110 protein-coding genes (1 of these 110 running past the window's edge) are annotated in these 115343 nt (G+C 34.9%); 66 read left to right on the top strand and 44 right to left on the bottom strand.

Going from position 1 to position 115343, the window contains the following annotated elements; translation table 11 throughout:
- On the top strand, positions 1 to 3377 hold the final stretch of the coding sequence (locus tag Q5N74_RS01320) for a CARDB domain-containing protein (protein WP_304386864.1). 5914 nt of this gene lie to the left of the window's left edge; only the last 3377 of its 9291 coding nucleotides appear in the window; the start codon falls outside the window, past its left edge; it ends in the stop codon at positions 3375 to 3377.
- Between the two features lie 61 nt (positions 3378 to 3438).
- Positions 3439 to 3627: a PID-CTERM protein-sorting domain-containing protein gene (locus Q5N74_RS01315; protein WP_304386863.1), complete on the top strand. Its 189-nt coding sequence runs from the start codon at positions 3439 to 3441 to the stop codon at positions 3625 to 3627.
- A gap of 86 nt (positions 3628 to 3713) precedes the next feature.
- Here the strand turns inward: Q5N74_RS01315 and murF are convergent, their stop codons facing one another.
- Positions 3714 to 4991: a UDP-N-acetylmuramoyl-tripeptide--D-alanyl-D-alanine ligase gene (gene murF / locus Q5N74_RS01310; RefSeq protein WP_304386861.1), complete on the bottom strand. Its 1278-nt coding sequence runs from the start codon at positions 4989 to 4991 to the stop codon at positions 3714 to 3716.
- Between the two features lie 87 nt (positions 4992 to 5078).
- On the bottom strand, positions 5079 to 6770 hold the full coding sequence (gldJ, locus tag Q5N74_RS01305) for a gliding motility lipoprotein GldJ (protein ID WP_304386860.1): 1692 nt from the start codon (positions 6768 to 6770) through the stop codon (positions 5079 to 5081).
- Positions 6771 to 7032: 262 nt separating this feature from the next.
- Here gldJ and porU point away from each other — a divergent pair, with 262 nt between their 5' ends.
- From porU to Q5N74_RS01270, 7 genes are all read left to right on the top strand, one after another.
- Positions 7033 to 10917 carry a type IX secretion system sortase PorU gene (gene porU, locus Q5N74_RS01300; protein ID WP_304386859.1) on the top strand — a complete coding sequence of 1295 codons (3885 nt, stop codon included), beginning with the start codon at positions 7033 to 7035 and terminating at the stop codon, positions 10915 to 10917.
- A gap of 34 nt (positions 10918 to 10951) precedes the next feature.
- Positions 10952 to 12154 (top strand): type IX secretion system outer membrane channel protein PorV, encoded by a 1203-nt coding sequence (porV, locus tag Q5N74_RS01295; RefSeq protein WP_304386858.1) that lies wholly within the window; start codon positions 10952 to 10954, stop codon positions 12152 to 12154.
- Between the two features lie 152 nt (positions 12155 to 12306).
- Entirely contained in the window at positions 12307 to 12789 is a 483-nt protein-coding gene (gene cdd / locus Q5N74_RS01290) for a cytidine deaminase (protein ID WP_304386857.1), read from the top strand.
- Positions 12790 to 13001: 212 nt separating this feature from the next.
- On the top strand, positions 13002 to 14000 hold the full coding sequence (gene pdhA / locus Q5N74_RS01285; protein ID WP_304386856.1) for a pyruvate dehydrogenase (acetyl-transferring) E1 component subunit alpha: 999 nt from the start codon (positions 13002 to 13004) through the stop codon (positions 13998 to 14000).
- 3 nt (positions 14001 to 14003) lie between these two features.
- Positions 14004 to 15620: a pyruvate dehydrogenase complex dihydrolipoamide acetyltransferase gene (locus Q5N74_RS01280; RefSeq protein WP_304386855.1), complete on the top strand. Its 1617-nt coding sequence runs from the start codon at positions 14004 to 14006 to the stop codon at positions 15618 to 15620.
- A gap of 93 nt (positions 15621 to 15713) precedes the next feature.
- A complete protein-coding gene (locus Q5N74_RS01275; protein WP_304386854.1) occupies positions 15714 to 16742 on the top strand; it encodes a M28 family peptidase in 1029 nt (342 codons plus the stop codon).
- Positions 16735 to 17418 (top strand): SDR family oxidoreductase, encoded by a 684-nt coding sequence (locus Q5N74_RS01270; protein ID WP_304386852.1) that lies wholly within the window; start codon positions 16735 to 16737, stop codon positions 17416 to 17418. The genes Q5N74_RS01275 and Q5N74_RS01270 overlap by 8 nt, the downstream gene beginning before the upstream one ends.
- Before the next feature lie 10 nt (positions 17419 to 17428).
- Here Q5N74_RS01270 and Q5N74_RS01265 read toward each other — a convergent pair whose 3' ends face one another.
- Positions 17429 to 18004, bottom strand: a complete 576-nt coding sequence (locus Q5N74_RS01265; protein WP_304386850.1) for a hypothetical protein — start codon at positions 18002 to 18004, stop codon at positions 17429 to 17431.
- A gap of 141 nt (positions 18005 to 18145) precedes the next feature.
- Here Q5N74_RS01265 and Q5N74_RS01260 point away from each other — a divergent pair, with 141 nt between their 5' ends.
- The 4 genes from Q5N74_RS01260 (at position 18146) to Q5N74_RS01245 (ending at position 22197) form a co-directional block, all read left to right on the top strand.
- Positions 18146 to 18781 (top strand): HAD family phosphatase, encoded by a 636-nt coding sequence (locus Q5N74_RS01260; protein WP_304386849.1) that lies wholly within the window; start codon positions 18146 to 18148, stop codon positions 18779 to 18781.
- A gap of 81 nt (positions 18782 to 18862) precedes the next feature.
- Entirely contained in the window at positions 18863 to 19477 is a 615-nt protein-coding gene (locus Q5N74_RS01255) for a SprT-like domain-containing protein (RefSeq protein ID WP_304386848.1), read from the top strand.
- Positions 19478 to 19533: 56 nt separating this feature from the next.
- Complete coding sequence (locus Q5N74_RS01250) at positions 19534 to 20616, top strand: mannose-1-phosphate guanylyltransferase (protein WP_304386847.1); 1083 nt, start codon at positions 19534 to 19536, stop codon at positions 20614 to 20616.
- 84 nt (positions 20617 to 20700) lie between these two features.
- Positions 20701 to 22197, top strand: coding sequence for a DUF389 domain-containing protein (locus tag Q5N74_RS01245; protein ID WP_304386846.1), 1497 nt, complete (start codon positions 20701 to 20703; stop codon positions 22195 to 22197).
- A gap of 5 nt (positions 22198 to 22202) precedes the next feature.
- Here the strand turns inward: Q5N74_RS01245 and Q5N74_RS01240 are convergent, their stop codons facing one another.
- Positions 22203 to 22970 (bottom strand): ABC transporter ATP-binding protein, encoded by a 768-nt coding sequence (locus Q5N74_RS01240; protein ID WP_304386845.1) that lies wholly within the window; start codon positions 22968 to 22970, stop codon positions 22203 to 22205.
- Positions 22970 to 23707, bottom strand: a complete 738-nt coding sequence (locus Q5N74_RS01235; protein WP_304386844.1) for an ABC transporter permease — start codon at positions 23705 to 23707, stop codon at positions 22970 to 22972. The genes Q5N74_RS01240 and Q5N74_RS01235 overlap by 1 nt, the downstream gene beginning before the upstream one ends.
- Positions 23708 to 23814: 107 nt before the next feature.
- Between Q5N74_RS01235 and pafA the strand changes: the two genes are divergently transcribed.
- Together pafA and Q5N74_RS01225 are read left to right on the top strand one after the other, a co-directional pair.
- Positions 23815 to 25476: an alkaline phosphatase PafA gene (gene pafA / locus Q5N74_RS01230; protein WP_304387165.1), complete on the top strand. Its 1662-nt coding sequence runs from the start codon at positions 23815 to 23817 to the stop codon at positions 25474 to 25476.
- A 4-nt stretch (positions 25477 to 25480) separates the two neighbouring features.
- Positions 25481 to 26290, top strand: coding sequence for a DNA/RNA non-specific endonuclease (locus tag Q5N74_RS01225; RefSeq protein ID WP_304386843.1), 810 nt, complete (start codon positions 25481 to 25483; stop codon positions 26288 to 26290).
- 16 nt (positions 26291 to 26306) lie between these two features.
- Here Q5N74_RS01225 and Q5N74_RS01220 read toward each other — a convergent pair whose 3' ends face one another.
- The 5 genes from Q5N74_RS01220 to gcvP form a co-directional block, all read right to left on the bottom strand.
- The gene (locus tag Q5N74_RS01220; protein ID WP_304386842.1) at positions 26307 to 26531 is read right to left on the bottom strand and encodes a hypothetical protein; all 225 of its coding nucleotides are present in this window, start codon (positions 26529 to 26531) and stop codon (positions 26307 to 26309) included.
- A gap of 95 nt (positions 26532 to 26626) precedes the next feature.
- A complete protein-coding gene (locus Q5N74_RS01215) occupies positions 26627 to 27475 on the bottom strand; it encodes a glycosyltransferase family 2 protein (protein WP_304386841.1) in 849 nt (282 codons plus the stop codon).
- 75 nt (positions 27476 to 27550) lie between these two features.
- Entirely contained in the window at positions 27551 to 28078 is a 528-nt protein-coding gene (locus tag Q5N74_RS01210) for a methyltransferase (protein ID WP_304386840.1), read from the bottom strand.
- A gap of 66 nt (positions 28079 to 28144) precedes the next feature.
- Positions 28145 to 29203 carry a 3-oxoacyl-ACP synthase III family protein gene (locus tag Q5N74_RS01205; protein WP_304386839.1) on the bottom strand — a complete coding sequence of 353 codons (1059 nt, stop codon included), beginning with the start codon at positions 29201 to 29203 and terminating at the stop codon, positions 28145 to 28147.
- Positions 29204 to 29305: 102 nt separating this feature from the next.
- Positions 29306 to 32155 carry an aminomethyl-transferring glycine dehydrogenase gene (gene gcvP, locus Q5N74_RS01200; RefSeq protein ID WP_304386838.1) on the bottom strand — a complete coding sequence of 950 codons (2850 nt, stop codon included), beginning with the start codon at positions 32153 to 32155 and terminating at the stop codon, positions 29306 to 29308.
- A 138-nt stretch (positions 32156 to 32293) separates the two neighbouring features.
- Between gcvP and Q5N74_RS01195 the strand changes: the two genes are divergently transcribed.
- Positions 32294 to 33121 carry a hypothetical protein gene (locus Q5N74_RS01195; RefSeq protein WP_369686010.1) on the top strand — a complete coding sequence of 276 codons (828 nt, stop codon included), beginning with the start codon at positions 32294 to 32296 and terminating at the stop codon, positions 33119 to 33121.
- On the opposite strand, the gene Q5N74_RS01190 is transcribed toward Q5N74_RS01195, so the two are convergent.
- The 7 genes from Q5N74_RS01190 to Q5N74_RS01160 form a co-directional block, all read right to left on the bottom strand.
- Positions 33114 to 33380 (bottom strand): hypothetical protein, encoded by a 267-nt coding sequence (locus tag Q5N74_RS01190; protein ID WP_304386836.1) that lies wholly within the window; start codon positions 33378 to 33380, stop codon positions 33114 to 33116. The genes Q5N74_RS01195 and Q5N74_RS01190 overlap by 8 nt on opposite strands.
- Positions 33381 to 33382: 2 nt before the next feature.
- Entirely contained in the window at positions 33383 to 33937 is a 555-nt protein-coding gene (locus Q5N74_RS01185) for a sigma-70 family RNA polymerase sigma factor (RefSeq protein WP_304386835.1), read from the bottom strand.
- A 76-nt stretch (positions 33938 to 34013) separates the two neighbouring features.
- A complete protein-coding gene (locus tag Q5N74_RS01180; RefSeq protein WP_304386834.1) occupies positions 34014 to 34718 on the bottom strand; it encodes a YqjF family protein in 705 nt (234 codons plus the stop codon).
- Between the two features lie 52 nt (positions 34719 to 34770).
- A complete protein-coding gene (locus tag Q5N74_RS01175; RefSeq protein WP_304386833.1) occupies positions 34771 to 35274 on the bottom strand; it encodes a GbsR/MarR family transcriptional regulator in 504 nt (167 codons plus the stop codon).
- A 125-nt stretch (positions 35275 to 35399) separates the two neighbouring features.
- On the bottom strand, positions 35400 to 37436 hold the full coding sequence (locus Q5N74_RS01170; protein ID WP_304386832.1) for a M3 family metallopeptidase: 2037 nt from the start codon (positions 37434 to 37436) through the stop codon (positions 35400 to 35402).
- A 140-nt stretch (positions 37437 to 37576) separates the two neighbouring features.
- Complete coding sequence (gene purE / locus Q5N74_RS01165; protein WP_304386831.1) at positions 37577 to 38059, bottom strand: 5-(carboxyamino)imidazole ribonucleotide mutase; 483 nt, start codon at positions 38057 to 38059, stop codon at positions 37577 to 37579.
- Positions 38060 to 38152: 93 nt separating this feature from the next.
- Positions 38153 to 39307 carry a 5-(carboxyamino)imidazole ribonucleotide synthase gene (locus Q5N74_RS01160; protein WP_304386829.1) on the bottom strand — a complete coding sequence of 385 codons (1155 nt, stop codon included), beginning with the start codon at positions 39305 to 39307 and terminating at the stop codon, positions 38153 to 38155.
- Positions 39308 to 39533: 226 nt separating this feature from the next.
- Here Q5N74_RS01160 and Q5N74_RS01155 point away from each other — a divergent pair, with 226 nt between their 5' ends.
- The 3 genes from Q5N74_RS01155 to Q5N74_RS01145 all read left to right on the top strand — a co-directional run bounded on the left by Q5N74_RS01155 (position 39534) and on the right by Q5N74_RS01145 (position 42477).
- Positions 39534 to 40643 carry an adenylate kinase gene (locus Q5N74_RS01155; RefSeq protein ID WP_304386828.1) on the top strand — a complete coding sequence of 370 codons (1110 nt, stop codon included), beginning with the start codon at positions 39534 to 39536 and terminating at the stop codon, positions 40641 to 40643.
- Between the two features lie 94 nt (positions 40644 to 40737).
- Positions 40738 to 41733: a GTPase ObgE gene (gene obgE / locus Q5N74_RS01150; protein ID WP_304386826.1), complete on the top strand. Its 996-nt coding sequence runs from the start codon at positions 40738 to 40740 to the stop codon at positions 41731 to 41733.
- Between the two features lie 222 nt (positions 41734 to 41955).
- Positions 41956 to 42477, top strand: a complete 522-nt coding sequence (locus Q5N74_RS01145; protein ID WP_304386825.1) for a DUF4136 domain-containing protein — start codon at positions 41956 to 41958, stop codon at positions 42475 to 42477.
- A 31-nt stretch (positions 42478 to 42508) separates the two neighbouring features.
- On the opposite strand, the gene Q5N74_RS01140 is transcribed toward Q5N74_RS01145, so the two are convergent.
- The 4 genes from Q5N74_RS01140 to Q5N74_RS01125 form a co-directional block, all read right to left on the bottom strand.
- Positions 42509 to 43930, bottom strand: a complete 1422-nt coding sequence (locus tag Q5N74_RS01140) for a M64 family metallopeptidase (protein WP_304386824.1) — start codon at positions 43928 to 43930, stop codon at positions 42509 to 42511.
- Positions 43931 to 43932: 2 nt separating this feature from the next.
- Positions 43933 to 44436, bottom strand: coding sequence for a hypothetical protein (locus tag Q5N74_RS01135; RefSeq protein ID WP_304386823.1), 504 nt, complete (start codon positions 44434 to 44436; stop codon positions 43933 to 43935).
- Between the two features lie 76 nt (positions 44437 to 44512).
- Positions 44513 to 44890, bottom strand: coding sequence for a DoxX family membrane protein (locus Q5N74_RS01130; RefSeq protein ID WP_304386822.1), 378 nt, complete (start codon positions 44888 to 44890; stop codon positions 44513 to 44515).
- 67 nt (positions 44891 to 44957) lie between these two features.
- Positions 44958 to 51020 (bottom strand): alpha-2-macroglobulin, encoded by a 6063-nt coding sequence (locus tag Q5N74_RS01125; protein WP_304386821.1) that lies wholly within the window; start codon positions 51018 to 51020, stop codon positions 44958 to 44960.
- Positions 51021 to 51156: 136 nt separating this feature from the next.
- Here Q5N74_RS01125 and Q5N74_RS01120 point away from each other — a divergent pair, with 136 nt between their 5' ends.
- A complete protein-coding gene (locus tag Q5N74_RS01120) occupies positions 51157 to 52110 on the top strand; it encodes a lipopolysaccharide assembly protein LapB (RefSeq protein WP_304386820.1) in 954 nt (317 codons plus the stop codon).
- Positions 52111 to 52284: 174 nt separating this feature from the next.
- A complete protein-coding gene (gene murC, locus Q5N74_RS01115; protein WP_304386819.1) occupies positions 52285 to 53640 on the top strand; it encodes a UDP-N-acetylmuramate--L-alanine ligase in 1356 nt (451 codons plus the stop codon).
- A gap of 111 nt (positions 53641 to 53751) precedes the next feature.
- Here murC and Q5N74_RS01110 read toward each other — a convergent pair whose 3' ends face one another.
- The 4 genes from Q5N74_RS01110 to Q5N74_RS01095 all read right to left on the bottom strand — a co-directional run bounded on the left by Q5N74_RS01110 (position 53752) and on the right by Q5N74_RS01095 (position 57571).
- The gene (locus Q5N74_RS01110; protein ID WP_304386818.1) at positions 53752 to 54480 is read right to left on the bottom strand and encodes a hypothetical protein; all 729 of its coding nucleotides are present in this window, start codon (positions 54478 to 54480) and stop codon (positions 53752 to 53754) included.
- Between the two features lie 713 nt (positions 54481 to 55193).
- Positions 55194 to 56081: a dienelactone hydrolase family protein gene (locus Q5N74_RS01105; RefSeq protein ID WP_304386817.1), complete on the bottom strand. Its 888-nt coding sequence runs from the start codon at positions 56079 to 56081 to the stop codon at positions 55194 to 55196.
- Positions 56082 to 56094: 13 nt separating this feature from the next.
- Entirely contained in the window at positions 56095 to 56961 is an 867-nt protein-coding gene (locus Q5N74_RS01100) for an alpha/beta hydrolase (protein ID WP_304386816.1), read from the bottom strand.
- 16 nt (positions 56962 to 56977) lie between these two features.
- Positions 56978 to 57571 (bottom strand): FMN-binding negative transcriptional regulator, encoded by a 594-nt coding sequence (locus Q5N74_RS01095; protein WP_304386815.1) that lies wholly within the window; start codon positions 57569 to 57571, stop codon positions 56978 to 56980.
- 64 nt (positions 57572 to 57635) lie between these two features.
- On the opposite strand from Q5N74_RS01095, the gene radC reads away from it, so the two are divergent.
- The 4 genes from radC to Q5N74_RS01075 all read left to right on the top strand — a co-directional run bounded on the left by radC (position 57636) and on the right by Q5N74_RS01075 (position 61315).
- On the top strand, positions 57636 to 58334 hold the full coding sequence (gene radC, locus Q5N74_RS01090; RefSeq protein ID WP_304386814.1) for a DNA repair protein RadC: 699 nt from the start codon (positions 57636 to 57638) through the stop codon (positions 58332 to 58334).
- Positions 58335 to 58415: 81 nt separating this feature from the next.
- Positions 58416 to 59717 carry a polysaccharide deacetylase family protein gene (locus Q5N74_RS01085; RefSeq protein WP_304386813.1) on the top strand — a complete coding sequence of 434 codons (1302 nt, stop codon included), beginning with the start codon at positions 58416 to 58418 and terminating at the stop codon, positions 59715 to 59717.
- Entirely contained in the window at positions 59710 to 60396 is a 687-nt protein-coding gene (locus Q5N74_RS01080) for a YjjG family noncanonical pyrimidine nucleotidase (RefSeq protein ID WP_304386812.1), read from the top strand. The genes Q5N74_RS01085 and Q5N74_RS01080 overlap by 8 nt, the downstream gene beginning before the upstream one ends.
- 43 nt (positions 60397 to 60439) lie before the next feature.
- Positions 60440 to 61315 (top strand): hypothetical protein, encoded by an 876-nt coding sequence (locus Q5N74_RS01075; RefSeq protein WP_304386811.1) that lies wholly within the window; start codon positions 60440 to 60442, stop codon positions 61313 to 61315.
- 20 nt (positions 61316 to 61335) lie between these two features.
- On the opposite strand, the gene Q5N74_RS01070 is transcribed toward Q5N74_RS01075, so the two are convergent.
- The gene (locus Q5N74_RS01070; protein ID WP_304386810.1) at positions 61336 to 62613 is read right to left on the bottom strand and encodes a replication-associated recombination protein A; all 1278 of its coding nucleotides are present in this window, start codon (positions 62611 to 62613) and stop codon (positions 61336 to 61338) included.
- 213 nt (positions 62614 to 62826) lie between these two features.
- Here Q5N74_RS01070 and Q5N74_RS01065 point away from each other — a divergent pair, with 213 nt between their 5' ends.
- Entirely contained in the window at positions 62827 to 63552 is a 726-nt protein-coding gene (locus tag Q5N74_RS01065; protein WP_304386809.1) for a rhomboid family intramembrane serine protease, read from the top strand.
- A 26-nt stretch (positions 63553 to 63578) separates the two neighbouring features.
- On the opposite strand, the gene rlmB is transcribed toward Q5N74_RS01065, so the two are convergent.
- The 9 genes from rlmB to Q5N74_RS01020 form a co-directional block, all read right to left on the bottom strand.
- Positions 63579 to 64316, bottom strand: a complete 738-nt coding sequence (gene rlmB, locus Q5N74_RS01060) for a 23S rRNA (guanosine(2251)-2'-O)-methyltransferase RlmB (protein ID WP_304386808.1) — start codon at positions 64314 to 64316, stop codon at positions 63579 to 63581.
- Between the two features lie 67 nt (positions 64317 to 64383).
- Positions 64384 to 65133 carry a hypothetical protein gene (locus tag Q5N74_RS01055; protein WP_304386807.1) on the bottom strand — a complete coding sequence of 250 codons (750 nt, stop codon included), beginning with the start codon at positions 65131 to 65133 and terminating at the stop codon, positions 64384 to 64386.
- Positions 65134 to 65233: 100 nt separating this feature from the next.
- Positions 65234 to 67144 carry a S8 family serine peptidase gene (locus Q5N74_RS01050; RefSeq protein WP_304386806.1) on the bottom strand — a complete coding sequence of 637 codons (1911 nt, stop codon included), beginning with the start codon at positions 67142 to 67144 and terminating at the stop codon, positions 65234 to 65236.
- Positions 67145 to 67261: 117 nt separating this feature from the next.
- The gene (locus Q5N74_RS01045; RefSeq protein ID WP_304386805.1) at positions 67262 to 68704 is read right to left on the bottom strand and encodes a RagB/SusD family nutrient uptake outer membrane protein; all 1443 of its coding nucleotides are present in this window, start codon (positions 68702 to 68704) and stop codon (positions 67262 to 67264) included.
- Between the two features lie 19 nt (positions 68705 to 68723).
- A complete protein-coding gene (locus Q5N74_RS01040; RefSeq protein ID WP_304386804.1) occupies positions 68724 to 71846 on the bottom strand; it encodes a TonB-dependent receptor in 3123 nt (1040 codons plus the stop codon).
- 368 nt (positions 71847 to 72214) lie between these two features.
- Positions 72215 to 73057: a DUF1735 domain-containing protein gene (locus Q5N74_RS01035; RefSeq protein WP_304386803.1), complete on the bottom strand. Its 843-nt coding sequence runs from the start codon at positions 73055 to 73057 to the stop codon at positions 72215 to 72217.
- A 15-nt stretch (positions 73058 to 73072) separates the two neighbouring features.
- Positions 73073 to 74575 (bottom strand): SusD/RagB family nutrient-binding outer membrane lipoprotein, encoded by a 1503-nt coding sequence (locus Q5N74_RS01030; protein ID WP_304386802.1) that lies wholly within the window; start codon positions 74573 to 74575, stop codon positions 73073 to 73075.
- 13 nt (positions 74576 to 74588) lie between these two features.
- Positions 74589 to 77672, bottom strand: a complete 3084-nt coding sequence (locus Q5N74_RS01025) for a SusC/RagA family TonB-linked outer membrane protein (RefSeq protein ID WP_304386801.1) — start codon at positions 77670 to 77672, stop codon at positions 74589 to 74591.
- Between the two features lie 117 nt (positions 77673 to 77789).
- Positions 77790 to 79484, bottom strand: coding sequence for a POTRA domain-containing protein (locus Q5N74_RS01020; RefSeq protein ID WP_304386800.1), 1695 nt, complete (start codon positions 79482 to 79484; stop codon positions 77790 to 77792).
- 179 nt (positions 79485 to 79663) lie between these two features.
- Between Q5N74_RS01020 and rpsL the strand changes: the two genes are divergently transcribed.
- The 38 genes from rpsL to ctlX all read left to right on the top strand — a co-directional run bounded on the left by rpsL (position 79664) and on the right by ctlX (position 104154).
- Positions 79664 to 80077: a 30S ribosomal protein S12 gene (rpsL, locus tag Q5N74_RS01015; protein ID WP_106659416.1), complete on the top strand. Its 414-nt coding sequence runs from the start codon at positions 79664 to 79666 to the stop codon at positions 80075 to 80077.
- Positions 80078 to 80098: 21 nt separating this feature from the next.
- Positions 80099 to 80575, top strand: coding sequence for a 30S ribosomal protein S7 (gene rpsG / locus Q5N74_RS01010; protein WP_304386799.1), 477 nt, complete (start codon positions 80099 to 80101; stop codon positions 80573 to 80575).
- Between the two features lie 6 nt (positions 80576 to 80581).
- Complete coding sequence (fusA, locus tag Q5N74_RS01005) at positions 80582 to 82708, top strand: elongation factor G (protein WP_304386798.1); 2127 nt, start codon at positions 80582 to 80584, stop codon at positions 82706 to 82708.
- Between the two features lie 11 nt (positions 82709 to 82719).
- Complete coding sequence (gene rpsJ, locus Q5N74_RS01000; RefSeq protein WP_111309258.1) at positions 82720 to 83025, top strand: 30S ribosomal protein S10; 306 nt, start codon at positions 82720 to 82722, stop codon at positions 83023 to 83025.
- A 122-nt stretch (positions 83026 to 83147) separates the two neighbouring features.
- The gene (rplC, locus tag Q5N74_RS00995; protein WP_304386797.1) at positions 83148 to 83765 is read left to right on the top strand and encodes a 50S ribosomal protein L3; all 618 of its coding nucleotides are present in this window, start codon (positions 83148 to 83150) and stop codon (positions 83763 to 83765) included.
- On the top strand, positions 83765 to 84394 hold the full coding sequence (gene rplD / locus Q5N74_RS00990) for a 50S ribosomal protein L4 (RefSeq protein WP_304386796.1): 630 nt from the start codon (positions 83765 to 83767) through the stop codon (positions 84392 to 84394). Before rplC ends, rplD begins: the two co-directional genes overlap by 1 nt.
- 5 nt (positions 84395 to 84399) lie before the next feature.
- A complete protein-coding gene (gene rplW, locus Q5N74_RS00985; RefSeq protein WP_304386795.1) occupies positions 84400 to 84690 on the top strand; it encodes a 50S ribosomal protein L23 in 291 nt (96 codons plus the stop codon).
- Between the two features lie 10 nt (positions 84691 to 84700).
- Positions 84701 to 85525, top strand: a complete 825-nt coding sequence (gene rplB / locus Q5N74_RS00980) for a 50S ribosomal protein L2 (RefSeq protein ID WP_304386794.1) — start codon at positions 84701 to 84703, stop codon at positions 85523 to 85525.
- A 3-nt stretch (positions 85526 to 85528) separates the two neighbouring features.
- Positions 85529 to 85807 (top strand): 30S ribosomal protein S19, encoded by a 279-nt coding sequence (gene rpsS / locus Q5N74_RS00975; RefSeq protein ID WP_028283873.1) that lies wholly within the window; start codon positions 85529 to 85531, stop codon positions 85805 to 85807.
- 6 nt (positions 85808 to 85813) lie between these two features.
- A complete protein-coding gene (gene rplV, locus Q5N74_RS00970; RefSeq protein WP_304386793.1) occupies positions 85814 to 86221 on the top strand; it encodes a 50S ribosomal protein L22 in 408 nt (135 codons plus the stop codon).
- A gap of 7 nt (positions 86222 to 86228) precedes the next feature.
- On the top strand, positions 86229 to 86957 hold the full coding sequence (rpsC, locus tag Q5N74_RS00965; RefSeq protein WP_132218418.1) for a 30S ribosomal protein S3: 729 nt from the start codon (positions 86229 to 86231) through the stop codon (positions 86955 to 86957).
- Between the two features lie 21 nt (positions 86958 to 86978).
- On the top strand, positions 86979 to 87398 hold the full coding sequence (rplP, locus tag Q5N74_RS00960) for a 50S ribosomal protein L16 (RefSeq protein WP_304386792.1): 420 nt from the start codon (positions 86979 to 86981) through the stop codon (positions 87396 to 87398).
- A 13-nt stretch (positions 87399 to 87411) separates the two neighbouring features.
- A complete protein-coding gene (gene rpmC / locus Q5N74_RS00955) occupies positions 87412 to 87603 on the top strand; it encodes a 50S ribosomal protein L29 (protein WP_304386791.1) in 192 nt (63 codons plus the stop codon).
- 12 nt (positions 87604 to 87615) lie between these two features.
- Positions 87616 to 87873 (top strand): 30S ribosomal protein S17, encoded by a 258-nt coding sequence (gene rpsQ / locus Q5N74_RS00950; protein ID WP_117172447.1) that lies wholly within the window; start codon positions 87616 to 87618, stop codon positions 87871 to 87873.
- 2 nt (positions 87874 to 87875) lie between these two features.
- A complete protein-coding gene (gene rplN / locus Q5N74_RS00945) occupies positions 87876 to 88244 on the top strand; it encodes a 50S ribosomal protein L14 (protein ID WP_304386790.1) in 369 nt (122 codons plus the stop codon).
- A gap of 14 nt (positions 88245 to 88258) precedes the next feature.
- A complete protein-coding gene (gene rplX, locus Q5N74_RS00940; protein ID WP_304386789.1) occupies positions 88259 to 88570 on the top strand; it encodes a 50S ribosomal protein L24 in 312 nt (103 codons plus the stop codon).
- Between the two features lie 2 nt (positions 88571 to 88572).
- Positions 88573 to 89124, top strand: a complete 552-nt coding sequence (gene rplE, locus Q5N74_RS00935; RefSeq protein WP_304386788.1) for a 50S ribosomal protein L5 — start codon at positions 88573 to 88575, stop codon at positions 89122 to 89124.
- A 3-nt stretch (positions 89125 to 89127) separates the two neighbouring features.
- Positions 89128 to 89397, top strand: a complete 270-nt coding sequence (rpsN, locus tag Q5N74_RS00930) for a 30S ribosomal protein S14 (protein ID WP_304386787.1) — start codon at positions 89128 to 89130, stop codon at positions 89395 to 89397.
- 67 nt (positions 89398 to 89464) lie between these two features.
- The gene (gene rpsH, locus Q5N74_RS00925) at positions 89465 to 89863 is read left to right on the top strand and encodes a 30S ribosomal protein S8 (RefSeq protein ID WP_304386786.1); all 399 of its coding nucleotides are present in this window, start codon (positions 89465 to 89467) and stop codon (positions 89861 to 89863) included.
- Between the two features lie 11 nt (positions 89864 to 89874).
- On the top strand, positions 89875 to 90417 hold the full coding sequence (rplF, locus tag Q5N74_RS00920; RefSeq protein WP_304386785.1) for a 50S ribosomal protein L6: 543 nt from the start codon (positions 89875 to 89877) through the stop codon (positions 90415 to 90417).
- A 10-nt stretch (positions 90418 to 90427) separates the two neighbouring features.
- Positions 90428 to 90784: a 50S ribosomal protein L18 gene (gene rplR, locus Q5N74_RS00915; protein WP_304386784.1), complete on the top strand. Its 357-nt coding sequence runs from the start codon at positions 90428 to 90430 to the stop codon at positions 90782 to 90784.
- Positions 90785 to 90790: 6 nt separating this feature from the next.
- Positions 90791 to 91315: a 30S ribosomal protein S5 gene (gene rpsE / locus Q5N74_RS00910; RefSeq protein ID WP_304386783.1), complete on the top strand. Its 525-nt coding sequence runs from the start codon at positions 90791 to 90793 to the stop codon at positions 91313 to 91315.
- Positions 91316 to 91326: 11 nt separating this feature from the next.
- On the top strand, positions 91327 to 91509 hold the full coding sequence (gene rpmD, locus Q5N74_RS00905; protein ID WP_117172439.1) for a 50S ribosomal protein L30: 183 nt from the start codon (positions 91327 to 91329) through the stop codon (positions 91507 to 91509).
- A gap of 14 nt (positions 91510 to 91523) precedes the next feature.
- Positions 91524 to 91976 carry a 50S ribosomal protein L15 gene (gene rplO / locus Q5N74_RS00900; RefSeq protein WP_304386780.1) on the top strand — a complete coding sequence of 151 codons (453 nt, stop codon included), beginning with the start codon at positions 91524 to 91526 and terminating at the stop codon, positions 91974 to 91976.
- A gap of 14 nt (positions 91977 to 91990) precedes the next feature.
- Positions 91991 to 93340, top strand: a complete 1350-nt coding sequence (gene secY / locus Q5N74_RS00895) for a preprotein translocase subunit SecY (RefSeq protein WP_304386779.1) — start codon at positions 91991 to 91993, stop codon at positions 93338 to 93340.
- A 9-nt stretch (positions 93341 to 93349) separates the two neighbouring features.
- Positions 93350 to 93565 (top strand): translation initiation factor IF-1, encoded by a 216-nt coding sequence (gene infA, locus Q5N74_RS00890; RefSeq protein ID WP_028289261.1) that lies wholly within the window; start codon positions 93350 to 93352, stop codon positions 93563 to 93565.
- A gap of 78 nt (positions 93566 to 93643) precedes the next feature.
- Complete coding sequence (gene ykgO, locus Q5N74_RS00885) at positions 93644 to 93760, top strand: type B 50S ribosomal protein L36 (protein WP_074961360.1); 117 nt, start codon at positions 93644 to 93646, stop codon at positions 93758 to 93760.
- Between the two features lie 2 nt (positions 93761 to 93762).
- Positions 93763 to 94137 (top strand): 30S ribosomal protein S13, encoded by a 375-nt coding sequence (rpsM, locus tag Q5N74_RS00880; RefSeq protein ID WP_304386778.1) that lies wholly within the window; start codon positions 93763 to 93765, stop codon positions 94135 to 94137.
- 100 nt (positions 94138 to 94237) lie between these two features.
- Complete coding sequence (gene rpsK, locus Q5N74_RS00875; RefSeq protein WP_304386777.1) at positions 94238 to 94630, top strand: 30S ribosomal protein S11; 393 nt, start codon at positions 94238 to 94240, stop codon at positions 94628 to 94630.
- A gap of 183 nt (positions 94631 to 94813) precedes the next feature.
- The gene (gene rpsD, locus Q5N74_RS00870) at positions 94814 to 95419 is read left to right on the top strand and encodes a 30S ribosomal protein S4 (protein WP_304386776.1); all 606 of its coding nucleotides are present in this window, start codon (positions 94814 to 94816) and stop codon (positions 95417 to 95419) included.
- Between the two features lie 94 nt (positions 95420 to 95513).
- Positions 95514 to 96506, top strand: coding sequence for a DNA-directed RNA polymerase subunit alpha (locus Q5N74_RS00865; protein WP_304386775.1), 993 nt, complete (start codon positions 95514 to 95516; stop codon positions 96504 to 96506).
- Between the two features lie 135 nt (positions 96507 to 96641).
- Positions 96642 to 97115, top strand: a complete 474-nt coding sequence (gene rplQ, locus Q5N74_RS00860) for a 50S ribosomal protein L17 (RefSeq protein WP_304386774.1) — start codon at positions 96642 to 96644, stop codon at positions 97113 to 97115.
- A 108-nt stretch (positions 97116 to 97223) separates the two neighbouring features.
- Positions 97224 to 97877 (top strand): hypothetical protein, encoded by a 654-nt coding sequence (locus Q5N74_RS00855; RefSeq protein ID WP_304386773.1) that lies wholly within the window; start codon positions 97224 to 97226, stop codon positions 97875 to 97877.
- A 74-nt stretch (positions 97878 to 97951) separates the two neighbouring features.
- A complete protein-coding gene (gene carA, locus Q5N74_RS00850; RefSeq protein ID WP_304386772.1) occupies positions 97952 to 99058 on the top strand; it encodes a glutamine-hydrolyzing carbamoyl-phosphate synthase small subunit in 1107 nt (368 codons plus the stop codon).
- 332 nt (positions 99059 to 99390) lie between these two features.
- Positions 99391 to 100683, top strand: a complete 1293-nt coding sequence (gene eno / locus Q5N74_RS00845) for a phosphopyruvate hydratase (RefSeq protein ID WP_304386771.1) — start codon at positions 99391 to 99393, stop codon at positions 100681 to 100683.
- 174 nt (positions 100684 to 100857) lie between these two features.
- Positions 100858 to 102144, top strand: coding sequence for a citrate synthase (locus Q5N74_RS00840; protein ID WP_304386770.1), 1287 nt, complete (start codon positions 100858 to 100860; stop codon positions 102142 to 102144).
- A gap of 68 nt (positions 102145 to 102212) precedes the next feature.
- Complete coding sequence (locus Q5N74_RS00835; protein WP_304387164.1) at positions 102213 to 103127, top strand: dimethylarginine dimethylaminohydrolase family protein; 915 nt, start codon at positions 102213 to 102215, stop codon at positions 103125 to 103127.
- Between the two features lie 91 nt (positions 103128 to 103218).
- Positions 103219 to 104154: a citrulline utilization hydrolase CtlX gene (ctlX, locus tag Q5N74_RS00830; protein ID WP_304386769.1), complete on the top strand. Its 936-nt coding sequence runs from the start codon at positions 103219 to 103221 to the stop codon at positions 104152 to 104154.
- A gap of 113 nt (positions 104155 to 104267) precedes the next feature.
- Here the strand turns inward: ctlX and Q5N74_RS00825 are convergent, their stop codons facing one another.
- Positions 104268 to 106322: a tetratricopeptide repeat-containing sensor histidine kinase gene (locus Q5N74_RS00825; protein WP_304386768.1), complete on the bottom strand. Its 2055-nt coding sequence runs from the start codon at positions 106320 to 106322 to the stop codon at positions 104268 to 104270.
- 454 nt (positions 106323 to 106776) lie between these two features.
- Here Q5N74_RS00825 and argS point away from each other — a divergent pair, with 454 nt between their 5' ends.
- Positions 106777 to 108552 (top strand): arginine--tRNA ligase, encoded by a 1776-nt coding sequence (gene argS, locus Q5N74_RS00820; RefSeq protein ID WP_304386767.1) that lies wholly within the window; start codon positions 106777 to 106779, stop codon positions 108550 to 108552.
- A 21-nt stretch (positions 108553 to 108573) separates the two neighbouring features.
- Here argS and Q5N74_RS00815 read toward each other — a convergent pair whose 3' ends face one another.
- The 6 genes from Q5N74_RS00815 to rsfS all read right to left on the bottom strand — a co-directional run bounded on the left by Q5N74_RS00815 (position 108574) and on the right by rsfS (position 113351).
- Positions 108574 to 108840 carry an acyl-CoA-binding protein gene (locus Q5N74_RS00815; protein WP_304387163.1) on the bottom strand — a complete coding sequence of 89 codons (267 nt, stop codon included), beginning with the start codon at positions 108838 to 108840 and terminating at the stop codon, positions 108574 to 108576.
- Positions 108833 to 109489, bottom strand: a complete 657-nt coding sequence (locus Q5N74_RS00810; RefSeq protein ID WP_304386766.1) for a phosphatidylserine decarboxylase family protein — start codon at positions 109487 to 109489, stop codon at positions 108833 to 108835. Before Q5N74_RS00810 ends, Q5N74_RS00815 begins: the two co-directional genes overlap by 8 nt.
- Positions 109479 to 110300, bottom strand: coding sequence for a phosphatidate cytidylyltransferase (locus tag Q5N74_RS00805; RefSeq protein ID WP_304386765.1), 822 nt, complete (start codon positions 110298 to 110300; stop codon positions 109479 to 109481). The genes Q5N74_RS00810 and Q5N74_RS00805 overlap by 11 nt, the downstream gene beginning before the upstream one ends.
- Position 110301: 1 nt before the next feature.
- Positions 110302 to 110910 (bottom strand): LUD domain-containing protein, encoded by a 609-nt coding sequence (locus Q5N74_RS00800; RefSeq protein WP_304386764.1) that lies wholly within the window; start codon positions 110908 to 110910, stop codon positions 110302 to 110304.
- A gap of 125 nt (positions 110911 to 111035) precedes the next feature.
- A complete protein-coding gene (gene ftsH / locus Q5N74_RS00795) occupies positions 111036 to 112970 on the bottom strand; it encodes an ATP-dependent zinc metalloprotease FtsH (RefSeq protein ID WP_304386763.1) in 1935 nt (644 codons plus the stop codon).
- Between the two features lie 9 nt (positions 112971 to 112979).
- Positions 112980 to 113351 (bottom strand): ribosome silencing factor, encoded by a 372-nt coding sequence (rsfS, locus tag Q5N74_RS00790; protein ID WP_304386762.1) that lies wholly within the window; start codon positions 113349 to 113351, stop codon positions 112980 to 112982.
- 94 nt (positions 113352 to 113445) lie between these two features.
- Between rsfS and Q5N74_RS00785 the strand changes: the two genes are divergently transcribed.
- Positions 113446 to 114177 (top strand): biotin--[acetyl-CoA-carboxylase] ligase, encoded by a 732-nt coding sequence (locus Q5N74_RS00785; RefSeq protein ID WP_304386761.1) that lies wholly within the window; start codon positions 113446 to 113448, stop codon positions 114175 to 114177.
- On the opposite strand, the gene Q5N74_RS00780 is transcribed toward Q5N74_RS00785, so the two are convergent.
- Together Q5N74_RS00780 and pyrE are read right to left on the bottom strand one after the other, a co-directional pair.
- On the bottom strand, positions 114174 to 114569 hold the full coding sequence (locus Q5N74_RS00780) for an SRPBCC family protein (RefSeq protein WP_304386760.1): 396 nt from the start codon (positions 114567 to 114569) through the stop codon (positions 114174 to 114176). The genes Q5N74_RS00785 and Q5N74_RS00780 overlap by 4 nt on opposite strands.
- An 85-nt stretch (positions 114570 to 114654) precedes the next feature.
- On the bottom strand, positions 114655 to 115299 hold the full coding sequence (pyrE, locus tag Q5N74_RS00775; RefSeq protein WP_304386759.1) for an orotate phosphoribosyltransferase: 645 nt from the start codon (positions 115297 to 115299) through the stop codon (positions 114655 to 114657).
- Positions 115300 to 115343 lie beyond the last annotated feature (44 nt).

Here is a 115343-nt window from a genome sequence, read left to right as displayed (position 1 = left end):
CAAATACTGGTGAAGAAATGGATTTCGATATTTATGTAGACGAAGTATTCTTGGAAAGAATCGAAAACGTACCTGGTTTGTTAAGCAATACAAATAGTACAGTATCAGTTTCAACACCTTGGTTATCTACAACGGCTGGAGCTCATATTGTGCGAATTATTATCGATTCTAAAGGTGAGATTATAGAAACCAATGAATTGAATAATGAAGCAACAAGGGCTATAATAGTTGGTGAAGCTGCGAACTTATTCTTCAAAGAATTTGGAGTAGATAATGAATCGCCACTTATATCTCAGGTTTTACAAATTAATGGTGTTATTGAAAATAATGGAGATATAAATGTGGATGCTGAAGTAGAGTTCTATTATGTAGACAATAATGGACAGGAGCAATATTTAGGTAAGCAGGATATATCTGTAGTTGCTGGAGGTGAAGTTCCAGTAAGTTATAACTGGGATGTAAGTGATACTGAAACTACCATTATAGGTAGAATTGTTAACCCCAGTGTAATAGAGTTTGATGAAAACGATAATGAAGCTAGTGCAGATATTAGTAGTGGATTAAGCGTAAGCTTTGTTACAACTGAAGCTTGTGAATTAACAGAAGAGCTTGGTAGTGCTACAGCTAATGCAACAGGTAGTTCTGGAAACTATTCCTATGAGTGGAATACAGGTGAAACAACCCAAACAATAAATAAACCTGCTGGCACCTATATAGTAACAGTAACAGATATTGGAACAGATGAAATGATTGAAATTTCAGTCACTATAACACAGGGAGAAGATTGTATCGATTATTGTCCAGATGATGACGATAAAATTTATCCTGGGCTTTGTGGTTGTGGCACACCCGATACAGATACAGATGGAGATGGAATTGCAGATTGTGACGATGCAGAAGTAAATTCTCCATGTCCAGATGATGTAGATGAAAATGGTGTATCTATTAACGACTGTAGTCCTAATGCCACGGATGACGATGATGACGGTTTTAGCGAAAATGAAGGCGATTGTGACGATACCAATCCTAATATTAGTCCTAATGCTACGGAAGTGCCATATGACGGCATCGATAACGATTGTAATCCTAGCACATTGGATGATGATTTAGATGAAGATGGATTTGTTTTAGCAAACGATTGTAACGACAATGACGATTCTGTAGACGCTACTACGACCTATTATGTTGATAGTGACGGTGATGGTTACGGAACAACAGCCGAGGCTATTTGTTCAGCAACAGTGCCAAATGGTTATGCTGAGGTTTCTGGTGATTGTGATGATACGAATGCTCAGATAAATCCAGGAGCAACAGAAGTATCTTATGACGGTGTTGATAACGATTGTAACCCAGAAACTCGTGATGATGATTTGGATGCAGATGGTTTCGATTTAGCAAACGATTGTAACGATGCAGATGGTACCGTAAATACAGTTACTATTTATTATGTCGATACAGACGGTGATGGTTACGGAAGAACAGCCGAGGCTATTTGTTCAGCAACAGTGCCAAATGGTTATGCAGAGGTTGCTGGTGATTGTGATGACACGAATGCAGGTGTTAATCCAGGTGCGACAGAAGTTGTTGATGGTATAGATAACAACTGTGATGGTATTATAGATGAGGGTGTTATTGGAAATCCTGTCTGGACAGGTTATTTAGGAACCGATTGGTCCGTTGAAGGTAATTGGGAGGGCGGTTTTTCTCCTGGTTTATCAATCAATTCAGATGTTAAAATTTCTGGAGGATTGTCCAATTACCCAATATTGGAAACAGGTCAAAATTTAAGTGTTTCTGAAGGAGGAAGTTTAACCATTGAGAGTGGTGCGTCCCTAATAGTAAGCCCGTCCGTAGTCATTACAAATAATGGGGTTATTACAGTAGTTGGTAGTTTGACTATGCAGTCAGATACTTCGGGGTCTGCGTACATAGGTGAAAGTACGGGTGTTTTTGTTGGAGATGTAACTGTCGAACGTTATATTCCTGCAAGAAGAGCATTTCGTCAATTAAGTTCGCCAGTAACAACAAGTGATTTCATTTCCAATAATTGGCAACAAGGTACTCATATTACAGGGTCTATTGCGGGAGCTAATGGTTTTGATGCTACAGGTACTGGTAATCCGTCCATGTATATGTTTGACAATAATTCTTACAGTTATGTGTCCATGCCCAATACAGATGGCACAAACTTAGTTACAGGTCAAGGCTATCATATTTTAGTAAGAGGCGATAGAACAATCGATTTAACAAACAATTCACCGGAGCCTTCTGAAACAGTTTTAAGAGCAACCGGTGTTCTGGTTGGAGAAAATGCAGGTACGAGTACTATTGAAGTCGATGTTCCTGTTCAGCGCTTTGTGTTTTTCGGGAATCCATTTCAGGCTCCTGTAGATATGAGTGAGATTTTATTCCAGAATACAATTAATATTGCTCCTGTTTTTTATTGGGTTTGGGATCCAAATATAGGTAATAGAGGTGCTTATGCCACAGTGTATGCTGCACTAGGTACTGCAACTGCTGGTAATGCAAATCAATTTTTACAGCCAGGTCAGGCGGGTTGGGTGTATACAGGCGGTGCTGGTTTAGCATCATTAGACTTTACACAGGCTAGTAAAAACACATCTATGTTAGAGACGGATGTGTTTAAAACTGTTGCTAAAAAAGCGAGTACAGGACAGTTGCGTTTAAAGTTATTTGAAACCAGTGCATTGGCAGCAAGCCAATCGGAAGCAGATGGTGTCCTGGTTCTTTTTGATAATGCTGGAAATAACGGCATTGATGAAAATGACGCGCCTAAATTAACGAACCTAGATGAGAATTTCGCAACATCAAATGACGGTGTGTTATTAGGTGTTGAAAGTAGAGCAACTCCTGAGATTTTAGAGCAAATTCCATTGGAAATTAATACGTATCGTTATAGTGATTATACCATTGTGGCGGAAGGTATAGAGTTGCAAGGTGCAATACCTTACTTGCTGGATACGTATACGAATGTATCTACCGTAGTGCCTCAAAATGGGGTTGTGAATTACTCCTATACTATAGATGAGAGTGTTCCTGAATCAATAGCAGGTGATCGATTTGTGATTGGTTTTTCTTCTCAGACTTTAACTAGTCTAAAATGGAGTGTTCAGGATATTGTACTATATCCAAACCCAACTGCTGAAGGCAGGTTCTTCTTAGATATTCCTAAAAACATGAATGACCTAGAAGTGACTATTTACAATACTTTGGGAGCGAAGTTGTTTTATGAAACAGGGTTTAAAGCGAGTCAACACATCGCTATTAAAACAAATTTCACTAGGGAACAAGGTGTATATTTCGTAAATTTAACTTCAAACGGAGTAACAACTATTAAAAGAATAATTATTAATTAACCATTAAAAACTAAATATTATGGAAATTAAAAGTAGCTTTTCGTTGAAAAAAACGAGTATCATGCTGGTCATATTTATGATGACATGTACTTCAGGTTTGTTTGCTTTAAGTTCTCCTGACGTTCCTCCCGACCCACCGTTAGAAGATGGTGATTCTATTCCTTTAGATGGAGGGCTTGCTGTTCTTTTAGTTGGGGCTTCAGCATTTGGAATTAAAAAGTTACGAGACCAAAAGAACGGTTCAGTATAAATAATTAAGAATTGATATTTAATTAACTTAGAAAAAGGCTTTCCGTGTGGAAAGCCTTTTTATTAAATGTGTGTTTGTTTTTTCTGCTACAGCAGGTCTAAAATACGCTCCATAGCCATACCACGAGAACCTTTTATTAGAAGTGTGTTTTTGGTTATTTTAGAAGAATCAAATGCGTTTTTAAAATCATTAAAATTCTTGTATGACTTGGTGTTGTTTGGGTTTATTTTAGTTTTGAAAAAATGTTCTCCAATCAAAATAGTCTGAAAGTTTAAAGTTTCAACTAAGTTAACAATGTTTTGATGTTCTGTTTCGGCATCATTTCCTAATTCAAACATATCACCTAAAAAAGCAATTTTGTTAGTGTCGTTTAGTTTTTCAAAATTCATTATAGCCACCTGCATGCTGGTTGGGTTGGCATTATAGGCATCTAAAATAATTTTATTAGACCCTTTTATAATGACTTGCGACCGGTTATTTGTAGGCATATAGTTTTCTATACCCGCTTTTATAGCTAGGTCATCTACCTTAAAGTAATTGGCAATGGCTATAGCTGCCGCAATATTATTAAAGTTGTATTCGCCAATTAAATGGCTTTGTATGTCTAAATGATTGTAAGCAACAGAAACATTGGGTTGTGCCTCTACAAAATTTATTTGAACATCAAAGTTTGTATCGTTTCCGAATATGAATGTATGCGATTGTTTTGTTTTGTCTAACTGAATGATATCTTGTGCGTTAACAAATATGATTTTCTTGTTTTCATCTAAAAAATTATACAATTCACTTTTGGCCTTAATAACGCCTTCAACGCTTCCAAAACCTTCTAAATGTGCTTTGCCAAAGTTTGTTATATAACCGTAATCTGGTTTTGCAATGTGGCACAAAAATTCGATTTCTTTTAGGTGATTTGCGCCCATCTCAACAATACCAATTTCGGTGCATTTGGACATGGAAAGGAGTGTTAATGGCACACCTATATGATTGTTTAAATTACCTACTGTGGCTGTGGTTTTAAATTTTTGAGACAGTGTCGCGTTAATAAGCTCTTTGGTTGTTGTTTTTCCATTACTACCTGTAAGTGCTATAATAGGAATATTTAAAAAAGTGCGATGAAATGCTGCTAATGCTTGCAGGGTCTCAAGGACGTTTTCTACTAAAATGGTGTTGGAAGTTGTGTTAAACTCGGCTTCGTCAATAATGCTATACTTGGCACCACTTTGTATGGCTTGTTGCGCATAAGTGTTACCATTAAAGTTGTCTCCTTTAAGAGCGAAGAACAAGTCGTTAGGTTGAATTTTTCTAGTGTCTGTACATGCGTTTGCGCATTCTAAGAAAAGCGTATGTAGTTGTTCTATTTGCAAAAGATAGTGGTATTAGGTTTTAAAAATAAATGTATTAAAAAAGTCCTAACATTTGCTAGGACTTTTTTAATTATTTAGAAGTTGTAATTAACTTTTCTTTTTTTGGTTTGATTTAGATTTAGAACCAACACGCGACATGGCGCATCTAAATCCAATATAATCGGTAGCCATATCTTGCGGGAAGTAGCGTCTTTGTGCTGGGTCTAACCAGTACTCTCTATCTTTCCAAGAACCACCTTTGTAAACGCGAACTTCATCATTTATCATTGAAGTTCTGTTGTTTGATTTGTCATATTCTCTAACTAGTTTTCCTTCTGAATCTCTGGAAACAACGTTGTTAGGAGAGTTATACATTTTTCGAGTTTCACTTTTTTTACCGTTAGAATCCTCTTCTTCACTGAAATCATCAAAACGTCTAGATGATTGTCTATCACCATCTCTAAAGTTTATTTGGTCACTCTTGTCAAAGTTGGCACGTAAATACGTTTCATTTTCATCAACAGGAACTTGTAATATTTCACCTGGTAAATTTCTAGCAATTACTTTTCCGTTTGATAGCGTGTCATAAACAATGTTATCTACAGTTACTATTTGTATCGTACCATCTTCACTAATAGCGTTTTTGGTGTAAACGTTACCACGGTAGTAGTTGAAATCATTAAATTCATCATCAACAATAGGTCTGTAAACATCGGCTACCCATTCGGCAACGTTACCTGCCATATCGTATAAGCCAAAATCATTTGGTTCGTAAGATTTAACAGCATTGGTAATATCAGCACCATCATCAGACCATCCTGCGATTCCGCCGTAATCACCTTTACCTTGTTTAAAGTTGGCTAGTTGGTCACCTCTGTATTTACGAGAACCATTACGTGTGTATTGTCCGTCCCATGGGTATTTTTTACGACCACGGTATAAGTTATAGCTTCTAATTTCGCTTAATCCTAAAGCAGCATATTCCCATTCTGTTTCAGTTGGGAGTCTGTACTTAGGTGTAATAAGTCCTGTTTCTCTAGTAGCGTAAATATTAGTTTCGTTACCATCGGCATCCGTTCTTGCAAATCTTTTATTACCACGTTCTGGGTTAATAACTTCTTCGTTTCCACCATATGTAGAGGTGGGTGTGTTTACGTATGTGTCTATGCTAAACGTTGATTCTGCGTTAACGTCTACTATTTTAGCGTCACGTTTTAAGTAGCCTGCTTGTTCTAAGTTATATTCGTTTACACGATCTGATCTCCAGTTAGCAAATTCAACTGCTTGAATCCAGCTTACACCTACAACAGGGTATTCACCATATCCTGGGTGACGCAAATAATTTTCCGTCATAACTTCATTAAAGCCTAATCGGTTTCTCCAAACAAGAGTATCAGGTAATGCTCCATGGTAAATGGCTCTGAAGTTTTCGTCGGTTGGTGGGTAAACACGTTTAGTCCAATCTAAATACTCCATGTACATAGCATTGGTAACCTCTGTTTCATCCATATAAAAAGACTGTACGTGTTGTTGATTGGGCGTATTATTCCAATCGTGCATCACGTCATCTTGAACACGACCTTTTGTGAACGTTCCACCTTCAACAAAGACAAGTCCTGGAGACGTTTCTTGTTCTTTAAAGTCTGTATTGTACTGAAAACCACCTTCTCTGGAATTAATATCCCATCCAGTAGCCCTTGAGCTGTTTTTTGAACTCGAAGATTTTTTACAACTAGTTGTAACTATAGTTAACGCTAAAACTAATAAAACCTTGAATGCTACTACTTTTTTCATATTCATACGTTTAAGTAAGCTAATAATATTTTGGTGCTGCAATATAAGAATTAAACCGAATACTACAAGCTATTTTGTGGGATTTGTTCAAAAAAATGTGTATTTCACCCTGTTTTTTAATCATTACATCGATGTTTTTAGAGCTTTTTAACCTTCTTTTGATTTATATTAACGCAAGATTAAGTCATTTATTATTGTATTTTTGCTTCAGTTTTTAATTTTGTTATTTTTTTAATAATATCACGACTTTAATAACGTTAGTTTAGCAATGAAAGAGAAATTTTTACTTTTACTATTTATATGTTGTTCGGTTGTGTTTGCGCAACAGCAAAAATTCACCATTAATTGGGAGTCTTCTCAAAAGATTTCAGGGGGAACTTATACTTTAGAAATTCCGTCATTTAATAAGGAGAACTTTAGTTTTGGTTTTGATGAAGGCTTACAGTTTGTTTCGCAGTGGTCTGTTTCTAATCCAGTAAACGAATCTTCAATTGCGGTTGCTAATGTATCTTATGCTACTATTTCTAAAAACGATTTAAAGGACTTAGATGTTTCAACAATTCCAACAGAATTACGTTTCAGTTTAAAAAATGCGGTGGCAAGAGATAAACAATTTGCAGTATTTCAATTAACACCTATTATTAAGGAAGCAAATGGTAGTTTTAAAAAAGTAACTTCATTTCAAATTAATTATTCAGCTGGAGGTAGTTCGAGCAGAATTTCTTCATTAAATAAAGTAAATAATACGAATGCCATTTCAAATTCGGTTTTAAATACTGGTGAATGGCATCGGTTTTATGTAGATACCACTGGGGTTTTTAAATTATCGAAAAGTTTTTTACAACGACTTGGTGTTAAAGTGAATGATATTGACCCTAGGACAATTAAGTTATATGGTAATGGTGGACGTATGATTCCTAATTCTAACGCAGTGGCATATCCATTCGATATTGAGGAAAATGCCATAAAGTTTGTAGGTGAGGCAGATGGTGTGTTTAATAATGAAGATTATCTTTTGTTTTATGCACAAGGCCCAAAAGAATATAACCAGGAAAGTAATACTAATATAAACTGTTTTGCAGACAAGACCTATTATTACATTAGTACAGGTACGGGTTTAGGGAAACGTGTTCAGCCATTTGTGCAACCTAGTGGTACTGTCGATTTAGAGATTAATACGTATGAAGATTATAAATTTCATGAAGTAGATCAGTACAATATAGCATTTTTAGGAAGGCGTTGGTTTGGTAATCGCTTTGATGTGGCTGTCGATAAAACATTTAATTTCGATTTTCCTGATTTAGTAACAACATCACCGGTTCGGTTAAAGGTGTATGTAGCAGCGGCTTCATCTACACAAACGTCTATGAAATTAACGGTGAATGGAACTGCCGTTTCTACATTGTCTATTGCAGGTGCGTCCACTCCTAGTTTAGCAAATGAGTCTGTTTATAATAACAATATCAATGTAAGTGGTTCTAAAATTGCGGTGGGGCTTAATTATGATAAACAAGGGAACCCAAGTGCTTTAGGGTATTTAGATTATATTTCTTTAGAGGCGACGCGGGCATTAAAATTTAATAATAAGCAGTTTCAATTTAAAAAGAATGTCGTGTCATCGTCTTCCGGAATCGCTCAATACACCCTAGAAAATGCGACGCAAGTTTTAGAAGTTTGGGATGTGACTGATATTTATAATGTATCGAATGTATTAAATACAGATGCTGCTGCTACTTTAAGTTTTAAGGCAAACATGGGGGTTTTAAGAAATTATGTAGCTGTAACGTCTCAAGATTATTTTGAGCCTAAGTTCGATTCTAAAACGACTTTAAGCAATCAGAATATAAAAGGTACCGTGTTTTTAAATAGCGAGGGACAGTTTGAAGATGTGGATTATATTATTGTAGCACCAGAAAACATGCTTACTCAAGCGGAGCGTTTGGCACAAATAAATAGAACCCAGTATAATTTAAATGTAAAAGTTTTTAGTTTAACGAGTATTTATAATGAGTTCAGCACAGGTAATCAAGATATTGGAGCTATTAGGAATTTAGTGAAGTATGTTTATGATAATGCGAGTGCGCCTGAAAAGAAAATAAAGTACTTGTGTATGTTTGGCGATGGATCCTTCGACTATAAAAACCGAGTGCCCAATAATACGAACATTGTGCCCTCGTGGCATTCCTATAGTAGCTTTAACTTGACAAGCTCATTTGTATCTGATGATTTTTATGGTATGATGGATGCTAATGAAGGCACCATGGCAACAAGTGATAAATTAGATATTGCAGTGGGGCGTGTTTTGGCTGATACACCGCAACGTGCTAAAGAGTTGGTTGATAAGGTGGAACTGTATTATAATAAAGACTCTTTTGGTAGCTGGCGAAATAATTTTGTAGTTGTTTCAGACGATGTTGATAAAGATTGGGAAGGTATTTTGCAAGAAACGACTGATAATGTTGGGAATCTGGTAATGAATAATAAGCCATTTATGAATGTGGTTAAAATTCATACGGATGCATTTCAACAAGAAACTTCCGCAGGAGGAAATAGATATCCACAAGTAACGAATGAATTTGTAAATGCCATTGATAACGGAGCACTTGTTGTTAATTATTTTGGACATGGTGGTGAAGATGGGTTGGCGCAAGAGCGTATTTTATTAAAACCAGACATTGAAGGCTTTCGTAATTTTAATAAATTCAACTGCTTTGTAACTGTAACCTGTGAATATACCAAGTTTGATAACCCTTACAGGCAAACAGCAGGTGAGTTCACTTATTGGAATAAACAAGCGGGTGCTATTGGTTTAATAACAACTACCAGACAGATATTTGTGAATTTTGCCATTTCGTTCAATAATTTATTGGGTCAATATCTGTTTTCTTATAGTGATGATGATACGTATGAGGATTATGAATATCCGTCTATGGCTGAAGCTCTAAGATTAACAAAAAATAATCCATCCATATCTGGTCAAAGTCAAAACAGACTCATCTTTTTTATTGGAGATCCAGCCATGAAATTGGTGTTTCCAAAACCGAGTGTTAAGCTTACAAAAATTAACGATGTACCTGTTGGGCAATCTACAGATACTTTAAAGGCGTTAAGTTATGTGAAATTGGCTGGTGAAGTAACCGATTTATCAGGGAACCCGCTTACCAGTTATAACGGGACACTTTCAGTAACTATTTATGATAAAGATATTGATAGACAAACATTAGCAAACGATGGTACTACGCTGAATGGTAAATTAGTGAAGCTTGATTTTCAAACCCTTGGCGAAATTATATTTAGAGGGCAAGCATCGGTTAAAGGAGGTCAATTTGAGTTCGATTTTGTGGTGCCGAAAGACATTAGTATTCCTGTTGGTTTTGGTAAAGTGAGTTTTTACTCAAAAAATGAGGCTCTACTAGAAGATCAAACAGGAGCGAGTGTCAATACCGTAAAAATTGGTGGATTAAATAACAATGCGGAAGTCGATAATATAGGGCCGGTTATTGCGCTTTATATGAATGATGAAAACTTTGTATCTGGAGGTATTACAAATGAATCACCTACCTTATTAGCAAAGTTAAATGATGCAAACGGTATAAATACAGCTAGTGGTATTGGGCATGATATTGTCGCTATAATAGATGGTGATGAAACAAACCCGATTGTTTTAAATGATTATTATCAAACAGAAGTGGATGACTATCAAAAAGGTGTGGTGAGTTTTCCGTTTCGAGATTTAGCACCTGGACTCCATACATTAACGCTTAAGGCTTGGGATGTGTATAATAACTCTTCTGTGTCTGAAATTCAATTTATTGTGTTTGATAAAGATGAAGTACTTCAAATTAATAATGTGCTTAATTATCCAAATCCGTTCGTAAATTACACCGAATTTTGGTTTAATCACAATAGTTCGGCACCTTTAAACGTTTCTATACAGATATTCACCGTCTCAGGTAAGTTGGTTAGAACCTTAAATGGGCAAACTTCTGGCGGAGCCATAACCAATAGTTCATTGTCAAGAGATATTGTGTGGGATGGTAGAGACGATTTTGGAGATAGAATAGGTAAGGGTGTTTATATTTATAAGTTAACTGTTCAGTCAGATCTTCTCAATAAAAAAGTTGAAAAAATAGAGAAACTTGTTATCCTCTAATAAAAATTTATATTTGTCAAATAAAAATTAATTCATGAAGAACCAACTATTGCTATTAATAGCCTTTGTTTTTGTTGTTAAAGCAAGTGCGCAAGAAACCATTATTTTTCCAAATCAAGATAGAAGAGTTATTACAACGGGTATTCCGTTTTTGTTAATTGCACCAGATGCCAGAGCAGCGGCTTTGGGAGATATGGGGGTTGCAACTGGTGTAGATGCCTTTTCTCAACAATGGAATTCATCAAAATATGCATTTTCAGAAGCCAAGTCGGGAGTAGGAGTAAGTTACACACCTTATTTAAGTAAATTGGTTAATGATATATTTTTAGGAAATGTCACGTATTTTAATCGTTTAGACGAACGAAGTGCTTTTGCAGCTAGTTTAAGATATTTCTCTTTAGGTGATATTGAGTTTGTTGATAATGAGTTTGATGAGCCTAGAATTCAAAGACCAAGTGAATTATCTATCGATGCATCGTACGCATTACGATTAAGTGATCAATTTGCTATGTCTGTTGCCATGCGTTATTTGCGCTCAGATTTAAGAATACAAGGTGTAGATGGTGATGCTTCTGCAGCTAATACTTTTGGAGTCGATATTTCAGGATACTATCAAAGTGAAGAAGAGGCGTATTCAGATTTTAATGGACGCTGGAGAATGGGGTTTGCGATTCAAAATATAGGACCTAAATTTAAATATGATGCCGGAGGAATCGAAAACTTTCAGCCTACAAATTTACGTTTAGGAACTGGTTTCGATTTTATATTCGATCAATACAACAAAATAGCGGTAACTGCTGAGGTTACAAAATTATTAGTGCCAACACCTCCTGTTTATGGGTATGTTGATACGGATGGTGATGAGGAGCAAGGTAGTGATGAGCCTACTATTATTGTTGCAGGTAAAGATCCTAATGTTGATTTTATATCAGGTATGTTTCAGTCGTTTGGCGATGCGCCCGATGGTTTTAGTGAAGAGTTAAAAGAATTTACATGGTCGTTAGGTGCTGAATATGTGTATCAAGATTCCTTTGCTTTTAGAATGGGGTATTTTAATGAAAGTGAAGATAAAGGCGCTAGAAAATTTTTAGCTTTAGGTGCTGGTTTTAAGGCAAATGTGGTTAATATCGATTTATCATATTTATTTTCAGCATCCAAAGTGCAAAGCCCTTTAGAAAATACACTACGTTTTTCTTTAACCTTCAATATTGGAGCAGGGGAATACCGCGAGTATTAAAAAATTGTATCAAAATTGAGGTGAGTTTTGACTATGAAAGTATCTTAAATTCTCATCAATCATAAAATCAAAGTAGACAAAAAAACTATTGCAAACCGCAATAGTTTTTTTGTCTTAAATAGTTTCTTAACTTTATTAAAAAAGAAAATTATATGAAGGAAGTGAAAATCGAATCTACATTATATGTTTATGAAGCTATGGAAGAACTTCCTAAAGAAGCCGTTAGTTTAATGCATAAAGCTTTTGAAGCTAGAGATAAAGCCTATGCGCCTTATTCTAATTTTAATGTAGGTGCCGCCATACTTTTAGATAACGGTGAAGTTATTACAGGAAATAACCAAGAAAATGCCTCGTACCCGTCTGGTTTGTGTGCAGAGCGTACGGCCATTTATTATGCAGGGTCGCAATACCCAGAAGCTAAAGTTGTAAGAATGGCCATTTCTGCGTCTTCAAAAAACAAACCAACTTTAAGTCCTATTCCTCCATGTGGTGCATGCAGGCAAGCCATTGCTGAATATGAGGTGAAACAGGCATCTCCAATCGAGATTTATTTTATGGGAAAATCTGGTAAAATTGCCAAATCGGAATCTTTAGCTAACTTATTGCCGCTTGTTTTCGATAAATCGGTACTCTAGTTTTTTGCGATTTTGATAGATTTTTGAAAATTTCAATCGTTTGAAATTTTCAAAACATTAATAATCTTTGTTAAAAATTATTAAATAAGCAATTTTGAACTTAATGTGCTGATTTTTTATATATTTTTAAGACTTTAAGCGTAATGCATTTTTGCAATAAGTCACAATGTATTACTTTTGTATTTCGTGTAATTAAAATTTAATAGGAGTCGATGCAAAAAATCACAAAAGAGGTTTACCTCAAATGGTACGAAGACATGTTATTCTGGAGGAAGTTTGAAGACAAACTTGCAGCCGTTTACATTCAACAAAAAGTAAGAGGATTTCTTCATTTATATAACGGTCAAGAAGCTGTGTTAGCAGGTGCTTTGCACGCTATGGATTTGACTAAAGATAAAATGATTACTGCTTATAGAAACCACGTGCAACCAATAGGTATGGGTGTAGATCCAAAACGTGTTATGGCAGAATTATATGGTAAGGTTACTGGTACTTCTAAAGGTATGGGTGGTTCAATGCATATTTTTTCTAAAGAATTTCGTTTTTATGGTGGTCATGGTATCGTAGGAGGTCAAATTCCTTTAGGTGCAGGTATTGCCTTTGGTGATAAATTTCACGGCGTTGATGGTGTAACCATTTGTTGTTTTGGTGATGGTGCTGCAAGACAAGGGTCTCTTCATGAAACTTTTAATTTAGCGATGCTTTGGAATCTTCCTGTAGTATTTGTTTGTGAAAACAACGGATATGCCATGGGAACCTCTGTAGAGCGTACTGCAAACCATACTGAAATTTGGAAACTAGGTTTAGGCTATGATATGCCATGTGGACCTGTGGATGGTATGAACCCTATTAAAGTGGCGGAAGCATTTGATGAAGCAATTCAGCGTGCACGTCGTGGTGACGGACCAACATTCTTAGAATTGAAAACGTACCGTTATAGAGGGCATTCCATGAGTGATGCACAACACTATAGAACGAAAGCAGAAGTTGAAGAATACAAAAAAATCGATCCTATTACACAAGTGAAAGATGTTATTCTTGAAAAGAATTATGCAAGCGAAGATGATATTAAAGTTATTGATAAGCGTGTGAAGGATTTAGTTGCAGAATGTGAAAAATTTGCAGACGAATCTCCATACCCAGAAACACAACAACTTTACGATATGGTTTACGAACAAGAAGATTATCCATTTATTAAACACAAAATATAAGTTATGGCTATAGTAGTAAATATGCCGCGTTTAAGCGATACGATGGAAGAAGGAACTGTTGCAACTTGGTTAAAAAAAGTTGGAGACAAAATAATTGAAGGTGATATTTTAGCTGAAATAGAAACTGATAAAGCCACTATGGAATTTGAGTCTTTTAACGAAGGGACTTTACTTCATATTGGTGTGCAAGAAGGAGAAACAACGAAGGTTGATGAACTTTTAGCAATTATTGGTGATGAAGGAGAAGATATTTCTGGTTTACTAGGTGGTGGTTCTGCTAAAGAAGAAGCTGCTCCAGAAAGTAAAGAAGCGCCAGCTGAAACTGCTGCATCTCCAGCAAAAGAAGAGGCTCCTGCATCAGCAGAATTACCAGAAGGTGTTATTGTTGTAACCATGCCACGATTAAGTGATACCATGGAAGAAGGTACTGTGGCAACATGGCTTAAAAAGGTTGGTGATAAGGTTGCTGAAGGTGATATTTTAGCAGAAATTGAAACTGATAAAGCGACTATGGAATTTGAATCATTCCAATCAGGTACTTTATTATTTATAGGATTACAAGAAGGTGAATCGGCTAAAGTCGATGCATTATTAGCCATTATTGGCCCTGCAGGAACAGATGTTTCTGGAGTTGCTTCAAGTTTTTCAACAGCAGCACCAGCTAAACAAGAAGTTCCAAAACAAGATGCTCCTAAAGCTGAAGCAAAAGCAGATGCTCCTAAGGCGGAAGTGAAAGCATCAAAACCAGTTGCGACTACAACTGCTAATGGTCGTTTATTCATATCGCCATTAGCGAAAAAAATAGCAGAAGAGAAAGGTATTAACGTATCTCAAGTACAAGGTTCTGGTGAAAATGGACGTATTGTAAAAACAGATATCGAGAACTATGTGCCTGCAACATCTGGTGCTTCAGTTGGTAAATTTGTTCCAGCTGGACAAGAAGATTTTGAAGACATTCCAAACTCGCAAATGCGTAAAGCGATTGCAAAGGCGTTGACAAACTCTAAGTTTTCTGCACCTCACTATTATTTAAGTGTAGAATTCGATATGGAAAATGCGATTGCATTCCGTACACAATTTAACACAGTTCCAGATACTAAAATATCTTATAACGATATTGTTGTTAAGGCTTGTGCTTTAGCATTAAAACAACATCCGCAAGTAAACTCACAATGGTTTGCAGATAAAATGCGTTTAAATAACCATGTACATATTGGTGTAGCAGTAGCTGTGCCAGATGGTTTGGTTGTACCGGTAGTAAAATTCGCAAACGAACAAAGTTTACAACAAATAGGTGGAGCTGTTAGAGAACTTGCAGGTAAAGCTAAAAATAAAAAGTTGACACCTCAAGAAATGGACGGTAGTACGTTTACAGTTTCTAACTTAGGTATGTTTGGTATTGATACGTTTACATCTATTATTAACCAACCAAATTCGGCGATTCTTTCTGTTGGAAATATTGTTGAGAAACCAGTGGTTAAAAATGGGCAGATTGTAGTTGGGAATACCATGAAATTATCTTTAGCCTGCGACCACAGAACGGTTGATGGTGCTACAGGGGCACAATTCCTTCAAACATTGAAAGGATATATTGAAAACCCAGTAACCATGTTGGTATAACAAATTCCTGCCAAGGCAGAAATATTATAATTTTAAAAAACCTGTTTCATATTTGAAGCAGGTTTTTTTTATCTTTAAACTCAAATAAAATTTATGAAAAAATCAGTCTTCCTTTTAGTACTTATTATTGTGATGGGTTGTAAATCTTCAACAGTAATTATAAACAATACAGATTCTAGTCAAAATGTGATTCCAAAACCTTCAAAAGGGGATGTTATTATGACTTCTTCTTCAAAAGCATCCAGTAATAAATTGGCAACAAGTGAAGAGTTAAAGGAGATAGTAAGCTTTTTAGCTTCCGATGATTTAAAAGGTAGAGACACAGGTTCAGAAGGTATAGAAAAAGCGGCTGTTTATATCGAGACTATTTTTCGTAAAAACAATATAAAGCCCTATTACAAAACTTATAGAGATAGTTTTAATTTGAAAGGGATGCATGCGTATAATATAGTTGGTTTTATTGAAGGGAATGATGAGACTCTTAAAAATGAAATTGTTATTATTGGTGCACATTACGACCATATTGGTTCTGCCAAAAAAGTGGGTGATGATACCATTGCAAATGGTGCTAACGATAACGCTGCTGGAACCAGTGGTGTTTTAGAAATCGCTGAATATTTTGCAGAAACAAGAACGAATAAACGTAGTATCCTAATTGCATTGTTTTCAGCAGAAGAAAAAGGACTTAAAGGCTCGGAGCATTTAGCTAAAAAGTTGAAGGCCGAAAATATAGATTTATACACCATGTTGAATTTTGAGATGATTGGTGTGCCGTTTGTGGGTCGTCCATATGATGCCTTTCTTACTGGGTATGATTTATCCAATATGTCTGCTAAAATAAATGAATACACCAATTCAAATCTTACCGGGTTTTCAGAAGTTTCAAAAAAGTATGATTTATTTACCCATTCTGATAATTATGCCTTTTATAAAGAGTTTAAATTGCCTTGTCAGACTTTTTCAAGCTGCGATTTATCCAATTACGATTATTACCACCATGTAGATGATGAGGCGGATAAACTAGATTATAACCATATGGCAAGCCTAATAAATAAAGTGATTCCGGCAATAGAAACCATTTGCAATACACCAACCAAAGAAATTACAATGAACCATGAGTAAAAATATAATTATAACAGGAACTAGTCGGGGAATTGGTTTTGAATTGGTGCAACTTTTTGCAAATGCAGGCCATCAAGTATTAGCGCTTTCGCGGAATGAAAAGCCAATTCAGGATTTAAAATTGAAGAATGTTACGGCATTTTCATTGGATTTAAATGATGCTGAAGCTTACAAAAAAGTAGAGAATTTTATTGATAGTGATTGGGAGTATGTAGATGTTTTAATCAACAATGCGGGAGTCTTGTTAAATAAGCCATTTTCTGAGATTTCTATGAATGATTTTGAAAACGTTTATAAAACCAACGTTTTTGGTGTTGCCGAATTAACCCGAATCGTTTTACCATTTATGAAGAAAGAAAGCCATGTGGTAACCATTAGTTCTATGGGTGGTGTACAAGGTAGTATGAAGTTTCCAGGCTTGGCAGCGTACAGTTCTAGTAAAGCAGCTGTAATAACCTTAACGGAGCTGTTAGCTGAAGAATATAAAGAATCTGGCATTTCGTTTAATGTATTAGCCTTAGGAGCTGTTCAAACCGAGATGTTGGAAGAAGCATTTCCTGGTTATATAGCAGGAACTTCAGCATTAGAAATGGCGCAATATATTTTGGACTTTTCCCTTAACGGAAATAAATATTACAATGGCAAAATGTTACAGGTATCTAATTCTACGCCTTAAGTTAGTAGTGTTATTTGTTTATAGGAAAAGATAAACCTAAAGCAGCTGCACCACTAAATTGGTCAACGGTCGGGTGAAAATAATAGGTAAAAGCGATTTCAACACCATTATCGGCACCTAAAGCAAGCCCCATAGTAAACGGGATATGGACGATTATCCCTTTTTTTTCTTTAAAATTGGAAGGTGTATGAGTGACAAAATTACCAATAGACGTACCTATACCCAATTCTAAATAAGGAGCTACATAAGGAATAGGGGCTGCAATTCGTGCTTTTCCTCCAAGAAGAAAGGCTTTTGATGTTACGGCGTATTCAGATAAATAAGGGTCTGTGTTGGTGCTGCTTGGAGATGTTGATATAAATCCAGCGTAAGGTCGAACACCAAACCATCTACTTAAAGCCATTACATATTCAGCTTGTACATAAAAACCAGATCCTATGATATTGTAGTCCTCATAAGAGCCACTCATGCCTAAGCCTATTGAAGCTTGAATAAATTCCCCTTTTTTAGGTTGCCCCATGGCTGTGTTTGAGAAAGATATAATGAGCAAAGTAGCTATAAAAATACCACGTAAAGTGTCAGACATATCGGTTGTTTTTTAAAACGCAATAATATCATTTTTTCAGCAATAATTATATGGCTATTTTATTATTTGTAAATAAATTCTTTGGCTGGGTTGCTTGCGTGAATACTTTTAATATTTTTATCTACTAATAGAATTTAGATTATGAGTAAATACAAATGTGTTATTTTCGATTGTGACGGTGTTTTGGTAGATAGCGAGCCCATAAGCATTCAAATATTGGTAGATATGGCTAATGGTTATGGAGCTAATATTGATTTGGCTTATGGCATGAAACACTTTAAAGGGAGTTTTTTTGATGCGTGTAAAACCAAAATAGCACAATTATCTAATAAATCTATACCAGATTCTTTTCAAGAAGATTATAGACAACAGAGCTTTGAGGCATTTAAAAAAAACATGCAAGCTGTTAAAGGCGTGAAACATGTTTTAGATAATTTGAATGTGCCCTTTTGTGTCGCTTCTAGTGGTCCTGAAGATAAAATTAAACTTAATTTGGGGTTAGCGGGTTTGTTGCCTTATTTTGAAACTAAAATATTTAGTTGTTACGCTATTAGCAAATGGAAGCCAGACCCTGCTGTGTTTTTATGGGCAGCAGAAACTATGGGCTTTAAACCAAGTGAATGTTTGGTTATTGAAGATAGTTTGTCTGGCGTAAAAGCAGCTAAAAATGGAGGTTTTGATGTGTTTGGTTTTACGGCTCACGATTATAATGAGGAATTAAAAACAGAAGCAACCAAGACATTCGATAGTATGGACGCCTTATTGGGTATGATTTGATTTTTATAAGTTTTAACAAATTTTAGTTTATCAATAAAATCAATTCGTTCTACTTTAAAGAATTCCTGTATTTTTGCATCGATGCAAAATAAACTTCAAGATTATATTTCACCTAATGCAGTACCGCAAGTTTTAAAACTTTTGGAACATGAACATTTGGTGGTTAAAGTTAAAAACGAACGTAAAACCCGTCATGGCGATTATATGCGTTTGCCTCACGGTAAGCATCAAATTACAATCAATTCAAATTTAAATGAGTATCGTTTTTTAATTACCCTTATTCATGAAATCGCACATTTTGAGGCTTATAAAAGGTTTGGGCGTTTTATAAAACCACATGGTGTTGAATGGAAAAAAACCTTTCAGCATTTAATGTTACCGTTTTTAAACCCAGATATTTTTCCAATAGAGTTATTGCCTTTGCTGGCGAAACATTTTAAAAACCCCAAGGCATCTAGTGATAGCGATGTTGTTTTAGCGTTAGCATTGAAGCAATTTGACGAGCCTAATAATAAAACCTTTATTTTTGAAGTGCCTTTAGGGGAAACCTTTAAATTATATAACGGTAAAATTTTCATTAAAGGGAGGAAACGTACCAAACGGTATGAATGTGTAGAGGTTAAAACGGGGCGGTTGTACCTTTTTAATCCGAATGCAGAAGTAGATGTAATTCCGGTAAAAGCAGGAATATTATAAGCAGCTTAAATAGTTAAAATTAATAAATCCTTCTTTTTTGAAGGTCTTTAAAACATATGATTAACAAAAATAATTACGCCATATTAATGGCAGGTGGTGTAGGTTCAAGGTTTTGGCCAGTAAGTACAGAAGCATTTCCAAAACAGTTTCACGATATGTTGGGAACGGGTGATACCCTTTTACAGAAAACATTTCAAAGGTTATCACATTTAATTCCGAAGGAAAATATATTTATTTTAACCAACGAACGCTATAATGATTTGGTTTTTGAACAACTTCCTGGAGTGACGCAGCGCCAAGTGCTGTTAGAACCTGCTATGCGTAATACAGCTCCATGTATTTTGTATGCATCGTTGAAAATTCAGAAGGAAAACCCAGATGCGGTGGTAATCGTAGCGCCAAGTGACCATTGGATTGAAGACGAAACAACATTCACAAAAAATGTAAAACAAGCTTTTGACTTTTGTTCAGAAAATAATGCTTTAATGACGCTGGGTATTCAGCCCACTTTTCCAAATACAGGTTATGGGTATATTGAGTTTGATAAAGTTTCCGCAGAAGAAATAAAGCAAGTCAATCAATTTAGAGAAAAACCAGATTACGAAACCGCAAAACAATTCATCTCACAAGGGAATTTCTTGTGGAATGCGGGTATTTTTATGTGGAGTGTGAAAAGTGTTGTGAATGCTTTTAAAAATAATCAACCGAGTTTATACACCCTTTTTGAAAGTGGTATAAGCGCTTACAATACTAATTTGGAAGCCGATTTTATAAAAGAGAATTATCCGAAGGCTGAAAATGTATCGGTAGATTATGCTATTATGGAAACCTCTAATAATGTATATGTAATTGCAGCAGAGTTTGATTGGAACGATTTAGGAACTTGGGGTAGTTTGTATGATAAATTAGATAAAGATGCTTCTAGTAACGCGGTAGTACACGCGAGAACCTTAACGGAAGACGCTTCTGGTAACATGATTAGAACCCAAGGCGATAAAATTGTAGTGGTTGATGGTTTGCAAGATTATATTATAGTTGATAAGGAAGATGTGTTACTTATCTATCCTAAAACAAAGGAGCAGGATATTAAAAAAGTGCTTCAAAAGGTGAAGGATAAATTCGGAAAACATTACGGATAATCGATTATAGTTAATTGTAATAGTATTCTGTAATTCATAGTAAATTTATCTATATTCGTGTATTAGTGGCTAATTGTAATAATAATGGAGGAAAACAAGTTTAATTTTTCTGGTGAAGAAAACAAGTCTAATAAGGACAAGGCGGTTGATGAGAGCAAAGCAGCTGTAAAGCAAGGTGCTATTGGTTTATTAGAGAGTATTAAGCGTTTTTTTAAAGACTTATTAGATTTTCGTGAAGATACAGATAGGGATGCCACGATACAGGCTATAAAAGGCGATATTCCGTTTAAAGGTGCTACAGCTTGGATTTTAGTTTGTTCCATTTTTGTGGCGTCTATTGGTTTAAATGCTAATTCTACGGCCGTTGTAATTGGTGCCATGTTAATTTCTCCTTTAATGGGACCCATTTTAGGTATTGGTTTGTCGGTTTCTATTAATGATATTGATACTCTAAAAAAATCATTAGTCAATTTTGGCGTGATGATTTTGTTAAGTGTATTAACCGCTTTTTTGTTTTTTTGGTTGTTTCCATTAAGTGAGGAGTCTTCTGAATTATTAGCCAGAACACAACCTGATATTAGAGATGTATTAATTGCCTTTTTTGGTGGACTAGCCTTAATTATTGCTAGAACAAAAAAAGGAACTATTGCCTCTGTAATTTTTGGTGTTGCTATTGCTACAGCCTTAATGCCACCATTATGTACGGTTGGGTACGGTCTTTCTGTAGCCTTAGAAGAGGATTTTACTAAAGGGATGGGTTTTGCCCTTGGTGCGATGTATTTGTTTATTATTAACACCATTTTTATCGCTTTAGCAACCTTTATTGTAGTGAAGCTTTTGAACTTTCCAATGCTTAAATACGTTAATTCTGCAAAAAGAAGACGGACGGGTAGAATCGCTACTTTTTTAGCTATTATTGTAATGATTCCGGCTTTTTGGACTTTCGTAAAAGTGTTAAGTGAGAGCCGATTTGAAAGAGATGCAAGAAGCTTTATCAATAAAGAGTTAAGTGCCTTGCCTCATTCCGATTATATAATTAAAAATTCTTCTTATAAATATTCTGACGATGATAAGGTGATGTCTTCTGTAGAGTTGAATACATTTGGACTGGACGAGATTCCGGAAAGTACCATAGCGCTTCTTCAAGATAGAATGAAAAATTACGATGCCTTGAGCAATTCTAATTTAATTTTTAACCAGAATAGAAGTAAGAATTTAGATAATTTGAAATACATGGAACAGATTCGATATCGAGATTCTGTAGACATGCTATCGCAATCACAAAAAATTGTGTTTCTGGAGGCTAAATTGAAAAGTTTAGAGAAATTGGAAGCCCAGCAAATTCCGTTTGATGAGTTAACAAAAGAGGTTAAAATTAATTACGAAGACGTGTCTAGATTGGAATACGCGACGGTGATTACCTCTAACTTTTCTAAAATTGATACGCTTTCTGTTTTTACTGTTAAGTGGAAAGATGGTTCTGTTAAGGAAGCGGATATTTTAAAGCAACAAGATAAATTAGGGCGTTGGTTAAAACAACGTTTCGATTTAGATAGTTTAATTATAAAGCGCGATAAATAATAAGCTTACTGGCGTTCTTCAATATACATTTGGCGTACTTTTTTCATTAATTCAGATGAATAAACAAAATCGGTAACAACTTCATTGTCCGTTTTAAAAATGTTTTTATTGGAGCCTTCCCAGGCCTTTAAACCATTTTTAAGAAAGACTATTTTTTCGCCAATTTGCATAACCGAATTCATATCGTGCGAGTTTATTACGGTGGTAATATTGTACTCTTCGGTTATTTCTTTAATTAGATTATCAATAACAATAGATGTTTTTGGGTCTAAACCAGAATTAGGTTCATCACAAAATAGATATTTGGGGTTATTTACAATGGCGCGGGCAATGGCAACACGTTTCTGCATGCCTCCAGAAGCTTCACTTGGCTTCTTTTTATGGGCATCCGATAAGTTGACACGGTTTAAAACAAAGTCCACACGATCTTGCATTTCACTTTTGCTTTGGTTTGTAAACATGCGAAGCGGGAACATAACGTTTTCAGCTATGGTCATGGAATCGAATAAAGCACTTCCTTGAAAAACCATACCGATATCACCGCGTAAATCGCGTTTTTCATCTTCAGTTAAATTAGAGAATACTTTTCCGTCGTAGGCAATAGAGCCTTCCTCATAAGTGAATAATCCTAATAAACATTTTAAAAACACCGTTTTACCAGAACCACTTTGCCCAATAATTAGGTTCGTTTTTCCTTTTTCAAACGTCGTGCTAATGCCTTTTAATACTTCAACACCATTAAACGACTTATGTAAATCTTTAACTTCAATCATTAACTTAAAAGCATTTGAGTTAGGAAATAATTTAAAAGGATGATAACAACACTAGTCCACACAAACGATGTGGTACTTGCTTTTCCTACTTCCAAAGCGCCACCTTTCATGTAATACCCATGAAAAGCAGGGATTGTTGCCAATACAAAAGCAAAAACAAAGGTTTTTATAAAGGCATAGGTTATGTGAAAAGGAATGAAATCTGTTTGAATTCCATAAACATAGTCTTCCAACGAACTAAAACCACCATAAACACAGGCAGCCATACCACCAAGAATACCTAAAAACATACCGATAGCAATTGCAAAAGGATAAAGCATTAAAGCCACAGCTTTAGGAAATACCAGATAATTTAAAGAGTTTATTCCCATAACTTCTAAAGCATCAATTTGCTCGGTAACGCGCATGGTACCAATACTTGATGTTATAAAGGAACCTACTTTTCCTGCCATAATTACAGACGTAAACGTAGGGGCAAATTCTAAAATTACCGATTGCCTTGTTGCAAAGCCAACTAAATATTTTGGTATTAATGGACTGCTAATGTTTAGCGCTGTTTGTATGGTAATAACGCCTCCAACAAAAAACGATATAAAAGCGATGATACCTAGAGATCTAAGAACCAAATCGTCAATATCCTTAAATATTAGCGTTTTCATCACAGACCACTTGGTTGGTTTGCGAAACATTTCAGCAATCATTAAAAAATAAGCACCAATATTATGTAGATAGGTCATAATCAAATTTAATAGTGCTAAAGTAAAAAAAAGTTAGAGGTATTTAACTTTAATTTTAAATTAAGATATTTTTAAAAACTGTATTTTTGAAACAAATACAAATTATTATGTTTAAAAATACCGCTTGCGCCTTGTTCGCAATTCTTTTAATTTTTTCGTGTAAAGCACAAACCGAAACTATTTCTACTTTAAAGCCCGATTTTAATACAGACAAACCTAAGCTTGTAGTAGGTATTGTGGTCGATCAAATGCGTTACGATTATTTAACACGTTTTTACAATAAGTATGGTGAAGGTGGTTTTAAGCGTTTAATGAATGAAGGTTTTAATTGTAAAAACAATCATTATAATTATGTACCTACTTATACAGGGCCTGGTCATGCATCGGTTTACACAGGTACAACGCCAAAGTATCACGGTATTATAGCAAATGACTGGTATGATAAGGAAATAAAAAGCAAGGTGTATTGTGCAGAAGATAAAAGTGTTCAATCTGTAGGGGCTGAAACTGAAGATGGCCAAATGTCTCCAAGTAGGATGAAAGCGACTACGTTTTCAGATGAAAACCGTTTGTTTACACAAATGCGTGGTAAAACCATTGGTATTTCGGTAAAGGATAGAGGTGCTATTTTGCCTGCAGGTCATACGGCGAATGCTGCTTATTGGTTTTACGGAAAGGATAAAGGTTATTTTATTACGAGTTCTTTTTATATGAATAGTTTGCCTAATTGGGTGAATGAATTTAATAAGTCGAATACAGTGGCTTCTTATTTAAAACCATGGAACACTTTATATGATATTTCAACGTATGAAGAAAGTGGAAGCGATTTAAATAATTTTGAAGGCACTTTTAAAGGAATGAAAACAGCAACATTTCCGTATGATTTGGCAGCCTTAAAAGATGATAATGGTGGATTCGATATTTTAAAAGGAACTGCGTATGGGAATAGTATTGTGGCAGATTTTGCTATTGCTGCTATAAAAGGAGAACAATTGGGTCAAGACAACCATACAGATGTACTTGCTGTAAGTTTTTCGAGCACCGATTATGTGGGGCACAAATTTGGAGTGAATTCAAAAGAAATTGAAGATACTTATATTCGTTTTGATAAAGATTTAGAGCGCTTGTTTAAAACCTTAGATGCTTCTGTAGGTAAAGGGGCATATACCGTGTTTTTAACCGCAGATCACGCTGCCGTAGATGTGCCTTCGTATTTAAAAAGTGTTAAAATACCAGCAGGTTACGTAGATACTAAAACGCAAAAGGAGAATCTAGATAAGTTTATGGAATCTAAATTTAAAGCGTCTGGCTTAATTGAAAACATAAGTAACAATCAAATATTTTTAGATAGAAATAAGATTAATGAATTGGGATTCGATTTGGGAGATGTTCAAGAAGCTATTGTAAATGAAATGATTAAATATGAGTTTATAGATAAAGCGTATACGGCTTCTGCTATGAATTCAACATCGTTTATATCAGGAATTGAAGCTTTGTTACAAAAAGGATTCAATCAAAAACGTTCTGGCGATGTTCTTTTTGTTTATGACGCTGCTTTTATTTCATATAGTAAAACGGGATCTACACATGGTTCTGGATTTGATTACGATACACACGTACCTCTTTTGTTCTTCGGAAAAGGAATTAAACACGGTGAAACTTTCCAAAAAACCGAAATCACAGATATTGCACCAACCATGTCGGCTCTTTTAGGAATAAGTTTTCCAAACGGCGCTATTGGTCAGCCTTTAGAATTTGTATTAGATTAATAATTTGAGCAAAAAAACAAAATATTCGCTAGTTGCTTTAATACTGGTATTCGCTGTTTATGGTTATGAGCATTTTTTAAAGACTGCTGAAATAACCGAAATTATTGATGAAGGTAAAGATGTGAAATCGAGTACCAACGAGTATTTCTTACCTACCAGTACGACGGGGCAAATAGTGCATCATGAAGGGTATTCACTGTCTTATAGCGAACCGCACGAACAAGCAGAATGGGTTGCTTACGAGTTAAAGAAGTCGCATTTAACGAATTCTAACTTTAAGCGCCCTTATTTCGAGATCGATCAAGCGGTTAAAACAGGAGCAGCGAGTTGGAGAAACTATAAAAATTCGGGGTATGATCGTGGTCATTTGTGTCCTGCTGGCGATAAAAGTTATAGTAAGCAGGCTTATGATGAAACCTTTTTAACAAGTAATATAAGTCCGCAAAACCATGCCTTTAATTCGGGTATTTGGAATACCTTAGAACAAAAAGTGAGGTATTGGGCTGGTAAATACGATGGTGTTTTTGTGGTTACAGGTGGTGTTTTAAAGGGGAATATGAAAACGATAGGTTCCGAACAAGTAGCAGTGCCAAATCAGTTTTATAAAGTATTGATTGATACTAATTCCGGTGCAGTTAAAATGATCGCATTTTTAATGCCTCATGAAAATTCAAACAAGCTGCTTTATAAATTTGTTGTTTCTGTTGATGCTGTTGAAGCCTTAACAGGTATTGATTTCTTTCCAGAGTTAGAAGATACTTTAGAAAATAAACTAGAAGCTTCGAGCAGTTATAAAGGTTGGAGTTTTAATTAGTGAAATAAAGAGCGTTTTAATGCTGTGCTTCATACCTTGAATTTTGTTTAAGAATGACCGAGGTTCTATCCAAAATAATACAACAACCTTCATGGTACCCAGAATTAGTTTTTCCTGTATTTGGAGGTGCGCATTGTTGTTTGCCTATGTTACTAACTTCTGTCATAGACGGTTTTGGTGATGCTTTCGTTAAAAAGTAGATTCCAATGCAAAAAAGAACGGCTAATACGAAGACTTTCATTTAATTAGTTATAATTTTTTTAAGTAATATTTTGTTAAAGTAAGTGTTTTTGAAAATAGAAATGTTAAAAATGAGTTTTTTCTCTTTAGTCAAAATCATCTTAGTTTGTTCAACATACCTTTCCAGCGTAAATTTCTAATAAATTGACCTTCTTCGTCAGAAACTAAAAAGGCAATTTTATTCTTTTTTGCTCTGAAGTAGCCAGCGATATAATCTTTGAATAGGCTGGTACTTCCTTTTTTATAAGCCAACTTTAAAGCAGAAATTAGGGTGATAATAAATCCATAGCGCATTTTATACATAGCTTCGCCTTGTAGATATTTAGAGGCTTTGTTGTAATCTATGCCTGTAGGTTTTAGGTGTTTAACGTGTAATGAAGCGTCTGTTTTTAATTCCCAACCGTAAAATTTTGCAAGTAATTCATCAACGGTGTCCCAACCCATAGATGGTTTTAGTTTCCCGATTTGTAAAAAACAGTCTTTTTTATAGGCTTTCAAAGCACCACGAATATGGTCTTTACGTGTTAAGTTTTCTAAAACCCAATCATTATTTTTTTCAATGTAACAGAAACCTGCAGCCATTCCTAGGGTTTTGTTTTTATTAAAATGAAGGGTTAATTGTTCTAAATAATTTGAGGGGAAAATTAAATCGGCATCGAACTTACAAATCACATCGTAATATTCATCTAAAGTTTCATAACCTTTATAAAACGCATTGATGATTTTTGAACCTGGTAAATGTTCGTTCGATGATTTTGAATTCACCAAACGAATCCATGTATGTTTAATGGAGTAACTCTCTACAATTTCTTGCGTGTCATCCGTAGAATTGTCGTTAACAACTACAACACATTTTGGTTTATGAGTTTGCTTGACTAAGGAATCTAAAGTTAAGCCAATAGAGCTTGCTTCGTTATGCGCAGGAATGATGATGTAGAAGTTCATGCCGTAAATTTCAATATTTAAATGCCAAATACAAACTTTAAAGGCACTCTTTTTGAATTTGAAATTTATAAATTGTTATTTACTTATTCTTTCAGCATATACAATGTAATATCTTGGGGTGAACCAGCGGAGAATAGGCCTGATGCCCAGTTTTTTGGTTGGGTTTGTCCATTGTTGGCGGTCCATGATTTTCCAACCTGCTTTTTCTAATAACCAATCGAATTGCCAGTCTTCAAATTCGTGATAATGTCTATCTAACATGTCGGTTTTACTTCTATATGCTGAAGAAAACCATAATTTTAAAGGCACGCTAGCGACTAATTTATCGGTTTTAATTGATTGTAATACGGTAAAAGGGGACAATAAATGTTCGAAAATTTCGAAGGCTGTAACCACGGTTGCTTCCGATTGTTGAATGGTTGATGTATCCAAATCTAAGTCTTCACCCGTTGTGTTTTCAACCTTATAGCCATGTTTTAACATAATTTCAGAAAACGGATTAACAACACCCAAGTCTAAAATAGTTTCAGAATTTTTAATGTGTTTTTCTAAAAATTGAATGGTATGTTTAAAACGTTTATTAGGAAAAGTCTTTTCGTACATGAACTGGTTGTCTTTTTTAATTTCCGCGTAGACGGAAACCTTCAATAATTTAGAAAGTTTTAAAAATTAGTATCTATAAGTAATCGCGTTAATATGCATGCCAGCACCCACACTGGCAAATACAATAACATCTCCTTTTGTAAGTTTATGGTTTTCTAGTTTGTTATTTCTAACTAAATCTAGAAGTGTTGGTACGGTTGCTACCGAACTGTTCCCTAGTTTTTGAATACTCATTGGCATGATGCCTTCTGGAATATCTGTTCTATAAAGACGGTATAAGCGTTTTAAAATAGCTTCATCCATTTTCTCGTTGGCTTGATGAATGAAAATCTTTTTAACATCTTTTATATCTACACCACTAGCATCGATACATGTTTTTATAGCTTGAGGTACGTGGTTAAGCGCAAATTCGTAAATTTTACGACCTTCCATTTTTATATATCGGGTGTCTTTACTTAATTCTTGATTATTGGAACTTCCAAAGTATAAATAATAGGCCTCATCGTAGGTGTAACTAGCTGTTTCATGTGCCAATATGCCTCCGGATTCTTCGGTTGCCTCAATAATAGTTGCTCCAGCTCCATCTGAAAAAATCATGGCATCTCGGTCATGTTTGTCAACCACGCGAGAAAGTGTTTCAGTACCAATAACTAAACAACGTTTTGCTATGCCCGATTTTATAAAAGCATGTGCTTGAATAACACCTTCAATCCATCCAGGGCATCCAAATAGAATGTCGTATGCGATGCACTTAGGGTTTTTTATACGTAAACTATGTTTTATTCTAGTCGCTAATGATGGGAGCATGTCGCTTTGTATCGCGTTATGTTTCACATCACCAAAATTGTGAGCTACAATAATATAATCGATGGTTTCAGGGTCTATGTTAGCGTTTGTAATCGCTTTTTCAGCCGCAAAAAAACCTAGATCGGAAGAGTTTAAATGGGGTTTTGCATAACGTCTTTCCGCAATACCTGTAATGGCTTGAAATTTTTCAATAATAACCTCGTTAGGGTGGTTAATTACTGAGCCATCGTTGTTTAAAAAAGTATGTTCGTGGAAAGCGTCGTTTTTTTCAATGGTATCTGGAATATAGCTACCAGTTCCGGTAATTTTAATGTTCATAAAAAGAAAAATTTGCCTTTTTTAGTTAACTCATACAAGGTACAAGGTTTTAAGAAAAGGCAAATTCATTTTTAAATTAATTTACGATGTTCAACGCTTTGTTTAAGCCTCGATATAGGCTTCAATAGGCGTGCAAGAACATATTAAATTTCGGTCTCCATAAGCATCGTCAACACGTCTTATGCTTGGCCAAAATTTATTATCTCTAACATAGTCTAACGGAAAGGCTGCTTCCTCGCGTGAGTAAGGGAAATACCATTCGTTAGATGTTATCATTTCTAAAGTATGTGGTGCGTTCTTTAAAACATTATTGTCATCGTCTTTTGTTGCTTGGTCAATTTCTTTTTTAATAGAAATCATAGCATCACAAAAACGATCAATTTCTGCTTTACTTTCACTTTCTGTTGGTTCGATCATTAAAGTTCCAGCAACAGGGAAAGATACTGTTGGGGCGTGAAAACCGTAGTCCATCAAACGTTTTGCAATATCTGTAACTTCAATACCATTGGCTTTAAAAGGGCGGCAATCTACAATCATTTCGTGTGCTGCACGTCCGCGTTCACCAGAATATAAAGTCTCAAAACTTCCTTGTAAACGTTGTTTTATATAGTTGGCATTTAAAATGGCAATCTTGGTAGACTCTGTTAAACCTTCGGCTCCAAGCATTTTAATGTAGCCATAAGAAATTAAGCAAGCCAGAGCAGAACCGTAAGGAGCAGCAGAAATAGCGGTGATAGCCTTTTCGCCACCCACTTTTTTAACAGGGTTTCCTGGTAAAAATGGCACCAATTGTTTGGCAACACATATAGGGCCAACACCTGGTCCGCCACCTCCATGAGGAATAGCAAATGTTTTGTGTAAATTTAAATGGCAAACATCAGCTCCAATATTTCCAGGATTTGTTAATCCTACTTGGGCATTCATGTTCGCGCCATCCATATAAACTTGACCACCATTATCGTGAATAATTTTGGTAATTTCTTTAATAGCCGATTCGTATACACCATGCGTTGATGGGTATGTAACCATCAAGCACGATAAATTGTCTTTATGTAAAATGGCTTTTTGACGTAAATCTTCAACATCAATATTACCGTCAGCGGTTGATTTTGTTACAATCACTTTCATACCCGCCATGACTGCTGTTGCAGGATTGGTTCCGTGAGCAGATGAAGGGATTAAGCAAATGTTTCTGTGTGCTTGGTTAAGCGATTCGTGATATGCTTTAATTACCATTAAGCCTGCGTATTCACCTTGTGCACCAGAGTTTGGTTGAAGGGAAGTGGCAGCAAAACCAGTAATTTCAGTTAATTGATCTTCTAATTCTTTTAAGATAGTCAAGTAACCTAATGCTTGTCTTTTTGGAACAAATGGGTGAATGTTTGCCCATTTAAAAATACTTAAAGGTAGCATTTCCGAAGCAGCATTTAGCTTCATGGTACACGAACCTAACGAAATCATGGAGTGGTTTAAAGCTAAATCTTTACGTTCTAAAGATTTGATGTAACGCATCAATTCGGTTTCCGAATGGTAGGTGTTAAATACATCAAGCGTTAAAAATTCAGAGGTTCTTTTTAATGTGTCAGAAATATTATTTCCTTCAGACACAGAGGTAATTACAATCGTTTCTTTTTCAGCAGCTTCAGCAAAAAGTAGAATTAAATAATTAAGATCTCTAACAGATGTTGTTTCATTTATAGAAACTGTAACCGTTTTTTTGTTCGGATAGTATAAGTTAACTTTTTTCTCTTTCGCTAACTTTTTAATAAGTTTAGAATCGGTTTTTATTTGAAGGGTATCAAAAAACACGGTATTTACTTGCTTGTAGCCTAATGTTTTTAAAGCCTTAGCAAGTGTTGATGCCGTGTTATGGACCTTGTTTGCTATAAACTTTAATCCTTTAGGACCATGATATACCGCATACATACTCGCCATGACAGCTAATAGTACTTGGGCTGTACAAATGTTTGAAGTTGCTTTATCACGTTTAATATGTTGCTCACGTGTTTGCAACGCCATACGTAAGGCACGGTTGCCATTGGTGTCTTTAGTAACCCCAATGATACGCCCAGGAATATCGCGTTTGTAAGCTTCCTTTGTTGCGAAATAAGCAGCATGTGGACCACCATATCCCATAGGAATTCCAAAACGTTGTGTTGTTCCCACTACCACATCGGCACCAAATTTACCTGGCGCTTCTAGTTTTACTAAGCTTAAAATATCGGCAGCAACAGCTACTTTTATTTGTGCTTCATTGGCTTTACTAATAAAGGTTTTAATATCTGTTACTTGTCCGTCTTTACCTGGGTATTGTAAAATAGCACCGAAAAAGTCAGAAGAAAAAGTAAAGGTTTCCTCATTTCCAACCACCAATTCTATGCCAATAGGCGTCGATCTGGTTTGAAGTAATGATAAGGTTTGTGGTAATATGTTTTCAGAAACAAAAAACTTATTAATATTGTCTTTCTTTTGCGCACGTTCTCTTACTGAAAAAAGTAAACTCATCGCCTCTGCAGCCGATGTGCTTTCATCAAGTAACGATGCATTTGCGATTTCCATTCCCGTTAAATCCATGACCATGGTTTGGAAATTTAATAACGCTTCCAAACGGCCTTGAGCTATTTCTGCTTGGTATGGCGTGTAAGCCGTGTACCATCCTGGATTTTCAAGAATGTTTCTTTGAATAACAGCAGGTAAAATGTTTGGGTGGTAGCCTAAACCAATGTAGGTTTTGTGCGCCTTGTTTAATTTAGATAATTCATGAATATGAAGTAAATATTCATACTCAGTCATAGGTTCATCTAAATTCAAACCATTTTTTAAACGGATATCGTCTGGAATTGTTTCGTAAATTAACTGGTCTAAAGAATCGACACCTATGGTTTCTAACATAAGTTTTTGATCTTCTTCTCTAGGTCCAATATGACGCAATGCAAAAGCGTTTGTATTCATTAAGTGGGAATTATTTATATAATTCGCAAAAATAAACAATAAATTGCGTGTTTAATTGCATTAAATGGAAAGTTTTTAACCATTTAAGTATCTTATGAACACTGAGAGAAAGGTATTGTCTATTTTTGTAAGATGCAGATGTTTAAACACTTTTTAAATTTTTACATAAATAGCAGTATTCATGTGGCTTTAGCGGTGTTCTCGTTAACATGGATAACGCTTTTGGAGTATGATATACCTTGCGATGAAAGCTTATTGCTTTTTGTGTTTTTCGCTTCCATTTCGGGCTATAATTTTGTAAAGTATTTTGGAATTGCAAAATTTCATCACAGAAGGTTGGCAAGTTGGCTAAAAACAATTCAAGTGTTTTCTTTTTTCTGCTTTCTTTTTCTAGGTTATTATGCGTTGCTATTGGAAATGAAGACCCTGTTAGTTATAGCGGGTTTGGGGTTGATAACCTTTTTGTATGCCATTCCGTTTTTGCCAAAACATTTGTATTTAGATAATAAGCACAACTTAAGAAGCATTGGCGGTTTAAAAGTATATCTTATAGCCTTGGTTTGGGCAGGTGTTACCGTTTTTCTACCCGTAATAAATAACGAATTACCAGTGAATACGGATGTTGTAATAACAGGTATTCAGCGGTTTGTGTTTATAATTGCTTTAATGTTGCCCTTTGAAATTAGAGATTTAATGTACGATAGTTTGAAGTTAGCAACCATTCCGCAGAAAATAGGAGAGAAGTCCACTAAAAAAATGGGTGTTGTTTTAGTACTTCTTTTTTTCTTTTTGGAATTTTTAAAAAATGAGGTTACTCAGGAAACTATTCTAGTTTCTATACTAATAAGTATGGTGACCGGTCTGTTCGTTATTTTTTCTAAAAAGGAACAGGGCACGTATTATAGTTCGTTTTGGGTTGAAGGCGTGCCAATATTATGGCTAATAGTAGTGCTTTTACTTAGTTGATAGAAGTTTCTTTAATAGCTTTATCTAATTCACTTTTCATCTGTTCCTTGCATTTTTTATCTAAATACTCAATATTCGATTTACGCATAACTTTAGTAAGTTTCGCGTTGTTTTTAGAATATTTTCTGCAAGCTCTACAGTAAATTAAATGAAGATTTAATTTAACTTTTTCCCATAACGAAGCATTTTTGTATTGCGACTTATCACAAACATGGTTTGCTTCTTGGCATGGTAGGACAATTTTAATTTTATTACTCATAATTAAAACCAATTTTCTTTAAGGCAATCGGCCATAGCGGTACGGGCTCTGTGTATTATAACCCAAAGGTTAGACGCCGTAATATTTAGTTCATTACAAATTACTTCAGTTTCATAACCTTCCATCGTTTTCATTCTAAAAACCTGAGCTTGTTTTGCTGGTAATTTACTTAAACAATTAAGTATCGCATCGCCAAGTTCTTCGTTTTGCATGGTGTCTTCAGCTGTTTTGTCAAAGGGGTCTGCAACACGTTCTTCCAACCAGTCACCTTCAGATTCGTTATCGTCGTTATACGTAATACGAACTTCAGCCTTTCCTTTTTTCGAATTTATTTTACGATAATGATCAATGATTTTACGTTTTAAAATTGAAATCAACCACGTGCGTTCGCTGGCTTCTCCTTTAAAGTTTTTCATCGATTTAAGGGCCGCAAAAAACGTGTCTTGCACCAAATCTTGAGCCACTTCTCTATCACTTACACGTGAAATGGTGTAATTGAAGAGGTAATCGGAATATAAATCGATCCACTTGTTTGGATTAATTTGATGGTTAGACATGGTGAGGACTTTTCTTTTGTCAAAAATAGTATAAAAATGTGAATAAATTTACTTCTTAATCAATTCAAAAAATGAATCAAAAACTAGGGTGTAGTTTTACTCCTTTTTCAACTGCTACGAATGAACCATCAACGAAACATGTTGCAACATGTTTTAAATTCTTAAATGCGTTGGGCAATAGTTTAAGTAAGTCGTTATCAAAATAAGAATCTTGTATATTATAAAGCAACCAAGGCTTGTGTTTAATTTGATATTGCAATGTTTTACTTCTTTTGGTTTTAATAAATGCGACATATCTATCTACTATAAAGTAATTAATAGTGTTTTTTGTTGGTGGCGTTGTTTCCAAAACTGCTTTTGCGTGGATTTTGGCTCCATTATAGCTGTATTCTAAAGTTGTTTCGTTGTTTTTTTGAAATTTGGTATAATGGATGTTCTTGAAATAATAAGGTTCGTTATAGAATAGGTTGGCCACTAATGTGATTAATGGTTTTGGAGCAAATTCTTTTATGAAAACAACACCTTTGGTTCCGTCAATTTTAGATTTCACATAAAATCTAAAATTTATTTGCCCAAAGTTTTGGTGCATTGGTACTCTAAAGCCAAAGAAACTTACTTTTTTAAATGTGAAAGCCACCATGCTTAGCAATGCTTTATTGTTATATAAGTCTATTTCTGTATCTTTTGGTAGATAGGGTTCTAGAATGGCTTGGTCAATTTCAAAAGTTGTCATGATTAAATCTTGCCAATTACCTGTCATGAATGTATTAGTTGGTTTCATTTTTATAGTTTTTAAACTTTCAGAAAATATTGAAAGTATTATTTAAATTTTTTTAGGTGAATAATTTCAATAAGGATTTAGTAATCCAATTCTGTTGTTGGTTTACGAGTTTGTTAATCATGGCATCTGCGGTTTCTGTTAAGTCGTGCAAAGCTTTTGTTTGTTTAATTAATTCTTTTGTTTTTTCGGTGCCATCGTCTTCAATTGAAGATACCTCGTTTAATACTTTAATTACTGGTTGAATTTCTCTTCTGCTACGTTCTTTTGCAACAATTCTTGCCAGTTCTTGTACATCTTTTTCAGTTGTGAAATATTCTTTACGTTCACCTGGAATGAGTTCTTTGGTCACAATACCCCAGTCCATTAATTGGCGTAAATTCATGCTTGTGTTTCCGCGAGAAATTTGAAGTTCTTCCATAATTTCTTCCATGGAAAGTGGTTTAGTTGAAATAAAAAGAAGCGCCTGTATTTGTGCCATAGCCTTATTAATACCCCAAAGTGTGCCTAAACTTCCCCAAGTGCTTATAAATTTTATTTTTGCTTCTTCGTAATTCATAGTACAAATATATGATAATTTTTAAACTTTCAATAATTATTGAAAGTTTATTTTTGTACCAGAATTGGCGTAAAAAAAACCGAAGCATTCAACTTCGGTTCCTGTTAATCATAATATTAAATAATCTATATCAATCCAGCACGTCTTAATAAAGCTTCAGGCTGAGGTTCTTTTCCGCGAAAGCGTTTATAAAGTGTCATAGGGTCTACTGTTCCGCCTTGCGATAAAACATTGTTTTTAAATTTATCGGCAACGTCTTTATTGAAAATGCCTGCTTCTTTAAAGTATTCAAAGGCATCGGCATCTAAAACTTCAGCCCATTTGTAACTGTAATATCCTGATGAATAACCGCCTTGGAAAATATGAGAAAATGAGGTGCTCATACAGTTTTCTGCGACTTCTGGGTATAATGTGGTATTTTTAAAGGCTTCTGTTTCGTGCGATTTTACACTTTCTATGGTTTCAGGAGACTCGTTTGCATGCCAACTCATATCCAGCAACCCAAAGCTAATTTGGCGCAACGTTTGCATCCCTTGATGGAATGTGGCTGATTCTTTTATTTTTTCAACCAAATCCATTGGAATTACTTCACCTGTTTCATAATGTTTGGCAAATAATGATAGAGCTTCTTTTTCGTAACACCAGTTTTCCATGACTTGACTTGGTAATTCTACGAAATCCCAGAACACACTGGTGCCAGATAAACTAGGGTAAGTCGTGTTGGCAAGCATGCCGTGTAAAGCGTGCCCAAATTCGTGGAATAAGGTCGTAACTTCGTTGAAAGTTAGTAATGAAGGTTTGCTTTTTGTAGGTTTCGTGAAATTACAAACTATGGATATGTGCGGTCTATCATTCGTTCCGTTTTTAATCGATTGTGATTTGAATGAGGTCATCCAAGCGCCATTACGTTTCCCTGTTCTAGGGAAGAAATCGGCATAAAAAATAGAAACTAGGTCGCCTTTAGTGTCGGTTACTTTATACGTTAAAACATCTTCATGGTATTTATCGATGTTGTTTATTTCTTCAAAATTTAAATCGAATAATTTATTCGCAACTGTAAAAGAGCCTTGAATGACATTTTCTAGTTTGAAGTAAGGTTTCAATAACTCATCATCTAAATTAAACAGTTTTTGTTTTAATTTTTCAGAATAATAAGAGCCATCCCATTTTTGAAGTTGATCGATACCATCTAATCCTTTAGCAAAATCTTGAAGGTTTTGAAACTCTTTTTCTGCTGCGGGTTTGGCTTTTGTAAGTAACTCCTTTGAAAAACGTGTCACCGTTTCAGGTGTTTTTGCCATACGTTCTTCTAGAACAAAGTGGGCATGTGTTTTATAACCTAATAAATTGGCGCGGTCCAATCTTAATTTTGCGATTTTTAAAACAATATCTTGATTGTCTAATACGTCATTATTAAAGCCTTTACTTCCGGCTGCTAGTGTTATTTTTTTACGAAGTTCTCTGTTATCTGCGTAAGTAACAAAAGGAATGTAGCTTGGGTAATCTAAAGTGAATAACCAACCTTCTTTTTCTTTGCTCTCTGCTAGTTGTTTTGCCGCCTCTATAGTGCCTTCTGGTAAACCTGCTAAATCAGACTCATCGGTGATTAGCATGTCGAATTTATTGGTTTCCGCCAATATGTTTTCTCCGAATTTTAAAGATAATTTGCTTAATTCTTTATCAATTTCACGAAGTTTTTCTTTTTTGCCCTCTGGTAAATTAGCGCCATTTCGAGAAAAACCTTTGTATTTCTTATCTAGAAGGGTTTGCTGTTCTATGGTTAAATCTAAACTATCTTTAGAATCGTAAACTGTTTTTATACGCTTGAAAAGGGCTTCGTTTAAAGTGATGTCATTACTGAAATCTGATAGTAGAGGCGATACCTCTTGAGCGATTTTTTGAATGGTGTCGTTCGTTTCGGCTGAATTCAAATTAAAAAAGATGCTTGAAACTCTACCTAATTGTTCGCCAGTAAACTCTAAAGCTTCTATGGTGTTTTTAAAACTGGGTGCTTCTGTATTATTTACAATAACATCAATTTCAGCTTTAGTTTCTTCAATACCTTGTTTAAAAGCAGGAAGAAAATGAGCGTTCTCAATTTTAGAAAAAGGAGCTGTATTATAGGGTGTTTGGAACGGTGTTAATAAGAAATTTGATGTCATTTGAGGTAAATATGTTAAAAAGAGCACTTTGTTATGAGTGCATAATAAAATTTTTATATTTTTGCGCAGAATTTAAAGAGTGACTAACTCATAAAATTATTCTTAATAGCTAAAACCTCGGGTTCCCCTCGAGGTTTTTTTTATTTTAAATCTTTAGCCGATTCGAAAACCTTTTGTTTTAAAGATTCTTTATAGTCAATAATTTTATTTAAAACAGATGGGTTATTAGAGCCAATAATTTGAGCTGCTAAAATACCTGCATTTTTTGCGCCGTTTAATGCAACCGTTGCAACGGGAACACCACCTGGCATTTGTAGAATGGATAAAACAGAATCCCAACCATCTATAGAATTACTGCTTTTTACAGGAACACCAATAACAGGAAGTGGAGATAATGAGGCAATCATGCCTGGTAAATGGGCAGCGCCACCAGCGCCAGCAATAATAACAGCAAAGCCTTTTGTGTGTGCATGTTTACCGTAATCGAATAGTTTTTCTGGGGTGCGGTGAGCCGAAACAATATCAACTTCCACCTCGATGTTAAAATCTTTTAAAATATCAATCGCGTCTTGCATTACTGGCAAATCGCTTTTGCTTCCCATAATAACTCCTACTTTATTCATAAAATTTAAAATTTAAAAATCCCAAAAACTGAAATAAAATACTGAATGCGTTTTTTTACAGGCTTTGGAATTGGGTATTTTTAGTTTAGTGATTTATTCTGAAATCACTTTAATTGTTTTCTTTACTTCTTCTGCAATACGGCGCGCTTCGTTTAGATCTTCGTTTACAATGGTTACATGACCCATTTTACGAAACGGTCTGGTTTGTTTTTTACCGTAAATATGTGGTGTTACACCATCTAATTTCATAATGGCTTCAATGTTTTCATAGACTACATCACCACTATAACCTTCAGCGCCTACTAAATTCACCATAACACCGCCCACTTTACTGTCGGTTCGTCCCAAAGGTAAGTTTAAAATGGCTCTTAAATGTTGTTCAAATTGTGATGTGTAACTGGCTTCAATAGTTTGATGTCCAGAATTATGAGGTCTTGGAGCGACTTCGTTTATTAAAATATCGTCGTTCTGTGTTTGAAACATTTCAACAGCCAACAAACCTACATGGTTGTATGCTTTTGATGTTTTTAAGGCGACTTCTACCGCTTTTTGTGCTACAGCATCTGAGATACGCGCAGGACAAATAACATATTCTACTTGGTTGGCTACAGGGTGAAATTCCATTTCTACAACAGGAAATGTTTTGGTTTCTCCCGATGCGCTACGTGCTACAATAACCGCCAATTCGTTTTTAAAAGGAACTAGTTTTTCTGCAATACACTCTACATTTGGTAAGCCTTCTAAATCTTGAACCGATTTTACAATTTTAACACCGGTGCCATCGTATCCAAATTGGGCACATTTCCATACAAAAGGAAGCGATAAACCACCATTATTAATAGCTTCTTTTATTTCAGAAGTATAGGCGAAACGAGAAAAAGGTGCCGTTGGTAAATTATTGTCAACGTAAAATAATTTTTGAGTTGCTTTGTTTTGAATGGTTCGCAATGTTTTAGAAGACGGGTAAACTTTTTTGCCTTCTTTTTCAAGTGCTTCTAAAGCATCAACATTCACGTTTTCAATTTCAATAGTTAACACATCTACTTGTTTTCCAAAATTATAAACGGCGTCATAATCCATTAAATCACCTAAATGGAATTCATTACTGGCAATTTTACAAGGCGCCTCGTTACTCGCTTCGAGTACGCAGGTGTAAATGTCAAATTTTCGAGTGTCATTAAGTAGCATTTTACCTAATTGACCACCACCAAGAATACCAAGTTTAAAATTTGAAGAAAAATAATTCATGTGTTTGTTTCTATTGGTTTTTACTGGTCACATGTGTTTGCTACAAAATTATTTCAATATGAAATAATATAGTTAGCGTAGCTCGATTCATGCTTTATTATTAATAAAATCGTTTATTGATATGCAAAAATACACTTAAATCTTAAATTAGTCTTGAATTCGTAAATCAAAAATCGTAATTCGGCAATCTATTGATTATCTTTGCACCTTCAAAAAATAACAAACTGTGATAAAGCTACACGATAAATATTTTAAACCATTTATTTCGGCACAAGAAATAGATGCTGCGATGGAACGTTTGGCAACAGAGATTGCGAACGATATTGGAGATGAAATCCCTGTGTTTATTGGGGTTCTAAACGGATCGTTTATGGTGGTGAGCGATTTTGTGAAAAAATATAAAAAGCCCTGCGAGGTAACCTTTATTAAACTAGCATCTTATGAAGGTGTTAAGTCTACCGAAGATATACAGCGTTTAATTGGTTTAACACAAGATTTAACAGGCCGTACCGTTGTTATTTTAGAAGATATTATCGATACGGGAAATACCTTGGCAGAAGTACACCGCATTTTTAAAAATGAGCAGGTGAAATCTTTAAAAATCGCCACCTTATTCTACAAACCGGAAGCTTACAAAAAAGATTACAAACTACATTATATAGGTATTGAAATTCCTAACAAATTTATAGTAGGCTATGGCTTAGATTATGATGGGTTAGGGAGAAATTTACCAGAAGTCTATCAAATAAAAGAAACACAATTCATGACAAATTTAGTACTATTTGGACCTCCAGGAGCAGGTAAAGGCACGCAAGCAGAATTCTTAAAAACTAAATATAATTTAGTACACATCTCTACAGGCGATGTTTTTAGATTCAATATCAAAAACGAAACGGCCTTAGGTATGTTGGCTAAATCGTATATGGATAAAGGCCAGTTGGTTCCAGATCAAGTAACTATTGATATGTTAAACGCGGAAGTTGAAAAAAATGCAACGGCTAAAGGGTTTATTTTTGATGGATTTCCTCGTACCAATGCACAAGCAGAGTCTCTAGATAAATTACTTGAGAGTAAAGATTCTTCAATTAATGCGATGGTTGCTTTAGAAGTAGATGATGAAATTTTAGTGGAACGTCTTATTGGTAGAGGTAAAACAAGTGGACGTGCCGATGATGCAGACGAGTCTATTATTCGTAACCGAATTAAAGAATATTACGATAAAACAGCCGTTTTAAAAGAATATTACTCAGCTCAAAACAAGTATTTTGGTGTTGATGGCGTAGGGAGTATTGAAGATATTACAGTACGTTTAAGCGGTATTATAGATCAACTTTAGTTGATGCGTTTAGTTGTTTAGAAATTACTTTCTAGATAGGAACTAAACCACTAAGCAACGAAGCCGTTAAACAATTAAAGGATTACACATAAAGATGACTGAAGGAAATTTTGTTGATTACGTAAAAATGTATGTTAGCTCTGGTAACGGAGGTAAAGGATCGTCGCATTTACACCGCGAAAAATTTATAGAAAAAGGAGGCCCCGATGGAGGTGATGGTGGTCGTGGTGGGCACGTAATACTTCGTGGTAACTCAAACCTTTGGACACTACTTCATTTAAAATTTAAAAAACACATTCGTGCTGGTCATGGATTAAGTGGTAGTAAAAGTAGAAGTTTTGGAGCCGATGGTTCTGATGAGTATGTGGATGTGCCTTTAGGAACGGTTGTTCGAGATACGGAAACAAATGAAATCATTTTTGAAATAACCGATGAAGGGGAAGAGCGTATCATTGCTCAAGGAGGTAAAGGAGGTCTAGGTAACTGGCACTTTAGAACGCCAACCAATCAAACACCTCGTTACTCACAACCAGGGATGCCTCTGGTAGAAAAGCATATCACTTTAGAGTTAAAAGTACTTGCAGATGTGGGTTTGGTAGGTTTTCCAAATGCAGGAAAGTCAACCTTATTATCGGTGGTAACTTCAGCAAAACCAAAAATTGCCGATTACGAGTTTACAACCCTTAAACCTAACTTAGGAATTGTAAAATATCGCGATTTCCAAACCTTTGTAATGGCAGATATTCCTGGAATTATTGAAGGGGCAGCCGAAGGACGCGGACTTGGACATTACTTTTTACGTCATATCGAACGTAACTCTATTTTATTGTTTTTAATCCCAGCCGATGCGCCGGATATTAAAAAACAATACGATATTCTATTAGATGAGTTGCGTCGTTACAACCCAGAAATGCTAGATAAAGAACGCATCATCGCAATTTCGAAATGCGATATGTTGGATGATGAGTTGAAAGCAGAATTAAAAGAAATTTTAGATAACGAATTGCCAATTCCTTATGTGTTTATTTCATCGGTAGCACAACAAGGTATTACCGAGTTGAAAGACATGCTTTGGAAGCTGTTAAATTAACTAATTAGGGCGTTTCCCATAAAGGGTCGGGCTGTACGTTATATCTTTTTAAACGTCCTGCCTAACGTCAAGGGTTATGTTATGTGCTAATGGCTAGTTCAAAACATACATAGTGGTTATCCTTTTTTAAAAAGGATGCCACTTCCATCCCTAACGCAATTCCGAACCTGAATCCTGTTTTTGGAATAATTTTTGATTAACTTTATAATAAAAAATAAAGTTATGAGGTTCTTCACATTTCTAGTTTTAGCCATTTTTGTAGTTTCTTGCGCTCCCATTCGTGTTCATTACGATTTCGATAAAGGGACCAATTTCTCAACCTATAAAACCTATAACTATTACAGCGATATGGAAACAGGGTTAAGTGAGTTGGATACCAAGCGCTTATTAGAAGCTTTGGATGCGAACATGACAGCCAAAGGTTTTAACTTATCAGATACCCCCGATTTTTTTGTTGACATTAAAAGCAGCGACTACCAAGAAGCGCAACGTAATACCGTTGGTGTTGGTTTAGGTGGTAGTGGTCGCAATATGGGTGGTGGTATTTCTATAGGTTTACCGCTTGGACAAGCGAATTTAAATAGACAAATCACTATCGATTTTGTTGATGAAAACAAAAAGCAACTCTTCTGGCAAGCGGTAAGTGAATCGAGTTTTAGTCCAAATGCAAACCCTGAAAAACGCGAGCAACTATTTAATAGTATTTTAGAAAAAGTGCTAACGGAATATCCACCTAAGAAGTAAGATTATGTTTTCTGCGGAGACAGCAGCTTTTTTAATTTTTCACTAGCTTCTTACTAGCTATAAGCGCATTCCCCGAATAGAAATTAGTGACATACATACCACTACTTAAACTACTAATATCAACTTGGTTTGTTTGGTAATTAGCCACAAAAATCGTTTTTATCTTTTTTCCGTCTAAGCCAATAATATCAATTTTAAGGTTGGTGTCTGTATCACTTTCAAATTTAAAATGAACAAAGGTGTTGCTGGGGTTGGGGTACATCGCAATCGTGTAATTTGCCATTGTGCTCGTGATGTCATTCACGCCTAACGACGATTTATCAATAGTCCAAGTTGTGGTGTATACATGAAAATTGTTGTGGTTGTCAACCTTTAAAAATGTTGAAGTATCATTTACCGAAACGGTTAATATGTTTGGTCCAGAATTTAAATCAGTTTCTAAAACGCTTACATTATCCACATTATTGGCGAAATTAGAAGTATTCAAAGTCCAAGTACTTGTTAAAGTATTTGGAATGGGTTTTATTAAATTCAAATGAAAATCGATAGGAAAGGTAGTGCTTGATACCGAATTGGAGCTTGGTGTGTATGAATCTATTGGTGAAATTAAATCGTGAATTTTTTCTACAATCCCTTCTTTACAAACCGAACAAAACGGTTTGTCTATTTTTTCCATAATACAGTTTTGGTGAGGCTTATACCAGTCGGCACAATTACCGGTAGCACATGTATATTGGTAAATGCCAATAGTGTTAATACTCAACCAGTTTTTCCACTTTATAAGAGTCGGGTCTGTTTCCTTAGTCATATTAATGGCTTCTGCAGCGAGTAAGTCGCCAGGGTAATATTCGTCCTTTAAATTGAATAAGGAATGGCCTAATTCATGCATTATAACATTGGTGGCAAAGGTGCCTTTGTAGGCTATGGGGAATTCACCACCAGTACCTCCGTATTCTGTAGAATTCACTAGAATCAAGGCTTGATCGTAAATAGGGAAATTGGCAGCCAATACATCATAGATTTTGGCTTGAGTATTATTTGCGGAATTTCCATCAAGTTCATAATACAACAAACGGTGTGTACCATAGGCGTCATAGGTTGCATTAAAATACGTGTCAACATATTTTGTTGGTAAATTGTTGTAAGGTTCAGATACATCTGTAGCGTTCCCAGGATGGTCGGCGCCACTCTCGTTTGAAGGCACTTTGATGATATGCACATTAAAAAAGTTGAAATATTCTTTAAAAGGCGACTGACTAAACATTTTATTTACAAAGCCAGTGGCATCCGTTTTAAATTGTGCTAACTCACTCATTTGATAGCCTTCACTTAAAATAATTAAATTGATTCTTTTATCATTATCCCCCGAATTTTTAATAGTTTCCTTGTCAAAAACCTGAGCGGAAATACCTTGGAAACTAACCAGTAAGATTGTAAGTAATAGGTGTTTCATTTTTAATCGAGCTTTGTAATTATTAAAGGGGTACTATTTTGTAGCGAGTCGGTTATTTCGTTAATAGCAATAAACTTGGTCTTGCTATGTAATTGTAAACGTAAAGATAGCGGTGCACTTTTTAAGTCTATTTTTTTATTTTCAAATATAAGTGAATCGTTAATAAATTCAATATGTTTAGATAGTGGGTTTTTTAAAGTTAAGGATGTGATTTCGGTTGAATTTTCATCTAATTGAATACATTTCAAATCGCCAATCAATCCTATTTTAAGATGTTTGTTAGGGGTGTTTCTTAGTTTTCCATCTGTTATTGTTTTATTGATGAATTGCATGTTTTTTTTACCGTTTATATCTTTTGAAATGCTGTAGTTTAGAAACACCAGTCTTGGGTGCGCATCGTCATTTGTAACCACTTCAACTACTTGTTTTTTAGAAGCACAGGAGAACTGTAATGCAATTAGCAAAAGCAGTGCTAAATAGATATTGTTTATTGATTTGGGTTTCAATGCTGTGTGTTATTTAATTTGATAAAGTTAAGGATAAAAAAAAGAGGCTTTTTACGGCCTCTTTAAATGTTGAATATTATCCAGCTAATAAATCTTTATACGTGTCTTTATAGCCATAAAGCACTAGGATGTTTAAAATTAATACCACTAAGCCTGGGCCTATGCCTTCTGGGTTTAAAGTAGCGTGGAAAAGTACAATGTTAACCGAAACACTCATGAGTATAATAGCCATTAAAGCACCATACTTGTTCAGAATGAAGGCTAAGCCAGTTAAAACTTCCACGATGGCCACAAGGGTAATTACTTTGGCCGACATTAACGCGCCGAAATAAGCACCTGCCGCTTCAGACATGCCTTCTGGTGCTGGTAAAAAGTTTAAAAACTTATTCAGCCCAAAAACCAGCAGAAAAAGACCTAAAATAATTCGCACTACCATAAAAACTTTTGAATTCATAATTACATGTGTATTAGTTAGTAAACTGAAAGATAATAAATATTTCATAGCTTAGGTCGTAGCCATTTTACTTAACTAACAAACGCACGCCTTCGCTGTGGCTGCTAAACTCTGGCGCATACATGCTTTGAATCGTAGTGATGCCATTACTCATATTACCTGCATTATTCACTCGTAAATCGTATTCAAATACAAAGACCCCTTTAGGTAAATAGTCGAAAAAGAAGTTTGTTGATGCATCTTTGGTACTCTCATAATAGCCCAAACCATCTTGCCATTTGTATGTTGAAAGCACATTGATGGGTTCTAATCCTGCTGCGCGCATATCTTTCATGTGTACAAATTCCATTGCGCGGTCACTTCGTAATTCAATACGAACACGTACCAAATCGCCAACTTTTAAAGGTGTTTCATGCGTGATTTCTGAAATTTCTTCCCCCGTATCCGTATTCTTTTTAAGGAATAGCTTTTTCTTTAGCTGAAGCGGTGTTTCTGCGGATGTTATTTTGTCTAAATCTTCAAAATATTGCCAGTATAAACCGCCCCAAGCAATACCATCGCCTTTTTTTGTAAGCTGAACAGTTGCCATTTCAGGTTTAATTTCTGAAGCATTCCACGATGTTTTGTAGTAGCCCGTACCTGCTTCTATTTTTACCGTTTCTAATGTTGAGGGTGCTATTTTTTTACCGCCCAAAACCACATCGACCGCATCGGTTACCGATAGCCAATCGCTGCCTTGAAGCAATAGCGCATACACCGCTTCGGTAGTGGCTTTAGTGGTTTTCCATTGGTTGGTTTGCTTGTTTTTAAGAAGCCAAATTTTTAAATTATCGATGGTTTTTGTGTCATTTTCAATTTCCGAAAAGGCTTCAATTAATAAGGCTTGAGTTTCAATAGGTGCTTGGTACCAGTACCATGAACTGGTGTTTGCTTTCCAGTACATGCCTAATTCATCTGAAGTGATGCTTGTTTCTTTTAGTGATTTTAGAATTTTTGAAGCCGTGGTTTTATCTCCCATGCGTTCTGAAACTAAAGCCATCAATCCTTTTGAATATAACGATCTAGATAACCAGTATTTTTGAATTTGTGTTTGATAGTATTTGGTAACATCTTCAACTTCCTTCGATTTTTTAATCTCAGAATAAAAGCTTCGCATGTACAAATAATGCAGTTGGGTATCGCTTAAATGGTCTTTGTTTAAATCAACTTTTGCATTGTGTTTTCTAATGTCTTTGTATTCTTGAACAAATTCAGCGTCTAAATAATTGATGGCTTTCTCAATCATGTTAGCGATTTCTTTGGTTTCAACTTTAAGTTGTTTCAAATGCCCAAAACCAGTAACAATGTGTTGGGTAATGTATCTGTTTTCACGTCCGCCATTAAACCAAGCCCAAGCACCAGAACGCATTTGGTTGTTTTCAAGTTTACGTTGTGCTAGTTGTAATTCATTGTTCATTTTATTTAAATCGAATAACAAGGCGATGCGTTTTTTCTGTTCTGTTTCACTTTGTGCATCACGTAGCCAGGGTGTTTCTTGAATAAAGATTGGTTTTAGTTCCTCGTTTTTTTCTAAGTTAGAAATTAAGGCGTCTTGCGATTTCCACTGGTTAAACACCTCCTGAATTCTAGGGTTCGAATTCGCAATATGGCTGGCCAGTGCATTCGCATAATAACGTGAAAATGTTTGTTCATTGCAATCGTAAGGGTATTCCATTAAATAAGGAAGTGCCTGTACGGCATACCACGCTGGGTTAGACGTTATTTCTAGAGTAAGCTTGTGGTTTTTTAGCGTTGTTGAGGTATTGGTTTTTAGCTTGTTTAAAGTAAAGGTTCGGGTTTCGTTGCTGCGAATCCACATGGGTAAGGTTTCGGTAACGAGCATGCGGTTACTTAAAACAGGTAAAGCATTTTGCTCACCATCACTAAAGGTTCCAGATTTTGCTAGGATTTTATATTGAACCGCATCAACATCATCAGGTATGGATAAACTCCAAGATACTTGAGTATTGCCTTTGGCATCGACTGTAAAGGACTGGTTGTTTGCTGAATTACCAAGTTTAGTATCTATAGCATTTCCTAAAATAGCATCGGTTAACATTAAAATAGCGTTTCCAGAAAGTGGCTTGTCTATTAGGTTGGCGATTTTGGTGCTGATGGTTATTTGGTCACCTTGACGTAAAAAACGTGGCGCATTCGGTATCACCATCAACTCTTTTTGAGTCACAGCTGTGAGTGTTTTTGTCGCACTTTCCATAGTTTTGGTATGTGCGAGTAATTGTAATTTCCATTGGGTTAAGGATTCGGGGGTGGTGAAGTTGAAACTCACATGCCCGTCCTTATCGGTTTGTAACTTCGGAAAGAAAAACGCCGTTTCTTGAAGGTTTTTACGAATTTGGACCGTATCGAAATTTTGGTTTTCCTTAGAATCATCAATATTATTTTCTTCTACTAATGATTCTGATTTTACTGTAGTAACTACGCCTGTTAACGCTTCCTTTTTTTGTGTTCCATAACCCACTACTATGACTTCATCTAAATTTGAACTGTCTTCCATGACTTCTACGCCATGAACCATACCGCTTAGTGTTCTTGAAACGCTGGAAACACCCCGAATCATCATATGTTGGTTTCCTAAGTTAAGCCCAAACCAATTCCATCGGTCGTACTGCTGTTGTGAATACGAACTGCTTGTGCGTTCATTATAAACTCTGAAATTTTGGGTTCCAAAACTCTGGTGTGCTTTACCGTTATTGTTATATGAGTAATAGGTTTGATTAATAATTGGATTGAAATTCCATGTATGTGGTATAAACTGGTCTAGTGAAGCATCGTACATGCTTGCTAATAATTCGGCAGCGACTTTATCACCCTGCGGACCTTTAATTTTGAAACTCCAAGTTTCATCGGTACCAGGTTGTAATTTATCTCGGAAGGTGGTGGTTTCAATCTCTAAATCGGTTTTGGGGTAGGGCACTGCAATAATTTCTGTACCCGATTGAAAACTATTAAAAGCGGCAAAACTATAATGTATGGCAAAACCGCCACGGTCGTTGTTGGTTACAGGAATATGTATCTGTTTTTTGTTAGTGTTAAGCTCAATTACTTCTGTTTTAACCGTTTTATGATCTTTTTCAATAGTTATTGTAACATTCAAATTATCGGCAGCAGAAGCCAACGTAATAACAGCTGTTTCTCCCGTTTTATAAGTTGGTTTATTGCTGGTAATACTGAATAATTGATTGTCGGCTAAAGTTTTATCTGCATCACTATACAGTGTGGTTTTTATTTCATCTTTAACCAATTGCCCAAATTTATCCTTGCTTTCTAAAGTGATGATGTATTGTCCTGAAACCCATTTTTTAATGTTTCCTAGAGCTAGTTCTTTAGACTTTTCGGTGTCAAAAATTTTTTCAAAAACCAAAGGACCTTTTTTCCAATTGGAAGCATTATGTTCGTTAATGTAAGCATCATGAGGGAATAAGTTTTTAAAGGCTTCTTCAGAAAACTCTTGATAATCGGGTGCTGCCCAAGGTCGAGATCTTAAAACCACATTTGGCGCTTGTAATTTATAAATTTTAACGATGCCTTTGGCAGGTATAAATTCGCCATTAAGGTTTCTCGTGTTTATAGAAATGTTGTGGTTTTTATTGGTTTTATCTAGGTTGTCGATCAAACTCATCGTAGCCAATAAGGCATGATAGCCCACATTTACAATCGAGGAAGCGCTTCGGGTTTCACCATTAATATCGGTAACATCGGCAGTGATTTCGTAATTGAAAATCGGTAAACTGCTCTTGTCAACACTTTGGTCTGGTAGTGCTTTAAAAGTGATTTCGAATTCACCTTTGGCATTGGTTGTGCTTTCCCCATGCGTAATTTCTTGAGGTTCGCTGTTAAACCAAGGTCTGTACCAATAATACCAACGCGGATATTCCACTTTACGCTGTACACGATACACGACTTTGGCATCGGTAATGTTACTGCCTGCATAAGCTAAGGCCGTTCCTTTTACAGTGACAGAATCATTGATTTTGTATGTCTCGGTAACTGGATTGAATTTTGTTTCGAATTTTGGACGTTTATATTCTTCTACGGAGAAATAATGGTCCAAATAGAAGTCTTCTTCATCACCATCAAATTCAATGTGATAGTCACCGTTTAAGCCATTATTAGGCAATATGAATTCACCAGAAACAGAGCCAAATTCATTGGTTTTAAATTCAAGTTCTTTTATGTTGTCATCATTCACATCATATAACGTAGCGTAAACAGATTCATTAATAACAGCTTCCGACTTTCCGTTTTTAGTCTTCATTGCAATTGCTTTAAAGTAAACGGTTTGTCCGGGGCGGTAAATACTTCTGTCCGTAAACAAAAAGGCTTTGTATTTGGTTTCTTTTTTTTCTAGAACGTATTGGGCGTTTACATAATAATCGCCAAAGTATGCCGTATCGCTAAATTGGGTCACTTTTACAGAAACATTCCGGTAACGGTCTTTGGTTTTTTCAATTTTAATGAAGCCCAAATCGTTGGTGGTGAATGTTTCTGAGCTTAGGCTTCTATTGTTGTTTTCGTTGAAAGTAAGTTTAACTTGTGCGTTTTTGATGGGGTTTCCGTTGGTTCTATCAATAAATTGGAGTGTTTTATAATCTTCGTTTTCAGTTTCAACAAGGGCTAAATTAGTCACTTGAATGCTGCTAAAGGCAAAGGTATTGGTGTCATCTTCAGTCGATGCAACTATTAAGTAGGTGCCGTTATTCAGTTTAGGAACCAATAGTTCGGTGCTGTGGGTTTGGTAATCGCTTTCGTTTGGTAATGTGCTTTCCCATGTTTTTGACGCGTTTAATTTTTTTATAAACGCCAGTTGTTGATCTTTTTGGTAGGTTTTATTGAATTTTTCTAATTGGTTTCGAGTTAATTCATAGGTGTTAAATTGAAGTTTCTCAATATTTTTATAACTAACCAATAAGCGACTGTGTTGCTGAATAGGTAAATAGCTTTCAGTTGTTATTTGTAGTGATTGTTGTTCAATTTGTTGTTTTAAAATGGTGCATTGTTCTGCAGACTTGCTTTTTGGAAATTGTTGAATAACCTTGTTACAAATAGTTAAAGCGTCTTTAGTTTTCCAACGGTTCTCTTCATTGGCTTTTGCTTCATATTGATTGCTTTGTTGGTAGTAGATTGTTGCGATTTCAAAATGGTATAAACCAGATACTTCATGCGTTTTTAGTTTGTCAGCTTCAGCTTTTAAAGCATTTAATAGTAAAGTGTCTTTATCACTAAAAGTAGCGTGGGTATTCACGAATTTTAAACGTTCCAAATTCACATTGGCGAGGGCGAATGGTGTTTTATCATTTAAGTGAAAGCAAATTAAGTCTTGGTATATTTTTAAAGCGTGTAGTTGTAAAGAAGTTTTGTCTTTAGAGCTGATGTTTAATTCAGAAAATGTTGTGGCATCTCTTAAAAACGCAGGGTTGTCTATTTCAAATTTAAACGCAGGTTTTGTAATGTGGGTTTCATTGGTTTTGTAAAAATCTAAGGCATTTTGATTTAGAAAGTCGAACAGCGTAGGTCTGTAAATTTTCGAATCTTTTTCAGTATTTAAAATAGCATCGTAGTTGCTTAAAGGTTCTAATTGAAGTTTTTGTCCGTTTTGTAATGAGTTTTGGTAATGCAAATGAATGTCGTTGAACAAGGTTTGCAAATCCCAAGTTCTAAAATCGGTCGCGTCTACTTTTTCAGATGTTTTACTACGGTTATAAAATTGCCATCTGTTTTGGTTAAAATATTGCCAATATAAGTTAGCGAGCATGCTTTCTAAAACATTTTTAGTTGGGAATGCACTTAACGCGATGTGTTTTTTGAAATCGTTAATTATTTTTAACTGGGCATCTTCTTCGAGCACCAAAGCGAATTTGCTTTTAAAAAGCATGGTTTTTATAAGTTGCGGGTGGTTTTTATCTTTACTGGCTAGCACAGAAATTTGCTCCACAACCATTAAAGCCGATTTTGGTAAACCTTCCGTTTCATGCTGTTGCACTGTTTTCCAGAGTGTTTCGTAGTTTGGAGTCTGACTATTTCCTACGCCTGAAAGCAAAATAATTGTTAAAAAAATTATGGATCGTTTCATTTGATTAAATTTGTTACTAAATTACTTTCAAAAGCTATTCCAAAAAACAAAAAAGAAGGAAATAGTTTATTTGATTGAGTTAATTTACTTATTTTTAGTTAAAAAGGCGTGTTGATATTTGTTAACAAATCATGTTATGAGAAATTTTTTATACCTACTACTTTTTCCAATCGTATCATTTAGTCAGGCCCCGTTAGATAGTATTGCTTCTTTTTTTAAGCAAAAAGAGTTTGAGAAAGCCGAAGTGCAACTCACCGCCTATTTGCAGAAACATCCAAAAAACTTGAAAGCCATCGAGTTATTGGGTGATGCCTTTGGCCACCAAGAAAAATGGGACGATGCCATGGCAAATTACAAACAATTGGTAGATGCAAACTCCAAAAGTGCCGAGTATCACTATAAATATGGTGGTGCTATGGGTATGAAAGCGTTAACGGTTAGTAAATTAACCGCTTTAGGGATGATTGGAGATATCGAATCGGAGTTTCTAACAGCCGCTGAATTGGATACCAAGCACGTTAACGTACGTTGGGCATTGGTGGAGTATTACATGAAATTGCCAGGTATTTTAGGCGGTAGTAAAAGTACAGCCTTGAAGTATGCATATCAACTTGAACAACTGTCAAAAGTAGATGGTTATTTAGCAAAAGGTTATGTTTATGAGTATGATGATGAGCCAGAACTTGCCGAAAAATATTACAAACTAGCTATAAATCAAGGTGGTAGCTTATGGTGTTATGATAAGTTGACTACTTTTTACGAAAAGCAAAAGCAGCCAGAAAAAGCCTTGGCAAACCTAGAAGTTGCCAAAGAAAAACATAAACGTAACGCCCTGCATTATGAAATGGGTAAAATTGCTGCGGAATATAACATTGAATTACAAAAAGGCGTGCAGTGTTTACAAACTTATTTGAAAAACTATTCGCCAGAAGATGGTGTGCCAAAAGCTTGGGCGAACTATAGGTTGTCTCAAATTTATGCGCTTAAAAAGAACAAACAAGCCGCTCTAAAGTATATTGATTTAGCACTTGCCGAATCGCCAGACATGAAACATTTTAAGCAAGAAAAGATGCGTATTTTGAAGCTGTAATGAGTCTCAGAGTTCAGTTGCATTATTTAGAGTGTGTCTTACTATCAAAATACATGAAATTTCCGAAATTTTAAGACCTGTTCTTTGATGTCTCGGTAACTTTAAAACTTTGCCTCTTTTAACCTTTCCAAGCTCAGTACAAAAAAGTATATTTGGAGCAATCAAAACAACGCCATGAACGTACATTTTATAGCCATTGGTGGCTCTGCCATGCATAATTTAGCGCTAGCCTTACATAACAAAGGGTATCAAGTAACAGGTAGCGACGACGAAATTTTCGAACCGTCAAAATCGCGATTACAAGCAAAAGGATTATTACCAGAAACTTATGGCTGGTTTCCAGAAAAAATCAATGCGGGTATTGATGCTATTGTTTTGGGTATGCACGCCAAAGCCGATAATCCTGAGTTGTTAAAAGCTCAAGAATTAGGCTTGAAAATATACAGTTACCCCGAGTTTTTGTACGAACAATCGAAACATAAAACACGTGTGGTTATTGGTGGTAGCCATGGAAAAACCACTATTACGTCTATGATTTTACATGTGATGCATTATCATAACCGCGATGTCGATTATATGGTAGGGGCACAATTAGAAGGTTTTGATGTGATGGTAAAACTTACTGAAACCAACGATTTTATAGTGCTTGAAGGCGACGAGTACTTAAGCTCGCCAATTGATAGACGTCCTAAATTCCATTTATACAAACCTAATATTGCCTTGTTAAGCGGTATCGCTTGGGACCATATCAATGTTTTTCCAACCTATGATAATTATGTGGAGCAGTTTCGCATTTTTGTAGATAGCATTGTTAATGGAGGTAGTATTACCTATAACGAAGAAGACCCGGAGGTAAAACGTGTAGTAGAAGCATCAGCCAATGCCATTCGTAAGCTGCCTTACAATACAGCAACTTATACCGTTGATAATGGTGAAACCCTGTTAGAAACGCCAGAAGGCCCGTTGCCAATTGAAGTTTTTGGGAAACACAATTTAAATAATTTATCGGGTGCCAAATGGATTTGCCAACATATGGGTATTGATGAAGACGATTTTTACGAAGCCATAGCCACCTTTAAAGGAGCTAGTAAACGCTTAGAAAAAATAGCCGAAAGCAAAACCAGTGTAGCCTATAAAGATTTTGCCCACTCGCCAAGTAAAGTAGAAGCAACTACCAAGGCGGTAAAAGAACAGTATGGTAACAGAACCGTAGTAGCTTGCCTAGAGTTGCATACCTATAGCAGTTTGAATGCTGAATTTTTAAAAGAATATAAAGGCGCTTTAGATGCTGCCGATGTAGCTGTAGTGTTTTACTCGCCACATGCTGTAGAAATTAAGAAACTAAAAGAAGTGACTCACGAACAAATAGCGACTGCTTTTGAGCGTGACGACCTTATTATTTATACCAACCCAGACGATTTTAAAAACTTTCTGTTCTCGCAAAACTTTGATAACAAAGCCTTGTTATTAATGAGTTCTGGTAATTATGGTGGATTGGATTTTAATGAAGTTAAGGAGTTGATTGGGTAGTTAATTCCTGCGAAAGCAGGAATCTTGTGTTTTGGATTGTAGGACTGTTAGGGCTTACTTGATTGCATACTTTATTGGAAGGTGATATGTTTTAGGTTTAAACTCCTTACGTTAGCCTGTAATAGTTTGTTTTCCTTCGAATGAAGGTACAACATTCTCCATTTTTGCAAAACTTAAACTAAACTCATCATTTCTAATATCATCTAATAACCAACTACCTTCACTATACTCCATTATCCAGATTTTAGTTTCATCATTGAAACCTTTTTTTCCTTGAATCACTTTTCTGCTGTCTCTGTCTATGAGGTAATCTTCAATATTGCCAGTAATACTAAAAGCTATTTTTGAGCCTTCCAGATTATCTTGGTTCGAAATTTCAAGGTATAAAGGTTTAATACTACTAACACTTTGTAGCTTACATATATTTAGTAGGTTTTCTTTTTTCCATCTATTTAAATGAACTAATTGCTGGTTCTGCCAATACCAATGGTTAACATAAGAAGATACTTCTTCCATGTTTTCATTTCCCCAAGCTAAATATACTCTGCTAAATACGTTAGAAACATTTTTCTCAATATTAAGCCACGAAAAATCTTTGTTTATAATACTCAATTTTGCTAATTGTTTTTTTGCCTTTCTTATGGCAATAAACTGAATGACTTGTATGTAAAAAATAAGAGGTAGAAAAATGATTGTTAGCACGCCTAAAAGCGCTTTTCCCCACCAGGTTTTAAATAAAGCTTTGGCAACGGTGCCTCCAGGACCGGCATAAACAGGGTCTATAAATAAAAATAAAATGAAAACGATTGTTATAAAAATTGTTAACTGATGTTTTTTCATGGTAGAAACAATTAAGTGATATTTAATTTTATAATTCTGTAAAAACTAATGAGGCTGAAAACAATAATAAAGACCATGTATTTGGATTGCTTTGAGCTTAAACTTTTTTTCTTAAACCAAAAGATTGAGGGAATTAGAAAAACAATGGTAAATAAATATTTGAAATAAATTTCGCTAGTAGAATTTTCTAAAGTTTGTTCTGTTGAATTTATAGTGAGATTACTAACCTCTTCAGTAAAAAAGGAGGCGTGCAAAGTAACTTTATCTCCTTCATTAAGTGTGTTATATATTGTTTCTGTAAACTGGTCGTTATTGTTTTCGAAATAAATATTATAGGTGGTATGGTCAAATTTATCTCTATGATTTTCGCTTTTTGAGACTACTACAGTTTCAATTGTTTTATAGGGGAGAATTGATTCAATTAAATTTAAGAAGCCAACCAATACAGGGATTATTGAAAGTACTTTAATGAGTGTGCTGTATTTGGCCAAGTTGAAGTTCAATGCTAAATTATAAGTTATGTTATAAAACGAATTTAGTAAATATTTCTTACAATCAAACATAAGATTTACTAAGCCTCTCAAACAATTCCCAAACACTAACAAAAACTCAAAGTAACTTTTAAATCCGTAAAGGCATTTAGTCAATGAGTATAAAAGCGTAACAAGCTAAACAAGTGCCAATAATATTATGATATAGCACGCTTTAAAGTATTACTTAAGTTTTTCCTTAAAAAAAGCAATAGTCCTATCCCAAGCCAACGTAGCTGCTTTTTCATCATAACGCGGTGTGGTATTGTTATGGAAGCCGTGGTTTACATCGGGGTAAAAATGCGCCGTATATTCAATGTTGTGTTCTTTTAGAACCGTTTGGTAAGCTGGCCAACCTTCGTTAACGCGGGTGTCTAGACTAGCATATTGTAGAAGTAAAGGTGTTTTTATTAGGGCCGCTTCTTCGGCAGTGGGTTGTCCGCCATAAAAAGGAACTGCAGCTAGTAAGTTAGGCAACTTCACCGCCATCATATTCGAAATCCAGCCGCCAAAGCAAAAGCCAACAACCCCAATTTTTCCATTGCAATTTTCGTGTGTGCTTAAGTAATGAAAGGCCGCAATAAAATCTTCAAGCATTTCATTTTTATCACGTTTTTTCTGAAGTTCTCGACCGTCATCATCATTTCCTGGGTAGCCACCTAAAGGAGACAAAGCATCAGGAGCTAAAGAAATAAAACCATCAAGCGCTGAGCGTCTGCCTACATCTTCAATATATGGGTTTAAACCTCGGTTTTCATGCACTATAATAATGCCAGGTAATTTCCCTGTGGTGTTTTCGGGTTTAGATAGTAAACCTTTAATGGTACCGCCGCCTTTGGGTGACTGGTAGGTAATATATTCCGAGTTTAAGCGTGCATCGTCTGGTTTCACCAAAAGGCTGTCTAGATAATTAGGCGACATAAAACTAAGTAAAGACGAGACCGTTAAGCCGCCAATAGCGTAGAGCGATAGTTTTTCAACAAACTGGCGTCTGCCAATTTTATTATGGGCATAATCATCATATAAATCAAAAACCTCTTGATTGATGTCTTCTTTAGTTAGCTTTTTCATGACGTTGAATGTTTTATAAGCCTAATTTATTTAAAAATTTCCAAATGCTTCTACTTAATTGTATGTTTTGTTTGGTCGTAAAGTTTCCGTGTTTACCTTTTTTAATGGTGAGAAGCTCGGTTTTAACTTTATATGTCTTTAGTTTTTTATAAAGAATTAAGGACTGTTGGTAGGGTACAATAGGGTCTGCAGTACCATGTGCTATAAATATTGGCGGGCTGTTTTGTGACACATAATTTATGGGGGATACCGATTTTACAAAGGCCGTATCTGTATTATTAAGCGACAACCAATTGTTGGCAGATTTCCAATAGGCGAGTGGTGTTAAATCGCTGATACCATATTTATCGATGATAGCAGCTACTTTTATTTTTTCTGAATGCTGGCAATTACCATCAAAACGTTTATTGTTGCCCAATAATCCAGCCATTAAAGCCAAATGCCCACCAGCAGAACCACCCATAACAACAATTTTAGAGGTGTCGATGTTTAGTGCTTTGGCATTTTTGTAAATATAAACTAAGGCACAACGTACATCTTCAATCGCAGCAGGGGCAGGTGCCACATCTACTAAGCGATATGCCACATTGGCTACGGCATAGCCATGTTTAAAAAAGGTGCCAAAGCCTGTTTGAGATTCTTTGGTGCCACTGCGCCAACCACCACCATGAATATTAATAACAATGGGTGTAGGTACGCTATCATTTTGTTTGGTGTATAAATCCATATAACCAACCCAATCGTTGGCTTCTGTGTAAATAACATCTACTTCAGCAGTGTAATCTTCGGGGTAAATAACAGAGGTGTATTCTTTTTCTTGAGATAAAACCACAAGTGTATGGTATAAAAATACGAGGGTAAAAACGATAAAACGCTTCATTGTTTATGTGATGGGGTTAAAATACTTTTTTTAAAAAATGCTCTATACTTTCATGGTTAGCGCGAATTAATTCGGTTCGGGCATTACTAATGTCTTGAGGTTTTTTGTCTTGTGAAAGTTTGAATTTTCCTTCCCAAGTATCAATGGTTATTTCGAACATTTCGATATAATCTAAAGCCCCAAGCATGCGCTGGTTGTCTGGGTCTAAAACGTATTTGTGTTCTGGCGCTTCTAAAAATTCAGTCATTTTAATAATAGAATCCTTTAAGGCGTCTTTACTTTCTATAGCATGAACCGTGCCCTTTAAATGAACTTTAATATAATTCCATGTTGGTAACTGTGTTGTTGTATAAATACTAGGTGAAATGTAACACTGCGGGCCCGAAAATAAAATGGTGATGGGTTGTGCGTTTTTTAACAAAGCAGCATGTGGGTTTTGTTTATCTATATGGCCTATTAATTTACCCGATTCATTATAAATTAAAGGTAAATGTGTGATAAAAGGGCTGTTGTCTTTAACTGAAATTAAGGTGGCTAAGGGATAGGTTTTTATCACCTCAATGATGTGATTTATGTCGTTATCTTGATGTATTTTTGGAGGATAATTCAAAGGGATGTACTATTTTAAATGGACGTTTGTTGATTTATAAAATTACAATATTTATATTTACTTTATGCAAGAAAAACCAGTCTCATTTTCAATTAAAAATTGGAGTCAAGACGACCAACCGCGAGAGAAATTACTCTATAAAGGAAAGGCCTCTTTAAGTGATGCCGAATTGGTCGCGATTTTAATTGGCTCGGGTAATCGAGACGAAAGTGCTGTCGATTTATGCAAGCGTATTTTGGCGAGTGCGAATAATAATTTAAGCGAACTGGGTAAGCTTTCCATTAAACAACTTATGGAATTTAAGGGTATTGGAGAAGCAAAAGCGATATCCATTGTTGCTGCTTTGGAGTTGGGGCGTCGACGCCGCGGTGAAGAAGCGTTAGAAAAGAAGAAAATAACTTCGAGCAACTCGGTGTTTGAATTGATGCAGCCCATTATAGGTGAATTGCAACATGAAGAATTTTGGATTGTTTATTTGAATAATTCGAATAAAGTGATTCAAAAAAATCAATTAAGTAAAGGCGGGATTACGGGAACTTTGGTAGATGTACGTTTGGTGCTTAAAAACGCCTTGGAAGTTGGAGCAACCGGACTCATTTTATCGCATAACCACCCATCGGGCACCTTAAAACCCAGTGAAGCCGATAAACAAATTACCAAAAAACTAAAAACAGCAGCAGAAAGTTTGGATATAAAAGTGCTAGATCACGTGATTATAACTGAAAATGCATACTTTAGTTTTGCCGATGAAGGCCTTATTTAAAAAATCAAGACACAAGCACCAAATACCAATTGAACAAATTTTGGAATTTAAATTTTTAAAAATTGAAATTTGCTTTAGCCTATGCTGTTAGTTTACACACATAATATTACACCTCGTTTAAAGTATGTTTTTAAGCATGTTTGTACACGAATTTTGGGTGTTGAGGTTGCTTTTACCACGAAAGTGGAGGCGTTTATTGCGCACGATAGTTTGAAAATATCCTATACCAAACAGCAACTTGGTAACGAGTTTTTTATAAAAAGTCACGATTTATTATTTGAACAAGGTTTGAATGATGTTGAAATTCATGTGCAAAGTTGGTGGCGCACCAAATGCTTCTTTTTTAATGGTGATAAAAGCGCCATTCCTTTTGATATTTTTGCAGCTTCCTTTTATTTGCTTTCAAGATATGAAGAGTATTTACCACATGTAAAAGATGATTTCGGACGCTTTTTAGCAGCCGAAAGTATCGCGTTTAAACATGGTTTTTTGCATCAACCGGTTGTAGATATTTGGGCTTACAAATTTAGAGATGCATTGCAAGTGCAGTTTCCAGAGTTTAAGTTTCCCGAAAGAAGTTATAGTGTCAAACCCATAATAGATGTGCCTAGTCCTTATCATTTTAAATTGAAAGGGCTTATGCGAAGTTTTGGTGGCAGTGTGAAAGACTTATTTAAGTTTGAATTTAAGAGTTTTTACGAAAGGTTTGTGGTTATATTCGGCTTGAGACACGACCCGTATGATACCTTTAAGTATATTATTAATAAGCAAAAGCAGAGCAAGTTTAAGTTTTTGTTTTTCTTTTTAATTGGCGATTTTTCTACTTATGATAAAAGTATTAACCCGAATAAAAGAAAATTCATATCGCTTATAAAACATGTCGCCGATTATTGCGAAGTAGGTTTGAAAACATCCTTCTTTGCGCTTGATGACCTTTCAATTTTGAAAAAGGAAAAGCTTAAAATGGAGGATATTATAAATACCACCTTAAAAGCATCGCGCCAATCGTTTTCAAAATTAAATCTACCAGAATCCTATAGAAATCTTATAGAATTGGAGATTCTGGAAGATTATACCATGGGTTATGTTAATCAAATTGGTTTTAGGGCTGGTACGTGTACACCTTTTTTGTTCTACGATTTGGACTATGAAATACAAACACCATTAAAAATTCATTCGTATCACCTTATGGATTATGTGTTGTTAAAAAACCAGTCCTTATTAGATAAAAAGAAAACCCTGAATAATGTTTTAAGCGAAGTAAGGCAGGTACATGGTGAGTTTATTCCAGTGTTTCATAATTATACATTTAGTGAGATAGAACGCTGGAAGGGCTTTAAAGAATTGTTTAATATTATTTTAGAATCAACAAATGATGAGTAACGGTATTACCGATGTGTTTTTCGATTTAGATCACACCCTATGGGATTTTGATAAAAATTCAGAATTAACATTTGATAAAATTTTTAAAATGAATGCGGTCGATGTTGACTTGCATGAGTTTTTATTGCATTATCGCGATATCAATTTCGAATATTGGAAACTGTATAGAGATGCCAAAATTGATAAAGAAGTACTACGCTTTGGCCGATTGAAAGATACCTTTGTAGCTGCCAATATAGATGTTGAAGATGCTATGATTCGTAAATTATCGACGGATTATATTAGTTATCTCACCGATACAAATTTCTTGTTTGAAAACACCATCGAGATTTTAGATTATCTAAGTCAAAAATACAACCTTCACATACTGTCTAACGGGTTTGAAGAAGTGCAGTCCAAAAAACTTATAAAATCGAATATCCATCATTATTTTAAAACCATTACGAATGGGGAAGATATTGGTGTTAAAAAACCACATCCCGAAATTTTTCATTATGCTGTTGAAAAGGCTGAAACAGAAATAAGTAGAAGTATTATGATTGGTGATGGCTATGAAGCAGATATTGAAGGTGCCATTAATGTAGGGATGGATGTTATTTTTTTCGACACCAACAATATGAATATTGTAACGGACGTTAAACAAATTAGTGGATTAATAGAATTAAAAAAATATTTATAAAGTGTATCTTTACAAGCACTGTTAACCTATATATTACATAAAAATGAAGATTAAATATATCGCAATACTTATTACTTGTTTTCTTACTGCAAGTGTGTTTTCTCAAACTAATTTAAACGCATATAAGTATGTTATTGTACCTAAAAAATATGATTTTTTAAAGGAGGCAGATCAATATCAATTAAATTCTTTAACCGAGTTTTTATTTAATAAATATGGGTTTATCGCATTAATGGAAGGGTCTAATTACCCTGAAGATGTTATGCGAAATAGATGTTTGGCATTAAAATCGAACTTGGTGAAAGATACAGGTATGTTTAAAACCAAATTAGCGGTAGAACTTAAAAACTGCAACGATCAAGTCATATATACTTCCGAGATGGGAGAAAGTAGAGAGAAAGAATATCAACGTGCTTACACCGAGGCGGTACGTGATGCTTTTAAGTACATAGAAAAACTTAATTATGAATATGTGCCAAGTGCAACGAGTACTGTAACTGCGTCGCAAGAAGTTGAAACTTCAAGTGAGGTTTCTAAAGAAATTCAGCAATTACGAGAAGAAATTCAAAACCTTAAAAAGGAAAAAGAAGCGGTTGTTGTAGAGAAAGTTGAAGCTAAGGTAGTAGCTATTAATCATGGTCCTACCCAAAAAGAAATTGTTAAAGAATTCTCAGAAGCTACTAAAACAGACGTAAAGGAGTCTGTAACAGGTGTTTTATACGCCCAAGCTATTGAAAACGGTTTTCAATTGGTAGATAGTACGCCTAAAGTGGTTTATAAAATTAAAAAAACAAGTATTCCCGATGTGTATATGGTAGACGGTAAAAACGCTACTTTATATAAAAAGGAAGGTAACTGGGTTTTAGAGTATTATGACAATAATGTTTTGAAGCAAGATGTACTTACAATTAAGTTTTAATCTAGTCTACTACAGTCTTATTAATACTCATATTTATCTTTCCAGCGTTGTTTTAAGAACTCACGATGTGCATTTTCGCGCGCATTGTTACCTGGATCGTAAATCTTCGTGTTTTTTATGGCATCTGGCATAAATTCCTGATCTGCAAAATTGTTTTCGTAGTTGTGTGCATATTGGTAATTTTCACCATAACCCAATTCCTTCATAAGTTTTGTGGGTGCATTTCTAATATCTAAAGGCACCGATAAATCACCGGTTTCTCGAACCAATTGTTGTGCTTTACCAATAGCCATATAAGCGGCGTTACTTTTAGGAGAACATGCCAAATAGGTTGCACATTGACTTAATAAAATTCTAGACTCTGGGTAACCAATAGCTGTGACCGCCTGAAAGGTGTTGTTGGCAATTACCAAGGCAGTAGGGTTGGCATTCCCAATATCCTCACTTGCTGCAATAAGTAATCTCCTAGCTATAAATTTAACGTCCTCACCACCTTCAATCATACGGGCTAGATAATAGACGGCCGCGTTGGGATCACTCCCACGAATGGATTTTATAAATGCTGAAATAATATCGTAATGTTGTTCGCCTGTTTTGTCGTAGCGAACGGTGTTATTTTGAATTTTTTGCAGGACACTTTCATCTGTAATTTCAATGGAATCCCCACTTTCAGAATTTATGATCAATTCAAATATATTCAACAGTTTTCTGGCATCACCACCCGATAACCTTAAAAGGGCCGTTGTTTCCTTTAGTTTTATGTTTTTTTTAGACAAGGAATCATCGTTTTCAATAGCGCGTCTTAAAAGTGTCTCTAAATCACTCTTATCAAAAGCGTTTAAAATATACACTTGGCAGCGAGATAAAAGCGCGGGAATGACCTCAAAACTGGGGTTTTCAGTAGTTGCACCAATAAGGGTAATCCATCCTTTTTCCACGGCTTGGAGTAACGAATCTTGTTGTGATTTGCTAAATCGATGTATTTCATCAATAAATAAAATCGGGTTTTTGGTAGTAAACAAACCGCCACTTTGTTTTGCTTTATCAATGACTTCTCTAACATCTTTAACACCAGAACTTATAGCACTTAAGGTGTAAAAAGGACGGCCAGATTGTGAAGCAATAATGTTTGCTAAGGTTGTTTTTCCTGTTCCTGGAGGTCCCCACAAAATCATCGACGGTATCAACCCTTGTTTAATGTGCTGTGTTAATACACCATTTTCACCAATCAAATGCGTTTGGCTAACATAGTGTTCCAAAGTTTTTGGGCGTAATCGTTCTGCTAAAGGTTCGTTCATAATGTAAAATTAATTAATTCCTGTGACAACCAAGATTCCATTGCTATTTAGTTTTTTTTATGGGCGTGCCCCCGTAATAACGGGGTCGGGTTTTTCGCTGTATCTTTTTCTCGTGCCTCAAAAAAGGATGCCGCTTCAACCCCTCACGCGGTACACTTCTGCCATTTTAGCACAAACTTAAAAGTTGGAGAACTATTTGCTATCTTTATTTTTATGAATAAACAGGAACATTTTAAATTTTCAACAGGCGTTGTCGCGTATCCTGTTTTTTTTGTGCTTACCCTTTGGTTGGTGTTTTGGTTTGAGGTGCGTTTTGGATATAATTTTAGTAAATATGGCGTGTATCCACAAACACTAAAAGGCTTGCGAGGTGTTGTGTTGAGTCCGTTTATTCATGGTAGTATTCAACATCTGTATCATAATAGCATTCCATTATTTGTGTTGTCCATGGCATTATTCTATTTCTATAGACATATTGCATGGAAAGTATTAGTTTTTGGTATTTTAGTTTCCGGTTTTTTAACCTGGTGTATAGGTAGGCCGTCTTACCACATTGGGGCTAGCGGACTCATTTACCTTTTGGTAAGTTTTATATTTTTCAAAGGTGTATTTGCAAAACATTACCGACTTATTGCCTTATCATTGCTAGTAGTTTTTCTCTACGGAAGTATGATTTGGTATGCCTTACCATTGGAAGAAGGTGTTTCTTGGGAAGGACATTTAGCTGGTTTAATCACGGGGCTTCTGTTCGCATTAAGTTTTAGAAAAGCCATCGCTAAGCCTGAAAAATACGTTTGGGAGCAAACTGATTTCAAGGAAGACGACGACCCGTTTTTAAAACATTTTGATGAAAATGGAAACTTTATAGAAACTATAAATCCAGAAATAGAGCAGGAGCAACCGCTTGTTAATTATACTTTCAAAGAAAATAAAGATTAAGCTAAAAGTCTATCAAGTCTAATTTCTTAGGAAAGTCTTTGTCTTACCGCTTCATATAAAAAGGCGCCACAGGCTACCGATACATTTAAAGATTCAATTTCACCAAGTAAAGGTAATTTAGCTTTAGCATCTACCACTTTTAAAATTGAAGGGTTTATACCTCTATCTTCCGACCCCATAATGATGGCACAAGGTTCTTTAAACGACACATCATATAAGGTGTCATCTGTTTTTTCAGTGGCAGCTATCACTTTAATACCCGAAGATTGCATGTAGAAAACCGCATCTTTAATGTGGTCTACTTTACAAATTGGAATTTTAAAAACAGCACCGGCACTTGTTTTTATAGTATCGCCATTTACAGGAGCACCACCTTTTTTCTGAACGATAATGCCGTTAACACCGGTACATTCCGCAGTACGTATAATGGCACCAAAATTACGAACATCACTCAATTGGTCTAAAAGTAAAAACAAAGGTGTTTTACCAGATTCCGTAACGGTCATAACAAGCGTTTCCAAATCATGAAATGCAATAGGTGATATTTGAGCAACAACACCTTGGTGGTTTTTATTCGTAAGTCTATTCAATTTTTCAACAGGCACATACGATTTGTTAATCGAGTTTCTATTAAGCAAAGATTCGAGCTCACTAAAAAGTTCCCCATGTAAGCCTTTTTGTAAAAAAACTTTATCAATAGTTTCACCTGCGTTTACGGCTTCAATAACAGCGCGTATTCCAAAAATTTGTGTTTGGTTTTCCATGGGGTAAAGGTATAAAAAAACCTCGCAGGATTAATTGCGAGGTTCTAATTATTTAAATAAAGTAATTCTAATTTGTATCGAAAGCTGCAGAGGCTGTCATTGCACCCGTACCACCATTATTCATAGTAGAGCTGTCTCCTGTAACTTTTACAACAGCGCCTACAGTTAAAGTATAGCTACCTACTGACCCCCAGCCATCTCCGTATGCATCAGTGGTCTCAAGTGTATATGTTCTTCCTGAACATAGATTAAAAGTTTTTGTATCAGAAGTAGATGTGCCTGCTGCTGTATCTGGATAACCTCCACCAGAGGCTACAACGCCATCTAAAGCATCTTTAACACTCCAGCTTACTTCACTTCCCCATTGATCAAAAACCAGGTCTAAGGTTGCTGTAACTTCCGTACAGTTTTGTGTATACTCAATTCTAGTTGCAGCTCCATAATATGAACCATCATTAGGTTCAAAACTAATAGTTAGTTTATTTACACCAATACCTAAATCAGTATCAGATAATCCTACAGTTAATGAGCCTTCGTTTGAGCCTCCAGGGATAGTTATCGAAGTTGGGATAGTATATGAACCAGCTGCTGCCGCAGAGCCATCAACGATTACATTGTAAACTCGATCTTTACTTTCTTTATTACCTGTGAAAACCGGTATGTTAACAGTGTTAGAAGATCCTACATCTACACCAGCTGAATATAATTCTGCGCCAAATGTTACATATTCTAAATTTGGAGTTGAAACCGAGTCATCACAATTTGTGAATACTAATAAAGTCGATATTAGTACTAAAGACATTAATATTTTTTTCATAATTTAAGTTTTAATTATTTATTGAATTAGTCATTTCCAAATATAATATTTAATTTTTAAATATTATTTGTGACTCAATTTGGATGAATAGTCACAAATACTAGTTTATTATAATTTTTCTTTTAAACGAAGCATTGCCATTTTGAATATTTAAGAAATAAATACCTGAATGAACCATTTTCGTATCAATAGAATGGGTGATTTTTGAATTGTTAGTTTCTAAATACTTCTTGTAAATTTCCCTTCCATGCACGTCGTATAGGCTAATTTTAGTTTTATTGTACGAAGACTCAAAACTTAAATTTAGATGATCATTAACCGGGTTCGGCCATATGTTAACGCTTGAAATCAATTTATCAGAAACGCCCAGTGTTAAGTTACTCCCTGTTAAAATTAACGAGAATGCTTGAGTTCCATTAATTAGCGAACCTTTATGGGTAACACTTACGGTATAAGTGCCCGCAATAGGGTTCTTGATGTCAATGTTTTCTAGAGTATCTACCGTGTTGTCACCAGTAATCGCTGCAGCAGAAACGTCGCTCAATTGTAATTTCCAAGGAAAAAAAGTAGTCGTTCCGTCAGGGGCTGTTAATCTTAAATCCAGGTCGTTTACTAATGCAGGGATTGGACTATTTAAAACTCCAGATTGATCTGTTCCTGGAGGATCCGTCCAACAAATTGTAGCACTTAAGGTGTTGGTATTAGAAACTGTAAATGATTGTGAATACGTATTACCATTAGCTAAACTTGTTTCCTTTATTAATGCAGTGCCATTAGCCGCAGCCAAAATAGTTTCGACACTAGCCTTAGCGTCTAACAAGCCATAGCCAAACTTAGCATCTGGACCAATTTTAGAAATATCGTCAACTGCAGTATGGCATACAAGCCCTTTCAGAGTCGCCGATTTCATGTAACTTGAATTTAACTCATTATAATATTGTTGCAATAGTAATAAGCTGCCCGCAACATTAGGTGAAGCCATAGAAGTTCCAGAAAATGTTTTGTATTCACTGTTGCTACCAACAGTAGATGAAGTTAGATTAGTTCCATCGCCTGCAATATCGGGCTTTATCCTACCGTCATCTGATGGGCCTTGGCTACTGCTACTATTTATACTAAGAAAACCAAAAACAGGATTTGCATTGGCAATTACTAAGTTGTTTTTAGCATTTTTTTCTGTTGTTAATTTATCGTAACCATCTTTTAACCCTCCTGAATAAGTGTCTTCCCCTGAATTTCCAGCAGAAGTTACCTGTAAATAATAAGGTGCGTTATAGGCTATCTGATCCCAGTTTACTGCATCTGAATTGTAACAACCCATCATCCATTTAGGAACATTTAAATCTCCTGTACTGTTTAATACAGGTACTCCATAGGAATGGTTTGAAAGCAGCAAAGCATTAGTGGTAATTTCTGTTACGACTTCAGAGGTATCATCATCCCAATTATATAGGGTTAAAGTTGCTTTAGGAGCCATTCCTTTTGCAGAAGGATTAGTTCCTTTACCGATTAATGTTCCAGCTACATGGGTCGCGTGATCACTTATATTCGCGAAAAATAATTCTCCCTTAGTTGCCCTTGATGCTGATGAGTCAGAATTTAGAAATTCCTGATGCGTTGTCAATACACCCTCAGAATCCCAGGCTGCCATATTCATGTTTTGACCTTCTAGATTTAATCCAAGACCTCCTCCGTTATGGAGTTGATTGGTTTTAGTGGATTTAGCGGCTTCAACATTGTCTGTGGACAAGTATACTGGTTTACCATCAATAATGTATCTGATTTTCATGATACTACCGTTGGTATCCTTTTTAGATTTTTCTAACCCATGTTTCTTTATGTAATCTTCAATAGCTTTGTTGTTTGCTTGGTTTTCAAGTGTTAACTTAAGCTTGATTTCATTAAGTGTTGTTAGGTTGTAATACTCAATAATTTGAGCACGTTCTTTGTTTGTTTGGCTGTAAGTCAATGTAAAACAAAGAAGTATGAATGAGGTTAAAAGTAGCTTCATAACAAAATTGATTTAAGAGTTCAATACAAACAGTGCTTGTTTTGGCATTATTTGTGTGGTCAATGTAAAATAGAAAGGGTTATCTTAAGATAACCCTTTCTATTTTTTTACTTAAAATTAATTTTGGTCAGCTTCAGTCATATTAGGGTTTCTATCGATTTCTGATTGAGGAATATAAAATCTCCATCGAGAATCTCCAGCAGGAACCGTAAGTTGCCATTGTTGATTTGGACCAGTTCTAACAAGACCTTTGTTTCGTCTCTTTAAGTCAAAATATCCAAGGCCTAATTCGCCATAAAACTCTTTTCTTCTTTCTAAAAGAATCTCATCTACTAAAGCTTCCTTTGTTGTCGCTGTTGAAAGCGTAGCAGAAGGATCTCTTTTTGATAATACGGCTAATAAAGCAGCTTTAGCTTCAGGTAATTTATTTTGTTCAGCTAGAGCTTCTGCTTCAATCATCCACATTTCAGAAGATCTCATCATTATTAAGTCTCCAGATTGATCGGCGTTATCTCTAAATTTAGCGGTAACATATCTTTTGAAATTAGAATCAGCATCATTAACAACAATTAAATTTTTTCTTATATCAGAATCGCTAGTGAATGTTGCTTGAAAATCTACACCAATATATAAATCGTTATAGCCATTACTCGAATGGTCTATAAACGACCAGAATCTTGCAAAACCAGATTGTTGCTCTGCATTAAATGGTAAACCCCACATCCATTCGTTGTTGTCAATACTATTAAAGCCTTCAGCATAAGTTCCTGCATCCATTAGTGGATATCCGTCTTTTGCTTTGTTAGCATGAAACTCAGCTTTTACCCAGTCACCTTTCTCTAAATAAATTCTAGCTAAAACTCCTTGAGCAGTACCTCTACTGAAGCGGTATTTTGAAGTTTGTGTAACCGGTATGTTTGGTATTGCATCTTCTAATTGTGTTATAATACGTGTGTAAACGTCTTCTAAAGTTCCTCTTGGGTTTCCAACGTTGTTAACAGATTGTGGTTCGGTGTATAATGGTATTCCTGGTTGTGACCCACCTGCACCTGCATAAGATCCAGAATAATATCTAGATAAGTTAAAGTAGCAGTGAGCTTCTAGAGCTTGTAATTCTGCAATGTATGCAACTTTTTCAGCATCAGTTATAGCAGAAGAGCCATTAATTCCTGCAATGTGACTTCTACAAGCATTGGCTATTGAATAATACATTTCCCAAGCCCAATTAGTTCTACGCCCATTTGCTGAATCAACAACATCCCATCGGGTTTCAAAGATATACCAGTTAAAATCTGGACAAGTTACATCAGTACCCATTACATCGGCACCTAAATAATAGGCTTTTGCTCCGTTAGTGTCATGACTAGCAAAATAATCTCTTAACACATTAAATGTTCCTGTCATAGCAGATTCAATACCTGCTTTAGAGCCATATACTGCTATAGATGTAACCGAATCGGTAGGTACCGGGCCATCTAAAAATTCATCACTATCACAAGATGTAAGTCCTGCTGTTAGTATAGCGATAAATAAATATTTATTTAAAAAGTTTATTTTCATAATAAGTTTTTTTTTAAAATTAAAAAGAAATATCAACACCCAAGGATATTGTTTTCATTACTGTAGAACGATTGTCTGTGATTCCATTAAATGCTTGTTCAGGATCATCTAAACGACTCTCTTTTGTCCAAGTGAAATAATTGTCAGCAGATACATAAACTCTTGCTGATTTCAAACTAAATTGTTCCATTAAAGACTTGTCTAAGCTATATCCAACAGAAAGGTTTCTTAAACGAACATAATCGCCTTCTTGTAACCATCTTGTAGATCTAGAATTAAAATCGTCATTAATCAAAGTTTGTCTTGGTACATCAGTAATATCACCTGGTTCTCTCCAATGGCTTAATACATCAGAACTTAACTGCTCTCCAGGGTTTCTCGCTTTCATTAGGGAAGCGTAATCTGTGTTATAAATATAACCACCAGCTTTGAATACGAAATTTAATGCTAAATCAAAGTTTTTATACTTAAATCTGTTTACAAAACTTCCTTCAAAATCGGGTAGTGCAGATTTTCCAGTATAAACACGAGTAGCTTCATCATAGTCGTTAGTAACTTCTTTAGTAACAACTTCTGTTGTAGGGTCAGTTACTTCTTTATACCATAATGGTGAACCTGTAGCAGGATCTACTCCAGCCCATTCTCTCATATAAAATTCATAACGATCTCTTCCTTCTTCCCATCTAAATGAGCCTGTTAATTCAGGTTCTGGGATGCTTTCAATTTTGTTTTTATTTTGAAATAAAACTAAAGTTGATGTCCATCTAAAGTCTTTTGTGGAAATATTGGTTGAATTTAAGGTAAGCTCTAAACCTTTATTTGATAATTCAGCAATGTTAACATAAGGAGCTAAATCATTCTCTGAATCTCCTCCACTACCTGTAGATGGTTGAGGAACAAGTAAATATATTAAGTCTTCTACTCTGTTGTCATAGTATTCAAAACTACCATTGATCTTGTCGTTGAAGAAACCAAAGTCTAAACCAACGTTCAACTTTTTGTGAGTTTCCCATTTTAAATTAGGGTTACCCTCACTAGTAGGGAAAACTCCACCATTACCTTGTATATTGAAACCAGTACCAAATTCTGAAAGATATGGGAATAATTGGCCAATATTTTCGTTACCAACAACACCATAACTACCTCTTAATTTTAACGTTCTTACAATATTGCTGTCTTGAAAAAATTGATCATAAATACTATATCCTGCTGCTGCAGACCAAAATACACCATATTTATTGTCGCCAATAAATCTAGACGAACCATCTCTACGAATACTACCACCTACATAATAGATATCATTAAAATTATAATCTAATCTACCAAATAAACTAAATAATCTATTTGAGTTTGTGTATGAACGCGCTTCGGTAGCTGTGTTACCATTATCTAATTCTGTTAATTCAGGAAATACAAAACCATTTCTTGCAGTTCTCAAGAAATTATAGTCGTTATTAAACATTTCTTGTCCTGCCAATAAGGTAAGGTTATGTTTCTCATTAAACGATTGCTGATAAGTAAGTGTATTTGTTACGTTAAAAGATTTTGTTGTACTTCTCTCTTTTTGACTAGAAGTATCATCAATAACCGATTGAGGAGATGCTCCTACGAAAGGGAAACTGAAAATGTTACCTTCAAATAAATACAATGAAAAATTAAATAGGGAATTAAATTTAAGTTTATCATTAAAACGTACTTCAACGTTTGGAGATATATTTACAGTATTTCTTTCAAATAGATTAGGGCTTCCTAAAGTTTCTGCTACAGGGTTGTATTGGCCGAAAAATCCTCTATCTAAAGCAAAGTCGTATTGTTTATTACCGGCATCGTCCAGGATAAAACTTCCGTTAGGATTTCTCTGGTAAATAGGGTAAATGCTAGATACTGAACGTACGTATTGTATGTTGTTTGAAAATCTAGAACCATCCTGAATAGGTGCGTTAGAAGAACTGAAAGAAGCAAAAGTAGTTCCGCCAAGTGTTAACCAATCATTAACATCTGTAGAAATGTTTAACCTACCTGATGCTCTTTTAAATTTAGAAGCTAACGAATATCCTGTGCTCTCTAAAAAAGATCCAGATGCATAGTAAGTTGTATTTTCTGTTCCACCCCTAACAGATAAAGATACATCTTGTCTAGTAGCTTGTTGCGTTAATGCATCTAAGTAATCTGTTTCGTAAAGTAAATTTGCATTAGATTTTAGTTTACCGTCGGTGCCTACTGGTTCTGAAATGCTAAAAGGATTGGCTTTTAGTAAGTTTACTAAATTACTAGAAGCTTGTTGGTTCGCATCCGTTAATGAGGAACCTGAATCTACTAGATCATTTCTTGTAGATAACCAAGTGTTTTCCATAATGCCTTGCGCACTTAGGTAAGAGTAATCACTAGTTGCCTTATCTGAAAAACCAAAGCTTGAATTTATACTTACTATGCTTTTTCCAGCTGTATCTCCTCCTTTTTTAGTTTTTATGATAATAACCCCATTTGCACCCCTGTTTCCGTATAAAGAAACTGCATCAGCATCTTTTAGAACGGAATATGCGGCTACATCATCAAAGTTTATAGCATTTAAATTACCAGTAAACTGGGCGCCATCTAGAATGATTAACGGATCAGAATCTCCATTTAAAGAGCCTACACCTCGTATTCTAATTGTAGGGCTTGCACCAGGTTGACCAGAATTGTTTACTAATGATACACCAGAAGTACCTTGTAATGCTTCTGTTACTGTTGTTATTTTTTGATCACCAATATCGGCAGCAGTTAAAACACTTATTGCACCAATAATATCTTTTTTCTTTTTATTACCATAAGCAACTGATATAACTACTTCTTGTAAAGATTGTGTGTCTTCCTGTAGCGTGATGTTTATCGTGTTTGAAGATTTAACAACAACTTCTCTATTGGCGTATCCTATAAAGCTATAGACCAAAGTAGCACCTTGGTTGGCTCGTATTGAATATTTACCATCGAAATCTGAAGATGTTCCAGAAGAGGTGCCTTTTACTGTGACAGTAGCTCCAGGAAGAGGTAAGCCAGAATCATCTGAAACCGTACCTGAAATTGTCTTTTCTTGTGCGAACGTTAGTTGCACGACAAACGCTAGTAATAGCGTTAGTATTCCACTAAACTTTGTTTTCATTTTATAATTATTTGAATTAGTCAGTGCTAAAATATGAAAAACTTACTAATATGATAGGTAATAATTGAATTTACTTTAAATAATGCAAGGAATTCGGCATCTTTTATTGATGATAATGGATATGATTTGTAATATTTAGGTACTATTTAAATTAATGACTCTAATTCTTTTGAATAAATACAGGAAGGTTCTGTAATCTTATTAACCTTATTTAATGTTAGATCATTATCCTAATTTATTAGGGCTATGAGCTTCAATATTAGTAAGAAGCTGTTAGGTTTCGGAGAAGAAAAGAAAGGGGACGGTGAAAAAAAAACATCCCTTTAAACTATGTTTAAAGGGATGTTTAAAATGGTAATTGAAGTAAATTATTGTTTAACCATGGTTATAACTCTTGAGCCACCAAAACAGCCAATACTTACACAGCGCTTAAACTCTAAATTCATGGAAAAATCGCAAGAATTGTAAGTTGATTGTTCGGGAGTCAATGTTGATGCCCATACCGGACCATACGTAGAATGCGAGTAAATGAAAAAGTTTTCATTACCAATATAAGTAATTGTAGGGTTGGTAACATCTGTACTTAAGACAACTAAAATTTTGTCGGTTCCATATGCTTCGGCATTAGTGATAAGCAAAGAGTTTGGTTCCGGACCTAATTCCACTGTTGATGTTCTAGAACCAGAAACTCTCGTGGTTGTAGAGGTGTAATTACCTACGAAATTACTTAAATCCAAAGAACAAACAGCCTGAAGAATAACACTTGTAGTGTTGGTTTCTGAAACTCCTTGTGAAGAAGAGTCTATCTTTAAGACTAGAGTTTTTGCGTCAAAAGGATCTAAGTTAGCCGTGTTAACGTTTATTACAGCGTTTACTGATAATTCACCCGCAGGTATAGTAAATGTTGTTGTCTCTAATGTGTATTCTGTACCTGAATTGGCAGTTGAACTAGCATCAGCGCTGATTGTAATTTCAACAGGCGTGCTTATTGATTGGTTTCTACCGCCAATAATAGTTAAAGGAACATTGTAAGATGTAACTGAGCCGTCTTTAATGAAATTAGCAGTAACGCTAGGCTTTTCAAATTGAGCCAGGATAGGGCCTTTTCCAAAATCCGTTTCTGTAGGATCTAGTAATTCATCACAAGAATTGAGGGTAACTATACCCAATGTAAGAATTAAAAAAACTCTTAAAAATTTTATATTTTTCATGTTTTTTGTTTTTTATTATTTCCAAAATGGATTTTTAGTAAATACATCATTTACACCTTGCGTAGGAACATTGTTTATATTTCTTGATACTTCAGACGCAGGGTATAATAGTCTGACAGGTCTAGATCCTGCGGATTCAGCTGGGATAGGTAAGTTTGCAGGGAAACCAGTTCTTGTTAAATCAATCCATGATTCAATAGACGAAGTACCATTTAAAGCAACCCATTTTTGAGTCATAATAGCAGCTATTTTATTAGGTGAAGAACTCCACGAAATATTGACTAAATCTTGACCATAATAAGTCTGTGCTTCAGTTGCCGCGTTAGGAACAGCTAGTTGTGTGAAAGAGGCCTCAATAGCATCTTCATAAAGAGCTTGAGCTGCAATATCACCTCCAGCTAAATAGCCGCGAGTGGTAGCTTCTGCTTGAATGAATAATGATTCTGCCATTGACATTACTATTTGGTCTTGGTCTGCGCTTATTAATAAACCAGGTCCTACCTTAGATAAATCATTTGATGTAAATCCTGTACCTGGTAATACAGTTGATTGAACAGCTCCCTTATATGCACCCCCCGTTGCGGCTGGTTTATAAAGTCTATCTCTTCTAGGGTCATTTGAATTTGTTAAAAAATTCATGGCATATTCTGAAGCAACTGTATAATCTCCTCTATTTTGTTGAATACCTGTTACAGGAAGTACAAAATAGTCCCAAAAAGGGCTTTGTTTATCTGTTGAATTTGTATAGCCTGGATTCGAAGTAACAGCTGTTGTTATATACCCTCCGCCATTAGCATCAATTTCAGCTATTTCAGATGCAATATAAGGTGTTTGGCCTGTATTACTTAATCTAACTAACATTCTTAATTTAATCGTATTAGCGAATTCTACCCAATGGTCCATGTCTCCATAGAAAAAAGTATCTTGGGTTCCTGGGTTTTCAGCTGCATCAGGTGCATTTTGAATTAAATCCACAGCTACGGCTAAATCTTCTATAACAGCTTTGTATATTGTTTCAGCATCATCATATTTAGGTGTTGTGTTGTCACCTCTTAAATTAGCTTCAGAATAAGGAACGTCTCCATAAATGTCCACTAATAGTTGATATTGAAAACCTTTTACTATTTTAGAAATAGCTTTATAATTTGAATAATCTATGGCTCCAGTAGGATCCTCATAGGATTCTATATAAGTTAAATCCTTGAAGATTGAAACATATGAGGTTTCAAATATATTTGAAAAATCATCAGCAGAGAAATCATATCTAGAATAGATTGAATTTGCTGACCAGTTGGATGGAGTCGCCCAATTTACAACTAGAAAATTACCTAAATAAGTCATAGTTCGTGCATTCAATGCAGAAAAATTTTCTAAGGCTACAGGTAACGTTAAACTTGGTGTAGATATTGAAGGGTTGTTTGGATTGTCATTTACATCTAGAAATTCATCACAGCTCACACTTATCAGAGCAAGAGCAAAAAGGAATAAGATCGCTTTTTTCATTTTTATTGTTTTCATTTTCATTTCTTTTTTAAAATGTTATGTTTACAGTTAGACCGTACTGTCTAGTTGGAGCGGTCTGAGATTGTGTACCTACACCAACAGCATTTCCTGTTGTAAAATTGAATTCGGGGTCTGTAGTAACATTGTCTTTAGGACGTAGTGTAACTAAATTTCTTCCAAATATTCCAACTGATAAATCATCGATACCAATTTGATCTAGTGTAGAGCTATCAAATGTATATGATAACAACACTTCTCTTAATTTTAAGGTAGTCGCGTCTGTAACATAGTTTTCTTTTACATCATTATAACTATCCCAAAAGGCATTACCACCCCCAGATGTTAATCTGTTACCGTTGGCTATATAGCCTCCAGATCCATCTGAATAAGACGAGTTAGGGAAAACAAAAGGTTGTCTGCCAGAAGTAGCACTATGCTTGGATAGACCAGTAAATTCTATAGCATCAACTATTGCGTTGTAGAATACGTGACCAGTTCTATAATCAGCAACCGCATATAGACTCCAATTTTTGTATTTTACATTTGTATTCATCCCTACTATGTAATCAGGAGTAGTCTTTCCTTGAATCTGGTTGATAGGGTCTTGTATTGGGTCTCCGTTATCACCAACAATTACTCTTCCTTCAGAATCTTTTAAGTAAGATGTTGTTCTGATTTGCGGGTAAGGTTGGCCAACTTTGGCAATAATTTGAGCCGATGTAAATCCACCAATATTTAATTCATCTACACCGTCGGCAAGAGAAATTACTTCAGATTTTTGTAGTGCATAATTTAGACCTACGTCCCATTTAAAATTATTAGACTTTAAAATAGTCCCATTTAAACCAAGCTCTAAACCTTGGTTTTCAATTTCACCAATGTTTATTATTGCACTTGACGCTCCAGAAGCTAAAGAAGTGTTAACAGGGATGATTTGATCTGTTGAATTAGTTTTGTAACCTGTTATAGTGGCTGATAATCTATTTTTGAAGAATGCCATGTCGATTCCTGCCTCAAGAGATTTTGTAAACTCAGGACTTAAATCTGGAGCAGGAACTTGGCTAGATTGCGTTAAACCTACAGTAGAACCATAAGGGAAATTTGCAGGCGCTGAAAAAGTTCCTTGTGTAGCATATACTCCAGGATCGTTACCTGTTTTTGTTAAATTTAAAGTAGCTTTTAAATAGCTTAATCCATTTTCAGTTACTAAATCAGGTATCGCATTACTTGCAACGAAAGAAATACCTGCACCATAATAAAAGAAAGAGTTTGCGTCTTTGGGTAATGTAGAAGTCCAGTCATTTCTACCTGTAGCACTTAAGAACAGAAAATCTTTGTAGCCAAGAGTTAAGTCTCCATATACACCCATTTTTCTGTAATTTGTAGTACCTTCAGAACCCACTAAATCACCTGTTCTAGTAGAAACATTATAGAAATCAGGAATAATTAAGTCGCTACCAGAAACACTTACTGTTTTTAAATCTTGTATTCTAATATTCTGGCCTGTTGTAAATTTAACATTAAAATCTTCTGTGATATCTTTATCAAATGTTAATAGGAAATCAGTGTTTGTACGTGATGAGTTAGTTAAGCCATCCGCTGTTCTAGCTCCATAAGGGTCTATTCTACTATAAACATGGTCTAGCTCATATGCATACGACAATGCTCCATATTCTCTTTTTGTGGAACTAGAAGTTCCTGTGTAACCTAAGTTTACAGACGCGGTTAACCAATCTGTAAGTTGATAATCAACGAAGGCAAGAATGTTAAATTCATTATAATCAGATTTCTCCCTTTGAGTATCTACTATGAAGTATGGGTTTTCATAAAAAGCAAAGTATGAAGTTTCATTTCTAGTAAATTTTCCTGTTCTCCAATTTTTCAATTGCTCCATAGGTAAGTGCAATGGGGTGTTAATAATATTCCAATAAAGAGGTCTGTCTTGTCGACCACCTTCACCTACTACATTGCTATGTGATCTGAAAAATGATAAATTACCTCCAACACTTAGTTTATCAAGAGTTTTAGATGCTTTTAGTCTAAAATTCGTTCTATTGTAAGCGTCATTAGGTACAATTCCAGTTGTGTTTGTTTGGTCAACAGACATTAAGAAGCTGTCATTATCTCCTCCACCGCTAACTGTAATTCCATGTCTTATGGTGTTACCGGTTTCAAAGAAATTTTTGTGATTGTCTTTAATAGGAGTGAATGGTACTTGCCAAACCTCACCATTATTTAAAGTTTCACTTGCGTCAATAAGACGTCCATCATATCGTGGGCCCCAAGCAACGTTTTCTAGGGGGTATAAAGTTCCATCAGGAAAGCCTCCTACACCAAATTCATCTTGGAACTCTGGTAAATAAGCAGCGTTTTCAGCAGTGAAAGAAGAGTTGTAGGTTACACTCATTTTTCCTTTTCCTTTTTTAGTAGTTACTAAAACAACACCGTTAGTTGCCTCAGAACCATAAAGAGCAGCAGCATTAGCCCCTTTTAAAACACTGATGTTATCAATGTCATTAGGGTTAATTCTGTCTAGCACTCCTCTTGAAGAAGGGAAACCATCAATAACAATAAGGGCTTCGTTATTTCCTAATAACGATCTGTTACCCCTAAGTACTACTCTTGTACTTGGATTAACACCATTATTAGTAGTGTTAATTTGTAAACCAGCCACTTTACCAACCATAGCTGTAGCAACATTTACGGATTTTGTTTGGGTGATCTCATCACTTTTCAGGCTAGATACCGAGTAGGATAACTCTTTTGAGTTTCTCTTGATACCTAAAGCTGTTACAACCACTTCTTCTAATGACTGTGCATCATCTTGAAGTTTAATATTAATTGTATTAGATGCGCCAATTTTTACTTCTTTGGTAGTGTAGCCAACAAAACTGATAACAAGAGTGCCTCCTTGATTAGCTTTTATTGAATAATTACCATCGAAATCAGAAGATGTTCCTGATGTGGTGCCTTTTACTAAGACGGTAGCTCCGGGAAGCGGTAAACCAGATTCATCTGTTACAGTACCCGAAATAGTCTTTTCCTGTGCGAACGTTAGTTGCACAACAAACGCTAGTAGTAGCGTTAGAATTCCACTAAACTTTGTTTTCATTTTATAATTATTTGAATTAGTCAACATCAAAAATCATAATAAAAAGTTAATAAAACAATAAAAAATGGTTAAAGTTTATCTTTTAGCAGTAAAATTTAAGAATATGATAATTTCGGACTAGAAATTTGAGGTTAAACTGAGATGTATTTTAGAATTGGAGAGCTTAAATGGCGAATTCTCAGTTTTGCCGTTGGCGTAGTTCATTTTTAGGATTCCAGTTTTAGTTAAAATTCCAAACCCAAAACCATAACCAAATAGTTTTTCCTCTAAGTTTGAAATTTTATTCTCAAAATATGCGAAATCTGTAATGGTGTGGATGTACATTGAATTGTTAAGCTGGAAACGGTATTCGGTATTTAGTAAACCTACTTGGGTGGCATAAATGGTGTTTTCTTCAAAACCCCGTATAGAGTTTATGCCACCAAAACGTATAAGTTCGTTTTCTAGGTACGTTTTAGAGTTTAGGGATACACCATTTAATCGGAAATAAATGCTGTTCTTAATATCTAGATTTATGATTTTAAAGGCATCTAAGGTTAATAAAGATTGTTTCTCTTGTTGGTTTAATTGATTTCTTTTTCCAAAATTACTCTCAAGGTATAATTGGGAGTTAATAGGGAAAAGTAGATTCGAATTCTGATTTTTTAAATATTGATAGGCTAGGGTGTAATAGGTTGTTTGGTAGTCAAAGATGCTGGGTGCTATAGTGGAGTTTAGTAGGTTGTTTGACTGTATGGATGAAATGCCAGAAAACACTTTGTGTTTAGGGTTTATTTGGTAATGTAATTTGGCGTTCTGGTTTACTGTGGAGAACGAGGAGTCTCGTTTAAATATCCGTAAGGATAAATCTATACCAATAGGTGATTTTAATAAATAGGGTAGTGATAGGTTTGTTTCGAATGTTTTTTGGTCGTTTTCGTCACTTTTATATAATAATTTAAAAGACTCGCCGTAATTTAAATTATTAGTTAAGCTTAAATTTAAATAGCCGTCAAATTGTAATTTGTTAGTGGTCTCGTCTGTTCCAAAACCTAAAAACCCGTCAAAAGAGTTGCTTTTAGTTTTTTGTAGGTATAAATAAAGCGTTGTGGAATCTTTTGAGAATAATACTTCGGGAGGTTTTATTTCACTAGCGAATCTTAAATTTCTTAACTGCTCCGTTTTAGTTTTTATAGTGTTTAGACTGAATGTTTGTTTCGGCTTTATTTTTAAGTAATGTTTTAAGTAGGAACGTGGGAAATTGTCGTATCCTTTAATTACAATGTTGCTGATTTCTCTTTTTTGGTTGGTAGACTCTATTTTTAAGGTAGCTTTTAAATCGTGTTCACCATTTATCTCAATATGTGATAAATATAATTTTGAAAACGGGAAGCCTTTTTCTGAAACCTTCGTATTTATATAATTTAATGTGCCTTCAAGTGTGCTGAATGGGATGGAAAAATAGTGATCATATACTTGTTTTGAAACATTGCTTAATAGTTTTCGGCTAATAAGTGAGTTGTCATAATATATATGTAGTTCCTTATATTTTCTTTTTAGATGAATTTCAGAAGAAAAAATAGAATCATTAATTTTTTTAATGTGTGTTATCTCATTTTCAATATATCCTATTTTATAAAGGCTCTTTTGAAGTGCTTCAATTTCAGAGTTTATAGAAGTGAAGTTTTTGTGGTTCCTTTTGTAGTTTAAAGAATCTATAGAGAATGTTTCTTGGACCGTATGTCCTTTAATTTTAAGTAGAAGGTTTTGGCTAAATAGTCCCGAAGAAAATAGTATACATATATATAGGAATAAAAAAGGTGTTTTCTGCACGGGTTGTAGAGCTGTTTTTGGTATGTAAATCTAACGGAAAACTTAAACTAATAATATAAGTTATATGAAAATATTATAAATGTTGTGAAAATTAATGATTTAGGGTTTGAAATTCACATTTTAATTTCTACCTTTGCAGCCCTCTTAAAAGAGGACTTTAAAATTTATATATAATATATATGCCAACAATTTCACAATTAGTACGAATAGGAAGAGCCAAAATAACCAAGAAGAGTAAATCGGCTGCTTTAGATTCGTGTCCACAAAGACGTGGGGTATGTACGCGTGTTTACACAACAACACCTAAAAAACCTAACTCAGCAATGCGTAAAGTTGCTCGTGTTAGATTAACAAATGGTAATGAGGTAAATGCATACATCCCAGGTGAGGGTCACAATCTACAAGAGCACTCGATAGTATTGGTTAGAGGTGGAAGAGTAAAAGATTTACCAGGAGTTAGATATCATATCGTTCGTGGTGCCTTAGACACAGCAGGTGTTGCAGGTAGAACACAACGTAGATCTAAGTATGGTGCTAAACGTCCAAAACCAGGACAAGCAGCAGCAGCTCCAGCAAAAGGTAAGAAAAAGTAATTAAACTTTTAAGAAGAAGACATGAGAAAAAGAGCAGCAAAAAAGAGACCGCTTTTACCAGATCCACGCTTTAACGACCAGTTAGTAACTCGTTTCGTTAACATGATGATGTGGGATGGAAAGAAGTCTGTGGCTTTTAAAGTATTTTACGATGCGATTGACATTGTAGAGTCGAAAAAAACAAACGAAGAAAAAACAGCTTTAGAAACTTGGAAAGATGCTTTATCTAATGTTATGCCTCACGTAGAAGTACGTAGTCGTCGCGTTGGTGGTGCAACATTCCAAATTCCAATGCAAATCCGTCCAGACCGTAAGGTTTCTACTGCGATGAAATGGTTAATTAGCTATTCTCGTAAAAGAAACGAAAAATCTATGGCATTACGTTTAGCTTCAGAAATTTTAGCAGCAGCTAAAGAAGAAGGAGCAGCGGTTAAGAAAAGAGTAGATACTCACAAAATGGCAGAAGCTAATAAAGCATTCTCTCACTTTAGATTTTAATACGACATGGCTAGAGATTTAAAATATACAAGAAACATAGGTATTGCTGCTCATATTGATGCTGGTAAAACAACAACAACAGAGCGTATACTTTATTATACAGGGGTTTCTCATAAAATTGGTGAAGTACATGATGGTGCTGCAACAATGGACTGGATGGAGCAAGAGCAAGAACGTGGTATTACCATTACTTCTGCTGCTACAACTTGTGAGTGGATATTCCCTAGAGTTGATGGTGAGCCAACAGATGATTCTAAGTCGTATCATTTTAATATTATTGATACTCCTGGTCACGTTGATTTTACCGTTGAAGTAAACCGTTCATTACGTGTACTTGATGGTTTAGTGTTCTTGTTTAGTGCAGTTGATGGTGTTGAGCCTCAATCTGAAACTAACTGGAGACTAGCTGATAACTACAAAGTGCCTAGAATTGGTTTCGTTAATAAAATGGACCGTCAAGGATCTGACTTTTTAGGTGTTTGTCAACAAGTAAAAGATATGTTAAAATCAAACGCGGTGCCAATCGTTTTAAACATTGGTGACGAAGATGATTTTAAAGGAATTATAGATTTAGTAAAAAATCGTGCAATTGTATGGCATGATGAAACTCAAGGGGCAACTTTTGATGTTATCGAAATTCCAGAAGACTTAAAAGAAGAAGCTCGTAAATACCGTGCATTACTTATTGAAGAAGTTGCAGGTTATGATGAGAATCTTTTAGAAAAATTCATGGAAGATGAAAATTCTATTACAGAAGATGAAGTGCATGCTGCACTTAGAGCTGCTGTAATGGATATGGCTATCATTCCTATGGTTTGTGGTTCTTCATTTAAAAATAAAGGAGTACAGTTTTTATTAGATGCTGTATGTCGTTATTTACCTTCTCCAATGGATAGAGAAAGTGTAGTTGGAATTAATCCAGATACAGATAAAGAAGAAAGACGTAGACCAGATGTAAACGAGCCTTTCGCAGCGTTAGCGTTTAAGATTGCTACAGATCCTTTCGTAGGTCGTTTAGCTTTCTTCCGTGCTTATTCAGGTCGTTTAGACGCAGGTTCTTATGTTTTAAATAATACTTCTGGTAAGAAAGAACGTATTTCTAGAATTTATCAAATGCACGCTAATAAACAAAATGCTATCGATTTTATCGAGGCAGGTGATATTGGTGCAGCAGTAGGTTTTAAATCTATTAAAACTGGAGATACATTATCTGATGAAAAACATCCAATCGTTTTAGAATCTATGGACTTCCCTGACCCAGTTATTGGTATCGCGGTTGAGCCTAAAACTAAAGCAGATGTTGATAAAATGGGTATGGCTTTAGCTAAATTAGCAGAAGAAGATCCAACATTCACAGCAAGAACTGATGAGGCTTCAGGACAGACTATTATATCTGGAATGGGTGAGCTTCACTTAGATATAATTGTTGACCGTTTACGTCGTGAGTTTAAAGTTGAAGTAAACCAAGGGCAACCACAAGTTGAATATAAAGAGGCAATCACACAATCTGCTGATCATAGAGAAGTTTACAAAAAACAATCTGGTGGTCGTGGTAAATTTGCTGACATTGTATTTACTGTAGAGCCTGCAGACGAAGGTGTAACAGGACTTCAATTTGAATCTGTAATTAAAGGTGGTAACGTTCCTAAGGAATTTATACCTTCAATTGAAAAAGGATTTAAAATGGCTATGGTTAATGGTCCATTAGCAGGATATGAAATCGATGCTATGAAGGTAACTTTAAGAGATGGATCTTACCACGATGTGGATTCTGATGCATTATCTTTTGAGTTAGCTGCTAAGTTAGGATTTAAGAACTGTGCTAGAGCTGCAAAAGCAGTGATCATGGAACCTATTATGAAAATTGAAGTAATAACTCCTGAGGAAAACATGGGAGATATTGTTGGAGATTTAAATAGAAGAAGAGGTCAAGTAAGTGATATGGGTGATAGAGCTGGTGCAAAAACTGTAAAAGCAACTGTGCCACTTTCTGAAATGTTTGGTTATGTAACTACATTAAGAACATTATCATCTGGTCGTGCAACATCAACAATGGAATTTTCACACTATGCTGAAACACCTTCAAATATATCTGAAGAAGTAATCAAAGCAGCTAAAGGAGTTGAATCGTAAATCTTAAGAAAATGAGTCAAAAAATCAGAATAAAATTAAAATCTTACGATCACAATTTAGTGGATAAGTCTGCTGATAAGATTGTAAAAACAGTAAAAAGCACCGGTGCGGTGGTAACAGGTCCAATACCATTACCAACAAACAAGAAAATTTTCACTGTATTACGTTCTCCACACGTAAATAAAAAGGCAAGAGAACAATTTCAATTAAGCTCTTATAAGAGATTATTGGATATTTACTCTTCGTCTTCAAAAACAATTGACGCTTTAATGAAACTTGAATTGCCAAGTGGAGTTGAAGTTGAGATTAAAGTGTAAGTAAACGCTAACATGTCCTTAACGATGGTTAAGGAAAAACGGTAAAATACAATTCAAGGTTGAAATGTATTTCAGCCTTGAATTTTTTAATAACAAATAGTAATAATTAATAAATAATAAATATGTCTGGGTTAATTGGAAAAAAAATCGGTATGACCAGCATTTTCGATGAAAATGGAAAAAACATTCCATGTACAGTAATCGAAGCTGGACCATGTATCGTTACCCAAGTCAGAACTGAAGAAGTTGACGGCTACAAAGCTGTTCAATTAGGTTTCGATGACGCGACAGAAAAAAGTGCTACTAAAGCTGACTTAGGTCATGCTAAAAAAGCAGGGACTTCTGTAAAACGCAAAATCGTTGAATTCAAAGGTTTTGGTGAGGAGTACAAGTTAGGTGACGCTGTCACTGTTGAGCACTTCATGGAAGGTGAGTTTGTTGATATCTCTGGGATATCAAAAGGAAAAGGTTTCCAAGGTGTTGTAAAACGTCATGGATTTGGTGGAGTTGGTCAAGCAACACACGGTCAACACAACCGTTTAAGAGCCCCTGGTTCTATTGGTGCTGCTTCATATCCTGCAAGAGTTTTCAAAGGAATGAAAATGGCAGGAAGAATGGGTACTGACTCAGTAAAAGTTGAAAATTTAAGAGTTTTAAAAGTAGTAGCTGATAAAAATCTACTAGTTGTTAAAGGTTGTGTACCTGGACATAAAAACTCTTATGTAATTATTAGAAAATAATGAAAGTAGCAGTTTTAGATATAAACGGAAAAGATACAGGAAGAAAGGCAGACCTTTCTCAAGATGTATTTGCTATTGAGCCTAATAATCACGCAGTATATTTGGATGTTAAACAATACTTAGCAAACCAAAGACAAGGAACTCACAAAGCTAAAGAGCGTGCTGAGATCTCTGGAAGTACTCGTAAGATTAAAAAGCAAAAAGGTACTGGTACAGCGAGAGCTGGTAGTATTAAGTCGGGTGTTTTTAAAGGTGGTGGTCGTATGTTCGGTCCAAGACCAAGAAACTATAGCTTCAAACTTAATAAAAACGTAAAACGTTTAGCTCGTAAATCAGCCTTAAGTATCAAAGCAGGAGAGCAGTCAATTGTTGTATTAGAAGATTTCACTTTTGATTCAGTAAAGACTAAAAACTTCACTGCTATATTGAAAGCCTTAGACTTAGAAAACAAAAAATCTCTGTTTGTGTTGGGTGCGTCGAATAATAATGTATATTTGTCGTCACGCAATTTGAAAGGGTCTGAAGTTATAACTGCCTCAGAACTAAATACTTACAAGATTTTAAATGCAGGTCGAGTTGTGCTTTTAGAGGGAGCTTTAGAAGGAATTGAAACAAATTTAAGTAAATAGAAGCCATGAGTATCTTAATTAAACCTATAATCACAGAAAAAGCGACAGCTAATAGCGAGTTAAATAACTGCTATACTTTTGCAGTGAAAACAAAGGCGAACAAGGTAGAAATCAAAAAAGCAGTGGAAGCTGTTTATGGTGTTTCTGTTGAAAAAGTTCGTACTATAAATGTCCGTCCAGACAGGAGTACTAAGTTTACAAAAACTGGTATCCAACATGGTAAAACAAATGCTGTTAAAAAAGCAATTGTACAACTGGCGGAAGGTGAAATGATTGATTTATACAGTAACATGTAATTAAAGACAAATGTCAGTAAGAAAATTAAAACCAATCACACCAGGACAGCGATTTAGAGTAGTAAATGGATTTGACGCCATTACTACTGATAAGCCGGAAAAGAGTTTGCTCGTTCCGAACAAAAGGTCTGGTGGTAGAAACAGTCAAGGAAAAATGACCATGCGCTATATAGGTGGAGGTCATAAAAGAAAGTATCGTATTATCGATTTTAAACGTGACAAAGCAGGGATCCCTGCTGAAGTTAAGTCTATCGAATACGATCCAAACAGAACCGCATTTATCGCATTATTGAATTACCAAGATGGCGAAAAGAGGTACATCATCGCTCAGAACGGTCTACAAGTAGGTCAAACTGTAGTGTCTGGTGAAAATGTTGCTCCAGAAATTGGAAATGCAATGCCACTTAGCCAAGTTCCATTAGGAACTATTATTTCTTGTTTAGAATTACGTCCAGGACAAGGAGCTATTATGGCTCGTAGTGCTGGTGCTTTTGCTCAATTAATGGCAAGAGATGGTAAATTCGCTACAATTAAATTGCCTTCAGGTGAAACAAGATTAATTCTTGTTAACTGTTTAGCAACGATAGGTGTTGTGTCTAATTCAGATCATCAATTGTTAGTATCTGGTAAAGCAGGTAGATCAAGATGGTTAGGAAGACGTCCACGTACTAGACCAGTAGTAATGAATCCAGTTGATCACCCAATGGGTGGTGGTGAAGGTAAATCTTCAGGAGGACATCCTCGTTCTCGAAACGGTATTCCAGCTAAAGGGTATAGAACTCGTTCTAAAAAGAATGCAAGTAATAAATATATTGTAGAACGTAGAAAGAAATAAGACATGGCAAGATCATTAAAAAAAGGACCTTACGTTCATTATAAATTAGAGAAAAAAGTGGCTGACAATGTGGAAGCTAACAAAAAAACGGTAATCAAAACGTGGTCTAGAGCCTCTATGATTACTCCGGATTTTGTTGGACAAACTATCGCAGTTCACAATGGCCGCCAATTTGTACCAGTATATGTAACTGAAAATATGGTAGGTCATAAATTAGGAGAATTTTCACCAACGCGTTCATTCCGTGGACATGCAGGTGCTAAAAACAAAGGTAAAAAGTAGTAAGCTATGGGAAGTCGTAAAAAACAAATGGCAGACGCTATTAAGGAAGGAAATAAGCTAGTTGCTTTTGCTAAACTTAATAATTGTCCTACGTCACCGAGAAAAATGCGTTTAGTAGCCGATTTAGTAAGAGGCGAAAAAGTAGAAAAAGCTCTTAATATCTTAAAATTCAATCAAAAAGAAGCTTCTGGAAAGTTAGAGAAATTGCTTTTATCTGCAATTGCTAACTGGCAGTCTAAAAACGAAGAAGCTAGCATTGAAGATGCTGAGTTGATTGTAAAAGAAATTAGAGTAGATGGAGGAGCAATGTTAAAAAGATTGCGTCCAGCACCACAAGGTCGTGCACACAGAATTAGAAAACGTTCAAACCACGTAACAATCGTAGTTGGAGCTAACAATAATACACAAAGCTAAGATAGATATGGGACAAAAAACAAATCCAATCGGGAATCGCTTAGGGATTATCAGAGGATGGGAATCTAACTGGTACGGAGGTAATGATTATGGAGATAAGCTTGCTGAAGACGATAAGATTAGAAAATACGTACATGTACGTTTATCTAAAGCTAGTGTAAGTAGAGTAATTATTGAGAGAACTTTAAAACTTGTAACCGTTACTATCACTACTGCTAGACCTGGTATTATTATCGGAAAAGGTGGCCAAGAGGTAGACAAGTTAAAAGAAGAACTTAAAAAAATTACTGGAAAGGAAGTTCAGATTAATATCTTTGAGATTAAAAGACCTGAACTTGATGCATTTTTAGTAGGATCTAGCATTGCACGTCAAATTGAAAACAGAATTTCATACCGTCGTGCTATAAAAATGGCTATTGCTGCTACTATGCGTATGAACGCTGAAGGAATTAAAGTTCAAATTAGTGGTCGTTTAAATGGAGCTGAAATGGCTCGTTCTGAACACTACAAAGAAGGACGTATTCCTTTATCAACCTTTAGAGCCGATATTGATTATGCACTTGTTGAGGCACACACTACTTATGGTAGATTAGGTGTGAAAGTGTGGATTATGAAAGGTGAAGTATATGGTAAAAGAGAACTTTCTCCGCTAGTTGGATTATCCAAAAAGCAAGGAAAGGCAGGTGCAGGAGCACCACGTGGAGGGAATAATTCTAAGCCACGTCGTAGAAAGTAATTTTTTATAAAGTAAAGAAAAATGTTACAGCCTAAAAGAACAAAATTTCGTAAGCAACAAAAAGGACGTATGAAAGGTCTATCGAATAGAGGACACCAACTTTCAAACGGTACTTTTGGTATAAAATCACTCGAGTCTGAGTTTTTAACATCGCGTCAAATAGAAGCTGCACGTATTGCCGCTACACGTCACATGAAAAGAGAAGGGCAACTTTGGATTAAAATATTTCCAGATAAGCCAATTACAAAGAAACCTCTTGAAGTACGTATGGGTAAAGGTAAAGGTGCTGTTGAGTATTGGGTAGCGGTTGTTAAACCAGGAAGAATGCTTTTTGAAGTAGGAGGAGTATCGTTAGAGATCGCAAAAGAAGCGTTACGTTTAGCAGCTCAAAAACTACCAGTAAAAACAAAGTTTATCATTGCTCGCGATTACGAAGCATAATTTATTTGATATTATGAAACAATCAGAAATTAAAGAATTATCAGTAGCCGAGTTACAAGAGAAACTTGGTGAAACAAAGAAGAGTTATTCAGACCTAAAATTAGCTCATGCAATATCTCCTTTAGAAAATCCAATCCAGTTACGAAACATAAGACGTTCTGTAGCTAGAATTGCGACCGAATTAACTAAAAGAGAATTACAATAATTCTGCTAAAAGATGGAAACAAGAAATTTAAGAAAAGAACGTATAGGAGTTGTTACTAGTAACAAAATGCAAAAATCAATAGTTGTTGCAGAAGTTAAAAAAGTTAAACACCCTATGTATGGTAAGTTCGTGTTGAAAACAAAGAAATATGTTGCACACGACGAGACAAACGATTGCAATATTGGAGATACAGTAAGGATCATGGAAACAAGACCTTTAAGTAAATCTAAATGTTGGAGATTAGTTGAAATCATAGAAAGAGCTAAATAATTATGGTACAGCAAGAATCAAGATTAAAAGTAGCAGATAACACTGGAGCAAAGGAAGTTTTAACTATCCGTGTTCTAGGTGGTACTAAAAGAAGATATGCATCTGTAGGAGACAAAATCGTTGTTTCTATAAAAGACGCAACACCTAATGGAAACATTAAAAAAGGTGCTGTTTCTACTGCAGTAGTTGTACGTACTAGAAAAGAAGTAAGAAGACCAGATGGATCTTATATTAGATTCGACGATAACGCATGTGTGCTTTTAAATGCTCAAGGTGAGATGAGAGGAACACGCGTATTTGGCCCTGTTGCTAGAGAACTTCGTGATAAACAATTCATGAAAATTGTATCATTAGCACCTGAAGTGCTTTAATACATTAATTTAAGATGACAAAGCTTAAAATAAAAACTGGAGATACTGTAAAAGTAATTGCTGGAGACCATAAAGGTGCTGAAGGTAAAGTACAAAAAGTATTAATAGACAAGAACAAAGCGATCGTTGAGGGCGTGAACATGGTTAAGAAACATACTAAACCAAGTGCACAAAACCCACAAGGAGGAATCGTTGAGAAAGAAGCTGCTATTCATATCTCTAATTTATCGTTGTTAACTTCTAAGGGAGAAACAACAAGAATTGGATACAGAGTAGAAGGCGATAAAAAAGTAAGATTTTCAACAAAATCTAATGAAGTAATATAGTTATGGCATATTCACCGAGACTTAAAGAAGAGTATAAAAGCAAAGTAATTGCAGCTCTTACCGACGAATTTGGATATAAAAATGTAATGCAAGTTCCTAAACTTACTAAGATAGTAATATCTAAAGGTGTTGGAGCGGCCGTTGCAGACAAGAAACTTATCGACTACGCAGTAGAAGAATTAAGTACTATATCTGGACAAAAAGCTATTGCGACTATATCTAAAAAAGATGTTGCTTCTTTCAAATTACGTAAAGGGATGCCAATTGGGGCAAAAGTAACTTTACGTGGCGAAAGAATGTATGAATTTTTAGACCGTTTAGTAACTTCTGCACTTCCACGTGTAAGAGATTTTAACGGAATTAAAGCAACAGGATTTGATGGACGTGGTAACTACAATTTAGGAGTTACTGAACAAATTATATTCCCTGAGATTAATATTGATAAAGTTAATAAAATCTCAGGAATGGATATTACATTTGTAACATCTGCTGAAACTGATAAAGAAGCAAAATCATTATTAACCGAATTAGGATTACCTTTTCAAAAGAACTAAGTTATGGCTAAAGAATCAATGAAAGCCCGCGAGGTAAAAAGAGCTAAAACAGTAGCTAAATATGCTGAAAAACGTAAAGCTTTGAAAGAAGCTGGCGATTATGAAGCATTACAAAAGTTACCAAAAAACGCTTCTCCTGTTCGTCAACATAATAGATGTAAATTAACAGGAAGACCTAGAGGGTATATGAGAACATTTGGTGTTTCTCGTGTAACATTTAGAGAAATGGCCAACAATGGTCTTATTCCTGGAGTTAGAAAAGCAAGTTGGTAATATTATTAAAATAATCAGATTTTAGGTTCGGAATAGTCCGAAAACCAAGATCACAAATCAATTCATTATGTACACAGATCCAATAGCGGATTATTTGACAAGAATTAGAAATGCAGTGCGTGCTAACCACAGAGTGGTTGAGATCCCAGCATCTAATCTTAAAAAAGACATTACTAAAATATTATTCGAACAAGGATATATTTTAAGTTATAAGTTTGATGACTCTTCAGTACAAGGAACTATTAAAATAGCCCTTAAGTACAACAAAGAGACTAAAGAGCCTGTAATTAAAAAGATTGAAAGAATAAGTAAACCAGGTTTACGTAAGTATGCAAGTTCAAAAGAATTACCTAGAATCCTTAACGGTCTTGGTATTGCCATCGTTTCTACTTCTCACGGAGTAATGACAGGTAAACAAGCCAAAAGAGATAATGTAGGTGGTGAAGTTTTATGTTACGTTTACTAAAAAGATAAGATATGTCTAGAATAGGTAATAACCCAGTAGTAATTCCAGAAGGCGTTACAGTTGATATAAAAGACGGAATAGTTACAGTAAAAGGAAAATTGGGAGAATTAACTCAAAATTTCGATTCTGTAGATATTAATGTTGAAGAAGGAAATGTATTAGTAACACGTAAGTCTGATACAAAGGATCAAAAAGCAAAACATGGTTTATATAGATCATTAATGCATAACATGATTGAAGGTGTTTCTAAAGGATGGACTAAACAATTAGAATTAGTAGGTGTAGGATACAGAGCTAGTAACCAAGGTCAAAGATTGGAATTAGCATTAGGATTTTCTCACTCTATCGTTTTAAGTTTAGCTTCAGAAGTTATAGTTGAAACAATTTCAGAAAAAGGTAAGAACCCAATCATTAAACTTACTTCTCACGATAAACAACTTGTTGGACAGGTTGCTGCAAAGATTCGTGGATTTAGACCACCAGAGCCTTATAAAGGTAAAGGTATCAAGTTTGTTGGTGAGGTATTAAGAAGAAAAGCAGGTAAATCAGCTTAATAAGGAAGTTATGGCATTGACAAAATACGAAAGAAGAATAAGAATTAAAAACAGAATTCGCAAGATTGTTTCTGGTACAGAAGCGAGACCTAGATTAACTGTTTTTAGAAGTAATAAAGAGATTTATGCTCAAGTTGTAGATGACGTTACTGGTGTTACCATCAGTGCAGCATCTTCAAGAGATAAAGAGATTAGTTCTGCAAAAGCAACTAAAATTGAAGTAGCTAAGTTAGTAGGTAAGTCGCTTGCTGAAAAAGCTTTAAAAGCTGGTATAGAAACTATCGCTTTTGATAGAGGTGGTTATTTATATCATGGTAGAGTTAAATCATTAGCTGAAGGAGCTAGAGAAGCAGGACTTAAATTCTAAGAAATTATGTTTAAAAAATATAAAAGTGCAGAATTAGTAAAACCAGGTGGATTAGATCTTAAAGATCGTTTAGTTGGTGTACAAAGAGTTACAAAAGTAACTAAAGGTGGTAGAGCATTTGGTTTCTCAGCAATTGTAGTAGTTGGTGATGAAGCTGGTGTTGTTGGACAAGGTTTAGGAAAATCTAAAGACGTTGCTAGTGCAATTGCAAAAGCTGTTGAAGATGCTAAGAAAAACCTAGTTCGTATTCCTTTAAAAGGAAAAACATTACCACATGAGCAAAAAGGTAAATACGGTGGAGCAAGAGTAAATATTATTCCTGCAGCACAAGGTACAGGTGTAATTGCTGGTGGTGCTGTGAGAACAGTACTTGAAGCAGTTGGTGTACACGATGTATTATCAAAGTCTCAAGGATCTTCAAATCCTCACAATGTTGTAAAAGCAACTTTTGATGCTTTATTACAATTAAGAGATGCGAATACCATTGCTCGTGATAGAGGTATTTCACTTGAACAAGTATTTAAAGCTTAATACAGACAGAGATGGCAAAAATTAAAGTAACAAAAGTTAAAAGTGCAATCAATTGTCCGTTAAGACAAAAAAGAGTTTTAATATCTTTAGGTCTTAAAAAGATTGGTCAAGTAAAAGAGCACGAAGCTACATCAAGTATTCTTGGTATGGTAAGTAAAGTAAATCACTTAGTTTCTGTTGAAGAAATTAAATAATAATATACTGAAAAATGGATTTAAGTAATTTAAAACCTGCAGAAGGTTCAGTTAAAAATCAAGGAAAAAGAATAGGTCGTGGACAAGGTTCTGGTAAAGGTGGTACCGCTACACGTGGTCACAAAGGTGCTAAATCTCGTTCTGGTTATTCTAAGAAAGTAGGATTTGAAGGAGGGCAAATGCCACTTCAAAGACGTGTTCCTAAATTTGGTTTTACTAACATTAACCGTGTAGAGTATCAAGGTATTAATTTAGATACTTTGCAACAATTGGCTGACGATAAGAAAGTTGGTGATACTGTTGATTTTGAAACATTATTCGCAAACCGTTTAATTGGAAAAAACGATCTAGTTAAAATATTAGGTAGAGGTGAATTAAAAGCAAAATTAAAGGTATCTGCACATAAGTTTACTGCTTCAGCAAAAGCTGCTATTGAAGCTGCTGGTGGAGAAGCTGTAACATTATAAGACTTATTATAAGTATGAAATTTATAGAATCGTTAAAAAATGTTTGGAAAATAGAAGAACTAAGAAACAGAATCATGGTAACTCTTGGTCTGTTATTAGTTTACCGTTTCGGTGCTCAAGTAGTACTACCTGGTATTGATGCTGCACAATTAGATGGGTTAGCTGATAGTACTGATGGTGGTTTATTAGGGTTACTTAATGCCTTTACAGGTGGTGCTTTTGCAAATGCTTCGGTTTTTGCATTAGGTATTATGCCTTACATTTCAGCTTCTATTGTTGTTCAGTTAATGGGAATAGCAATTCCATATTTACAAAAGCTACAAAAGGAAGGTGCTAGTGGTCAAAAGAAAATCAACCAAATCACGCGTTGGTTAACTATTGCAATCTGTTTGCTACAAGCGCCAGGTTATTTAGCTAGTTTACCAGCATTAGGAATCCCTGCAAGTGCCTTTTTATTAGGTACAGGGCCATTATTTTACTTCTCTTCAGTTACTATTTTAGTAACAGGCTGTATCTTTGCGATGTGGTTAGGAGAAAAGATTACCGATAAAGGTATTGGTAATGGTATTTCCTTATTAATTATGGTTGGTATTATCGCAAGGCTACCTGCATCATTCATTCAAAATGCTGCTACCAGATTAGAAGGTAACAACGTAATGCTTATTCTTTTTGAATTGGTATTATGGTTCGCTATCATTCTTGGTTGTATCATGTTAGTAATGGCTGTTAGAAAAATTGCTGTACAATATGCAAGAAGAACAGCTACTGGTGACTATGAAAAAAGTGCTATGGCAGGTTCTAGACAGTACATTCCATTAAAGCTTAATGCTTCTGGTGTAATGCCTATTATATTTGCACAAGCAATTATGTTCGTTCCAAGTTTAGTTGGAGGTTCGGCTCTTTTAAAAGAGACTACCTTTGGTGTATGGATGCAAACAAATTATGCAGATATTTTTGGCTTAGCTTATAACATAACGTTTGCTATATTGATTATAATATTCACATATTTCTATACTGCAATTACAGTCCCTACCAATAAAATGGCAGACGATTTAAAACGTAGTGGTGGTTTTATTCCTGGGATTCGTCCTGGATCTGAAACATCTGAATATTTAGATAAGATCATGTCTCAAATAACCTTACCAGGTTCTATATTTTTAGCGTTCATTGCTGTATTTCCAGCATTAATAGTTAAAATTATGGGTGTTCAACAAGGATGGGCATTATTCTTTGGAGGTACCTCGCTAATCATTTTAGTAGGTGTCGCTATAGATACGATGCAACAAGTAAATTCTTATTTGTTAAATAGACATTATGATGGCTTGATGAAAACTGGTAAAAATAGAAAAGCAGCAGTAGCTTAATATTATACGATGGCAAAACAAGCAGCAATAGAACAAGACGGAACGATTATAGAAGCATTATCAAATGCTATGTTTCGTGTTGAATTAGAGAATGGTCACATTGTGACAGCACATATTTCAGGTAAGATGCGTATGCATTACATTAAGTTGTTACCAGGAGATAAGGTGAAATTGGAAATGAGTCCTTATGATTTATCTAAGGCCAGAATAACATACAGATATTAAGTATTTAGAATTATGAAATACGATTTTTGAATGATACATTTGAAACAATCGTAAATCGTAAGTCGTAAATTGTAAATTATGAAAGTAAGAGCATCAGTTAAAAAAAGAAGTGCAGATTGTATAATCGTGCGAAGAAAAGGTAGACTTTACGTGATAAACAAAAAGAATCCTAGATTTAAACAAAGACAAGGGTAATTATGGCAAGAATTGCAGGTGTAGACATACCAAAAAACAAAAGAGGAGTTATCGCTTTAACATACATCTATGGTGTAGGTAGAAGTAGAGCTAAGGAAATATTAGCAGAAGCTAATGTTGATGAAAGTATTAAAGTTCAAGATTGGAACGACGACCAGATTAGTGGTATTCGTGAAGCTGTTGGTACTTTTACTATCGAAGGTGAATTACGTTCTGAAATCCAATTGAACATTAAACGTTTAATGGATATTGGATGTTACAGAGGAATTCGTCATAGATCGGGTCTTCCGTTAAGAGGGCAACGTACTAAAAACAACTCTAGAACTAGAAAAGGTAGAAGAAAAACTGTTGCTAACAAGAAGAAAGCAACTAAATAACAATTAGTCTTTAGTGTTTAGACGTTGGAAGGAATCTGTTTGAAATTATAAAAGGTTTAGGATTCTAGCGACTATCAACTATTACTGAAAACTATTAACAATGGCAAAAACAAATACAAAGAGTACAAAAAAACGTAAAGTTATTGTAGAATCTGTTGGGGAAGCGCACGTTACTGCTTCTTTTAATAACATCATTATTTCACTTACTAACAAAAAAGGAGACGTTATTTCTTGGTCTTCTGCTGGTAAAATGGGATTTAGAGGTTCTAAGAAAAATACACCTTACGCTGCTCAATTAGCTGCTGAGGATGCTGCAGGTGTTGCATCAGAAGCTGGATTAAAGAAAGTAAAGGTATACGTTAAAGGACCTGGAAATGGTAGAGAATCTGCTATCCGTTCTATTCATAATGCTGGTATCGAAGTAACAGAGATTATCGATGTTACTCCACTTCCACATAATGGATGTCGTCCTCCAAAGCGTAGAAGAGTATAATTTACATACAATCTTATTTAAAAAATTTAATATCAGCTGTTATAAATAGTTGATATTAAATTTTTTGTGTAAATTTGCAAACTGAAAAAAAATAATTAACAAGTATCAACCAAGAGATCAACGATTATCGAAGGATAAGATTAAGACCTTAATTCATAATCACTCTTTAAAAAACAATTTAAAATGGCAAGATATACTGGTCCTAAAACAAAAATAGCTCGAAAATTTGGTGAAGCTATTTTCGGAGAAGATAAATCTTTTGAAAAAAGAAATTACCCTCCAGGTCAACACGGTAACGCAAGACGTCGTGGAAAAAAATCTGAATACGCAATCCAGTTAATGGAGAAACAAAAAGCTAAATATACTTATGGTATTTTAGAGCGTCAATTTAGAGGTTTATTTAAAAAAGCTAGAGCTGCACAAGGAATTACTGGTGAAGTTTTACTACAATTATGTGAGTCTAGATTAGACAACGTAGTATTTAGAATGGGGATTTCTCCATCTAGAAGTGGTGCTAGACAATTAGTATCTCACAGACACATTACAGTAAATGGCGAGTTGGTTAATATTCCTTCTTACCAATTGAAAGCTGGAGATGTAGTTGCAGTTAGAGAAAAATCTAAATCACTTGAAGCAATCGCTAGTTCTTTAGCGAATTCAAGTAAAGTTTATGAGTGGATTACTTGGAATGATGACACGAAATTAGGAACTTATGTTTCTGTTCCTGCTAGAATCCAAATTCCAGAAAACATAAACGAGCAATTTATCGTCGAATTATATTCAAAATAATAAATTAATCATATTGGTATTTAGCCAAAGGGTTTATTAGACTTCTTCAAACTTTTAACCGCGCAACTAAATAACAATTAAAACGAAGAAAAACATGGCAGTATTTAATTTCCAAAAACCAGATAAAGTAATCATGATTGATTCTACTGATTTCGAAGGTAAATTCGAATTCAGACCTTTAGAACCTGGTTATGGTTTAACAGTAGGGAATGCATTAAGAAGAGTTTTACTTTCTTCTTTAGAGGGCTTCGCTATTACATCAGTTAGAATTGAAGGTGTAGATCATGAATTTTCAGCAATAGCTGGAGTGGTTGAAGATGTTACTGAAATCATTTTGAACTTAAAACAAGCACGTTTTAAAAGACAAATTGAAGATATCGATAATGAGTCTATCTCTATTTCTATATCTGGTCAAGAACAAATTACAGCTGGTGATTTCCAAAAGTTTATTTCAGGTTTCCAAGTATTGAATACAGAATTAGTAATCTGTAACTTAGATCCTAAAGTAAATTTCAATATGGAAATTACAATAGAAAAAGGTAGAGGATATGTGCCTGCAGAAGAAAATAAAAAGGCTGCTGCACCAATAGGTACTATTTTTACAGATTCTATTTACACGCCAATAAAAAACGTTAAATATAGCATTGAAAACTATCGTGTTGAACAAAAAACTGATTATGAAAAATTAGTTTTCGAAATCATTACAGATGGTTCTATAACACCTCAAGATGCATTAACAGAAGCTGCTAAAACATTAATTCATCATTTCATGTTATTCTCTGATGAGCGTATCACGTTAGAAGCTGATGAAATAGCACAAACTGAAACTTATGATGAAGAATCTCTTCACATGAGACAGTTGCTTAAAACTAAGTTAATCGATATGGATTTATCTGTACGTGCACTTAACTGTTTAAAAGCTGCAGAAGTTGATACTTTAGGTGACTTAGTATCTTTCAATAAAAATGACTTAATGAAATTCAGAAACTTTGGTAAAAAGTCGTTAACTGAGCTAGAAGAACTAGTAAACGTTAAAGGTTTAAATTTCGGAATGGATCTAAGTAAGTACAAATTAGATAAAGACTAGAGAATTTAGGTTAACGAATTGCTGTTTTATAATAAAAATGGCAATTCGATAATTGCAATTCATAAATTATTAATCCATCATAGTTTGCTCCCTTAAAAAGAGGTTTAGAAGCAAGATGATGACAACCAAAATGTCATGAGACACGGAAAAAAAATAAATCATTTAGGTAGAAAAACTGCTCATAGAAAATCTATGTTAGCGAATATGGCTTGTTCATTAATAGAACACAAGCGTATTAACACGACTGTTGCTAAAGCAAAAGCTTTAAAACAATTCGTTGAACCTATGATTACTAAGTCTAAAGAAGATACTACTCATAACAGACGTATTGTTATGGCTAACTTAAGACAAAAAGATGCAGTAGCAGAACTATTTAGAGATGTTGCAGCAAAGGTTGCAGATCGTCCAGGTGGTTACACAAGAATTATTAAACTTGGTAATCGTTTAGGTGATAATGCTGATATGGCAATGATAGAACTTGTTGATTACAACGAGATTTATAATGCAGGTAAAGCAGAGAAGAAAACAACAAGAAGAAGCAGAAGAGGTTCAAAACCTGCAGACGCTCCAGCTGTTGAACCTAAGGCAACAAAAGAAGAAGAAGAATAAATGTTAATAAGCATTTAAAATATAAAGGATGAACTATTTTAGTTTATCCTTTTTTTTTTAGGTATAATTTGTGGTAATTTTACGTTAAGTATTCAAATTTATTCTGACATGAAAAAAAATATCGCTGCATTATTAATTTTTATTAGTTTTTCTCTAAAAGCTCAAACCTATGTTAACTATACTTCGGTTTCTGGAGGAGGTTCTATCGATTCAAATTTGAATAAGGGTGATGTAGTTGAAGGTAGTACTTTTTTGTTTGAAGATTGGAATAATAGAGCAAGGGTTTATTGCAGTGATCAACGAATACTTGATGTGGAAAATATAAATTTCGACTTAAAAACGGGTAAGTTTGCTTCTAAAATTTCAAAAGATTCTATTTTTATATTTGAAAATGTATTTAAAATTAAAATTCAAAATAGAAATTTTGTTACTTTAAAAAAAATATTTTATGAAAGTATTTACACCAGTAGTAGCCACGATTTCGTGTTGTTGAAACAATTTATTTTAAAAACAGAGCCTGAGTTGCATAAAATAACGAATACTATAATTGGTCCTGGTAAATATAAAATTGAGTATAAGTATCATATTTATAAAAATGGTGATATGGTGAAGTTAAATCTAAACAAAAAGCATGTTTTAGAGGTAATGGGGTCAATAAAACCATTGGTTTTAAAACATGTAAAAAATAATAAGTTGTCGTATACTAAGGAAGGTGATGTAATAAAAATTCTCCAATACTTTGATACGCAATTAAATAAATGAATTTATAAAAAAAGGGGAAACTATTTTAGTTTACCCTTTTTTTTTAGCATTTTTGCAAAACTTTTTTAGTGAACATGAAATATCAAAAAAGACAAGAAGCCATAATACTTTTAGCAGATGGCACTATTTTTTACGGGAAAGCAGTAGGAAATAAACAAGGAACCGCATTTGGTGAGGTATGTTTTAATACCGGAATGACTGGTTACCAAGAAATTTTTACTGATCCATCTTATTACGGTCAGTTAATGGTTACGACCAATGCTCATATCGGTAATTACGGGATTAATAATGAAGAAATTGAATCGGATTCTGTGAAAATTGCAGGTTTGATTTGTAAAAACTTCAGTTATGACTATTCACGTGAAGCAGCCGATGGTTCTTTAGAAAGCTTTTTAGAGGCCAACAACTTATTAGCAATTTCAGACGTTGATACTAGAGCTTTAGTTAGCTATATTAGAGACAATGGTGCTATGAATGCTGTTATTTCTACAGAGGTAGATAATATTGAAGGTCTTAAAAAGCAGTTAGCAGAAGTTCCTGATATGAATGGTTTAGAGTTGGCATCACAAGTGTCTACTAAAGAACCTTATTATTATGGGGATGAAAGCGCAACATATAGAATTGCTGCTTTAGACATTGGTATTAAAAAGAACATTCTTAGAAACATAGCAAAAAGAGATGCTTACATAAAAGTATTCCCTTATAACGCTAAGTTTGAAGATTTGGAAGCTTTTAAACCAGATGGCTATTTCTTATCTAACGGCCCTGGAGATCCAGAACCTTTAGTAGAGGCACAAGCTTTAGCAAAAGAAATTATTAAAAGAGATTTACCATTATTCGGTATCTGTTTAGGACACCAAGTAATTGCTTTGGCAAATGGCGTTTCTACCTACAAGATGCATAATGGTCACCGCGGAATTAATCATCCAGTTAAAAATATAAATACGGGTAAAGGCGAAATCACCTCTCAAAATCATGGTTTTGCTGTGAATAGAGAAGAGGCTGAAGCGCACCCAGATTTATTAATATCGCATGTGCATTTAAATGACCATACGGTTGCAGGATTGGCTATGAAGAGCAAAAATTGTTTTTCTGTACAATACCATCCGGAAGCAAGCCCTGGGCCACATGACTCATCATATTTGTTTGATCAATTTATTGAAAACATAAAAAAACAATAGTGAATTTAAACCTCACAGGCTTTAAAACTTGTGAGGTTTTTGTTTTATAGTTCTTTATTGAAGGTGGTAAATGGAGTGATGCGACTTATCATAGCTATATACCCGCGTTAGGGATTGAAGCGAAAAGCCCACAGCGCCCCAACGTTTTGGGGAGCGAGGACTTGCAGCGTAAAGCCCGACCCTTGTGGTAACGCCAAAGAAAAAGCTGTTTTTATAGAGACTATGTAACTAAAACGTTATAGGAGCTTTTTTCAATAATTATTTAAGAACATCTTAAAAGAAAGCAGATTTAAACGTAAATTTGAAATATTAAAAGTTTAAAATAACCAATTATGAGTGTAATAATTAATATCCACGCTAGACAAATTTTTGATTCTAGAGGAAATCCTACTGTTGAAGTAGATGTTGTAACAGAAAATGATGTTTTAGGAAGAGCTGCAGTACCATCGGGTGCATCAACAGGAGAACATGAGGCAGTTGAGCTTCGTGATGGTGGAAAAGCATATATGGGCAAGGGTGTTTTAAAGGCTGTAGAAAATGTTAACACACTTATCGCTCCAGAATTATTGGGCGTTTCAGTTTTTGAACAAAATTTAATCGATCAAATTATGATTGATTTAGATGGTACAAAAAATAAATCTAAATTAGGTGCTAACGCGATTTTAGGTGTTTCTTTAGCAGTAGCTAAAGCAGCAGCAAATGAACTAGGCTTACCTCTTTATCGTTACGTTGGTGGTGTGTCTGCAAATACGCTTCCTGTACCGATGATGAATATTATTAATGGTGGTTCGCATAGTGATGCTCCTATTGCATTTCAAGAGTTTATGATTGTGCCGGTTAAGGCTAAAAACTTTACACATGCTATGCAAATGGGAACTGAGATTTTCCATAGCCTTAAAAAAGTGTTACACGATAGAAATTTAAGTACTGCTGTAGGTGATGAAGGTGGATTTGCACCAAATTTAGCTGGCGGAACTGAAGATGCTTTAGATTCTGTAAAAGTAGCTGTAGAAAATGCAGGGTATACTTTTGGTGATGATATTATGATTGCTTTAGATTGTGCTGCTGCAGAATTTTATGTAAACGGGAAATACGATTACTCTAAATTTGAAGGTGAAACAGGTAAAGTAAGATCTTCTGCTGAGCAAGCTGAGTATTTAGCTGAATTAGCTGGGAAATACCCAATTATCTCTATTGAAGATGGTATGGATGAAAATGACTGGGAAGGTTGGAAATTATTAACTGATAAAATTGGTGATACTGTACAATTAGTTGGTGATGATTTATTTGTAACTAATGTAGAGCGTTTATCTCGTGGTATCGAAAATGGTATCGCAAACTCTATTTTAATTAAAGTGAACCAAATTGGATCTTTAACTGAAACTATTGCAGCTGTAAACATGGCAAAAAATGCAGGTTATACATCTGTAATGTCTCACCGTTCTGGTGAAACGGAAGATAATACCATTGCAGATTTAGCAGTAGCTTTAAACTGTGGGCAAATAAAAACAGGTTCTGCATCTCGTAGTGACCGTATGGCTAAGTACAACCAATTACTTCGTATTGAAGAACAATTGGGAGAAATGGCTTATTTCCCTCAAGAAAAAGCATTTAAAATTAAGTAAGAAAATAAATTTTTATAAAAAAGCGGTTATTATTTTAATAATCGCTTTTTTTTTTGCATTAATTTCAAATAATTTGTTAAATGATTAAATCTTTGCTTTCAACACTTATATTCCTAAGGAGATATTTTGTAAATTAGCAATCCAATTTAAGAATTAAAAAAATTATTCAAACATATGGCGAATACTGCTACCATTGAAATTAACGGAAATAAAATAGAACTTCCCGTAATAGAAGGAACGGAAAACGAATTAGCAATTGATATTTCTAGTTTTAGAAACGCATCAAAAGGTGTGATTACTATAGATCCAGGGTTTAAAAACACAGGATCTTGTGAAAGTGCTATTACGTTTTTAGATGGTGAAAAAGGTATTTTAAGGTATAGAGGATATTCTATTGAAGAATTAGCTGAAAAAGCTGATTTTTTAGAGGTAGCATATCTTTTAATTTTTGGAGAGCTTCCAACAAAGGAGCAAAACGAAAAGTTTCATAATGATATTAAAGCGCAATCTGTAGTAGATGAAGATATTAAGAAGATTTTAGATGCATTTCCAAAATCGGCTCACCCAATGGGGGTTATTTCTTCATTAACAAGTGCTTTAACAGCATTTAACCCATCTTCAGTAAATGTAGATTCCGAAGAGGATATGTACAAATCGGTAGTGCGCTTATTAGGTAAATTTCCAGTATTGGTAGCTTGGACTCTTCGTAAAAAAGAAGGTTTACCATTAGATTACGGTGATAAAAATTTAGGATATGTAGAAAATATCTTAAAAATGATGTTCAGACAGCCTAACAGCGAGTATGTTCAAAATAAAATATTAGTAGATGCTTTAGATAAACTTTTAATTTTACATGCAGATCATGAACAAAACTGTTCAACATCTACAGTTAGAATTGTAGGTTCATCTCACGCTGGTTTATTCGCTTCTATTTCGGCTGGTATTTCGGCACTTTGGGGGCCACTTCATGGTGGTGCTAACCAAGCAGTGTTAGAAATGTTGGAAGCTATTAAGGAAGATGGTGGAGATACTAAAAAATACATGGCGAAAGCTAAAGACAAGAATGATCCATTCCGTTTAATGGGCTTTGGTCATCGTGTATATAAAAACTTCGATCCGCGTGCTAAAATCATTAAGAAAGCTGCAGATGAAGTATTAGGAAACCTAGGTGTTGAAGATCCTATTTTAGATATCGCTAAAGGTCTTGAGAAAGAAGCTTTAGAAGATAAATACTTTGTAGATAGAAAATTATACCCTAACGTAGATTTCTACTCTGGTATTATTTACAGAGGTATGGGCATCCCAACCGATATGTTTACCGTAATGTTCGCCTTAGGTCGTTTACCAGGTTGGATCGCACAGTGGCGTGAAATGCGTTTACGCAAAGAGCCTATTGGAAGACCAAGACAAGTATATACTGGTGCAACTTTAAGGTCTTTTGTAGAGATAGAAAAAAGATAATATTCTTTTAGTGTAAAATAAACGAAGCTTCATAACTAAACATTATGAAGCTTTTTTATATTTACACTATGCTAAAACTGAATATAAATAACGAAACCGCGAGGTTAAGAGCTGTTATCTTAGGAACAGCCGAAAGTAATGGACCAACACCAAGTGTTGAAGATTGCTACGACCCTAAAAGCGTTGAACACGTATTAGCTGGAACGTATCCGCTAGAGGCTGATATGGTTCTGGAAATGGACGCTGTTGCTGCTGTTTTTAAGAAATATGACGTTCAAGTTTTTAGACCCAAGGTTATTCAAAATTGTAATCAAATATTTTCTCGTGATATTGCTTTTGTGATTGATGACAAGATTATTCGTGCCAATATTTTACCAGATAGGGAACCAGAGGTGGAAGCTATTCGTTATGTATGGGATCAAGTGGCGCGTGAAAACAGAATTATTTTACCAGAGGAATGCCATGTGGAAGGTGGAGACGTGATGCCTTGGAACGATTATATTTTTATTGGCACTTATTCGGGTGAAGATTATCCAGAGATTATTACAGCGCGCACCAATATGGATGCTGTTATAGCGATACAAGAATTGTTTCCAGATAAAATCGTCAAGTCCTTCGAACTTAGAAAATCGAACACTATCGCCAAAGATAATGCGCTGCATTTAGATTGTTGTTTTCAACCCATTGGGAAGGGGAAAGCTATTATTCATAAAAACGGATTTCTTGTAGAACGGGAGTATGAATGGTTGGTGAATTTCTTTGGAAAGGAAAACGTTTTTGAAATTACTAAAGACGAAATGTATAACATGAATAGTAATATCTTTTCGATTTCAGAAGAGGTAGTTATTTCTGAAAGAAGTTTTACTCGCCTAAATACTTGGTTACGCGACCAAGGTTTCACGGTTGAAGAAGTGCCTTATTCCGAAATATCAAAACAGGAAGGTTTATTACGTTGTAGCACGATGCCGTTGATTAGGGATTAAATTCTGTTTTTTTTCCTGCAAAATCAAATGCCTAAACTTCCTTATTAATTAGACAAATAGTTTTACTTTTGCCTTTTAATATCGTTTAGTTATGCAACAAACTACAAACACCATTTTAATGATTCGTCCTATTAATTTCAGGATGAACGAGCAAACGGCCGTTAATAATTATTACCAAAAGGTAATAGATAATTTATTACCACAAATTGTTAATTCCAAAGCGCAACAAGAGTTTGATGCTTATGTTGAAAAGCTTAGAAGTGTTGGTGTAAATGTGATTGTAGTGAACGATACCGATGAGTTTGATACACCCGATTCTATTTTTCCAAATAACTGGGTGTCCTTTCACGAAAGTGGCGATGTTGGTTTATACCCCATGTTTGCCGAAAACAGACGCTTAGAGCGTAGTGAAGACGTTTTGGAGGCTGTTGAACAAGCTGGTTTTGTAATTAATAATATTGTTGATTATACAGATGCTGAGGAAGAAAGTGTTTTTCTTGAAGGTACTGGAAGCGTATTGTTAGATCGTGCCAATGGTATAGCCTATTGTGCTTTATCGCCTAGAGCTGATGAGGATTTGTTTGTTGAATTCTGTGAGGATTTTGAATATACGCCTGTTGTTTTTAATGCAAACCAAACGGTAAACGGTGAACGTAAAGCCATTTACCATACCAATGTGATGATGTGTTTGGGTGAAACTTTTGCAGTTATTTGTTTAAGTAGTATTGATGATAAGAAGGAGCGTAAAAGTGTGATTAACCATTTGAAAGATGGTGGCAAAGAAATTATTGATATTACCGAAGCGCAAGTAAATAACTTTGCTGGTAATATGTTACAAGTTAAAGGCGCAGACGATACACGATATTTAGTAATGAGTCAGGCAGCTTATGAGGCGTTAACCGAGAAACAAATTGAAACGCTTAAAAAACATACCCAAATACTTTCAAGTTCTTTAGATACTATTGAAGCTTGTGGTGGCGGTAGTGCGCGTTGTATGATGGCGGAAGTGTTCTTGCCTAAGTCTTAGTTAATTTGAAACTAGGTCTTGCGTTAGGGATGGTAGTGAAAAGCCCACAGCGAGGCACGAGCGAGGACTTGTAACGAACAGCCCGACCCTTTAGGGTAACGCTCAAATAATTTTTAAGATGGTCTAGATTTTGGTAATTGTACATAGAAAGTACTACCTACGTTTAGAGTGCTTTCTACCCAAATTTTACCGTTGTTTAATTCTATCAATTCTTTACAAATTGATAAGCCCAAACCGGTACCTTTTTCGTTATTTGTACCAACTGTTGTAAATGAACTGTTTTTAAATAGTTTTTCTATGTTTTCTTTAGAAATACCTATACCCGTATCTGCAATACTCACAATACAACTACCATTGCTTATATGGTTTGAAATAGTAATGGTGTCGCCGTTTTTACAGAATTTTAAAGCGTTGGCAAGTAGGTTTTGCACCACTATTTCAAACATACTTCTATCGGCATAAGTGAAATCGCGTAAAGAATGGTCTATTAATTCGATGCCTTTGTTTTCCATGCGCTGCTCGATTAATCGAACTTTATCTTCAAACACCTCTTGGATATCAAACAAGGTTGGTTTTGGTTCTAAAGATTGCATTTGCGATTTGGACCAGTTAAGTAAGTTGAATAAAAGTAAGGAGGCATTATTCGCGTTTTCACTTAATTCTGGAACTAAATTATCGAATTCTTCTCGAGATAGAGAACCATCTTTTAATAAATCGATAAAACCGTTTATGGAAGAAAGAGAATCCTTTAAATCGTGTGAAACAATAGAAAAGAGTTTATCCTTTACATTATTTACATTCTCAAGGTGTTTTGTTTGCTCTGAAAAAGCTTCGTTTTGTAACTCAATTTTCAGGTTTTTCTCTTCTAATTCTTGTGTGTATTTTATATTACTACTGCGTTTTAAATAAATTAAAATTAAGAAGGTAGATACAATAGCGAGTGCCGCTAAAAGACCATAAAATATTAATTGAAACTTATTAAACTCATCTTTCGATTCGTAAAAGCTGCCTTTAATTGGTGGCTGTGGGGTTGTAGTTGTGAGCTCTTTCTCAAAATTCGGATTCAAATCTAATTCAACAGAATCGGCATTTTTAAGGTTCGTATTGCTATAAAGACTATTTTTTAAGTTGTGGTATTCGCGTTGCCATATAAAGGCTCTATCAAATTTGTTTTTTGTAGAGTCTAGAACCATCATTAACTTATAGTATTTAAGAAGTTCTGGTTTGTTATTTAGGCTTTTCGCAATAATACTGGCTTCATAGAGTTGGTTTTCGGCTAATATTAAACGTTTTGTGTGCAAGTTTAGTTCACCAAGACTATTTAAAGACATTAAGATGCCTACTTTATTATCCGATTTTCTATTGATACTCAAGCCTTGAATTAAATATTGAGTGGCTTTTTCGTAATCGTTAAATTTTAAATATTCAGCACCCAGCTTTGGGTAAATAAGTGCTTGTAAAGAATCTGAATCGTTTGTTTTAGCGCTTAAAACTTTGATGTAGTACTCAATAGCTTTTCTGTTTTCATCCTTAGATGAATAAAGTTCGGCTAGTTGGTTGTACGATTGCGAGAGTGCTACGGTCTGGTTCAATTGTCGTTGAACGTCTACAGCCTTTAAGTTGAACTCGATGGCTTTATCTACCGCATGTATGCTTTGGTACGCCTTTGCTAAATTGCTGTAGGCTAAACTTAGGTCTTTTTTTAGTTTTTGCTTTTCTAGTTCCTTAATGGCAGCCAGTGAATATTGTAAACCTTTAGAGTAATTACCACGATTAATTTCTATCAAGCCAATGCTATTGTTCACCTTTGCAATGCCTAAAGTGTCATTTAAATGTTTAAATAATGCTTTAGATTTTTCATAGCCAGTAACAGCATTAATATAGTCGCCCTTTTGTGCATAAATAAGCGATTTATAATAGGTGGTTTCGGCAATGCCTTTTGTGAAATTCAGTGAATTTGAAAGTTTTTCACTTTCAATAATATATTTTAAAGCTCTATCATAATCGTTTATCTCATAAAGCGATTTAATAAGTTTTAAAGAAGTTCTTACTTTTAAAGAATCTTGAGTTTCGAAAGCAAGTTGTATAGAGAGGCTATCCAATTCTTTGGTTTGAGAGAAACCTGAGAATGCAGATAAAAAAATAGTTAAAATAATTACTTTCCTCATACTATCAGTATATTACAACAGTAATAAAACCATAATTAAGTACGTCTTATTTTGAGGGAAATAAGTATTACCTATTAAGCTGTAATGTTTTGTTGGTTTAAATGAAAATCCTTTGAAGGATGTTAATAGCTTTACAAGACAAAAGTTGGAAAAAGCAGACTTAAAATCTAATTTCTGCGTTTTTCTACCAATAAATTAGATGAAAGGAACATACTAAAAAAGACGAATAATCGACGAATAGATTAACGGCAAAAATCAAGGAAAAGAAATATTTTTGTAAGTAAAATGTTCGCGAGTTTTGCTAGATTTTTGGAGTATTGTTTTTATCGTTAAATAACTTTTTTTATGTTGGAATTGTTGAAACCTTTATATCATGCTTTTTTTATTAAACTAAATTTTGATATAATCCTTTAATAAAAGTTTTATCTTTGTTCACTTAAAAATAAGACGATTAATGAGCCTTCAAGAGACTTTAGCACAGCAAGTAAAACAAGCAATTTTAACAACCTTTAATCTTGAATTAGAAACGGTTGAATTTCAAGCTACCAGAAAAGAATTTGCTGGAGATGTTACTGTTGTAATATTCCCAATGTTGCGAGTTGTTAAAGGGAATCCTGTTCAAATAGGTGAAACAATTGGAGCTTATTTATTAGAAAACGTAGATGTTGTTAAAGCGTTTAACGTTGTTAAGGGATTTTTAAATATTGAAATAAGCGACTCGTATTATAGTAACTTTTTTAATGGGATCAAGGATGAGACTACTTATGGTTTTGTATCTGCAAACCTAGCAGATAAGGCTGTGATGGTTGAATACTCATCACCAAACACCAACAAACCACTGCATTTAGGGCATGTTCGAAATAACTTGTTAGGTTATAGTGTTGCCGAGATTTTAAAAGCATCTGGTAAGAAAGTTTATAAAACTCAAATTATAAATGATCGTGGTATTCATATTTGTAAAAGTATGTTGGCTTGGAAACGTTATGGAAATAGGGAAACTCCGGAAAGCACAGGGTTAAAAGGAGATAAATTGGTTGGAAATTATTATGTGAAATTCGACCAAGAGTATAAAAAAGAAATTGAAACGCTTATGGCTTCTGGTAATACAGAAGAAGAAGCTAAAAAAAACGCACCACTTTTATTAGAAGCTCAAAATATGCTTCAAAAATGGGAAGCTGGCGACGAGGAAGTTGTAGCTCTTTGGAAAATGATGAACAGTTGGGTGTATAAAGGTTTTAACGAATCCTATAAAAATTTAGGAGTGGATTTTGATACCTTATATTATGAAAGTGATACCTATATATTAGGGAAAGAGTTTGTTACTGAAGGTTTGAAAACGGGAGTGTTTGTTCAAGAAGCAGACGGATCTGTGTGGTGTGATTTAACGGAAGACGGGCTAGATAAGAAAATAGTTCAACGTTCTGATGGAACCGCGGTTTATATGACTCAAGACATTGGTACAGCCATACAACGTATTAAAGATTTTCCAGACGTAGGAGGGATGGTTTATACAGTTGGTAATGAGCAGGATTACCATTTTCAAGTACTCTTTTTAATTTTGAAGAAATTAGGGTTTGAGTGGGCTAAAAACTTATATCATTTAAGTTATGGTATGGTCGATTTGCCTAGCGGAAAAATGAAAAGTAGAGAGGGGACAGTAGTGGATGCTGATGATTTAATTGATGAAATGGCTTCAACAGCTGGTGAAATTTCAGAAGAATTAGGGAAGCTTGATGGCTATTCAGATGATGAGAAGGAAGCACTTTATAAAACCATTGGTTTAGGTGCTTTGAAATATTACATTCTAAAAGTAGATCCTAAAAAACGTATCCTTTTTGACCCTAAAGAATCTATCGATTTTCAAGGTAATACAGGGCCATTTATTCAATATACTTATGCGAGAATTCAGGCTATTTTAAGAAAAGCAGATTTCGATGTATCGGTTCGTATTGATATACCACTTCATATAAAAGAAAAAGAATTAATAAAACAATTGGAGTTGTTTCCAGAAGTAATTCAAAATGCAGCTTCACAACATAGTCCTGCTTTAATAGCAAATTACACGTATGATTTGGTAAAGGAATTTAATTCCTTTTATCAAAACGTGTCTATTTTAGGGGCAGATAATCAGGAAGAAAAAACATTCAGAGTGCAACTTTCTAACCAAGTAGCATCCACCATTAAAAATGCGTTTAGTCTTTTAGGTATTCAAGTGCCAGAACGTATGTAGAATTATTGGGAAATGAACTTTTTATTTTCCGTATAAAAAGTACTTGTTAACTAAGTCGATGTACAAGCGTTTTGCCTCGTTTGGCGAAATGTCTTGTACTTGAAATAAAGCATTGGTTTTAAATGCGTTTATAATCGCTTTTTTACTGCTAGGTCTGCTGTAGTTGTTCGTTGCCTTTTTGTAGAAGGCATATAGGTTTAAAAGCGTATCCGCAGGAAAAGGTTGTTTGAAAGCATTTACGCGATCAACAGCATCCTGGAATTCTATTTCTAATTCTTCATTAGTCATTTGCTTCTGCAATAATACTTTCACCTCCACGAACTTTTTGGTTAAGTTGTACTTTTATTTTTGTGCCTAATGGTAAAAATAAATCAACTCGAGAACCGAATTTTATAAACCCAGACTCACCTCCTTGAATGGCTTTATCGTTAATTTTAGCGTAGTTAACAATACGTTTTGCTAATGCACCTGCAATTTGCCTGTGCAATACTTTACCGTAAGCTTCATTCTCTACAACAACCGTTGTACGTTCGTTCTCTTCACTTGCTTTTGGGTGCCATGCTACTAAAAATTTACCAGGGTGGTATTTGCTAAAAATAACATTTCCACTAATAGGGTAACGTGTAACATGTACATTTATTGGAGACATAAAGACGCTTACTTGTAAACGTTTTTCGTTGAAATATTCTTTTTCAAAAACTTCTTCAATCACCACTACTTTACCATCAACCGGTGATACTACTTGTTTGTCGTTAAGTGTTGTATGGCGTTTTGGGTTTCTGAAGAATTGAAGAATAATTATTAAAAACCCAAGTAATAGGACTAAAACAATGATTCGTAGCCAAGCTAGAGGTATGAAATTATCGGCTAATAAAGAACAACCAACAACAAATACAAATGCTAGAAATATAATTTTATGACCTTCTTTATGAAACATAGTGTAAAATTCTTAAAAATAAATAAATAAATGGTGCTGCAAAAATAATACTGTCTAACCGGTCTAATAAACCACCGTGACCAGGCATAATAGTGCCGCTATCTTTAACGTTTGCTTGTCTTTTAAACTTAGACTCTATAAGGTCGCCCAGGGTTCCAAATACGGATATAACAATGCTTAAAACAAGCCAACTTGTAAAATCTAACGTTTGTGTAAAGGTAGCAATAAAATAGCTTGCTATACACGAAAAAAATAAGCCGCCAAGAAATCCTTCTACAGTTTTTTTTGGTGAAATCTTTTCAAATAACTTTTGTTTGCCAAAATTTTTACCAACCAAATAGGCGAAAGAATCGTTAACCCATACCAAAATAAACGCTCCTAAAAGTATGTTTGGATTATAGGTATCGTGATAATCGGCTATTAAAATTAAAAAAACAAAAGCACTAGATATGTAAAATGTTGTTAGTATAAAACGTTTGGAACTAAACAGAGGCGTTACCTTTTCAGAGAATAAGTCTTTAATTAGAAACAGTTCAATAAAAATGGTTAGGACCATAAGGATTTGAACAGATTCGTCTATCCCTGAATTTGTGTTTAATATAAATTTCCAATACACGAAGAAGGCATAAAGGATAACAAAAATAAAGTAAGGGATGATACTTTTAAGCTGAATGAGTTTTTTAAATTCAGCTAAGCAAATAATGCCAAATACAAAAAACAAAGCAATGAGTGCATGTTGGTTGTTTAAACTCAAAATTAAGAGTAAAACATAAACGGATCCTGAAAGCGATCGAATAAGAATTTCTTTCATCTTATAAGTCTTCTAGAAGAAGTAGGTATAAGTTTTTAGCACTACTACCATAACTTAAAAAGTCTTTTTCATCGTTAGATTTAAAGTGTTTTATGGTGGTAATGTTGGTTGGTATTTTTTGCCTGTTTTTAGATTTGATGCCTCGTAAACCTTCGCCTATGTTTTCAACAATTTGACTTGTTGTAGCAAAAACAACGAAGTTTGTTGGCAATTCAGGTAGTTTTTTTTCGAATATTTGTTTTGAGGAAATTAGAAGGGAGCCATCGTTTGCAATTAAATTTTCGCAGGTAGTTAAGAAAATAGTAGCGTCACTAATTTTAATTGTAGACTTTAATTGGCAGTTTTTAAATTTATCTTTTATATTCTGGTCTAATATCAATGTTTCGGCATCATCCCAGTTATTTTCCTCAATAATGTTTTGTAAGTTTAAATAGACCTCGTTTAAATTTTCGCAATAGAGAAATTTGCCCCCATTTCCCTTAAAGTTTATAGTAAACTTTTCGTCAATTGGGAGTTTGATTTCGGGCATGTATTTGCCTCGGTCTCCAGACTTTACGTCTTCATCGGATTCGTCTGGTTTCAGACCAAAAATTTTTCTAAAAAGGCTCATTTAGTAAGCTGCTATTAATGTAAATTTCTTTGAGGTTATCAAATATAAAAAATCTTAAATTAAACAGACGTTTAATTTAAGATTTTTACTGCTTATCGAAGCATTATACTCGACAACTGGCTTTGTTACTTTTCTACGTCTTCTTTTATAAAAGTACGTTCACCAAATATTTTTTCTAAGTTGTCCTTAAAAATAACTTCTTTTTCAAGAAGTACTTCTGCCAATTCTGTAAGTTTATCCCTATGCTCTTCTAGTAAATTGATAGCACGTTGATATTGCTTTTCTATAATATCTGAAATCTCTTTATCAATCAATACGGCCGTTTGTTCACTATATGGTTTTGCGAAACCATATTCATTTTGACCAGAAGAATCGTAATACGTTAAATTACCAATTTTGTCACTAAGACCGTAAATTGTAACCATCGCTCTTGCTTGTTTGGTAACCTTTTCTAAATCACTTAAAGCACCAGTAGAAATTTTATTAAAAATAACTTTTTCCGCAGCACGACCACCTAAGGCAGCACACATTTCGTCTAGCATTTGCTCTGGGTGTACAATTAGGCGCTCTTCTGGTAAATACCATGCAGCTCCTAAAGAACGTCCACGAGGCACAATAGTAACTTTAACCAAAGGTGCAGCGTGTTCTAGCATCCAACTTACAACAGCGTGTCCAGCTTCGTGAAATGCCACAGCTCTTTTTTCACTTGGTGTAATGATTTTATTTTTCTTTTCTAAACCACCAATAATTCTATCTACGGCGTCAAGAAAATCTTGTTTGTCAACAGATTTTTTACCATTTCTAGCAGCAATTAAAGCAGCTTCATTACAAACGTTGGCTATATCTGCACCCGAGAAACCAGGAGTTTGTTTTGATAAAAAATCTAAGTCTAAATTATCAGCTTTTTTAAGTGGTCTTAAATGCACCTCAAAAATCTCTTTACGCTCACGAACGTCTGGTAAATCAACAAATATTTGTCTGTCAAAACGTCCTGCACGCATTAAAGCAGTATCTAAAATATCGGCTCTATTGGTTGCTGCAAGTACAATAACATTGGTGTTTGTACCAAAACCATCCATTTCTGTTAGTAATTGATTTAATGTGTTTTCACGTTCATCATTACTTCCAGACATGGCATTTTTTCCTCTTGCACGTCCAATCGCATCAATTTCATCAATAAAGATGATAGATGGCGATTTTTCTTTAGCTTGTTTGAATAAATCTCTAACACGAGAAGCTCCAACACCTACAAACATCTCCACGAAATCTGAACCAGATAATGAAAAGAAAGGCACTTTAGCTTCGCCAGCAACGGCTCTTGCTAATAATGTTTTTCCTGTTCCAGGAGGGCCTACAAGCAAGGCGCCTTTAGGAATTTTACCTCCTAATGAAGTGTATTTTTCTGGGTATTTTAGGAAGTCTACAATTTCTTGTACTTCTTCTTTAGCACCTTCTAAACCTGCAACATCTTTAAAAGTTGTTTTTACTTCTGTATTTTGGTCAAAAAGTTTTGCTTTCGATTTTCCTATGTTGAAAATTTGACCACCAGCACCACCTCCGGCACCGCCAGACATACGTCTCATGATAAAAATCCAAACCCCTATAAGCAAAATGAAAGGAAGAATACTCATTAAAAGGTTGCCCCAATTATCAGTTTCTGTATCAAATTTTATAACAGGTTTGTTCGGTAAATCCTGAGCGACCTCATTTAATTGATTTTCAAAATTTTGAAGATCACCAAATTCAAACTTATAGTTTGGTAGTTTAGTTGCCGATGGAAGAAAAGATGTAGGTTTCGATTTTTTATGAATCTCTTGAGTCTCAGCTTCCGAAGTTAAATAAACTTTAGCAACACGTGTATTTTTTACAATATCAACTTGCGCAACATCTCCTGCTTCTAAATATCTAAAGAATTCTGAAGGTGTAGTGGAACTTCCATCTTGAGAAGTACTACTGCTAAACAATTGAAACCCTAAAAATAGGGCGATTAATATACCATAAATCCAGTACGGACTGAATTTTGGTTTGTTTTCATTTGTGTTTTTTTTATCGTTTGCCATCCTTAATTTTTAGTAACTAGTTTGTATAACGGTTGTTTTTGCATCGCCCCAAAGACTTTCAATGTCGTAATACTCTCTAATCTGTTTTTGAAACACATGTACTACAACATTAACGTAATCCATTAAAACCCACTCGGAATTATCCAAACCTTCTGTGTGCCAAGGATGATCCTTAAGTTCTTTGCTTACTTTTTTCTGGACAGAATTAACTATTGCGTTTACTTGTGTGTTTGAAGTACCTTCACAAATTATAAAATAATCGCAAACTGTATTTTCAATTTCTCTTAAATCAAGAATGTTTATTTCTTTTCCTTTAACGTCTTCAATGCCACTAACTATAACTGATATTAATTGGTCTGCACTTATATTTTCTTTCGCCATTAAAATTTTTTAAATTTTTGCAAAGTTATTATTTTTTTAGTTCTTTATGCTTTAAAATTATCATAAGATTTCAGAGACTACTAATAACTTGTAAATGCTTATAATCAAACTTAATGCCACCGATTCTACAAATAGTTATTTAAAAAGACTTTCTGTAGCAGAACCTGTTGCAGATTATACCGCTGTGGTTACTGCAGTGCAAACCGAAGGTCGTGGGCAAATGGGGACGGTTTGGGATGCTGAGGCGGCTAAAAACCTTACATTCAGTGTGTATAAGGATCTTTCTGAATATGAATTAGGGAATCCTTTTTATGTAAATATTGTCACTTCTTTGGCATTATTAAAGACCTTAAGTTTTTTCTCTATTCCTAAAATAAGTGTGAAATGGCCTAACGACATTTTGTCAGAAAATAAAAAAGTTTGTGGCATTTTAATAGAAAATGTATTTAAACAGACTAAGTTTTCGAGTACAATTATAGGAATTGGGCTTAATGTGAACCAATTAGAGTTTGAAAATTTGCCAAAAGCGTCTTCGTTAGGGGCGATTTCTGGACGTGTTTTTGACTTAGATGAAGTCGCCAAAGTGATTATTTCTAATTTGAAATATTACTTTGATGCTTTGAAGAAAGGTGATTTGGCAGAACTGAAAGGAGCATATGAAGCGGCTCTTTTTAGAAAAAATAAACCTTCAACATTTCAAGATGCTGAAGGTTTGATGTTTTCTGGTTTTATAAAAGGTGTTTCTGATACTGGATATCTTCAAATTTTACTTGAAGATGAAGTCGTAAAAGAATACGATTTAAAAACAATATCACTTCTATATTAAATAACTTTTGGGATACTTGTAGCAAGTGTTTCTATAAATTTGCTAATTGGGCCTTTTATCATCATAGCCATCATCGGGTTAAAGTCGCCCGAAAACTGCAATTGTACTTCGCTAGAAGCGTCATCTAGTTTGGTGATATTCCCAATAAGTGAAAAGTCCAGTTTTCCACCAGCTGCACCTAAAACTATTTTGTTTGGAGGTGTAACTTCTTTCTTTTTTAATATGATTTCTGGCATGCCTTTTAAAGCAAATACAAACGTGTCTTCGCTTAAAACTTCGAATTTGCTAATGTTTTCAGGCATAAGCGATTTGAAGTTTTTAACATCGGCTAAAAAATCAAAAACATTTTCAGGTGATTTGCTAACGGTTATTTTTGGGGATTCTAATTTCATTTGTTTTATTTTAGGTTTCTATGGAATTGTTGCCTTAACTAAAATGGTATTCAGTTAATAGTTACAATAAGGTCACTGTTATATATCAATTAGGACTCCATTCGCTAGGATTGACGTTCCATTCTGATAAGGTGGTTACCTCTTTTTCCGAAATATAATTAGTTTTAAGTGCTTGCTCCAATAAGCTGTTATAATCACTTAAGGTTTGTAAATCGATGTTTTCGTTTTCAAAATTCTTAATAGACACATCAAAGCCGTAAGTAAAAATGGCAATCATTCCTTTTACGTTTATATGTGCTTCTTTTAACGCTTTTACAGCATTTAAGCTACTGCCGCCCGTGCTTATTAAGTCTTCCACAACCACCACATTTTGTCCAGCTTCAATAAAGCCTTCAATTTGGTTTTTACGTCCGTGTCCTTTAGCATCTGGTCTCACGTAAATAAAGGGCAATCCCATATATTCGGCAACCAACATGCCAATGCCTATGGCTCCTGTGGCTACACCAGCAATAACATCGGGCTTGCCGTATTGCTTTTCAATTTGTTTAGCCATGGTTTCACGAATGTAATTTCGAATAGGAGGGAATGACAATACAATGCGGTTATCGCAGTAAATAGGTGATTTCCATCCAGAAGCCCAAGTAAAAGGCTCCGTCGGGCTAAGTTTTATAGCATTCACTTGCAATAATACTTCAGCAGTTTTTCTAGCGGTATCTTTATTAAAAATCATAGTAGCAAAAATAAACATAAATTTAGTTTTACATGGTTACGAGG

It is taken from the genome of Mariniflexile sp. AS56, from assembly GCF_030552475.1.
In the GTDB taxonomy this organism is placed as follows: domain Bacteria; phylum Bacteroidota; class Bacteroidia; order Flavobacteriales; family Flavobacteriaceae; genus Mariniflexile.
This window is presented reverse-complemented; position numbering and strand designations above follow the sequence as displayed.

Coding starts and splice junctions, on each gene's coding strand:
- Q5N74_RS01315 (WP_304386863.1), top strand. CDS start 3,439: ATGCTGGTCATATTTATGATGACATGTACTTCAGGTTTGTTTGCTTTA.
- gldJ (WP_304386860.1), bottom strand. CDS start 6,770: ATGAATATGAAAAAAGTAGTAGCATTCAAGGTTTTATTAGTTTTAGCG.
- porU (WP_304386859.1), top strand. CDS start 7,033: ATGAAAGAGAAATTTTTACTTTTACTATTTATATGTTGTTCGGTTGTG.
- porV (WP_304386858.1), top strand. CDS start 10,952: ATGAAGAACCAACTATTGCTATTAATAGCCTTTGTTTTTGTTGTTAAA.
- cdd (WP_304386857.1), top strand. CDS start 12,307: ATGAAGGAAGTGAAAATCGAATCTACATTATATGTTTATGAAGCTATG.
- pdhA (WP_304386856.1), top strand. CDS start 13,002: ATGCAAAAAATCACAAAAGAGGTTTACCTCAAATGGTACGAAGACATG.
- Q5N74_RS01280 (WP_304386855.1), top strand. CDS start 14,004: ATGGCTATAGTAGTAAATATGCCGCGTTTAAGCGATACGATGGAAGAA.
- Q5N74_RS01275 (WP_304386854.1), top strand. CDS start 15,714: ATGAAAAAATCAGTCTTCCTTTTAGTACTTATTATTGTGATGGGTTGT.
- Q5N74_RS01270 (WP_304386852.1), top strand. CDS start 16,735: ATGAGTAAAAATATAATTATAACAGGAACTAGTCGGGGAATTGGTTTT.
- Q5N74_RS01265 (WP_304386850.1), bottom strand. CDS start 18,004: ATGTCTGACACTTTACGTGGTATTTTTATAGCTACTTTGCTCATTATA.
- Q5N74_RS01260 (WP_304386849.1), top strand. CDS start 18,146: ATGAGTAAATACAAATGTGTTATTTTCGATTGTGACGGTGTTTTGGTA.
- Q5N74_RS01255 (WP_304386848.1), top strand. CDS start 18,863: ATGCAAAATAAACTTCAAGATTATATTTCACCTAATGCAGTACCGCAA.
- Q5N74_RS01250 (WP_304386847.1), top strand. CDS start 19,534: ATGATTAACAAAAATAATTACGCCATATTAATGGCAGGTGGTGTAGGT.
- Q5N74_RS01245 (WP_304386846.1), top strand. CDS start 20,701: ATGGAGGAAAACAAGTTTAATTTTTCTGGTGAAGAAAACAAGTCTAAT.
- Q5N74_RS01240 (WP_304386845.1), bottom strand. CDS start 22,970: ATGATTGAAGTTAAAGATTTACATAAGTCGTTTAATGGTGTTGAAGTA.
- Q5N74_RS01235 (WP_304386844.1), bottom strand. CDS start 23,707: ATGACCTATCTACATAATATTGGTGCTTATTTTTTAATGATTGCTGAA.
- pafA (WP_304387165.1), top strand. CDS start 23,815: ATGTTTAAAAATACCGCTTGCGCCTTGTTCGCAATTCTTTTAATTTTT.
- Q5N74_RS01220 (WP_304386842.1), bottom strand. CDS start 26,531: ATGAAAGTCTTCGTATTAGCCGTTCTTTTTTGCATTGGAATCTACTTT.
- Q5N74_RS01215 (WP_304386841.1), bottom strand. CDS start 27,475: ATGAACTTCTACATCATCATTCCTGCGCATAACGAAGCAAGCTCTATT.
- Q5N74_RS01210 (WP_304386840.1), bottom strand. CDS start 28,078: ATGTACGAAAAGACTTTTCCTAATAAACGTTTTAAACATACCATTCAA.
- Q5N74_RS01205 (WP_304386839.1), bottom strand. CDS start 29,203: ATGAACATTAAAATTACCGGAACTGGTAGCTATATTCCAGATACCATT.
- gcvP (WP_304386838.1), bottom strand. CDS start 32,155: ATGAATACAAACGCTTTTGCATTGCGTCATATTGGACCTAGAGAAGAA.
- Q5N74_RS01195 (WP_369686010.1), top strand. CDS start 32,294: ATGTTTAAACACTTTTTAAATTTTTACATAAATAGCAGTATTCATGTG.
- Q5N74_RS01190 (WP_304386836.1), bottom strand. CDS start 33,380: ATGAGTAATAAAATTAAAATTGTCCTACCATGCCAAGAAGCAAACCAT.
- Q5N74_RS01185 (WP_304386835.1), bottom strand. CDS start 33,937: ATGTCTAACCATCAAATTAATCCAAACAAGTGGATCGATTTATATTCC.
- Q5N74_RS01180 (WP_304386834.1), bottom strand. CDS start 34,718: ATGAAACCAACTAATACATTCATGACAGGTAATTGGCAAGATTTAATC.
- Q5N74_RS01175 (WP_304386833.1), bottom strand. CDS start 35,274: ATGAATTACGAAGAAGCAAAAATAAAATTTATAAGCACTTGGGGAAGT.
- Q5N74_RS01170 (WP_304386832.1), bottom strand. CDS start 37,436: ATGACATCAAATTTCTTATTAACACCGTTCCAAACACCCTATAATACA.
- purE (WP_304386831.1), bottom strand. CDS start 38,059: ATGAATAAAGTAGGAGTTATTATGGGAAGCAAAAGCGATTTGCCAGTA.
- Q5N74_RS01160 (WP_304386829.1), bottom strand. CDS start 39,307: ATGAATTATTTTTCTTCAAATTTTAAACTTGGTATTCTTGGTGGTGGT.
- obgE (WP_304386826.1), top strand. CDS start 40,738: ATGACTGAAGGAAATTTTGTTGATTACGTAAAAATGTATGTTAGCTCT.
- Q5N74_RS01145 (WP_304386825.1), top strand. CDS start 41,956: ATGAGGTTCTTCACATTTCTAGTTTTAGCCATTTTTGTAGTTTCTTGC.
- Q5N74_RS01140 (WP_304386824.1), bottom strand. CDS start 43,930: ATGAAACACCTATTACTTACAATCTTACTGGTTAGTTTCCAAGGTATT.
- Q5N74_RS01130 (WP_304386822.1), bottom strand. CDS start 44,890: ATGAATTCAAAAGTTTTTATGGTAGTGCGAATTATTTTAGGTCTTTTT.
- Q5N74_RS01125 (WP_304386821.1), bottom strand. CDS start 51,020: ATGAAACGATCCATAATTTTTTTAACAATTATTTTGCTTTCAGGCGTA.
- Q5N74_RS01120 (WP_304386820.1), top strand. CDS start 51,157: ATGAGAAATTTTTTATACCTACTACTTTTTCCAATCGTATCATTTAGT.
- murC (WP_304386819.1), top strand. CDS start 52,285: ATGAACGTACATTTTATAGCCATTGGTGGCTCTGCCATGCATAATTTA.
- Q5N74_RS01110 (WP_304386818.1), bottom strand. CDS start 54,480: ATGAAAAAACATCAGTTAACAATTTTTATAACAATCGTTTTCATTTTA.
- Q5N74_RS01105 (WP_304386817.1), bottom strand. CDS start 56,081: ATGAAAAAGCTAACTAAAGAAGACATCAATCAAGAGGTTTTTGATTTA.
- Q5N74_RS01100 (WP_304386816.1), bottom strand. CDS start 56,961: ATGAAGCGTTTTATCGTTTTTACCCTCGTATTTTTATACCATACACTT.
- radC (WP_304386814.1), top strand. CDS start 57,636: ATGCAAGAAAAACCAGTCTCATTTTCAATTAAAAATTGGAGTCAAGAC.
- Q5N74_RS01085 (WP_304386813.1), top strand. CDS start 58,416: ATGCTGTTAGTTTACACACATAATATTACACCTCGTTTAAAGTATGTT.
- Q5N74_RS01080 (WP_304386812.1), top strand. CDS start 59,710: ATGAGTAACGGTATTACCGATGTGTTTTTCGATTTAGATCACACCCTA.
- Q5N74_RS01075 (WP_304386811.1), top strand. CDS start 60,440: ATGAAGATTAAATATATCGCAATACTTATTACTTGTTTTCTTACTGCA.
- Q5N74_RS01070 (WP_304386810.1), bottom strand. CDS start 62,613: ATGAACGAACCTTTAGCAGAACGATTACGCCCAAAAACTTTGGAACAC.
- Q5N74_RS01065 (WP_304386809.1), top strand. CDS start 62,827: ATGAATAAACAGGAACATTTTAAATTTTCAACAGGCGTTGTCGCGTAT.
- rlmB (WP_304386808.1), bottom strand. CDS start 64,316: ATGGAAAACCAAACACAAATTTTTGGAATACGCGCTGTTATTGAAGCC.
- Q5N74_RS01055 (WP_304386807.1), bottom strand. CDS start 65,133: ATGAAAAAAATATTAATGTCTTTAGTACTAATATCGACTTTATTAGTA.
- Q5N74_RS01050 (WP_304386806.1), bottom strand. CDS start 67,144: ATGAAGCTACTTTTAACCTCATTCATACTTCTTTGTTTTACATTGACT.
- Q5N74_RS01045 (WP_304386805.1), bottom strand. CDS start 68,704: ATGAAAATAAACTTTTTAAATAAATATTTATTTATCGCTATACTAACA.
- Q5N74_RS01040 (WP_304386804.1), bottom strand. CDS start 71,846: ATGAAAACAAAGTTTAGTGGAATACTAACGCTATTACTAGCGTTTGTC.
- Q5N74_RS01035 (WP_304386803.1), bottom strand. CDS start 73,057: ATGAAAAATATAAAATTTTTAAGAGTTTTTTTAATTCTTACATTGGGT.
- Q5N74_RS01030 (WP_304386802.1), bottom strand. CDS start 74,575: ATGAAAACAATAAAAATGAAAAAAGCGATCTTATTCCTTTTTGCTCTT.
- Q5N74_RS01025 (WP_304386801.1), bottom strand. CDS start 77,672: ATGAAAACAAAGTTTAGTGGAATTCTAACGCTACTACTAGCGTTTGTT.
- rpsL (WP_106659416.1), top strand. CDS start 79,664: ATGCCAACAATTTCACAATTAGTACGAATAGGAAGAGCCAAAATAACC.
- rpsG (WP_304386799.1), top strand. CDS start 80,099: ATGAGAAAAAGAGCAGCAAAAAAGAGACCGCTTTTACCAGATCCACGC.
- fusA (WP_304386798.1), top strand. CDS start 80,582: ATGGCTAGAGATTTAAAATATACAAGAAACATAGGTATTGCTGCTCAT.
- rpsJ (WP_111309258.1), top strand. CDS start 82,720: ATGAGTCAAAAAATCAGAATAAAATTAAAATCTTACGATCACAATTTA.
- rplC (WP_304386797.1), top strand. CDS start 83,148: ATGTCTGGGTTAATTGGAAAAAAAATCGGTATGACCAGCATTTTCGAT.
- rplD (WP_304386796.1), top strand. CDS start 83,765: ATGAAAGTAGCAGTTTTAGATATAAACGGAAAAGATACAGGAAGAAAG.
- rplW (WP_304386795.1), top strand. CDS start 84,400: ATGAGTATCTTAATTAAACCTATAATCACAGAAAAAGCGACAGCTAAT.
- rplB (WP_304386794.1), top strand. CDS start 84,701: ATGTCAGTAAGAAAATTAAAACCAATCACACCAGGACAGCGATTTAGA.
- rpsS (WP_028283873.1), top strand. CDS start 85,529: ATGGCAAGATCATTAAAAAAAGGACCTTACGTTCATTATAAATTAGAG.
- rplV (WP_304386793.1), top strand. CDS start 85,814: ATGGGAAGTCGTAAAAAACAAATGGCAGACGCTATTAAGGAAGGAAAT.
- rpsC (WP_132218418.1), top strand. CDS start 86,229: ATGGGACAAAAAACAAATCCAATCGGGAATCGCTTAGGGATTATCAGA.
- rplP (WP_304386792.1), top strand. CDS start 86,979: ATGTTACAGCCTAAAAGAACAAAATTTCGTAAGCAACAAAAAGGACGT.
- rpmC (WP_304386791.1), top strand. CDS start 87,412: ATGAAACAATCAGAAATTAAAGAATTATCAGTAGCCGAGTTACAAGAG.
- rpsQ (WP_117172447.1), top strand. CDS start 87,616: ATGGAAACAAGAAATTTAAGAAAAGAACGTATAGGAGTTGTTACTAGT.
- rplN (WP_304386790.1), top strand. CDS start 87,876: ATGGTACAGCAAGAATCAAGATTAAAAGTAGCAGATAACACTGGAGCA.
- rplX (WP_304386789.1), top strand. CDS start 88,259: ATGACAAAGCTTAAAATAAAAACTGGAGATACTGTAAAAGTAATTGCT.
- rplE (WP_304386788.1), top strand. CDS start 88,573: ATGGCATATTCACCGAGACTTAAAGAAGAGTATAAAAGCAAAGTAATT.
- rpsN (WP_304386787.1), top strand. CDS start 89,128: ATGGCTAAAGAATCAATGAAAGCCCGCGAGGTAAAAAGAGCTAAAACA.
- rpsH (WP_304386786.1), top strand. CDS start 89,465: ATGTACACAGATCCAATAGCGGATTATTTGACAAGAATTAGAAATGCA.
- rplF (WP_304386785.1), top strand. CDS start 89,875: ATGTCTAGAATAGGTAATAACCCAGTAGTAATTCCAGAAGGCGTTACA.
- rplR (WP_304386784.1), top strand. CDS start 90,428: ATGGCATTGACAAAATACGAAAGAAGAATAAGAATTAAAAACAGAATT.
- rpsE (WP_304386783.1), top strand. CDS start 90,791: ATGTTTAAAAAATATAAAAGTGCAGAATTAGTAAAACCAGGTGGATTA.
- rpmD (WP_117172439.1), top strand. CDS start 91,327: ATGGCAAAAATTAAAGTAACAAAAGTTAAAAGTGCAATCAATTGTCCG.
- rplO (WP_304386780.1), top strand. CDS start 91,524: ATGGATTTAAGTAATTTAAAACCTGCAGAAGGTTCAGTTAAAAATCAA.
- secY (WP_304386779.1), top strand. CDS start 91,991: ATGAAATTTATAGAATCGTTAAAAAATGTTTGGAAAATAGAAGAACTA.
- infA (WP_028289261.1), top strand. CDS start 93,350: ATGGCAAAACAAGCAGCAATAGAACAAGACGGAACGATTATAGAAGCA.
- ykgO (WP_074961360.1), top strand. CDS start 93,644: ATGAAAGTAAGAGCATCAGTTAAAAAAAGAAGTGCAGATTGTATAATC.
- rpsM (WP_304386778.1), top strand. CDS start 93,763: ATGGCAAGAATTGCAGGTGTAGACATACCAAAAAACAAAAGAGGAGTT.
- rpsK (WP_304386777.1), top strand. CDS start 94,238: ATGGCAAAAACAAATACAAAGAGTACAAAAAAACGTAAAGTTATTGTA.
- rpsD (WP_304386776.1), top strand. CDS start 94,814: ATGGCAAGATATACTGGTCCTAAAACAAAAATAGCTCGAAAATTTGGT.
- Q5N74_RS00865 (WP_304386775.1), top strand. CDS start 95,514: ATGGCAGTATTTAATTTCCAAAAACCAGATAAAGTAATCATGATTGAT.
- rplQ (WP_304386774.1), top strand. CDS start 96,642: ATGAGACACGGAAAAAAAATAAATCATTTAGGTAGAAAAACTGCTCAT.
- Q5N74_RS00855 (WP_304386773.1), top strand. CDS start 97,224: ATGAAAAAAAATATCGCTGCATTATTAATTTTTATTAGTTTTTCTCTA.
- carA (WP_304386772.1), top strand. CDS start 97,952: ATGAAATATCAAAAAAGACAAGAAGCCATAATACTTTTAGCAGATGGC.
- eno (WP_304386771.1), top strand. CDS start 99,391: ATGAGTGTAATAATTAATATCCACGCTAGACAAATTTTTGATTCTAGA.
- Q5N74_RS00840 (WP_304386770.1), top strand. CDS start 100,858: ATGGCGAATACTGCTACCATTGAAATTAACGGAAATAAAATAGAACTT.
- Q5N74_RS00835 (WP_304387164.1), top strand. CDS start 102,213: ATGCTAAAACTGAATATAAATAACGAAACCGCGAGGTTAAGAGCTGTT.
- ctlX (WP_304386769.1), top strand. CDS start 103,219: ATGCAACAAACTACAAACACCATTTTAATGATTCGTCCTATTAATTTC.
- Q5N74_RS00825 (WP_304386768.1), bottom strand. CDS start 106,322: ATGAGGAAAGTAATTATTTTAACTATTTTTTTATCTGCATTCTCAGGT.
- argS (WP_304386767.1), top strand. CDS start 106,777: ATGAGCCTTCAAGAGACTTTAGCACAGCAAGTAAAACAAGCAATTTTA.
- Q5N74_RS00815 (WP_304387163.1), bottom strand. CDS start 108,840: ATGACTAATGAAGAATTAGAAATAGAATTCCAGGATGCTGTTGATCGC.
- Q5N74_RS00810 (WP_304386766.1), bottom strand. CDS start 109,489: ATGTTTCATAAAGAAGGTCATAAAATTATATTTCTAGCATTTGTATTT.
- Q5N74_RS00805 (WP_304386765.1), bottom strand. CDS start 110,300: ATGAAAGAAATTCTTATTCGATCGCTTTCAGGATCCGTTTATGTTTTA.
- Q5N74_RS00800 (WP_304386764.1), bottom strand. CDS start 110,910: ATGAGCCTTTTTAGAAAAATTTTTGGTCTGAAACCAGACGAATCCGAT.
- ftsH (WP_304386763.1), bottom strand. CDS start 112,970: ATGGCAAACGATAAAAAAAACACAAATGAAAACAAACCAAAATTCAGT.
- rsfS (WP_304386762.1), bottom strand. CDS start 113,351: ATGGCGAAAGAAAATATAAGTGCAGACCAATTAATATCAGTTATAGTT.
- Q5N74_RS00785 (WP_304386761.1), top strand. CDS start 113,446: ATGCTTATAATCAAACTTAATGCCACCGATTCTACAAATAGTTATTTA.
- Q5N74_RS00780 (WP_304386760.1), bottom strand. CDS start 114,569: ATGAAATTAGAATCCCCAAAAATAACCGTTAGCAAATCACCTGAAAAT.
- pyrE (WP_304386759.1), bottom strand. CDS start 115,299: ATGATTTTTAATAAAGATACCGCTAGAAAAACTGCTGAAGTATTATTG.